The organism is Rhizobium rosettiformans W3, from assembly GCF_004912135.1.
GTDB classification, from domain to species: Bacteria; Pseudomonadota; Alphaproteobacteria; order Rhizobiales; family Rhizobiaceae; genus Allorhizobium; species Allorhizobium rosettiformans.
Window position 1 is genome coordinate 1 of the sequence record NZ_STGU01000014.1, and the last position, 86,089, is coordinate 86,089.

Annotated in this window: 77 protein-coding genes, 1 tRNA gene and 1 other RNA gene; 29 read left to right on the top strand and 50 right to left on the bottom strand. The window is 61.6% G+C overall.

All coding sequences use genetic code 11. From position 1 onward, the window contains the following. The 18 genes from FAA86_RS19840 to FAA86_RS19925 all read right to left on the bottom strand — a co-directional run. On the bottom strand, positions 1 to 744 hold a 744-nt coding region (locus tag FAA86_RS19840), incomplete at its 3' end, for a GGDEF domain-containing protein (protein ID WP_136542785.1). A 60-nt stretch (positions 745 to 804) separates the two neighbouring features. Then, entirely contained in the window at positions 805 to 1,785 is a 981-nt protein-coding gene (gene murB / locus FAA86_RS19845; RefSeq protein WP_136542786.1) for a UDP-N-acetylmuramate dehydrogenase, read from the bottom strand. Beyond that, the gene (gene murC / locus FAA86_RS19850) at positions 1,786 to 3,198 is read right to left on the bottom strand and encodes a UDP-N-acetylmuramate--L-alanine ligase (protein WP_136542787.1); all 1,413 of its coding nucleotides are present in this window, start codon (positions 3,196 to 3,198) and stop codon (positions 1,786 to 1,788) included. Next, positions 3,195 to 4,316: an undecaprenyldiphospho-muramoylpentapeptide beta-N-acetylglucosaminyltransferase gene (gene murG / locus FAA86_RS19855; protein WP_136542788.1), complete on the bottom strand. Its 1,122-nt coding sequence runs from the start codon at positions 4,314 to 4,316 to the stop codon at positions 3,195 to 3,197. The genes murC and murG overlap by 4 nt, the downstream gene beginning before the upstream one ends. A gap of 6 nt (positions 4,317 to 4,322) precedes the next feature. Continuing rightward, positions 4,323 to 5,477, bottom strand: a complete 1,155-nt coding sequence (gene ftsW, locus FAA86_RS19860; protein ID WP_136542789.1) for a putative lipid II flippase FtsW — start codon at positions 5,475 to 5,477, stop codon at positions 4,323 to 4,325. 1 nt (position 5,478) lies between these two features. Beyond that, complete coding sequence (gene murD, locus FAA86_RS19865) at positions 5,479 to 6,888, bottom strand: UDP-N-acetylmuramoyl-L-alanine--D-glutamate ligase (RefSeq protein WP_136542790.1); 1,410 nt, start codon at positions 6,886 to 6,888, stop codon at positions 5,479 to 5,481. 7 nt (positions 6,889 to 6,895) lie between these two features. Then, complete coding sequence (mraY, locus tag FAA86_RS19870) at positions 6,896 to 7,996, bottom strand: phospho-N-acetylmuramoyl-pentapeptide-transferase (protein ID WP_136542791.1); 1,101 nt, start codon at positions 7,994 to 7,996, stop codon at positions 6,896 to 6,898. Between the two features lie 24 nt (positions 7,997 to 8,020). Continuing rightward, positions 8,021 to 9,454, bottom strand: coding sequence for a UDP-N-acetylmuramoylalanyl-D-glutamyl-2,6-diaminopimelate--D-alanyl-D-alanine ligase (locus FAA86_RS19875; RefSeq protein WP_136542792.1), 1,434 nt, complete (start codon positions 9,452 to 9,454; stop codon positions 8,021 to 8,023). Beyond that, positions 9,451 to 10,905, bottom strand: a complete 1,455-nt coding sequence (locus FAA86_RS19880; RefSeq protein WP_136542793.1) for a UDP-N-acetylmuramoyl-L-alanyl-D-glutamate--2,6-diaminopimelate ligase — start codon at positions 10,903 to 10,905, stop codon at positions 9,451 to 9,453. Before FAA86_RS19880 ends, FAA86_RS19875 begins: the two co-directional genes overlap by 4 nt. 59 nt (positions 10,906 to 10,964) lie before the next feature. After that, entirely contained in the window at positions 10,965 to 12,713 is a 1,749-nt protein-coding gene (locus tag FAA86_RS19885) for a peptidoglycan D,D-transpeptidase FtsI family protein (protein ID WP_136542794.1), read from the bottom strand. Beyond that, entirely contained in the window at positions 12,713 to 13,108 is a 396-nt protein-coding gene (gene ftsL, locus FAA86_RS19890; RefSeq protein WP_136542795.1) for a cell division protein FtsL, read from the bottom strand. The genes FAA86_RS19885 and ftsL overlap by 1 nt, the downstream gene beginning before the upstream one ends. A 2-nt stretch (positions 13,109 to 13,110) precedes the next feature. Next, entirely contained in the window at positions 13,111 to 14,136 is a 1,026-nt protein-coding gene (gene rsmH / locus FAA86_RS19895) for a 16S rRNA (cytosine(1402)-N(4))-methyltransferase RsmH (RefSeq protein ID WP_136542796.1), read from the bottom strand. Positions 14,137 to 14,153: 17 nt separating this feature from the next. Then, entirely contained in the window at positions 14,154 to 14,591 is a 438-nt protein-coding gene (mraZ, locus tag FAA86_RS19900) for a division/cell wall cluster transcriptional repressor MraZ (protein WP_136542797.1), read from the bottom strand. Positions 14,592 to 14,976: 385 nt separating this feature from the next. Further along, positions 14,977 to 15,375, bottom strand: an RNA gene (gene rnpB / locus FAA86_RS19905) — RNase P RNA component class A. 79 nt (positions 15,376 to 15,454) lie between these two features. Further along, a complete protein-coding gene (locus FAA86_RS19910; RefSeq protein ID WP_136542798.1) occupies positions 15,455 to 16,645 on the bottom strand; it encodes an NAD(P)/FAD-dependent oxidoreductase in 1,191 nt (396 codons plus the stop codon). An 85-nt stretch (positions 16,646 to 16,730) separates the two neighbouring features. Beyond that, positions 16,731 to 17,255 (bottom strand): lytic transglycosylase domain-containing protein, encoded by a 525-nt coding sequence (locus FAA86_RS19915; protein WP_113460791.1) that lies wholly within the window; start codon positions 17,253 to 17,255, stop codon positions 16,731 to 16,733. Between the two features lie 256 nt (positions 17,256 to 17,511). Continuing rightward, a complete protein-coding gene (locus tag FAA86_RS19920; protein WP_136542799.1) occupies positions 17,512 to 18,270 on the bottom strand; it encodes an N-acetylmuramoyl-L-alanine amidase in 759 nt (252 codons plus the stop codon). Beyond that, on the bottom strand, positions 18,267 to 19,004 hold the full coding sequence (locus tag FAA86_RS19925; protein ID WP_113460789.1) for a J domain-containing protein: 738 nt from the start codon (positions 19,002 to 19,004) through the stop codon (positions 18,267 to 18,269). The genes FAA86_RS19920 and FAA86_RS19925 overlap by 4 nt, the downstream gene beginning before the upstream one ends. Before the next feature lie 317 nt (positions 19,005 to 19,321). On the opposite strand from FAA86_RS19925, the gene FAA86_RS19930 reads away from it, so the two are divergent. The 3 genes from FAA86_RS19930 (at position 19,322) to FAA86_RS19940 (ending at position 22,310) form a co-directional block, all read left to right on the top strand. Further along, entirely contained in the window at positions 19,322 to 20,536 is a 1,215-nt protein-coding gene (locus FAA86_RS19930) for a pyrophosphate--fructose-6-phosphate 1-phosphotransferase (RefSeq protein ID WP_136542800.1), read from the top strand. A 46-nt stretch (positions 20,537 to 20,582) separates the two neighbouring features. Continuing rightward, positions 20,583 to 21,218, top strand: coding sequence for a LysE family translocator (locus FAA86_RS19935; RefSeq protein ID WP_136542801.1), 636 nt, complete (start codon positions 20,583 to 20,585; stop codon positions 21,216 to 21,218). 132 nt (positions 21,219 to 21,350) lie between these two features. Further along, positions 21,351 to 22,310, top strand: coding sequence for a lytic transglycosylase domain-containing protein (locus FAA86_RS19940; protein ID WP_136542802.1), 960 nt, complete (start codon positions 21,351 to 21,353; stop codon positions 22,308 to 22,310). Positions 22,311 to 22,319: 9 nt separating this feature from the next. Here FAA86_RS19940 and FAA86_RS19945 read toward each other — a convergent pair whose 3' ends face one another. Next, on the bottom strand, positions 22,320 to 23,687 hold the full coding sequence (locus FAA86_RS19945) for a serine hydrolase domain-containing protein (protein ID WP_136542803.1): 1,368 nt from the start codon (positions 23,685 to 23,687) through the stop codon (positions 22,320 to 22,322). A 91-nt stretch (positions 23,688 to 23,778) separates the two neighbouring features. Next, positions 23,779 to 25,350 (bottom strand): putative bifunctional diguanylate cyclase/phosphodiesterase, encoded by a 1,572-nt coding sequence (locus FAA86_RS19950; RefSeq protein ID WP_136542804.1) that lies wholly within the window; start codon positions 25,348 to 25,350, stop codon positions 23,779 to 23,781. 139 nt (positions 25,351 to 25,489) lie between these two features. On the opposite strand from FAA86_RS19950, the gene FAA86_RS19955 reads away from it, so the two are divergent. The 4 genes from FAA86_RS19955 (at position 25,490) to FAA86_RS19970 (ending at position 29,575) form a co-directional block, all read left to right on the top strand. Beyond that, positions 25,490 to 26,740: a BtaA family protein gene (locus FAA86_RS19955; protein ID WP_136542805.1), complete on the top strand. Its 1,251-nt coding sequence runs from the start codon at positions 25,490 to 25,492 to the stop codon at positions 26,738 to 26,740. Beyond that, positions 26,737 to 27,405, top strand: a complete 669-nt coding sequence (locus FAA86_RS19960; protein ID WP_136542806.1) for a class I SAM-dependent methyltransferase — start codon at positions 26,737 to 26,739, stop codon at positions 27,403 to 27,405. Before FAA86_RS19955 ends, FAA86_RS19960 begins: the two co-directional genes overlap by 4 nt. Positions 27,406 to 27,539: 134 nt before the next feature. Continuing rightward, positions 27,540 to 28,319 (top strand): glycoside hydrolase family 25 protein, encoded by a 780-nt coding sequence (locus FAA86_RS19965; RefSeq protein ID WP_136542807.1) that lies wholly within the window; start codon positions 27,540 to 27,542, stop codon positions 28,317 to 28,319. 71 nt (positions 28,320 to 28,390) lie between these two features. After that, complete coding sequence (locus tag FAA86_RS19970) at positions 28,391 to 29,575, top strand: lytic murein transglycosylase (RefSeq protein ID WP_136542808.1); 1,185 nt, start codon at positions 28,391 to 28,393, stop codon at positions 29,573 to 29,575. A gap of 519 nt (positions 29,576 to 30,094) precedes the next feature. Here FAA86_RS19970 and metF read toward each other — a convergent pair. From metF to ettA, 3 genes are all read right to left on the bottom strand, one after another. Then, a complete protein-coding gene (gene metF / locus FAA86_RS19975) occupies positions 30,095 to 31,003 on the bottom strand; it encodes a methylenetetrahydrofolate reductase [NAD(P)H] (RefSeq protein WP_136542809.1) in 909 nt (302 codons plus the stop codon). After that, positions 31,004 to 32,011, bottom strand: a complete 1,008-nt coding sequence (locus tag FAA86_RS19980) for an ArsR/SmtB family transcription factor (RefSeq protein WP_136542810.1) — start codon at positions 32,009 to 32,011, stop codon at positions 31,004 to 31,006. It abuts the gene before it with no gap. 144 nt (positions 32,012 to 32,155) lie between these two features. After that, positions 32,156 to 33,805 carry an energy-dependent translational throttle protein EttA gene (ettA, locus tag FAA86_RS19985; RefSeq protein ID WP_113460777.1) on the bottom strand — a complete coding sequence of 550 codons (1,650 nt, stop codon included), beginning with the start codon at positions 33,803 to 33,805 and terminating at the stop codon, positions 32,156 to 32,158. A 248-nt stretch (positions 33,806 to 34,053) separates the two neighbouring features. On the opposite strand from ettA, the gene FAA86_RS19990 reads away from it, so the two are divergent. The 4 genes from FAA86_RS19990 (at position 34,054) to FAA86_RS20005 (ending at position 38,821) form a co-directional block, all read left to right on the top strand. Next, complete coding sequence (locus tag FAA86_RS19990; protein ID WP_136542811.1) at positions 34,054 to 34,980, top strand: alpha/beta fold hydrolase; 927 nt, start codon at positions 34,054 to 34,056, stop codon at positions 34,978 to 34,980. A 161-nt stretch (positions 34,981 to 35,141) separates the two neighbouring features. Then, positions 35,142 to 36,341: a succinate--glutarate CoA-transferase gene (caiB, locus tag FAA86_RS19995; RefSeq protein ID WP_136542812.1), complete on the top strand. Its 1,200-nt coding sequence runs from the start codon at positions 35,142 to 35,144 to the stop codon at positions 36,339 to 36,341. Beyond that, the gene (locus FAA86_RS20000) at positions 36,338 to 37,990 is read left to right on the top strand and encodes a thiamine pyrophosphate-binding protein (protein ID WP_136542813.1); all 1,653 of its coding nucleotides are present in this window, start codon (positions 36,338 to 36,340) and stop codon (positions 37,988 to 37,990) included. The genes caiB and FAA86_RS20000 overlap by 4 nt, the downstream gene beginning before the upstream one ends. 240 nt (positions 37,991 to 38,230) lie before the next feature. After that, positions 38,231 to 38,821: a GNAT family N-acetyltransferase gene (locus tag FAA86_RS20005; RefSeq protein WP_167495042.1), complete on the top strand. Its 591-nt coding sequence runs from the start codon at positions 38,231 to 38,233 to the stop codon at positions 38,819 to 38,821. Between the two features lie 82 nt (positions 38,822 to 38,903). Here FAA86_RS20005 and FAA86_RS20010 read toward each other — a convergent pair whose 3' ends face one another. The 4 genes from FAA86_RS20010 to FAA86_RS20025 form a co-directional block, all read right to left on the bottom strand. After that, positions 38,904 to 39,245, bottom strand: a complete 342-nt coding sequence (locus FAA86_RS20010; protein WP_136542815.1) for a RidA family protein — start codon at positions 39,243 to 39,245, stop codon at positions 38,904 to 38,906. A gap of 82 nt (positions 39,246 to 39,327) precedes the next feature. Continuing rightward, a complete protein-coding gene (locus tag FAA86_RS20015) occupies positions 39,328 to 39,666 on the bottom strand; it encodes a protein tyrosine phosphatase family protein (protein ID WP_136542816.1) in 339 nt (112 codons plus the stop codon). A gap of 85 nt (positions 39,667 to 39,751) precedes the next feature. Next, a complete protein-coding gene (locus FAA86_RS20020) occupies positions 39,752 to 40,579 on the bottom strand; it encodes an aldose 1-epimerase family protein (protein WP_136542817.1) in 828 nt (275 codons plus the stop codon). Continuing rightward, positions 40,576 to 41,058 (bottom strand): MarR family winged helix-turn-helix transcriptional regulator, encoded by a 483-nt coding sequence (locus FAA86_RS20025; RefSeq protein ID WP_246035134.1) that lies wholly within the window; start codon positions 41,056 to 41,058, stop codon positions 40,576 to 40,578. Before FAA86_RS20025 ends, FAA86_RS20020 begins: the two co-directional genes overlap by 4 nt. A 159-nt stretch (positions 41,059 to 41,217) precedes the next feature. Between FAA86_RS20025 and FAA86_RS20030 the strand changes: the two genes are divergently transcribed. Continuing rightward, on the top strand, positions 41,218 to 42,576 hold the full coding sequence (locus FAA86_RS20030) for a L,D-transpeptidase (protein WP_374725475.1): 1,359 nt from the start codon (positions 41,218 to 41,220) through the stop codon (positions 42,574 to 42,576). Positions 42,577 to 43,226: 650 nt separating this feature from the next. Here FAA86_RS20030 and FAA86_RS20035 read toward each other — a convergent pair. The 10 genes from FAA86_RS20035 to FAA86_RS20075 all read right to left on the bottom strand — a co-directional run bounded on the left by FAA86_RS20035 (position 43,227) and on the right by FAA86_RS20075 (position 52,607). Beyond that, entirely contained in the window at positions 43,227 to 43,946 is a 720-nt protein-coding gene (locus FAA86_RS20035; RefSeq protein ID WP_136542818.1) for a ParA family protein, read from the bottom strand. A 195-nt stretch (positions 43,947 to 44,141) separates the two neighbouring features. Continuing rightward, entirely contained in the window at positions 44,142 to 44,321 is a 180-nt protein-coding gene (locus FAA86_RS24990) for a hypothetical protein (protein ID WP_246035135.1), read from the bottom strand. Between the two features lie 15 nt (positions 44,322 to 44,336). Then, positions 44,337 to 44,483, bottom strand: coding sequence for a hypothetical protein (locus FAA86_RS24995; protein ID WP_246035136.1), 147 nt, complete (start codon positions 44,481 to 44,483; stop codon positions 44,337 to 44,339). Between the two features lie 154 nt (positions 44,484 to 44,637). Further along, positions 44,638 to 45,783, bottom strand: coding sequence for an iron-containing alcohol dehydrogenase (locus tag FAA86_RS20045; RefSeq protein WP_136542819.1), 1,146 nt, complete (start codon positions 45,781 to 45,783; stop codon positions 44,638 to 44,640). Continuing rightward, positions 45,780 to 47,165: an aldehyde dehydrogenase family protein gene (locus FAA86_RS20050; protein WP_136542820.1), complete on the bottom strand. Its 1,386-nt coding sequence runs from the start codon at positions 47,163 to 47,165 to the stop codon at positions 45,780 to 45,782. Before FAA86_RS20050 ends, FAA86_RS20045 begins: the two co-directional genes overlap by 4 nt. A 104-nt stretch (positions 47,166 to 47,269) precedes the next feature. After that, on the bottom strand, positions 47,270 to 48,637 hold the full coding sequence (locus FAA86_RS20055) for a glutamine synthetase family protein (protein WP_136542821.1): 1,368 nt from the start codon (positions 48,635 to 48,637) through the stop codon (positions 47,270 to 47,272). Between the two features lie 88 nt (positions 48,638 to 48,725). Beyond that, positions 48,726 to 49,766, bottom strand: coding sequence for a TRAP transporter substrate-binding protein (locus FAA86_RS20060; protein WP_113460763.1), 1,041 nt, complete (start codon positions 49,764 to 49,766; stop codon positions 48,726 to 48,728). A 105-nt stretch (positions 49,767 to 49,871) separates the two neighbouring features. Beyond that, complete coding sequence (locus FAA86_RS20065; protein WP_113460888.1) at positions 49,872 to 51,209, bottom strand: TRAP transporter large permease; 1,338 nt, start codon at positions 51,207 to 51,209, stop codon at positions 49,872 to 49,874. Between the two features lie 8 nt (positions 51,210 to 51,217). Beyond that, positions 51,218 to 51,727, bottom strand: a complete 510-nt coding sequence (locus FAA86_RS20070) for a TRAP transporter small permease subunit (protein ID WP_113460762.1) — start codon at positions 51,725 to 51,727, stop codon at positions 51,218 to 51,220. Positions 51,728 to 51,833: 106 nt separating this feature from the next. After that, the gene (locus FAA86_RS20075) at positions 51,834 to 52,607 is read right to left on the bottom strand and encodes an N-formylglutamate amidohydrolase (RefSeq protein WP_136542822.1); all 774 of its coding nucleotides are present in this window, start codon (positions 52,605 to 52,607) and stop codon (positions 51,834 to 51,836) included. Between the two features lie 182 nt (positions 52,608 to 52,789). Between FAA86_RS20075 and FAA86_RS20080 the strand changes: the two genes are divergently transcribed. From FAA86_RS20080 to FAA86_RS20115, 8 genes are all read left to right on the top strand, one after another. Then, entirely contained in the window at positions 52,790 to 53,659 is an 870-nt protein-coding gene (locus FAA86_RS20080; RefSeq protein WP_374725482.1) for a MurR/RpiR family transcriptional regulator, read from the top strand. A gap of 175 nt (positions 53,660 to 53,834) precedes the next feature. Beyond that, a complete protein-coding gene (locus tag FAA86_RS20085; RefSeq protein ID WP_136542847.1) occupies positions 53,835 to 54,911 on the top strand; it encodes an ABC transporter substrate-binding protein in 1,077 nt (358 codons plus the stop codon). Between the two features lie 98 nt (positions 54,912 to 55,009). Further along, positions 55,010 to 55,900: an ABC transporter permease gene (locus tag FAA86_RS20090; protein ID WP_113460759.1), complete on the top strand. Its 891-nt coding sequence runs from the start codon at positions 55,010 to 55,012 to the stop codon at positions 55,898 to 55,900. Beyond that, positions 55,897 to 56,679, top strand: a complete 783-nt coding sequence (locus FAA86_RS20095; protein ID WP_113460758.1) for an ABC transporter permease — start codon at positions 55,897 to 55,899, stop codon at positions 56,677 to 56,679. The genes FAA86_RS20090 and FAA86_RS20095 overlap by 4 nt, the downstream gene beginning before the upstream one ends. Before the next feature lie 12 nt (positions 56,680 to 56,691). Continuing rightward, a complete protein-coding gene (locus FAA86_RS20100; RefSeq protein WP_136542823.1) occupies positions 56,692 to 57,744 on the top strand; it encodes an ABC transporter ATP-binding protein in 1,053 nt (350 codons plus the stop codon). 76 nt (positions 57,745 to 57,820) lie between these two features. After that, positions 57,821 to 58,864: a zinc-dependent alcohol dehydrogenase family protein gene (locus FAA86_RS20105; protein WP_136542824.1), complete on the top strand. Its 1,044-nt coding sequence runs from the start codon at positions 57,821 to 57,823 to the stop codon at positions 58,862 to 58,864. Positions 58,865 to 58,960: 96 nt separating this feature from the next. Then, positions 58,961 to 60,118: an ABC transporter substrate-binding protein gene (locus tag FAA86_RS20110; protein ID WP_136542825.1), complete on the top strand. Its 1,158-nt coding sequence runs from the start codon at positions 58,961 to 58,963 to the stop codon at positions 60,116 to 60,118. A 73-nt stretch (positions 60,119 to 60,191) separates the two neighbouring features. Continuing rightward, positions 60,192 to 61,034 carry a protein phosphatase 2C domain-containing protein gene (locus tag FAA86_RS20115; protein WP_136542826.1) on the top strand — a complete coding sequence of 281 codons (843 nt, stop codon included), beginning with the start codon at positions 60,192 to 60,194 and terminating at the stop codon, positions 61,032 to 61,034. Between the two features lie 228 nt (positions 61,035 to 61,262). On the opposite strand, the gene metH is transcribed toward FAA86_RS20115, so the two are convergent. Further along, positions 61,263 to 65,015 (bottom strand): methionine synthase, encoded by a 3,753-nt coding sequence (gene metH, locus FAA86_RS20120; RefSeq protein ID WP_136542827.1) that lies wholly within the window; start codon positions 65,013 to 65,015, stop codon positions 61,263 to 61,265. 156 nt (positions 65,016 to 65,171) lie between these two features. Between metH and FAA86_RS20125 the strand changes: the two genes are divergently transcribed. Continuing rightward, positions 65,172 to 66,428 (top strand): AGE family epimerase/isomerase, encoded by a 1,257-nt coding sequence (locus FAA86_RS20125; RefSeq protein WP_136542828.1) that lies wholly within the window; start codon positions 65,172 to 65,174, stop codon positions 66,426 to 66,428. A 73-nt stretch (positions 66,429 to 66,501) separates the two neighbouring features. On the opposite strand, the gene FAA86_RS20130 is transcribed toward FAA86_RS20125, so the two are convergent. Next, the gene (locus FAA86_RS20130; protein ID WP_136542829.1) at positions 66,502 to 67,245 is read right to left on the bottom strand and encodes an SIMPL domain-containing protein; all 744 of its coding nucleotides are present in this window, start codon (positions 67,243 to 67,245) and stop codon (positions 66,502 to 66,504) included. A 191-nt stretch (positions 67,246 to 67,436) separates the two neighbouring features. Here FAA86_RS20130 and FAA86_RS20135 point away from each other — a divergent pair. After that, positions 67,437 to 67,512, top strand: a tRNA-Ile gene (locus FAA86_RS20135). A gap of 227 nt (positions 67,513 to 67,739) precedes the next feature. Here the strand turns inward: FAA86_RS20135 and FAA86_RS20140 are convergent. The 7 genes from FAA86_RS20140 to FAA86_RS20170 are packed head-to-tail and all read right to left on the bottom strand — an operon-like array spanning position 67,740 to position 73,653. Then, complete coding sequence (locus tag FAA86_RS20140; protein ID WP_136542830.1) at positions 67,740 to 68,267, bottom strand: NADPH-dependent FMN reductase; 528 nt, start codon at positions 68,265 to 68,267, stop codon at positions 67,740 to 67,742. Positions 68,268 to 68,278: 11 nt separating this feature from the next. Continuing rightward, positions 68,279 to 69,592, bottom strand: a complete 1,314-nt coding sequence (locus FAA86_RS20145; RefSeq protein ID WP_136542831.1) for a TRAP transporter large permease — start codon at positions 69,590 to 69,592, stop codon at positions 68,279 to 68,281. After that, on the bottom strand, positions 69,579 to 70,160 hold the full coding sequence (locus FAA86_RS20150) for a TRAP transporter small permease subunit (RefSeq protein ID WP_246035137.1): 582 nt from the start codon (positions 70,158 to 70,160) through the stop codon (positions 69,579 to 69,581). The genes FAA86_RS20145 and FAA86_RS20150 overlap by 14 nt, the downstream gene beginning before the upstream one ends. A gap of 3 nt (positions 70,161 to 70,163) precedes the next feature. Next, entirely contained in the window at positions 70,164 to 71,237 is a 1,074-nt protein-coding gene (locus FAA86_RS20155) for a C4-dicarboxylate TRAP transporter substrate-binding protein (RefSeq protein WP_136542832.1), read from the bottom strand. Positions 71,238 to 71,261: 24 nt separating this feature from the next. Next, the gene (locus FAA86_RS20160; RefSeq protein WP_136542833.1) at positions 71,262 to 71,666 is read right to left on the bottom strand and encodes a YciI family protein; all 405 of its coding nucleotides are present in this window, start codon (positions 71,664 to 71,666) and stop codon (positions 71,262 to 71,264) included. Beyond that, on the bottom strand, positions 71,663 to 72,832 hold the full coding sequence (locus FAA86_RS20165; RefSeq protein WP_136542834.1) for a CaiB/BaiF CoA transferase family protein: 1,170 nt from the start codon (positions 72,830 to 72,832) through the stop codon (positions 71,663 to 71,665). The genes FAA86_RS20160 and FAA86_RS20165 overlap by 4 nt, the downstream gene beginning before the upstream one ends. Positions 72,833 to 72,837: 5 nt before the next feature. Further along, a complete protein-coding gene (locus tag FAA86_RS20170; RefSeq protein ID WP_136542835.1) occupies positions 72,838 to 73,653 on the bottom strand; it encodes a citryl-CoA lyase in 816 nt (271 codons plus the stop codon). Positions 73,654 to 73,899: 246 nt separating this feature from the next. On the opposite strand from FAA86_RS20170, the gene FAA86_RS20175 reads away from it, so the two are divergent. From FAA86_RS20175 to FAA86_RS20195, 5 genes are all read left to right on the top strand, one after another. After that, positions 73,900 to 74,724, top strand: a complete 825-nt coding sequence (locus FAA86_RS20175; RefSeq protein ID WP_136542836.1) for an IclR family transcriptional regulator domain-containing protein — start codon at positions 73,900 to 73,902, stop codon at positions 74,722 to 74,724. A 109-nt stretch (positions 74,725 to 74,833) separates the two neighbouring features. After that, positions 74,834 to 76,240 carry an amidohydrolase family protein gene (locus FAA86_RS20180; protein ID WP_136542837.1) on the top strand — a complete coding sequence of 469 codons (1,407 nt, stop codon included), beginning with the start codon at positions 74,834 to 74,836 and terminating at the stop codon, positions 76,238 to 76,240. 77 nt (positions 76,241 to 76,317) lie between these two features. Then, positions 76,318 to 77,178: a DODA-type extradiol aromatic ring-opening family dioxygenase gene (locus tag FAA86_RS20185; protein ID WP_136542838.1), complete on the top strand. Its 861-nt coding sequence runs from the start codon at positions 76,318 to 76,320 to the stop codon at positions 77,176 to 77,178. Then, positions 77,175 to 77,546 (top strand): hypothetical protein, encoded by a 372-nt coding sequence (locus FAA86_RS20190; RefSeq protein ID WP_136542839.1) that lies wholly within the window; start codon positions 77,175 to 77,177, stop codon positions 77,544 to 77,546. Before FAA86_RS20185 ends, FAA86_RS20190 begins: the two co-directional genes overlap by 4 nt. 253 nt (positions 77,547 to 77,799) lie before the next feature. Further along, the gene (locus FAA86_RS20195; RefSeq protein ID WP_136542840.1) at positions 77,800 to 78,330 is read left to right on the top strand and encodes a GNAT family N-acetyltransferase; all 531 of its coding nucleotides are present in this window, start codon (positions 77,800 to 77,802) and stop codon (positions 78,328 to 78,330) included. Between the two features lie 11 nt (positions 78,331 to 78,341). On the opposite strand, the gene FAA86_RS20200 is transcribed toward FAA86_RS20195, so the two are convergent. From FAA86_RS20200 to FAA86_RS20215, 4 genes are all read right to left on the bottom strand, one after another. Next, positions 78,342 to 79,904: a GumC family protein gene (locus tag FAA86_RS20200; protein ID WP_167495043.1), complete on the bottom strand. Its 1,563-nt coding sequence runs from the start codon at positions 79,902 to 79,904 to the stop codon at positions 78,342 to 78,344. 187 nt (positions 79,905 to 80,091) lie between these two features. Continuing rightward, positions 80,092 to 81,168, bottom strand: a complete 1,077-nt coding sequence (locus FAA86_RS20205) for a glycoside hydrolase family 5 protein (protein WP_136542842.1) — start codon at positions 81,166 to 81,168, stop codon at positions 80,092 to 80,094. Positions 81,169 to 81,182: 14 nt separating this feature from the next. Continuing rightward, positions 81,183 to 82,235, bottom strand: a complete 1,053-nt coding sequence (locus FAA86_RS20210) for an acyltransferase family protein (RefSeq protein WP_136542843.1) — start codon at positions 82,233 to 82,235, stop codon at positions 81,183 to 81,185. A 93-nt stretch (positions 82,236 to 82,328) separates the two neighbouring features. Continuing rightward, entirely contained in the window at positions 82,329 to 83,561 is a 1,233-nt protein-coding gene (locus FAA86_RS20215; RefSeq protein ID WP_136542844.1) for a hypothetical protein, read from the bottom strand. Positions 83,562 to 83,942: 381 nt separating this feature from the next. On the opposite strand from FAA86_RS20215, the gene FAA86_RS20220 reads away from it, so the two are divergent. Then, positions 83,943 to 84,983, top strand: a complete 1,041-nt coding sequence (locus tag FAA86_RS20220; protein ID WP_246035138.1) for a glycosyltransferase family 2 protein — start codon at positions 83,943 to 83,945, stop codon at positions 84,981 to 84,983. 17 nt (positions 84,984 to 85,000) lie between these two features. Next, positions 85,001 to 86,089: Gfo/Idh/MocA family protein (locus tag FAA86_RS20225; protein ID WP_136542845.1), on the top strand; the 1,089-nt coding region annotated here is incomplete at its 3' end.

Consider the following 86,089-nt stretch of genomic DNA (forward strand, 5'->3'; position numbering starts at 1 on the left):
CGCCTTGGCGACGTAAAGCGCGCGATCTGCGCCGGAAAACAGCTCACTGAAGCCCAGTTCGGCCACCCCTTGCGAGACACCAGCAGATACGGAGACCGAAACGGAGCGGCCGGCGATCGCAAGTCCCATGCCTTCAACCGAGGAGCGGATCGCTTCGGCGATCTCCATCACCCGTTCGGTGCCCTGCCCGGTCACCAAGACGGCAAACTCCTCGCCGCCGATCCGGGCAACCGCCTGGTCGGGGCCCAGAACGTCCGTCAGGCATTTTGCCGTCTGGATGATGACGTCATCGCCCGCCTTGTGGCCGAGCGTGTCGTTGATCGACTTGAATCGATCGATGTCGAGCAGGATCAGGGCCACCGGGCCGCGTGCCGCCTCGAACGCATCGAGAAACGCGCGCCGGTTCATCAGGCCCGACAGCATGTCAGTTCGGCTCAACATTTCGAAACGCTGTCGCGAGACGCCGAGATCATAGATCGCGAGGCCGACAACCGAATAGGCAATGACGGCGACGATGAAGGACACCGGCGGCGTGAGCATCGTCGCGACCATCAGGGCCGGAACCAGCGGATAGGGAAGCAGCCCGAGAGCAACCAAGACGAAATGACCGATGACATTCAGGCCATAGGCAAAGATGGCAATCTTGGCTGCCATAGCAGCAGCCTTCCACAGCACCGCCTGCCGCGAGGAAAACTCGCCAAGCGTGAGCTGCCGGATTACCCAGACATGCACCAGATCAAACATAAAACTCCCCGAACCTTCGGGGAGCCTAATGGAATGGTGTTAAAACTTCGTAGGGCACAATCACGCTTCGGGCGGAAGCACGCCCATGAAGGGCTTCACCTCACGACCGGGCATGAAGATGCCGAGACGCTTGATTTCCCATTCGAGCTTGATGCCGGAGGTCTCGAAAACTCTCTGGCGCACGGTTTCGCCGAGATATTCGAGGTCGTAGCCCGTGGCGTGGCCCACATTGATCATGAAGTTGCAGTGAAGCGACGACATCTGTGCCCCGCCGATCATCAGCCCGCGGCAACCGGCCTCGTCGATCAGCTCCCAGGCGGAGTGCCCTTCCGGGTTCTTGAAGGTCGAACCGCCGGTCTTCTCCTTCACCGGCTGCACCGTCTCCCGGTGATGACGCACGGCATCCATGTCGGCGCGGATCTTCGCCTTCTCTTCCGGATAGCCTTCGAACACGGCGCTGGTGAAGATCAGGCCTTCGGGCGCTGCCGAGTGACGATAGCTGTAGCCCATGTCTGCATTCGACAGGACATGCACATTGCCTTTGCGGTCGACGGCCTCGACCTCAACCAGCCGCCCGGCGGTATCACCGCCATTGGCGCCGGCATTCATGCGAACAGCACCGCCGATCGAGCCTGGAATGCCGTAGTAGAAATGGAAGCCGCCGATATTGTTGTCCATCGCCATGGCGGCGATGTGCTTATCGGGGCAGATCGCGCCGGCACGAATGCGGTTCTCGCCAGCAAGCTCAACCTGGCCGAAGCCCTTGGCAGACAGACGAATGACAACACCGGGAATGCCACCGTCGCGTACGAGCAAGTTCGATCCGACGCCGACGACGGTGAGCGGAACCTCTTCCGGCAGCAGCTTCAGGAAACTGGTGAGATCTTCGACGTCATGCGGCCGGAACATCAATTCGGCGAGGCCGCCCGCCTGAAACCAGGTGACCCGGTCCATCGGCGCATCAGGCGTCAGGCGCCCCTTGAGATCGTTGACCCCTGGGCCGAGCGAGGCCAGAAGCTTTTCCCCATCCACCTGTTTCATTCAAGACTTTCCCGAAATTGCATCTAGTTCCGTCGGCAAGGCAGCAGCCCACTGGGTGATGTTGCCGGCCCCCAACAGGACCACGAAATCGCCCGGTTGTGCAATGCCCGCGACGAGTGAGGCAAGCTGATCGGGCGCGGCGAGATAGCGCGCATCGCGATGCCCGCCCGACTTGATGCGGGAGACCAGCGTCTCCGAATCAACGCCATCGATCGGATCCTCGCCTGCGGCATAGACCGGCGACAGGAAGATCGTATCGGCATCATTGAAGCAGTTGGCGAAATCATCGAAGAGGCTGGCAAGGCGCGAGTAGCGATGCGGTTGATGAACGGCAATGATCCGCCCCTGGCAGGCCTCGCGCGCAGCCTTCAGCACGGCCTTGATCTCGACCGGGTGGTGCCCGTAATCATCGAACACCTGCACGCCGTTCGAGGCACCGGTCAACGTAAAGCGCCGCTTGACGCCGCCGAAGCCGGCAAGTCCCTTCCGGATACCCTCTTCCGAAATGTCGAGCCGGTTGGCGACAGCGATCGCTGCACAGGCATTGGAGATGTTGTGCCGGCCCGGCATGGGCAGCACGAGATCCTTGAAGGTGAACACCCGGCCGGTGCGGCGACGGCGGATTTCGACGTCGAAGATCGAGCGCGTGCCGTCGAGACGCACATTGGAAAAGCGTACATCCGCCTGCGGGTTCTCGCCATAGGTGATGACCTTACGGTCTTCGATCTTGCTCACCAGCGCCTGCACTTCCGGATGGTCGAGACACATCACGCCGAAACCATAGAACGGCACATTCTCGACGAACTGGCGGAAGGCCGCCCGTGCATTGTCGAAGGTGCCGTAATGGTCGAGATGCTCGGGATCGATATTGGTGACGATCGCGACATCCGCAGGAAGCTTGAGGAAGGTGCCGTCGGACTCGTCCGCCTCGACGACCATCCACTCGCCCTCGCCCATGCGCGCATTGGTGCCATAGGCATTGATGATGCCGCCATTGATGACGGTCGGATCGAGATTGCCGGCCTCCAGCAGAGCCGCGACCATCGACGTGGTGGTCGTCTTGCCATGTGTTCCACCGATGGCGATCGCATTGCGGAAGCGCATGAGCTCAGCCAGCATTTCAGCCCGGCGGACAATCGGCAGCAGTTTTTCGCGCGCGGCGATCAGCTCCGGATTGTTCTTCTTGATCGCGGTGGAAACGACAACCACCTCGGCCTCGCCAAGGTTTTCCGCCTTGTGGCCGACGAACACTTCGATGCCCTTGGCGCGCAGACGCTGGACGTTTGCGCTTTCGGCCTGGTCAGACCCCTGCACCTTGTGTCCGAGATTGTGCAGCACCTCGGCGATCCCGCTCATCCCGATGCCGCCGATCCCGATGAAGTGGACGAGGCCGATGGATTTCGGCATTTTCATTGTGTGGCTCCCTTCGACTGGGCAATGCCCTTGCCGGCGGCAATAGCCTCAACGAGGTCTGCGAGCAAGCCGGCAGCGTCAGGCTTGCCCGTGCTTTTCGCGGCAGCCGCCATGGTCGCGAGCCTCTCGGGCCCCTCCATCGCCTTGGTCAGAAGGTCGGCGATCCGCTCGGCCGAGAGCTCCGCCTGAGGGATCACCTGCGCTCCACCCTGTGCAGCCAGTGCTGCGGCATTCGCCGCCTGATCGTGGTCGAGCGCATGCGGATAGGGGACGAGAATGCTCGGCCGCCCGATGACGGCGAGCTCGGAGACCGTCGATGCACCCGACCGGCAGATGACGAGATGCGCCGCGGCAAGCCGCTCCGCCATATCGGTGAAGAAGGGGGCGACTTCGGCGCGGATGCCGAGGGTCGCATAGCTGTCGATCACCTTCTGACGGTCCTCAGGGCGCGCCTGTTGCGTGACCACGAGCCGTTGGCGCAGGGCATCCGGCAGGAGCCGGATCGCACCGGGAATGGCGTCGGAGAAGAACTGCGCGCCCTGGCTGCCGCCGAAGACGACGAGGTTGAATGCGCCACCGGCCGTCGACGGCATATAGGCCTGAGCCGAGGCCGCAATGACGGCTGGTCGGACAGGGTTGCCGGTCAGCACCATCTTGGCTGCATGCTCGCCGCTTGGCGACAGGAAACCGCCCGCAATCGCGCGCACCCGGGACGCCAGCAACTTGTTCGCCCGCCCCATCACGGCGTTCTGCTCATGGACAGCCGTTGCAACACCGAGGCCGGCTGCGGCAAAAACCGGCGGCACGGTCGGATAGCCACCGAAACCGATGACGGCCTTCGGCTTCAGCCGGGTGACAAGTGCACGCGCCTCGCGATACCCGCGCCAAAGAGACAGAAAGGCCTTGATGACAGAAACCGGGTTCTTGGAACCGATCGTGGCCGAAGAGACGGTGTGCACTTCGTCCGCCGGAAAGCTCCCTGCATAACGTTCCGCACGCCGGTCGGTCACCAGATGCACGCCATAGCCGCGCGCCTTCAATTCATGCGCCAGCGCTTCGGCCGGAAAAAGATGGCCGCCGGTTCCCCCGGCGGCGAGCAGGACGATGCCCTTATTCATACGCTTTTACTCCGCGGGCACGCCAGCCACCGATCGGAACAGGCTGCGCTCCTGGGCACGCTTTTCCGGACGGCGGCGGGTCAGCGCCAGGATGAAGCCGGCCGTGACGCAGATCGCCGTCATCGACGATCCACCATAGGAGATGAGCGGAAGCGTCATGCCCTTGGCCGGCAGAAGTTCGAGATTGACGCCGATGTTGATCATCGACTGGACGCCGAGCAGCAGCACCAGGCCGGAGACTGCCAGACGGTTGAAGTCGTTGCGCTCTTTATAGGCGTGGCTGAGGCCGCGGAGCACGAGGAAGGCAAAGATCGCAACCAGCACCATGCAGAAGACGATGCCGAACTCCTCTGCCGCGACCGAGAAGATGAAGTCGGTATGGCTGTCCGGAATGATCCGCTTGACGATCCCCTCGCCCGGCCCCTGACCGAACCAGTCGCCGCGAATGATCGCCTCGCGTGCCGTATCCACCTGGAAGGTATCGCCCTCGCCGGTCAGGAAGCGGTCTATTCGCCCCGCGACGTGCGGCAGTGTCATATAGGCCCCGAAGAAGCCGACGCTGCCGAGAACGCCCAGGACAACGATCCAGAGCCAGGGCATGCCGGCCATGAAGAACATCGCACCCCAGACGCTGCCGATCAGGATGGTCTGACCAAGGTCGGGCTGGGCGATCAGCAGGGCTGCAGCGATGCCGAAAAGCAGGATCGCGAAGAGGTTGCCAGGGATCTCCGGCTGGCGCGCATGTTCGGCGAAGAGCCAGGCGCAGATCACCACGAAGGCGGGCTTCATGAACTCAGACGGCTGGATCGACATCCCGGCAAGCGTCAACCAGCGCCGCCCGCCTTTGACTTCCATGCCGATGAACAGAACGAGCACCATCATGATCAGCGAGCCGGCAAGGATCAGCATCGCGACCCGTCTCACCTGCCTCGGCGAGAGGAAGGACAGGCCGATCATCACGCCAAGTGCCGGCAGCATAAAGAAGGCGTGACGCTTGACGAAGTGGAAACTGTCGAGCCCGAGGCGCTCGGCAACGGCCGGAGACGCCGCGAAGGAGAGCATCAGCCCGATCCCCATCAGGAGAACGAAGATGATCAGGAACAGACGGTCGATCGTCCAGAACCAGTCTGCGATCGGTCCTCTCTCCACGCGGCTTACCATCTCATTCGCCTCCTGTCGGCATCTCGATCAGCATCGTCACACCTTCAAGACCCGCGACATGCGTCACGAAGGCATCACCGCGAACCTCGAAATTCTTGTACTGGTCGAAGCTCGCGCAAGCCGGTGACAGCATCACGGCGGAGGCTTCGCCATCCTGATCGGCATCGGCTGCGGCATGTGCCACCGCGCGCTCCAGACGGTCCGAAATCTCGTATGGCACGCGGTCACCGAGTTGCGCGGCAAACGCCGAAGCAGCTTCACCGATAAGATAGGCCTTCACGATGCGCGGGAAGAGTGGTGCGAGGCTTGCGATGCCACCTTCCTTGGGAAGTCCGCCCGCAATCCAGTAGATCCGCTCATAGCTCGACAGCGCCGGTGCGGCCGCATCCGCATTGGTCGCCTTGCTGTCGTTGACGAACAGCACCTGGCCGCGCCGCCCCACGGGCTGCATGCGATGTTTGAGCCCCGGAAAACTCTGCAAGCCCTTGCGGATCTCGCCTTCCGACACCCCAACCGCAAGGCAGGCGGCGATAGCAGCGCAGGCATTCTGCGCATTGTGGCTGCCGCGCAGCGTCTGGATGGCACTGAGATCAACCAGAGGCGCAGACGCACCGCTGTCGGCCCGCATGATGCGTGACCCTTCCGCATAAAGACCATTGGCCAGCGGCTGGCGCTTGGAGATCCGGATGACCTTCGTCCCTGCCCGCTCGATCCGATCGCCGATCAGCTCGCAATAGCTGTCATCGATACCGACGATCGCGGTCTTTGCGCCGGCAACGAGACGTTCCTTGACGTCGGCATAGTGCTGCATGGTTCCGTGACGGTCGAGATGATCGGGCGTCAGGTTCAGCAGGATGCCGGCAGTCGGATTGAGCGTAGGCGCAAGGTCGATCTGGTAGGACGAGCATTCGACGACGAAGAAGCGGCCGTCCTTCGGCGGATCGAGCGTCAGAACCGCACGGCCGATATTGCCGCCGAGCTGCGTGTCCCGACCACTCGCCTGCAGAATATGGGCGATAAGCGCCGTCGTCGTCGACTTGCCGTTCGTGCCCGTGATCGCGATGAACGGGCAGTCCGGCGCATGCGCGCGGCGCTCGCGCACGAAGATCTCGACATCGCCGATAATCTCGACACCGGCCGCCCGGGCAAACCCGACCGTCCAATGCGGCTTCGGATGGGTCAGCGGCACGCCGGGTGACAGCACGAAGGAGGCAACGGAGGACCAGTCGATTTCGCGCAGATCCTGGGTCGGCACGCCCTCGGCCGCCGCGCGCGCGACGCTGTCGGGATTGTCGTCCCAGGCGATCACGTTTGCCCCGCCGGCCTGCAGCGCTTTCGCCGTCGCGAGCCCAGACCCGCCGAGCCCGAACAGCGCGACGGTTTTGCCCTTGAACGTGGTGGCCGCGATCATCGCCGCCTCACCGCAGTTTCAGCGTGGAGAGGCCGAGCATGGCAAGGCCGACCGCGATGATCCAGAAGCGGATGACGACCTGGCTTTCGGTCCAGCCGAGCTTCTCGAAATGGTGGTGGATCGGCGCCATCAGGAAGACCCGCTTGCCGGTCAGCTTGAAATAGCCGACCTGGATGATGACCGAGAGCGTCTCCATGACGAAGAGGCCACCGATGATCGCCATGACGATCTCATGCTTGGTGGCAACGGCCACCGAACCGATCAGGCCGCCCAATGCCAGCGAACCGGTATCGCCCATGAAGATGGCGGCCGGCGGCGCATTGAACCAGAGAAAGCCGAGACCGGCACCGATGACGGCGCCGAGAACAACGGCAAGCTCACCCGTGCCCGGCACGAAATTGATCTGCAGGTAATTGGCAAAAACCGCGTTACCGGCGAGGTAGGCGATGACGCCGAACGACGCCGCCGCGATCATCACCGGCACGATGGCAAGACCGTCGAGACCGTCGGTCAGGTTCACCGCATTGCCGGCCCCGACGATGACGAAGCCGCCGAACAGCACGAAGAAGATCCCGAGATCGACCAGAAAGTCCTTGAAGAAGGGAAAAGCAATCGAGGAGCCGAAGGTCGAGCCCTGCGGGCCGGAGCTCAGCGCCGTCGACATCATGAAGTAGACCGCGATCCCCGCGATCAGGAACTCGATGCCGAGGCGAGCCTTGCCGGAGAAGCCCTTCTCCGTCTGCTTGGTCACCTTGAGATAGTCGTCATAAAAGCCGATCGCGCCGAAGCCGAGGGTCACCAGCAGCGTCGCCACGACATAGACGTTCGACAGATCCGCCCAGAGCAGCGAGGACACGACGATACCCGCGAGGATCATCAGGCCGCCCATGGTCGGTGTTCCCGCCTTCTTGAAATGGGTCTGTGGCCCGTCGGCGCGGATCGGCTGCCCCTTGCCCTGTCGCACCCGCAGCGACGCGATGATGGCGGGACCAAAGAGGAACACCACCAGCGCCGACGTGAAGAGCGCCGCCCCGGTCCGGAAGGTGATGTAACGGAAGAGATTGAAAAACTGAAGGTTGTCCGCCAGTTCCACAAGCCAGATCAGCATTGGAGCCCTTTCAAAAAGCCCGGATTAAAAGTGGCGCTCCGTGTCGGGGAATGCCGGATACTTGTCAAGCAGAGCCGCAACGATCTTGCCGAAACCGATACCGAGAGAAGATTTGACCATAACGACGTCGCCAGCACGGACCTCTGCGGTCACGAGATTGACGAGTTCATCCGTCGTTTCGAAATAGACGACATGCACGGTCTCCGGCAAAGCATCCCGCAGGGCCACCATTTCCGGGCCCGCAAGCCAGACATGCTCGATGCCGGAGGCGAGAAGCGGACCGGCAAGCTCCGCATGAACGCTGGGGGCGAACTCGCCCATCTCCAGCATGTCGCCGAGCACGGCAATCCTGCGTCCGTCTTCGCCCGGCTGCGCGGAGGCAAGGACCGCAATTGCGGCACGCATGGATGCCGGGTTGGCGTTGTAGCTTTCGTCGATCAGGGTCAGCGCCCCCTCGGGCATCTTCAACCGGTGCCGCTGGCCGCGGCCCTTCACGGCAGAGAGGCTGGCAAATGCCTCGATCGCGGCATCGACATCAGCACCCACCAGTGACACCGCCGCAAGCACCGCCATAGCGTTCTCCGCCAGATGACGGCCCGGTGCACCGATCGTCACTTCACGGGTCTCGCCACCGAAGGACACCCAGACGGTCGAAAGCTCCGCCGCGCCATCGAATTCCGCGAGGCGGAACTCTGCCTTCGCATGTTGGCCGAAGCTGTGGATGTTCTCCACACCCTGCGCTAGCGCCGCCTGTTCGAGACGCTCGTAGTAGGGATTGTCGCGATTGAGGATCGCGTCACCGCCGTTCACCACGCCCTCGAAGATCTCGGCCTTGGCATCGGCGATTTCGTCGACACTGGAGAAATTTCCAAGATGCGCCGGTGCGATCGTCGTGATGATCGCCACATCGGGCCGCACCATGCGCGACAAGGGGCCGATCTCGCCGGGATGGTTCATTCCGAGCTCGAAGACGCCGTAGCGCGTATCGATCGGCATCCGGGCGAGTGTCAGCGGCACGCCCCAGTGGTTGTTGAAGGAAGCGACGGACGCATGCACCTTGCCGGAGGGCGCAAGCGCCATGCGCAGCATTTCCTTCGTGGTCGTCTTGCCGACGGATCCGGTCACGGCAATCACTGTCGCCGGCGTCCGGTCGCGGGCGGCCATGCCGAGTTTCTGCAGACCGACCAGCACATCCTCGACCACGATCATCGGAACGGTCAGTCGGCCCAGGGCCGGCAGCTTGGCTTCGCTGACGACGAGCAGAGAGGCGCCATTGGCAATCGCTATGCTGGCATAGTCGTGGCCGTCGACGCGGTCACCCTTGATGGCGAAGAAGGCCTCGCCGGGCGTGATCGTCCGGCTGTCGATCGAAATACCAGTGACCCCCATCGGCAAATTGCCGAAGGGCCGACCGCCCATGGCGGTCACCATTTCACGCGCAGTCCAGAGCAGGCTCAACGGTCGAACTCCTCCAAGGCTTTGCGGACTTCCTCATGGTCGGAAAACGGATGGGTTTCCGTGCCGACCGTCTGTCCTTCCTCATGCCCCTTGCCCGCCACGATCAGCGTATCACCGCTGGACAGCATGGCGACGCCCGCGCGGATTGCCTGAGCGCGGTCGCCGATCTCGATGCCCTTGGGCGTTGCCGCCATGATCTCGGACCGGATGGTCGCCGGCACTTCCGTGCGCGGATTGTCATCGGTGACGATGGTGATATCGGCGAGCCTGGAGGCGATCTCGCCCATGATCGGCCGCTTGCCCTTGTCGCGGTCGCCACCGCAGCCGAAGACCACGATCACCCGGCCGGTGGTGAAGGGACGCACGGAGGTCAGCACATTCTCGAGCGCTTCCGGCTTGTGGGCGTAATCGACATAGGCGAGCGCTCCGGCCCTGGTCTGTCCGACCAGTTCGAGACGGCCGGAAGCACCCTTCAGGTGCTCCAGCGCCTTCAGGGCGACAGCGGGTGCAACCCCGGTCGAAATCGCAAGGCCCGCCGAAACCAGTGCATTGGCGATCTGGAAATCACCCGCGAGGGGGATGTGGACCTCGTAGATCTCGCCACCATGATGCACTTCGGCGACCTGCTTGTGGCGGAAATGCTCGACACGCTTCAGGCTGAGGAAATCGCCCTTGCGGCCAACCGTGCGCACGTCATGTCCGGAGGCCTTCGCCACCCGGATGGCTTCGTTCGACCACGCATCGTCGGCGAAGATGACGGCGGGCGCGCCCTTCGGCAGAAGCGTATCGAAGAGACGCATCTTCGCCGCCATGTAGTCTTCCATGGTCGGGTGGTAGTCCATGTGGTCACGGCCGAGATTGGTGAAGCCCGCGGCCGAAAGGACCACGCCGTCGAGGCGGCTCTGATCGAGGCCGTGGCTGGAGGCCTCCATGGCGGCATGGGTCACGCCTTCATCGGCGAGTTCACCGAGCAGCGTGTGCAGCGCCAGCGGATCCGGCGTCGTCAGGGAGCCATAGTCGTTGCGACTTGGCGAGATGACGCCGGTTGTACCGATCTGCGCCGCCGCATGCCCGGCTGCCGCCCAGATCTGGCGCGTGAAAGAGGCAACAGAGGTCTTGCCAGCGGTACCCGTCACCGCAACCATGGTCTTCGGCTGTCGTCCAACGTAACGAGCAGCGGCAAGCGCCAGGAACCGGCGCGGATTGTCGACAGTGATGACCGGAATGGACGTGTCGACGGCATGCGATGCGACGATGGCAACGGCACCCTTCTTGACGGCCTGCGCGACATAGGCCGCGCCGTCTGCCTTGGATCCGGACAGGGCGAAGAACACGGTACCGGGTTCGACCTTGCGGCTATCGGCCGACAATCCGCGAACCTCGACGGACGCAGCGCCAGCGGCTGCCACCTGTTCCCCAAACTCCTCGCCAGCCAGTGCACCCAAAAGCATTTTGCAGTCCATCCTTCCGGGGCAAGTTACGCGAATCGCCCCGCCTGTAGTCGATCTGATCAATAAGAGACGAGCAAAGCTGAGCCGTCTTCCCCGAAAGTGGGTTCTACACCAAGAATTGCGGCGCTTCTTTGAATGATCTCTTTCATCATCGGAGCGGCTGTATAGCCTGCAGTCGGTCCTCCGTTGTCATCGCCGCTCTTCGGTTCGTCGATGAAAGTCAGAACCGCGTATTGCGGGTTGGAGATCGGAAACGCGGCGATGAAGGCGTTGAAGTTCTTGTCGTCGGAGTATCGGCCGTTGACGACCTTTTCCGCCGTACCGGTCTTGCCGCCGACGTCAAAGCCATCCACACGAGCGCGGCGCCCGGACCCCTTGGTACCGTTCCAGTCGAACAGGAAGCGCATCTCGTCACTGGTCTTCTCCTTGATGACGACCTGCGCCAGCGCATCCGCCTGCTCCTTGCTTCGCGGCAAGAAGGTGGGGGGAATCAGTCGCCCCCCGTTGACCAGGGCTGCGACCGCAACCGCCGTCTGAAGAGGCGTGGTCGAGACGCCGTGGCCGAAAGAGATGGTGACCGAATTGATCTGCTTCCAGACGCGGGGCTGCGTGGGCGTCGCGACTTCCGGCAGCTCTGTCTCGATCTTGTTCAGCAAGCCCAGCCGGGTGAGAAACGCTTGGTGTTCCGAGATCCCGACGGCTTCCGCCATCCGTGCCGTGCCGATGTTCGACGAATACTGGAAAATTTCCGGAACGCTGAGGATGCGGTTCTTGCCGTGGAAATCCTTGATGGTGAAGCCGCCGATGCGGATGGGATAGCGGGCATCGAAGCTGTCGCTCATCCTGACCTTGCCGGAGTCCAAAGCCATGGCCGTCGTGAACGCCTTGAAGGTCGAGCCCATCTCGAATGTCCCGTTGGACATTCGGTTGAGCCATCCTTCCTGCGCGCCCTCGGTCGGCTTGTTCGGATCGAAGTCCGGTACGGACGCCATGGCCAGCACTTCGCCGGTGTGCACGTCCAGCACAACAGCCCCCGCGCCGATGGCCCCATATTTCTCCACGCTCCGAACCAGAGTGTCACGGACCAGGTTCTGCACGCGGATGTCGATTGAGAGCCGGACCGGCTCGAGCGGCGTGTCGCTCGTCATCCCGAGCGCTCTGAGCTCCGCCATGCCCTGGCTGTCGATATAGCGCTCCATCCCGGCCATGCCGCGATTGTCGATATTGACGAAGCCGACGATATGCGAAGCGGTGGGACCACCCGGATAGAAGCGGCGCTTTTCCGGACGGAAACCGATCCCGGGAATGCCGAGCGCCAGGATCTGGCTCTGCTGTTTCGGCGTCAGCTGCCGGCGCAGCCACTGGAAGCGCGAGTTGGAAGAGAGCTTGCGATAGGTGTCCTTGACGTCGAGGTCCTTGAGCACGGTCGACAGGCGCTCGACCGCCTCGTCGGGGTCGACGATCTTGTGCGGCTCGGCAAAGAGCGAAACGGTGCGAATATCCGTCGCCAGCACTTCGCCGTTGCGGTCCAGGATATCGGGACGCGAGGCCATCAGGCGGTCGGCCGGAAGGATGCTTGAGACCGTCTCGGGCTGGGCATGGCCATACTGCACAAGGCGTCCGCCGATGATGGCATAGACCACGCAGAAGCCGGCAATCATCAGGCCCACACGGGTCTTTGCCATCTCGGTCTTGCGCTTGCCGGCGCCCTTGAAGGTCGCACCACTCACCACGGCACCGCCGCGCTGCACGTCGGTCGAGAAATGCGCCTGGCTCTTCAACAGCATGATTCGCGAAAGAAAGGTCATCAGCGGTTCACCGATCCTGTCGTGATGAGGTCCTTGATGGGGTCGGAAGGAGCCTCGGCACTCAATGCGGGCGCATCCTTGTCCTCGCCTTCCGGAACCGGAAGCTGATCCTTCGGCATCGGCAGCTCCATCGGCCGCGCCAGCTGGGTGGGTTCGGTCGGCACGAGCTGCAGTTCGGCGGCATAGGCCTCGACCAGTCGCTCCAGCCGGTTCGGCTGGGTCAGAAGTGCCTCGTCCGCCTTCAGGAGATCGATCGTGTCCTTCTCGAGCTTGATCTCGGCCTCCAGGCGACGCACTTCGGCGGCCTTGTTATCCGTGTCGTGCTTGATCTGGTAGGTGACGGTCGCGGCCGTCAGCATCGCACCGATCATGATGAAATCGAGGGGTCTCAGCACGGTCAGCCTCCGATCTTTTCGAGAGTGGCAAGGTCTGGCAGGTCGAAGATCGACATGTCGGCGCGCTCGGCAGGCGCCGAGGTGCGGATGCCGGCGCGCAGCTTTGCGGAACGCGCGCGGGGGTTGACTTCCGCCTCGCTCTCGCTGGCTGCGACCATGCCCTTGCCGACCGGTTCGAAGGTTGCCGGGCGCGCTTCCACCATGGGAAGATGGCGCGAACCTGACGCCTTGCCGGACCGCTCGGAGAAGAATTTCTTGACGATACGATCTTCCAGCGAATGGAAGGTAACGACGACAAGGCGACCACCCGGCTTGAGCGCCCGCTCGGCCGCAAACAGCGCCTGCGCGAGCTCGCCGAGCTCGTCATTCACGTAGATGCGCAGGGCCTGGAACACCCGCGTTGCCGGATGGATCTTGTCCTTGGCCTTGCGCGGATTGACGCTCTCGATGAGGTTGGCGAGGTCGCGAGTCGTCTGGAACGGCTCGTTGACGCGACGCTTTTCAATGGCGCGCGCGATCCGCCCCGCATGCTTTTCCTCGCCGAGAAAGCCGAAGATGCGAATGAGATCGGACACCTTGGCACGATTGACGACATCGGCAGCCGAGACGCCCGAAACGGCCATGCGCATGTCGAGCGGGCCGTTCTTCTGGAACGAGAAGCCGCGTTCGGCCTCATCGATCTGCATGGAAGAAACACCGATATCGAGCACGACACCGTCGAGCCCGCCTTCCGGCGCATAATCGGCGAGATTCGAAAACTCTGTGTGATGCAGGCTCAGCCGGCCACCGCTCGAGGCAACCAGAGCCTCACCGCCGGCGATCGCCTTCGGATCGCGATCGAGTGCCACGACATGAGCACCCTTGGCGAGAATGGCAGACGTATAGCCGCCGGCTCCGAACGTACCGTCGAGAATGACCCTGCCGGTCTCAGGCTCAAGGGCCTGAAGAACCTCTGCGAGAAGAACCGGAATGTGGCGAACCGGTCCGCCATCGGCATCGGAAAAACCTTCGCCAAAGTTCGCCGCCATTCCGTTTCCCCGTCTTTCTAGGTGCGCAGGCCCCGCTGCCTGACCACCTCTCTGGCTCGCGCCTGCGCCTCGTGAAACGCCTGCGGCTGCCACACCTGAAAATGATCCGACCGACCGACGAAACAGACCTCCGAGGAAATCCCCGTGAAATCCCGGATGAAATCCGTCACCGCCAATCGCCCCTCGGCATCGAGTCGCGTGAAGACGCCGCCACCATGAAGGAGCAGCGACATCTCGTTTGCCTCCAATGCGAAGGGATCCTCGGCCGCCACTTTCCGCTCGTACCGCTCGAGCAGATCCGGACCACCGATATTGATTGCCGGATAGACGAAATCCTGGAGACAATAAAGCTCCTGAATTCCGCGCTGCACCAGCACGGCGCGAAACGCCGCAGGGACGGAAACCCGCCCCTTCGCATCGATCCTGTTTGTCGCATTGGACAGGAAGCGGCTCATCACTGACAACCGACCTCCCCTTGAACGAAGGGCCGATCAGAGACCCTCGGATACACATGGATACGCCAGCCGAAACACCCGCAACACGCTCTCGCGAGACGCGAGAGGAAGCGTTGAATTCACGGGACTTCGGGGATGAAACGACCCCCGTAACGGCATGCAATTGGGATACCATGGGACAATATGGGCGTCAATGGGAGCGGTCGGGAAGAGCCCCTTCCGAGATTCAAATATTGATAGGCGGTTAAGCTTAACGAATGGTTAGAAAGCCCTGTTTTCCGTCGGCTTTTCCGCTCGATCTGGCTTGAGCGCGGTTGGCGGCCGAACACGGCGTTCCTGCCGTGTTTTCAGAGGCTTCGCGCCACATGTCGAAAGGGAAGGATTTTTTGCCAGTTGGCCTGTAAGCCGGGTTCTGTATGGCTCCGGTTTCCCGGAACGTGGCAGCCATTCATCTGGGACAGCGTTTGCACGCTGCCTCGCGCAACCCACCCGGATGACTGGCCCGGAAACAGGCTGTAGCAACGCTTTCGCGCCACCCGCGTCATCCCTATTCGGTCTTGCTCCCGGTGGGGTTTACCATGCCGTCCCTGTCACCAGCGACGCGGTGGGCTCTTACCCCACCCTTTCACCCTGACCTCGCATGCGAGGCGGTTTGCTTTCTGTGGCACTTTCCCTGAGGTCGCCCTCGCCGGACGTTATCCGGCACCGTGTTTCCGTGGAGCCCGGACTTTCCTCACCCTACCGCCTTTCGGCATTGGTAAAGCGCGGCTGCCCGGCCAACTGGCAAGGGGTCCTTAGCCGACCCTTGGAGCGATTGCCAACGAAAAGCGAGAAAGACGTACCACTTGGCCGCTTTTGGTGAATCAGTCTCTGAACACCGGACGGAAGACATCGCCATAGGCCTCGTCGATGATTCGGCCATGCTGGATGAATTCCGCGCCGAGACGGCCGATCTCGTCCGAACTCTTCGCCGCCGCGCCGCAACCGCCGGTGAGAACCGCAATATGGTCGCTGGCGAAGCCGATGGCCGGATAGTTTTCCGGGGTAAATGAGGTCACGCAAGCCGCCATGGAGAGCGGTGCGTCGGCCAGCGTCGGCACGAGATCGGAGATGATGCGGCGGAGATGATCGCGCGTCGTCAGCCGTCCGCCGCGCCGGAACCAGGCGCGGATCTCCGGCTCTGTCTCGAGCTGAAGATCATCCGGGTCGCCGCCGATCTTGAGATAGGTCTTGCCGTCAGGATAACGCACCGGCGGCAGGAGGTAGATGTGGTCTGTCGGATCGTCAGGCTGGTGGATGAGCGAAGGCATGCCGGCATAGGCGGCGAGATCTTCGTCAGGGATTTCGAAGAAAGCGACCGTGCGCCCATAGACCTTGAGATCGAGCGGGCGCGGCAAGAGGTTTTCGTTGATCGAAAAGCCACCGGCCGCCACCAGAACCCGTTCTGCGGTATAGACCGCGCCATCGTCAGTCGTGACGATGGCAAGACCACCCTCTTCTCGGACCGAAACCGCCGTCCGGCGGATCACCCGTGCACCCGCCTTTTCGGCAAGCAGGCTCTGCGCCTCGACCAACCGGCGCGGATTGACGTAGCCTGCATTCTTTTCCTCGTAGACGCCCTCGCAGTCCGAGCCGAAGTCGAAGTAGCGGAACCGCGACTTCAAGGCCGCGTCGGAGAGCATCTCCACCGAAACGCCGAGTTGGTGCGCAGCGGCCTCGACTTGTCCCACATAGGGATCCTGGCCGCCCCGCTTTGGGCCGACGATCAGGCAACCGACTTCGGAGTAGAAGTCAATGCCGCTCTCGGCCGCAATCTCACCGTAGCGCGCGATCGAGCGGTTCGCGAGCCTCGCCCAGATCGGATCCGAATCGATCGTCCGGGTGATGCGGGCTTCGTCGTAGTGACTGGCAAAGACGCCGTGGTGGTTGCTCCAGTCCGTCGGCTCGTCCGGTCCGATGACCGCGACCCCCTCGCCCTGCAGAGCGAGATACCGCGCGGCCGCAGCTCCCATCATGCCCCGCCCAACAACAATCGACTTGAACCGCTCAACCATGCGTCACCATCCTTACGTTGCGTCCGGTGATAGCACGACGAGCCTCGCTGTCCAGTCGACGCGGGAAGTCGGGCACAGCTCTTTCTCAGTTGCCGATCATGGCGATGACCTTGCCGCAATAGCGCTTGGAGATCGGATTCATGCGCTTGGCGCCATGGCCCGCATTGTAGCGCAGGATCGTTCCGCAGGTTTCCCCGCCACCGAGTTCATGCGCCTTGGAAAGGTACTTCATGCCATAGCGGATATTGGTTTCCGGGTCGTAGAGCCCCTTGGTTTTGCCGCGATAGCCCATGGCTCGCGCGGTCGCCGGCTTGATCTGCATCAGCCCTACTTCACCGGCACTGCCGCGGGCCTTGGGATTGAAGTTGCTTTCCACGCGAACCACCGCATGGGCGAGATCGACAGGAACACCGTAGCTCTTGGCATACTTGGTGATGATGTCGCTGTAGGGGCTTTTCGAGAAAGCGGGCGCTGCCGGATAGCCTGCGTCGCGGGTAATGGTCTTCAGCGGCTTCTTGAAGCGGCTCTCCTCGCTACCGGCAAGCGCGGTCTGGGCGTGAGTCAAAAGCATTGCAATGCATGCCGCAGCAGCAACAAGTCGTCGTGTCATGGGAAGGTTCAGTCTCCGGTCGGGGAACAGGATCGGCGCGCGTCAAAGCGGACGCAGGAATGCGTCGCGAGCCCTTCAGGGGCCGCCCGTTACGGTTCTCTCGAGTTGATGTTTGCGCCGCGTTTCAAGGAAATCGTCGGCGCCGTTCAGCGCGTCCTTTAGAGCGGCCCAATAAGGAAATCGTGTGGCGTCGCAACAAAAGCGTCCGACGCGCGTTGATTTCCTTGGTCTTGAGAACGGCGTTTCGCCTCGTTGCTCACCGAAAACGCGGCAGGCTCGTCAGCAACCGATGAAGCGTCTCGATGGTCGAACTGTCGGCCACGCCGTCAACTTTGGCTTGCCGGAAATGCCGCTGGAAAGCGGCAACGACACCCTCTGTCTGCGGGCAGAATTCGCCGGAAATTTCAATGCCATATCCGTAGAGCGACAGCATCGATTGCAGGGCTTCGACCGGCTGTCCGCGGTCGCCGCGCTGGAAGAAGCGCCCGCCGCCGATGGGCGACGGTTCAACCCAGTGGCCGACCCCTGCCCGGTACAGTTCGTCCCAGGGGAAATTTTCACCCGGATCGACCTTGCGAATGGGGGCTACATCCGAGTGCGCAAGCACCCGTTCAGCCGCGATCCCATGCCGTTCGACGCATTCGAGACACAATTCGATGACGGATTCGATCTGCCGATCCGGATAGTCCGGCAGGCCAGCAGGATGCCCCGCATTGGCAATTTCGATGCCGATCGATCGGGAATTGATGTCGGTTTCGCCAGCCCAGATGCTCTTACCCGCGTGCCAGGCACGGCGGTTTTCCGACACCATCTGTACCACCCGGCCGTCTTCGTGGACGATGTAATGGCTCGAAACCTGGCTCTCGGGATTGCAGAGCCAGGCCTGGGCACCCTCGGCTGACGGCATGCCCGTATAGTGCAGGAGGAGAATGTCGGGGCGCTCTATGCCAAGACGCTCGCCATGGTTCGGCGAAGGACAGACCTCCGCACGCGCATAATCGGCCGTGAAGGTCATGCCGCACGGCGTGCCTTCTCGATCGCCGTATAGGCTGCGTTGAACTTCGCCATGCGATGATTGGCAACGGCGTGAAACTCGGTCGGCACACCGCGGGCATGCAGCCGGTCAGGGTGATGTTCGGCAGCAAGTGCCCGGTAGCGCTTGCGGATCGTCGCAAAGTCGTCGGAGGGCTTCACACCGAGAACGCCATAGGGGTCGCCATCCTGATGGATGTGGCGCTCGGTGATCGAGGCGAAACGTTCATCCGATATGCCGAAGATCTCCGCAATGCGGGCAAGGAAGGCAAGTTCCTTCTCGTGCACGAGACCGTCGGCCTTGGCGATATGGAACAGCGCATCGATGATGTCTTCCAGCACCGGGCAGAACTGATCGCAGGTGCGGCACATGCTCGCGAGATTGTTCGCATAGGTCTCGAAGCCGGCAACGTCCTGGCGGGCGAGATTGTAAAGGCGCGCAACGTTGCGGGCCTCTTCCGGCGGAAATTCGAAGATCTTGCGGAAGGCCTCGACCTCGGCATTCGACACGATCCCATCCGCCTTCGCCATCTTTGCCGAAAGCGCGATGATGGCCACGGAGAAGGAGACGCGCCTGCGTGTTTCCGGGTCACCTTCGAAGGCCGTTCGCACGGCCTCAACGATGCTGCCGATCACGTTACCGGCGGCATCACCGATCGCGCCAAGCAAACGGTCCCAGAATGACGATATTTGTTCGCAGGCGAAATCGAAGATCATGATGAAAGCTTGACCAAATAAGTCCCCAAAAAGCAAGGAGCCATGGCCTCCGCCGCAGATTAAAGTTTCTTCATCTTAAATCCGTTTCGTTGAACACGTACGCCTCGCAAACGGTCCAGCACCCGCGCGCGGCTTATCCACAGTCGGCCAAACGCCCGCATGCCGAATTGAAACGATTATATCCGCCGCGTCCGGGTTCATCCCGACGAAACGCCCGTTTTCCTTGAATTTTTCGCTTTACAGCTGCCACCCGCTGTCGCATCCATTTGCCACCCGAACACCCAGTAGCCGGGCTGCGTGATGCCCGAGGAGGATCGATGGCCAAGCAGAAAGTCGCGATGTTGACCGCCGGGGGCCTCGCGCCCTGTCTTTCGTCCGCCGTGGGTGGACTGATCGAGCGCTACACGGACATCGCCCCCGATGTAGAGCTCGTCGCCTACAAGTCCGGCTTCCGCGGCCTGCTGATGGACTACAAGATCGAGATCACCAAGGAGATGCGCGAGAAGGCGCATGTCCTGCACCGCTATGGCGGCTCCCCGATCGGCAACAGCCGCGTGAAGCTCACCAATGTCGCCGACTGCGTGAAGCGCGGGCTCGTCAAGGAAGGCGATAATCCGCTGCGCGTCGCGGCCGAACGGCTCGCGGCAGATGGCGTGACCATCCTGCATACGATCGGTGGCGATGATACCAACACCACCGCTGCCGATCTCGCTGCCTATCTCGGCGCAAACGGCTACGACCTGACCGTGGTCGGCCTGCCGAAGACGGTCGACAACGACGTCTACCCGATCAAGCAGACGCTCGGCGCCTGGACGGCTGCCGAAGTCGGCGCCCGCTTCTTCGACCATGTGTCAAACGAACAGAGCGCCTCGCCGCGCACGCTTGTCATCCATGAGGTAATGGGCCGCCACTGCGGCTGGCTGACGGCGGCCACGGCGCGCGCCTACATGCAGCGCACCAAGCATAACGAGTACATCGAAGGCTTCATGATGAATCAGGAGCTGAAGAACATCGATGGCCTTTACCTGCCGGAGACTCACTTCGACATGGATGGCGAAGCCGCCCGCCTGAAGGACATTATGGACCGCACCGGCTTCGTGACCCTTTTCGTCTCGGAAGGCGCCTGCATGGACGAGATCGTCGCCGACCGTGAGGCCGCCGGCGAAGAAATCAAGCGCGACGCCTTCGGCCATGTGAAGCTCGACACGATCAATGTCGGCAACTGGTTCCAGAAGCATTTCGCCAAGCTTCTCGACGCCGACCGGTCGATGGTCCAGAAGTCGGGCTACTATTCCCGCTCTGCACCCGCCAACTACGACGATCTCCGCCTCATCCAGAGCATGGTCGATCTTGCGGTCGAAAGCGGCCTCAACAAGGTCTCCGGAGTGACAGGTCACGACGAGGATCAGGGCGGTCGCCTGCGCACCATCGAGTTCCCGCGCATCAAGGGTGGCAAGCCGTTCGATCTGCATACGCCATGGTTCAAAGAAGTGATGGACTATCTCGGCCAGAAGTACCGTCCACTCCATTGACCTTACGGCGGAAAGCTGGCTTCCTCTTGATTGAGGAGTGACTGCCATGCCCTACCCTACCTGGATCGTGTTCGCTGTCGTCGCGGCCACCTTTCTGCTGGTGCCCGGTCGGTCGAAACGGCTGGTCCTGTCCTATGCCATGGCCCATGGCCGCAAGAGCGCCTTCGCCACGGTGACCGGAGTCACGCTTGGCTCCGCAATTCCGGTCGCGCTGGTGCTCGGCCTCTCGTTCATCGTCCTGACGGCGTCACCATCAGGCTTTGTCGTCCTGCAATGGATCGGCCTGGTCTTGCTCATGCTGTTAGCCCTCGGGCTCTCGCGCGCACCGGCGGGGAACGCGCCCATCGCGGACAATGACAACCTGCCGGAAGAAAAGCCGCTGCGAGTCATCGCCCATTGCTTCGGCAGCGAGCTGAAGGATCCACGCAGCAGCCTGCTCGCCGCCGCACTTCTGCCGCAATTCCTGAACCCGACCATGGCTTTCCTGCCACAGGCGATTGCGCTCGGATCGATCTTCATCCTGATGACGGCGGCGACGTCCCTCATCTACGCCCTCATGGCGGAGAAAGTCCGAAAAACCATCAGAAAACATGCGGTTCGCCGGACGATCAACCGCTCCGGCGGCACGGTTCTGATCGCAGCCAAGGCCGTTACGGCAGGCTATCGCAAGATCGCGGCTTGACCGGCATTGGTGTCGAAAGGCTGCCTTTCCGGCCGTAAGCTTGCCGCAATCCCGGGCATAGATTAAGAAATGGAAACGAAGCGCCTGGTGATTTGCTCTGGCCTTCGCGTGCATCACGTAACGGATAGTGGCATGAACGTCAGAACTGACCGCGGCATCGCTCTGTGTATGGCTGCCTCACTGTTGGCTGGACTGGGCGGATGCACAGCGATCGACGACAGCGTCAAGGCAGATCTTGCCTCCGCGCCGGTTGCCAATCCGAAATCACCTGAAATGCTTGCAGCCGCCGCCGCGGAAGCGGCAACGAACCCTGCCGCGGCGACGACGCCCGCGATGACGCAGGCCGAACTTGCGGCCGCAAATCCGGGCCCTGCTCCGATGATCCCGGGAACCGAGACGGCAGCCCCGATCCCGGCCCTGAAGGCATCCGCGCTTTCTGCGACCGCCCCCCAGACCGCCGCGACCGACGCCCTGGCCATGGTCACGAGCCCGGCGCCGACAACGGCCGGCGCTGATCAGATGGCAGCCGCCGCAGCCTCGACCGAAGCAACGCTCACCCCACCAGGCATTGCACCGGCAACGTCAGCTGTTGCAGCCACAGCGGCCGTTGCGCCGGCGGAACAGCAACCGGTCGTCCTTGCCTATGCCGCACCGCTGCGCGCGACGGCGCTCACAAGCTTCGGCGACCCCTTCGACATCACGCCGCCGGGCGCACCGCCCTTGGAGCGTCAGCCGGAGACGGTTGGACCGACGCGTCTCAACGCGCTGATCGAGAAATATTCGAAGCTCTACGAGGTCCCGGTCGATCTCGTCCATCGCGTTGTCCATCGCGAAAGCCGCTACAATCCGGCCGCCTACAGCAAGGGCAATTACGGGCTGATGCAGATCCGCTACAACACGGCCAAGGCCATGGGCTATGACGGATCAGCCGACGGGCTTTTCGATGCGGAGACCAACATCAAATACGCGGTGAAGTATCTGCGGGGCGCCTATATCGTTGCCGACAACGATCACGATCAGGCAGTCCGCCTCTATGCACGCGGCTATTACTATGACGCCAAGCGCAAGGGTCTGCTGCACCTCACCCAGTAAGGGTCTGCATTAGCGCAGCGCGTCGCGGACCGCCTGGACCAGCCTCTGTGGCCTGAAGTCGAGATTGCGGGGCGTGAGCCCGAGCCGCACCACCACCAGACCTTCCGACGGGATGATGGCGACGGACTGACCGTCATGGCCAAGCATCCAGACCGCCTCTTCCGGCAGACCATACTCGCTGTCCTCGCCCCCGGGCCCATTCTGCCACGCCTGCGCCTCCGTGTAGTCGCCTCCGGACGCAGCCGTTGGCCGCTTCATGCGCTCGATGAACTCAGGCGGAAGCACCTGGCGGTCACCCCACCGACCGCCCTGCGCAATCAAGAGGCCGAAGCGGGCCCAGTCGCGTGCCGTTGCGTAGAGGTAGGAACCGCCCACGAATGTGCCGGTCGGATCTGCCTCCAGGACTGCGCTTGTCATACCGATGACATCGAAGAGACCCTCCCGCGGGAAGGCGAGCGCCGCCGAGCGATCCGAAAAGCGCGACATCCAGTATTGCGAGATCAGGACCGTTTCGCCGGACGAGTAGTTGAAGCGGGTTCCAGGCGCAGCCTCGGTGGGCAGCGATGCGACATAGGCCGCCATATCGCGCTCCAGATAAAGCATCCGGGTGACATCGGTCACGTCGCCGTAACTCTCGTTGAAGCTGAGCCCGCTTTCCATGGCAAGCAGGTTCGAGAGCTTGATCTCCTTCCGCGCATCACCCGACCACCCGGCGAAGAGTTGGTCGGCGTCTAGATCCAGCCTGTCCTCCGAAGCGAGGATGCCGACGAGTGCAGCAGTCACCGTCTTGGTCATCGACCAGCCGAGGAGCGGCGTGTTCTCGTTGAAGCCGGGGCCGTAGGTTTCGCCGACAATGCGGCCATCCTTGACGACCACCACCCCGCGGGCCGCCGGCCCGATCATCTCCGGATCAGCGAGGATCTCCTGCAGTCGCGGATCGGCTGCTGGAACCGCTTGCCCTTCCGGCCATGGCTGGTCCGACGAAGCTGTGTCGGCTTCCGGCACGGGAGCGGAAAGCCGGTTCGCTACGTCGATGCCGTCCTCGTCCACGGGTGTGCATCCTAGACCAGAACGATGAACGGCAACGGATGGCGCAATGCGGCCAAGGAGCGATGTGTGCACGAGCCCCCGGTCAAGATCGACCTCCGCCCGCACCAGCCGCAGCAGAGGATGTCCCGGCGCCTGGACGTCGTCCCGCAACACTTCGTCGGCGTCGCGTCCGGCGATGAACACATTCGAGCAGATGATCTTCGCCGCATAGCCGGTGCCGACGCGCAGAAGCTCCGGCGGAAAGGCAACGAGCAGACCGATCGCGACACCGAGGAGCAAGACCAGGCCAATCCCTAGCCGCACCAACCACTTCACCACTCTCTGCATGCTCATCTCCTCTACGTCTCGCCATCGAAGCAGGAAAGCGTGACAGACGGAAGATGCCGGCGCACGGTTCATCGGGTTATCCCGGAACGTCTCACGCGCTCGGGAGAGGCTCGGACTGACGCAAACGCGCCTCAACATAATTGAGCGCTTCAGCGGCACCGACCGGCTTTGAGAAGAGGAAGCCCTGTGCCTCACCGATCCCGAGAAGCTTGACGAAATCCAGCTGGTTCTTGGTTTCGATGCCCTCGATCGTGGTCCGGATCTGGAACGTCTCCGAAAGCTTGTGCATCAGGTCCACCAGCTTTGCCCCCTGGCTCGTCTCCAGCATCTGCCCGGCAAACGACCGGTCGATCTTCAGCTCATCGAGCGGAAAGAGCCGAAGATTGTTGATCGAGGAGAAGCCGGTGCCAAAATCATCGAGCGCGACCCGGACGCCACTGGCGCGCAGCTCCGCCAGGCTGCGGCAGACGAGATCAATATCGACCGAGAAGACCGCTTCCGTCACCTCGATCGTCAGCCGCTCGGGCGCCAGACCGGTTTCCACGAGGCAATCGAGCACATGCGCCACGAAATTGGGATCCTTGAACTGATCGCCTGACACGTTGACGCTGACGCCCGTCGGTGCCGGCCAGGTGACCGCCGCCGCACAGGCTTGCTGAACCACCCATTTTCCGATCACCTGGATAATGCCCGTCTTCTCGGCGAGCGGAATGAAGACGTCGGGCGTGACCAGCCCGCGCTTCGGGTGGCGCCAACGCAACAGCGCTTCGAGCGATCGCACATCGCCGTTGTCGACCGCGACGATCGGTTGGTATTCGAGATAGAATTCGCCATCGACGAAACCGCGCGACAGATCACGCTCCAGTTCCAATCCCTCCAGAACCTCACGCGCCAGCGCTTCATCATAGAAAGCGTGACTTGGTCCGAAAATCTCCTTGGCACGGTAGAGCGCGAGATCGGCGCGCTGCTTCGGGGCGGCGACATCGCGGTCTGCCGAGGACATCAGTGTCGCCCCAATGCTCGCACCGGCCATGATCCGACCATGGGCGAGCTCGAACGGCTGCGCCAGAGCGTGCTCGATCTCGAGGCATACGAACTCGGCGACAGGGCGCCGCTGGGCGTGTGGCAGGATGACCGCGAACTCGTCGGCTCCCAGCCGAAACAGCAAGGCGCCCTCACCCGCTGCCTCGCGCAGCCGATTGGCAACGGCAAGCAGCAGGCCGTCGCCTGCTTCATGCCCGAGCGTGTCATTGACATACTTGAAACGGTCGAGGTCGATCAGCAGGAGTGTGCCGGAGCAAGCCTTGCCGGCCTTGAGCAGCGTCGCCAGCGTATCATTCAAGGCCTGGCGATTGCCAAGCCCCGTCAGCCGGTCGACGCGCGACGCTGCCTCGAGCTCCTGCGTCCCACCTTCGAGACGCAGAATGCGGTCATGCAGGATGGCTTCCCAGGCAGCGATTCGCCAACCGATCGCCGCACCGACGAGAGGCAGGGCAAGGGCGCCGAGCGCGGACCAATGACCAAGAAGATCTGTGGAGAACGCACCGAAATTGCCGCTCGCAACGACCGGCACCAGCATGGCGGCTGGCGCGACAGCACCGCCCGCAAAGCCCGCGAGACTGTAACGAAGCCGCCTCCCGAGTGGGATTTCACTTAACATCATGTTAAACACCCCTAAAATAACTGGTGATAATTTGTATTAAATGCATAAAAAATCGGTTACCGGCCAGCGGAGCTGACGTCATCAAACTGTAGCAAGCAAAAGCTACACGCCGTGAAACCCAAAAGGACGGCGGAACGACATGACAGATCTCGCACCCGATGTCGGATTTCGTGGAAACGAGAAGCTGAAGGACGCGCTTCTCCTGCACGCTGCGCTGTCGCCGGCTGGTCTGTCGGAACGCCTCTTCGGCTTGCTCTTCTCGGGCCTCGTCTATGCCCAGATCTGGGAAGATCCAGAGGTCGACATGCAGGCGATGGATCTCACGGAGGGCCATCGCATCGTCACCATAGGCTCAGGCGGCTGCAACATGCTCGCCTATCTCAGCCGCCGCCCCGCCTCCATCGATGTGGTCGATCTTAATCCGAACCATGTCGCGCTGAACCGCCTGAAGCTCGCTGCCTTCCGTCATCTGCCGGACCACTCCTCCGTTCGCCGCCTGCTTGGCGCCCAGATGGTCCGAACGAATGTCCGCATGTATGACCGGCATCTCGCGCCCAATCTCGATGCGGCGACGCGTCGCTACTGGGAGACACGCGGGATCACCGGGCGCCGGCGGATCACGGTCTTCAACCGCAACATCTATCGCACCGGGCTCCTCGGGCGTTTCATCACCATCGGCCATGTGATTGCGCGAAGCCACGGCGTCAGGCTCGAAGAGCTCGCCGAAACGAGGTCCCTGCGCGAACAGCGGCTTTTCTTCGACAACCGCATCGCACCCCTCTTCGACAAGCCGCTGATCCGCTGGCTGACGCGGCGCAAGAGCTCGCTCTTCGGTCTCGGCATCCCGCCGCAGCAATATGATGAACTCGCGACCCTTGCCGATGACGGCACGATCGCACCGGTCCTGCGTCACCGCTTGGAGAAGCTGTGCTGCCATTTCCTGCTCCGGGACAACTACTTCGCCTGGCAGGCCTTCATGCGCCGCTATCCGAAGCCGGAGGAAGGCACACTCCCCACTTACCTGCAGGAGCGGCACTACCAGGCAATCCGCGACACTGCGGAGCGCGTGACCGTCCATCATGCGAACTTCACCGAACTCCTGTCAAAAAAGCCCGCCGGCAGCGTCGACCGCTTCGTGCTCCTCGACGCCCAGGACTGGATGAACGAGCGCCAGCTGAACGATCTCTGGACCGAGATCACCCGAACCGCCTCCGAGGGCGCGCGCGTGATCTTCCGCACGGCCGCTGAAGAGAGCATTCTGAACGGTAGACTCTCCCCGGCTCTCCTGGCGCAGTGGCAGTATCAGGCGGAGCGCTCGCAGGCCCTCAATCGCCAGGACCGCTCAGCCATTTACGGCGGCTTCCACATCTACGAAAAGCGCCCCGCATGAGCACGCGAGCCGGCCTCCTCGCAACGGACGGCTCGCTGGAGCATGCGAGCCGCATGGACCGGATGTATCGCTATCAACGCCACATCTACGACCTGAGCCGGAAATACTATCTGCTCGGCCGCGACCGGATGATTGCAGGCTTGAACGTGCCCGACGGCGGCTCGCTGCTCGAGATTGGCTGCGGCACCGGGCGAAACCTCGCGCTCGCCAGAGGGCACTTCCCGACGGCCCGCCTCTTCGGTCTGGATATCTCTGCGGAAATGCTCGCAACCGCACGCAAGAAGTTCGAGGGCGATACCTCTCCGCCTCAGCTGGAGGTCGCCGATGCCACGAGTTTTTCGTCCGGCGATTTCGGCCAGCCTCATTTCGACCGGGTGATGATTTCCTATGCGCTCTCCATGATCCCCGACTGGCAGGCATCGATCGATCGGGGGATTGAAGCGCTCGGTCCTGACGGATCCCTGCATATCGTCGATTTCGGCCAGCAGGAGAACCTGCCTCTCTGGTTCCGCCGGGGTCTGCAGGCATGGCTTGCCCGCTTCGAAGTCACGCCGCGCCCGGACCTGAAGGAAGCACTCGAACATCGTGCCATGGCGCATAACCTGCACCTCACATTCGAGCCCCTCTGGCGTGGCTATGCCTGGCACGCGGTTCTCACGCGCTGACGGCCTCGCGCAAGCACGATTGCATACGCTCTGATTTTGACAATGATGGACGAGGCTCTTGCCTGTCCTTGCGCGCGTTCAGGAGAGATCCGGACGCAGCCTCTTCATAATCCCGGAAGGAATGCAGATCCTTGATGCGATGGCTTTCGATACTCCTCCTGCCCGCCTGTCTTGCCGTCACGGCTTGCACCTCCGGGTCCTATGATCTGCTTGAGACCAGCGCCGTCTCGCCCCGCTTTCACGACACCGATCCTCAGCATTTCGACGGCAAGACCCCGCATCGCCATGAGGTCCATGGCATCGACGTCTCCAAGTGGAACGGCGATGTCGACTGGCGTCAGGTGAAGAAATCGGGCGTCTCCTTCGTCTTCATCAAGGCAACCGAAGGCAAGGATCGGATCGACCCGCGTTTCCGGGAATATTGGGAGGGTGCCAAGGCGGCCGGCATCCCCCACGCGGCCTACCACTTCTATTACTTCTGCTCATCCGCGGACGATCAGGCGGACTGGTTCATCCAGAACGTTCCGCGCGACGCAAATCTCCTGCCGCCCGTGCTCGACGTCGAATGGAACCCGAGTTCGCCCACCTGCCGCCTTCGACCGGATGCCGCAACCGTCCGCAGTGAAGTGCAGCGCTTCATGCAGCGCATCGAAGCGCATTATGGCAAGCGGCCTATCATCTACACCTCCGTGGACTTCCATCGCGAAAACCTGGACGGCGCCTTCAAGGACCATCACTTCTGGGTTCGCGCCGTCGCGCAGCACCCGAGCGAGATCTACCCCGGCCGCCGCTGGGCCTTCTGGCAATACACCTCCACCGGCGTGATTCCCGGCATCCGCGGGGAGACGGACATCAACGTCTTTGCCGGCACGCAGAAGAACTGGCAGAATTGGGTCTCTTCCGTCTCGAAATGATCGCAAACCGGGGCTAGAGGCTCCTGAGAAACGCTCGGCGCGACCGTGCGCCAAACTCGAAGGACCGACTGATGAACAAAGCCCTGCGTCACGCGCTTCCCCTCACACTGCTCCTCGCGACCACTGGCCTTGCCCAGGCGCAGCAATGCGGCGGGGACCTCGGGACCTTCCTCGAAGGCGTGAAGGCCGAAGCCGTTGCTGCAGGCACGCCCCCGGAGATTGCAGACAAGGCGCTCGCCGGTGCGCAGATCGATCAGAAGGTTCTCGCCCGCGACCGGTCGCAGGGCGTCTTCCGCCAGACCTTCCTTGAATTCTCCGGCCGGACCGTGAGCCAGGCGCGCCTCGACATCGGCCGCCAGAAGATCAAGGAATATGCAGAGGTCTTCGCTCGCGCTGAAAAGGAATACGGCGTCCCGCCAGGCGTCATCACCGCCTTCTGGGCAATGGAAACCGACTTCGGTGCGGTTCAGGGCGACTTCAACACCCGCAATGCCCTCGTCACGCTTGCCCATGACTGCCGCCGTCCGGAGCTCTTCCGGCCGCAATTGCTGGCCTTGATCAAGATGGTCGAGCACGGCGATCTCGAGCCGGCCAGCAACACCGGCGCCTGGGCCGGTGAAATCGGTCAGGTTCAGATGCTGCCCAAGGACATCATCGAGTTCGGGATCGATGGCGACGGCGACGGCCATGTCAATGTCAAGCAGAGCAGCCCGGACGCGATCCTGACGGCTGCCAAGTTCATCCAGCATCTCGGCTTCAAGCAAGGTGAACCCTGGATCCAGGAAGTGACGATCCCGGAGAACCTGCCCTTCGAAAAATCCGGTCTCGATGGCGCAATGACCGCAGGTGAGTGGTTCGCCCTTGGCGTTCAGCCACGCGACGGAAACACGGCCTTCGCTGGCCTGCCCGCCTCGCTGGTCCTCCCGCAGGGCCGCAAGGGCCCGGCCTTTATCACCTATCCGAACTTCAACATCTATCTCGAATGGAACCAGTCCTTCATCTACACGACATCGGCCGCCTATTTCGCCACGCGCTTCGGCGGCGCGCCCGTCTACCAGAAGGGCAATCCAGAACCTGGCCTCGACGTCGACCAGATGATGGCGCTGCAGACCAAGCTGCAGGGTCTCGGCCATGACGTCGGCAAGATTGACGGCATTCTCGGCGCTGGAACGCGTGTCGCCGTGCAGAAGGAACAGCAGCGCGTAGGCCTGCCTGCAGACGGCTGGCCGACGCCGGCGCTTCTCAACGCTCTCTGAAACCAGTCTGTGGATCTGCGGTCAGGCCGGGGCGGCAGCGCTGCCCCGGCCTTTTCGTGCAATCTGGAAAATCTGAGCATGTCCCCTCGCAGCGCAGCAGAGAGGCAATTTGAGCCCTCAAACCCTCACGGATGTTAAACTTCATTAACAGGCCGAGAGCGCCAGCAAGATCTTGTTTTAAAACGCTTATTGCGCATTTCCGATAGGTTATCCACCGGCTGCTTCCGCAGCGCAGCACAGAATTGGCTTTGCGCCGACACAAATCGGACATAATATCTAACGGTCAACGCAAGGAGGCACACATGGGACTGACCAATTCTATCAATGTCCTGATCGTAGGTGCAGCGTTTGTTTTCGTAGCCACGATGCTGTTCATCTGACACAGGGTGAAATGAACCAACCCATGGGTTGGCCGAACAAGGCCTCTCCAGCAACCATGATTTCAAAATGAATGAGAGGCGCATGACACGGACCGTCATGCGCCTCTTTTCATGTCCGCAAATGTCACCTTGGACAGGCTCAGGCGGCCGCGCCGGAGACCCTGCCGGCCTTCGGTGACACGCCGAGGCGATCGAGTGTGGCAATCGTCAGCGGCGCACGGTTCATCGTGTAGATGTGGAACTCCTGGACGCCACGGCGCGAGAGATCCGCGATCTGTTCGGCGGCGAGGTCGGCAGCGATGGCAGCGCGTGCCTGTGCGTCCCCTTCCGAACCTTCGAAGCGTGCATCGAGGAACGACGGGATGCTGGCTCCGCACATGGAGGCGAACCGCTTCAGTTGCGTGAGGTTCTGGATTGGCATGATGCCCGGCACGATCGGGATATTGATCCCGGCAGCCTGTACACGCTCCATGTAGCGTTCATAGACATCATTATCGAAGAAGAACTGGGTGAGCGCCCGCGTTGCACCCGCGTCGACCTTCTGCTTCAGCATGTCGAGATCGACGGTATCGTTCTCGCTCTCCGGATGACGCTCCGGGTAAGCCGAGACAGAGATCTCGAAATCGCCCATCGCCCGCAGGCCCGACACCAGATCGGCGGCGTTGACATAGCCGCCCGGATGCGGCGCATAGCGTGTCCCGACACCCCCTTGCGGATCGCCGCGCAACGCCACGAAATGGCGCACCCCCGCGGCCTCAAACTCTTCGACAACGGCCCGAACCTCGTCACGCGTCGCACCGACACAGGTTAGATGCGAGGCCGTGGCGAGCGGCGTGTCGTCGATCAGACGCTTCACGGTCGAAAGCGTCGGTTCGCGGGTGGTGCCACCCGCGCCATAGGTCACGGAGACGAAGTCCGGCTGGTATGGCTGAAGCGCTTCGACGGTCTGCCAGAGCTGCGCCTCCATATCGGGCGACTTCGGCGGGAAGAACTCGAAGGAAATCTTCAACTCGGAGGTTCTGGTGATCGGGCGTTCGGTCTTTGTCATTTATCTGCTCCCGGTCATGGCAAGAGGTTGGTCCTGGGTGGTTGCCGCGGGAGCAGCTGCCCGCCGCGCCAGCCAGATGGTGACGGTCAGTCCGCGCCCGGCCGCGCTCTCCGGCGGCAGATCGATCACGTCCTCGACCGAGAGCCCCTGCCGTCCGAGCCATTCGGCCATGGCGCCGTGCGAGAAACCGAGGCGGACATGGGCATGCTCGTCCCGCAGATACTCGTGATCATGCGGCGCAAGATCGATGATCGCGAGCCGCCCGCCGGGCTTCAGCATGCGTGCCGCCTCGGCAAGAGCCAATTCCGGTTCTTCGAGGAAGTGCAGAACCTGGTGAATGGTGACGAGATCGAAGTCGTTCGCGTCGAGGGGAAGGTTCAGGATGTCGCCATGACGCACGCTGGCCGACAGAATGCCCTCCTTGTCGAGGTTGGATCGGGCGACCGCAAGCATGTCTCGGCTGGCGTCGATTCCGATGGCGCGGCGATAGCGCGGCGACAAGAGCTGGAGGATCCGGCCCGTACCCGTACCGAGATCGAGCATCGAATCGACCGCCTCGGTGCCAACGGCACGCAGCAGAGCAGCTTCGACATCGGCGTCGTTGACATGCAGCCTACGAAGCTCGTCCCATTCCGATGCGTTGCGGCTGAAATAGGCCTGTGCCCGTTCGGCGCGTGCGCGCTTGACCGCCGTCAGCCGGTCGCGATCACGCTGCAGGACGGGATCACTCGCCTCGGCAGCATCGAGAAGCAGGCGAACCAGCTCGGCCCCCGCCCCTTCCTGCCTCAGGCGGAAATAGGCCCAGGCGCCCTCCTGGTAACGACCAATTAGATCCGCCTCTGCGAGCAGCTTCAAGTGGCGCGAGATACGGGGCTGCGACTGGCCGAGAATTTCGGTAAGATCGGTGACCGTGAGGTCGCCCGACGCCAGAAGTGTAAGCAGACGCAGGCGGGTCGGCTCACCTGCCGCTTTCAGCAATTCCACCAGAGTATCGACGCCGAGTCTCATTCGCACCACCGCAATAACGACATAAAGATATCTTTATGTCTGATCTTCCGGCGATGCAAGCGAAACTTGCCGCAGAGTTGTCGAGGTCAGCAAAAAGGGCCGGCACCTTGCGGCCCGGCCCTTGATTGTTCGACTGCCGACGGCTCAGCGCGTCAGGCGCTTGTAAGCCTGGCTACCCGGGTTGAGGGCATCCGGGCCGAGGCGGCGGATCTTGTCCTGCTCGTAGTCCTCGAAGTTGCCTTCGAACCACTCGACATGACCGTCACCTTCGAAGGCCAGAATATGCGTCGCCAGGCGGTCGAGGAACATGCGATCGTGGCTGATGATGATCGCGCAGCCGGCAAAGGCTTCGAGCGCGCTTTCGAGCGCACCGAGCGTTTCCGTATCAAGGTCGTTGGTCGGTTCGTCGAGCAGCAGCACGTTGCCGCCGGCCTTCAGCATCTTGGCGAGGTGCACGCGGTTGCGCTGACCGCCCGAGAGATTGCCGACCTTCTGCTGCTGGTCGCCACCCTTGAAGTTGAAGGCGCCGCAATAGGCACGGGAATTCATGTCGAACTTGCCGAGCTTGATGACTTCGGCGCCGCCGGAAATTTCTTCCCAGACGGTCTTGTTGCCGTCGAGCGCGTCACGGCTCTGGTCGACATAGCCGAGGTGAACGGTGTCACCGATGCGGATCGTGCCGGCATCCGGCTTTTCCTGACCGGTGATCATCTTGAACAGCGTCGACTTACCCGCACCGTTCGGGCCGATGATGCCGACGATACCGCCCGGTGGCAGCTTGATCGAGAGATCGTTGATTAGCGTGCGGCCTTCAAAGCCCTTCTTGATGCCTTCGAGCTCGATAACCACCTGACCGAGACGCTCGGAGACCGGGATGATGATCTGTGCGTCGCCGGGGCGGATGTTTTCCGCCGCATCGACCAGCTGTTCGTAGGCCTTGATACGCGCCTTGGACTTGGCCTGACGTGCCTTCGGGCTCGATGCAATCCATTCCTGCTCGCGCGACAGCGCCTTCTGGCGGCCGGCTTCGTCGCGGGCTTCCTGCTGCATGCGCTTGGCCTTGGCGGTCAGGTAGGCCGAGTAGTTGCCTTCATAGGGAATGCCACGACCACGGTCGAGCTCGAGGATCCAGCCCGTGACGTTGTCGAGGAAGTAGCGGTCGTGGGTGATCATCATCACGGCGCCCGGATAGTCGCGCAGATGCTTTTCAAGCCAGGCGATCGTCTCGGCGTCGAGGTGGTTGGTCGGTTCGTCGAGCAGCAGCAGGTCCGGCTGCGACAGAAGCAGACGGCAGAGCGCGATACGGCGACGCTCACCACCCGAAAGCACGGTCACGTCGGCATCCTTCGGCGGGCAGCGCAGCGCTTCCATCGCCATTTCGACCTGCTGTTCGAGGTCCCAGAGGTTCTGGCTGTCGATGATGTCCTGGAGCTTGGCACCTTCTTCCGCAGTCTCGTCGGAATAGTTCATCATCAGTTCGTTGTAACGGTCGAGCACGGCCTGCTTGTCGGCCACGCCTTCCATGACGTTCTCGAATGCGTTCTTGTTCGGATCGAGATGCGGCTCCTGCTCGAGATAACCGACGGTCGCGCCTTCGGCGAGCCAGGCTTCGCCGGTATATTCCTTGTCCTGGCCGGCGATGATGCGCAGCACGGTCGACTTACCGGCGCCGTTCGGGCCGAGGATACCGATCTTCGCATCGGGATAGAACGAGAGGTGAATGTTCTCGAGAATCTTCTTGGCGCCGTAGGACTTGCTAAGTCCCGACATGTGATAGATGAACTGGCGTGCCATGGGGTCTTGCTCCGGCGGGAATGGGAATTGGCCCGCTATGTAGGCGAATTGCGCCTGAGGGGCAATGCGGCGCACGAAAAACCACCGAGAAATACAGCAGTTCTCCCAAGCGGCGGGGACTTTGTTGGCGACCTTGTCTCGCTTGTCGGCATCGGGCCGCCGAGAAGAGCAAGGATAAGCCCGAGAGACGCCGCTGGTATTGCGCGCGACCGAGAAATGGCCTCCTATCGTGACATCGGGAGAACCAAATGTTTTCAGATCCAGCTTTTCACGAATCGCCCTCCGGCGCCCGCCTCGCCTATCACCACCAGCCTTCCGCGAACGGCGCACGCGGTATCGTGCTGATCTGCCACGGACTGGCCGAGCATTCGCGGCGCTACGAGGCGTTTGCCATCGCTTTGTCTGAGAGGGGCTACCACGTCTATGCCCATGACCACCGCGGCCATGGCGAAACGACGGCACCGGATGCGGCATTCCGCTCGTTCGCCAGAAAGGACGGCGCCAGCAAGGTCATCGCCGATGTCATGGCCATGCGGGAATTGGCGGTGCAGAGCCATCCCGGCCTCCCCGTGATCCTGTTCGGCCATTCCATGGGTGGCTTGATCGCGCTGAATGTGGCGACGGAGCATCCGCAGGCGTTCCACGCGCTGTCGATCTGGAATTCCAACTTCAATCCCGGCCTCGCCGGTCGCTTCGCCCAGGGGGTGCTGTCCCTCGAGCAGATGCTGAAAGGCTCGGACGTCCCCTCGACGATCCTGCCGAAGGCGACCTTTGCGGCCTGGGGTCGCGCCATCAAGGGACATCGGACCGCCTTTGACTGGCTCTCCCATGACGCCGGGCAAGTCGACGCCTATATCGCCGATCCGCTCTGCGGCTTCGATGCGAGTGTCTCGATGTGGCGTGACATCTTCCGGCTGACTTTTGCGGGCGCAGACCCCGAGCGGCTGGCGCGCCTGCCGCAGCGGCTCGCGGTCTACCTTGTGGGCGGCGCGGAAGATCCGGCGACCAACAACGGCCGGGAAATCCGTTGGCTCGGGCAGCGCATGCTCGACATCGGCATGACCGATGTCGAGACGAACGTCTATGAAGGGATGCGACACGAGACGCTAAATGAGGTCGGCCGGGAAAAGGCCATCACCGACTTCCTGACCTGGCTCGACAATCTCGGCCCCTAGCGCCTGCAAGTTCTTGCCGAAACGGAATGATGCCATGAGAGAATATCAGGTGCGGAGGGCATTGTTGGCCGTTATAGCTCGGTCGACAGCAGTTCTTGTCATGGCAGGCGGTCTCATCTCGTAAGACTGCCTGCCCCGACGACGCCGCACAGGATCGCGTTATGACGCCCAAGCCTTCAGCCCCTGCCCCACTCGCCGGCATCCGTGTGATCGAACTCGCCCGCGTGCTGGCCGGCCCCTGGGCGGGCCAGATGCTGGCCGATCTCGGCGCCGACGTGATCAAAGTGGAAAACCCTGAAGGCGGCGACGATACCCGCGCCTGGGGACCGCCCTTCGTCGAGGGCGCCGATGGTGAGAACCTCTCGGCCGCCTATTACCACTCGACCAACCGCAACAAGCGCTCGATCGCGGTCGATCTGAAGACGCCGGAAGGCCAGGAAACGGTCCGCCGCCTCTGCGCCTCGGCCGATGTCGTCATCGAGAACTTCAAGCGCGGCGGCCTGGAGAGATACGGCCTCGACTACGAGAGCCTGAAGGCGATCAACCCCAAGCTCGTCTATTGCTCGATCACCGGCTTTGGTCAGAACGGTCCCTATGCCGATTTCGCCGGCTACGACTACATCGTCCAGGGGATGTCCGGCTTCATGTCGATCACGGGCGAAAAGGACGGCGAGCCGATGAAGGCGGGCGTAGCCATCGCCGATATCTTCACCGGCATCTATGCCGTAACCGCAATCCAGGCCGCCCTGATCCACGTCATGAAAACAGGCCAGGGCCAGTTCGTCGACATGGCCCTGCTCGACGTGATGTCGGCGGTGCTCGCCAACCAGAACATGAACTACCTGATCTCGGGCAAGCCGCCGACCCGCCTCGGCAATGCCCATCCGAACATCAGCCCCTATGAAGTCGTGCCGACATCAGATGGCCACCTGATCCTTGCGGTCGGCAATGACGGCCAGTTCAAGCGGCTCTGCGCCATCCTCGGCATCCCCTCGGTCGCGGAAGATCTACGCTTCGCCACCAACAAGGCCCGCGTCGCCAACAAGGTCGAGGTTCGCGCCATTGTTACCGCTGAAACCGTGAAACGGTCGAAGCGCGACCTGCTCTCCGCCTGCGAGGCCAATGCCGTGCCGGCGGGACCGATCAACTCGATCGAGGAAATGTTCGCCGACCCGCAGGTCCAGGCACGCGGGTTGAAGATCGAGCTGACCGACGACAAGGGCACCGTGATCCCCTCCGTGCGCACGCCGATCGTGCTCTCCGAGACACCCCTGCGCTACGAGCGCCCAAGCCCGCGCATTGGCGAGCATGGCAATGAGATTCTGGCCGAACTGGCCGAGCTGGAAAGGAAGACGCAATGAAGAGAACCGGCGGTGAACTGATCGTCGAGGCGCTGAAGGCCAACGGCGTCGAGCGCGTGTCCTGCGTTCCCGGCGAAAGCTATCTGGCCGTGCTCGACGCGCTGAAGGACAGCGGCATCGAGACGCTCGTCTGCCGCCAGGAAGGCGGCGCCGCGATGATGGCCGATGCCTGGGGTCGCCTCACCGGCAAGCCCGGCATCTGCATGGTCACCCGTGGCCCGGGCGCGACGAACGCCTCCGCCGGCCTGCATGTCGCAAAGCAGGATTCGATCCCGATGATCCTGTTCATCGGCCAGATCGGTCGCGATATGAAGGAGCGCGAAGCCTTCCAGGAGGTCGAGTATCGCCGCGCCTTCACCGAATTTGCCAAATGGGTCGGCGAGATCGACGACGCCCGCCGCATCCCGGAATTCGTCACCCGCGCCTTTGCCGTCGCCACCTCGGGCCGCCCCGGCCCGGTCGTGCTGACGCTGCCCGAGGACATGCTGCTCGACGAAGTCGAGGCCCCGGAGGCCAGGCCCTACACGCCCGTCGAGGCCCATCCAGGCCCAAGTCAGATCGCAGCCCTCGGCGCGATGCTGAAGACCGCCAAACGCCCCATGGTCGTGCTCGGCGGCACGCGCTGGAGCGAGGCTTCGGTTGCCGGCATCCAGGCATTCGCGGAAAAGTTCAAGCTGCCGGTCGGCTGCTCCTTCCGCCGTCAGATGCTCTTCGATCACCTGCATCCGTCCTACGCCGGTGATATCGGCATTGGCATCAATCCGGCACTGGCCAAGGAAGTGAAGGAAGCCGATCTGCTGATCCTGCTCGGCGGCCGTTTCTCCGAAATGCCCTCGTCCTCATATACGCTGATGGACATCCCCTACCCGGCCCAGACGCTCATCCATGTGCATCCGGACCCGTCAGAACTCGGCCGCGTCTACCGCGCTGATCTCGCCATCTGTGCCGCCCCTGAGGAATTCGTCGCGGCACTCGCATCGCTCGATGCACCCGCCGCCCCCGCCTGGGCGGAGCGCACCGAGACCATGCATGCCGCCTATCTCGCCTGGTCGACGCCGCCGAAGGCAAGCCCCGGCTCTGTCCAGATGGGCGAGATCATGCAGTGGATCGAGGCGAACACCGCAAAGGACACGATCTTCACCAATGGCGCCGGCAACTATGCCACCTGGTTGCATCGCTTCCATCGATTCCAGGCCTTCAACACCCAGGCCGCCCCGACCTCCGGCTCGATGGGTTACGGTCTGCCGGCAGCCGTCGCTGCAAAGCAGCTGTTCCCGCAACGTGAAGTCATCTGCTTTGCCGGTGACGGCTGCTTCATGATGCATGGACAGGAGTTTGCCACCGCCATCCGCTACAACCTGCCGATCATCACGCTCGTCATCAACAATGGCATGTATGGCACGATCCGCATGCATCAGGAGCGCGAATATCCGGGCCGCGTCAGCGCCACGGACCTGACCAACCCCGATTTCGCAGCGCTGGCCAAGGCCTATGGCGGCCACGGGGAAACCGTCGAAAAGACCGAAGACTTCGCCCCCGCCTTCCTGCGTGCCCGCGCATCTGGCAAGCCCGCCATCGTCGAGATCAAGCTGGATCCGGAGGCGATCACGCCCACCCGCACCCTGAGCCAGATCAGGGACAAGAGCTGACGCGGACCGGCGGTTCCGTCATGGACGACGGAACCGCCACGCGTGGCCAAGTCCCGCGGCGGCATGGCAACTAATTCAAGACGAAATGCGCAGTGAGGAATGTCGATCTTTGTCATCGTCATCTTCCGGCTTGCGATGGCTCTCGCCGCCACCTACATTTTCGGCCTCACACCGGGAGAAGCTTAAATCCTGCACCATGACGATACGGCTTGGTCCATGCGGCAAGGAGAATGTATCAACATGGTCACCACGATCGAAACTCCGCGTCTTAACCTCCGACCCTGGCGCGAAGACGACATCGAGCAGATTGTGCTCGGCCTGAACGATCTCCAGCTCGCGAAATGGCTGGCTTTCGTTCCGCATCCCTATTCGACGTCGGATGCCGAAAATTGGGTCAGGCGATGCCAGGCAATCGCAAGCACAGGCGACCGACCAACCGCATACGAATTCGCTATCGAACTCAAAGCCGAGCGGAAAGTCATCGGTGGCGTCAGTCTCAACAAGATCGACTGGAGTGCTGGGACTGGCGGCGGAGGCATCTGGATCGCCACCCCCTATCAGGGTCTGGGCTATGGACGCGAAGCCTTTGACGCCAAGATCCGCTTCGCTTTTCGCGACCTTGGTCTGACGAAGCTGATCAATGGCTACTTCGACGGCAACGAAAACTCCTGGGCGATGCAGCGCAAACTGGGATATCGCCGGGTCACCGAGGCTCCGAGCCGCTGCATGGCTGACGGTCGGCAGACGATCGAACATGTCACAATGTTGCTGCGCAGTGACTGGCAAGATCGCGAGGACCAGACTTCCGACCGGGTACGATCGGAAGCATGACCGAACGTGGCCCCAAGCGACCTACCAATAAAAAAGCCGGCAATGGAAACTGCCGGCTTTTCCATGTTGGTCAAGACGGCGCTTAGATGGCGGCCGTGACGATGAACTCGACCTTGTAGTCCGGCGTCGCGAGCGGCGCGCCGCTCGTGGCGCGAGCCGGCGGGTTTGCCGGGTCGATCCAGGCTTCCCAGACGGCGTTCATTTCAGCAAAGGTCGACATGTCGGAGAGGTAGATGATCGTCTGCAGGATCTTCGACTTGTCCGAACCGGCAGCGGCCAGCAGACGGTCGACTTCGGCGAGCGCCGACTTCGACTGCTCGGTCACGGTCGAGCCTTCGCCGACCTGGCCGGCCAGGTAAACAGTATTGCCGTGAACGACGGCGCCGCTCATGCGCTTGCCGGGCTCGATACGCTTGATGCTCATGGGAAAACTCCTGCTTGAGGCTTGGGTAAAACACGCAGAAGCCGGACGCGAAGGCCCGGCCAGCGATGGTGACGAAATGGGATCAGCCGCGCTGGCGAAGCGCGTGCTCGTAGGTGGCAGTCGAGCGTGCGCCCGAGCGGCAATAGCCGAGCATGGGGCGCTCGAACTCTTCCAGCGCATCCACCATGTCTGCGACGGCATCCGGTGTGACACCCATCGGGCCAACCGGAACATGCTTGATCTTGAGGCCCAGTTCTTCGGCGCGTTTGGCGATGACGGCAAAATCGGGCTGGCCGAAGTCTTCGCCATCGGGGCGGTGGCAGACGATCGACTTGAAGCCGAGCGCCTTGATCTCGTCGAGCTCCTCGACCGTGATCTGGCCGCTGACCGAATATTCCTCGTTGATCTGCCGGATGTTCATCAGGGCACCTCGTCAATTTCCTAGGGCCAAACATCTACGACGGGCATCCCTGAGCGTCAATCGCAAGCAACCTGCCCTTGCCCGCTTAGACAAAGGAAAACGCCAGCCCGTAGTCGCGGCTTTCGCCCGGCTTCAGGATATTGAACTCGCCCGCGGCCTCGAGCTCGGCACGGCCGACCCAGCGATGGGAGACGGGTTCGATGCCCAGCACATGCGCCGGCGCCTTCTGGTTTCGCCAGATCTGCAGATGCGGCAGCGTATCGGTGCGGAAACGCACCTTGAGCCGCTTGTTTCCGATGGCAGCGATCGGGCCGAGACGAAGCTCCGCCCAGCCGCCATGCCCCGCAGGAACGCAGAAGATGCCGCCGTCGCCCTCTCCAAAGGCCCAGGCAAAGCCGCCCCCTTCGAGCATCGCGCCTTCCAGCCGGGTTGCGGGATCGAAGTGCTTTGCACCGAGGTTCATGTGGTACATCAGGAAGGTCGGGAAAGCGGTGTCGCCGACATTGACGACCGTATCGGCGAGCTGCACCTCGCCGCTTTCGCCCTTCAAGCGCCACTGTCTCTGAAGACGGGCATGGCCGCCGGCGGCAAGCGTCACGTCGACGGCGCCCCGCGCCACCAGATCCTCGCCCTCCGCTGTCACCTCGAGCGAATGGGCCGGATTGGCGGAGAAGGACCCATGCAGCGGATAGTCAAGATCGGTGCCGGGGATTGGCTCGCGATGACGGATGTGGTCGGGCCCGCAGGTGAACAGGAACCCTTCCAGCGAATGATCGATGCGCGGATCCCCGTCATCGGGAATGGCCCTTCCCGGCGCCAGGTCGACCCCATCCACGATACAGGAGCCGATGTCGAACACCGACCCTTCATCGAGGGCGAGCCGCGGTCCCTTGGGACCGGAAAACATGATCATGCGAGAGGTTCCTCGGTCTGCCGCTGCGGCGCTCTGAGGTGACCGGTGGAAACGAGATCCTCCAGCCCGACGAGTCCGCTGTCGAGCGAGGAGAGATAGGCGATATTCACATTGCGCTCAAGCCACCGCTGGAAGGCGGCCGCTTCGCTCGCGAGCCGCTCGAACCGGTCTCTGCCCTTGCTGGTCAGCGACAGAAGCTCGAAGCGCCGATCGCTGCGGTCACGCTTGCGCAGCAGATAGCCCTTGTCTTCGAGAACCTTCACGGCCCGGCTGATTTTGGTCTTGGTCAGGCCGGCATAGCCGGAGATCGCTTTGGCCGTGGTTGGCGAACGCTCGCCCAGCGACCAGAGCACCTGCCATTCGGACCAAGACAACTCGTCATCTGGCCCGCAGAAATGAGTGAAGCCGTTATCGACGATCTCCGCGACCCGGATCAGTCGGAAGGGTAAAAAGGCTTCCAATCTCAGTTGATCCTGCATTCTCCCCCCTTAATGCCGAACTATAAAGCGATAATTCAAAACGCGTTGGCCCGGCTGCCCCCACAGCAAGTTAACCCTATATTCACTATGAATTCACCTTTTCCACATTAGTGTCAAATTTCACGCGTTTGTCGCCTGCTTAGACGAGGAAACCGAATCGTGTTCGACATCAGGAATTCAGGCTTGATATTGGCGGCTCTGGCTGCCGGATCCCTAGCATTGGCAGGCGCAGCCTCCGCGCAGTCGGTCTATGACGATCGCAACGCACATACCCTCCTGATCTCGCCCGAAGGCGATATCCTCGATTACGTGCCTGAGGTCGGCGAAGTCGTGATTAGCCGCGATCGCATGGGCCGTACGATCCTGATCGACCGCATGGGCAATCTCGTTGCCACGGAAATCCCGGCCGAAAGCTACTACCCGCCGCGCGATCGCGGTCGAAACGGTAGCCTGCCCGGCGTTTACGATCCCTATCAGCGCCAGGACCCCTATCCGCAGCGCGGCTGGGATGATGACGTGACGACCGCGTCGATCCCCGACGCCCTGCCCGGCGATCAGGCACCGCTCGACCAGATGCCGCAGGACATGCCCTATGGCGGCCCCGACCTGCCTCTACCGGCCGACAACGCGCCGGCCCGGACCGTCACGCCCGAAATCCCGGTCAAGAGCGACCTCTCCCGCCTCGAGATTACCGCGCTTCAGGTCTTCCTTGATCGCGAAGGCATTTCGCCCGGCGTCATCGACGGCAAGATGGGCCAGAACGTCAACAAGGCGATCGTCGCCTGGGAGCAGATGACGGGCGAAACCCTCGACCCGAACAATGCCGAGGACATTCTTGAGCGTCTGCGCCTGTCCGGCGGTCTCGCGATCAAGAACTACACGATCACCGCCGGCGATGCGGCCGGCCCCTTCGTCGCCTCGATCCCTGACGACTACGCCCACAAGGCGCAATTGCCGGCGCTCTCCTATACGTCGACCGTCGAAATGCTCGCCGAGCGATTCCACATGGACGAGGGCTATCTGCGCGAACTGAACCCCGGCGTCGACTTCTCGATCCCCGGCACCACGATCAAGGTCGTCGAGCCGGGCCCGGTGAAGAAGGGGAATGTCGCGCGGATCGTCGCGAACAAGGGTCTGAAGCAGGTCTTCGCCTATGGCGAGGACGGCAGCCTGATTGCCGCCTATCCTGCCAGCATCGGCTCGGCCGATACGCCTTCCCCGTCCGGCACGGTGACGATCGAGCGTATCGCGCTCGATCCCGGCTACACCTACAACCCGAAGGTCAACTTCCAGCAGGGCAACAACACCAAGGTCCTGCAGATCCCGCCCGGCCCGAATGGCCCTGTCGGCACGGTCTGGCTCGCATTGTCGAAACCCACCTATGGCATTCACGGTACGCCCGAGCCTTCCAAGATCGGCCGCACCCAGAGCCACGGCTGTATCCGCCTGACCAACTGGGACGCGACCGAGCTCGCCAAGATGGTCAAGGCCGGCGTGACGGTGGAATTTGTCGAGTAACGGCGACGGCTCTGGGTACATCGGAAGCATCTGGTCGGAGTTCCGAGAGATCGGAAGATCACTGCCGCCTGTGGTCTTTCTCCATGGAAGCAATCACGATGAGCACAGTCTGACTGACTTTGCAGCCCAGGTGGCCCATGGTCATCCCCAGTACTTTCCACGGGGCAGCGAGGCATGGGGAACAGCGTTCACCTTCTTCCGGCGCCACGCCGACCGGTCCATCGACGTGGCAAACCTTGGCCATCGAGCGGACGAACTGGCCGTTATGCTAGATGCCATTCGTGAGAGGCATGGTCGACCTGCTTTGCTGATGGGGTTCTCGAGCGGAGCGATCATGGCAACGGCCCTAATGGCAACGCACCGAGAGCTCGTGGACGGCGGAGTACTGCTACGCCCCCAAAGCCCCTTCGGCGAGCGAGGATCGCCGGAGTTGCAAGGCATGCAGGTGCTTATGATATCTGGAAAAGATGATCGAAGACGGACCCGTTGCGATGCAGAGCTCCTGCACAATCAACTGGTAGCATCGGGAGCGGCGGTGACATGGCACGATTTGCCATGCGGGCATGATTTCGACCCGCTAGGACGCGACATAGAGCTAACCCGCGCCTGGATGGCCAAGCGCGGGTCACAAAACTGATTGATCGCGAGCGTCAGGCCGCCGAGCGTACCAGCCGGAAGAGGCGACGTGGCTCACCGGACCGGATGACCTTGACCGGCAGCAGGCGCATCACTTCGGAGGCAAATGCCTTGGCGTTGTCCTGAGCCTTGTCGAGATTGCTGATCTTCGCTGCATCCATCGAATACAGCGTGCCACCACAGTCGAAGATCTCGCGGAAAGCGCTGCGCTCTGCGATCGGCGTGTTGATGACATTGACGCCGCGCGCCGACAGAAGACCCTTGATGGTCAGAAGGGCGCGTGTCGTGACCATCGAGGTCACGCGGGTCAGCACGACCGAATGGGGGATGACGAGATTTCCGGCATCTTCCATCAGCTTGATCAGATCGAGGATCTGGGCACCGCCCTTGGCATCCATGGCGCAGCCCTGAACCGGGATCATCACGTGATCCGAAAGGCCGATTGCCGTGGTGACCATGGCGTCGCGGGCGCCGGCAAGATCCATGATGATATAGTCGTTTGTGCGCGAGAGCTCGCGGATATGCCCCTGAACAGAGGCAACCGTCACTTCCGAGATGACTTCGATATTGCGCTGCGGACCGGAGATCTCGTGCCACTGGGTGATCCAGCGCTGCGGATCGGCATCAAGGATGGCGACGCGATATCCCTGGTGCGCCAGTTCGGTGGCGAGAAGAAGGGCTGCGGTGGTCTTGCCGGCACCGCCCTTGGCATTGGCAAAAGAAATGACTGGCATGCTTGATCCTTGGGAGGTCTGGTCCGAGCGGCTCATCGCTCTTGGGCAACCCGCGTCATCGGCGCCCCATGCCTGCATCATGCGCAAACATGGTTAACAAAGTGGAAACGCACCCTTGCCGCCCCTCCCCCATAATGGGGAGAAGCAACGGAAAAACCTAGCATATTCGAAGATAGGAATGGGCCGAACTGCCCGTCAACCGCGCAGCGGCGTGCAACTGCCGACATGCTGAGGACCGACTCGGCCAGCCTTGAGATCAGACAGCAGCGGCAAGGAAGGATCCGGTCCGCCGAGACTCGCCTCGAATGTCGCGCGGTCGACCTTCACCATCCGTCCGCTGCCGAGAATGCTCACCAGCGTCTTCTTGTCGACCACGGCAAGGCTCACTTTCTACTTGCAGAACTGCTTGCCATCCTTGCCCGTCAGCACCCAGCCCAAGGCGCCGGACTTTCCCTGGCTCATTTTACCAACCGTGTAGCCCTTCTTGAGGAGCCCCTGAAAGCTTTCGGCAGAGGCAGGCGAGGCATGAAGAAGCAAGCAGTCCCCAAGATGCACAGGGTGCGAGCAATCACATAGGAACGAGACATCAAAAGCACCTCTCCAGAATGAAAACTGAAACCGGATTTTGGGAGAATGATCGGAGGGCCCCAACCGGTAGTGGCGGGGGCCCTCGACTCGTCAAAACAGACGATTAGAAGCAGTCGGCGAAGAGCTGCTTGGTGTTTTCAAGCGTCATCTTGACCGGATTGCCGCCCGCACTCGGATCCTCGATCGCCATGGCCGAGAGCTCGTCGATCCGGTCATTGGCAATGCCCATCGCCGTCAGGTTGGCCGGCACGTTGAGCTCGGCGCGCAGCGCCAGCACATAGTCGTAGAAACCGTCGAAGCCGCCGGCGATGCCGAGATAGGCCGCCGCACGCTCGATGCGATCCTCGATCACGTGACGATTGAACTTCAGGACCGGCGGCATGACGACAGCGTTCGTCATGCCGTGATGCGTGTTGTAGACGGCACCGATCGGATGCGACAGCGCGTGGATGGCGCCAAGCCCCTTCTGGAAGGCAACGGCGCCCATGGCGGCAGCCGACATCATGTTGGTGCGAGCCTCGATATCCGTGCCGTCCTTGTAGGCGCGCGGCAGGAATTCCTTGACCAGCCGCATGCCTTCGAGCGCGATGCCCTGGCTCATCGGATGGTAGAAGGGCGAGGAATAGGCTTCCAGGCAGTGCGCAAACGCGTCCATGCCCGTGCCCGCCGTGATCATCTTCGGCATGCCGACGGTCAGTTCCGGATCGCAGATGACGACGCCCGGCAGGAACTTCGGATGGAAGATGATCTTCTTCACATGGGTTTCGGAATTGGTGATGACAGAGGCGCGGCCGACTTCGGAGCCGGTGCCCGCCGTGGTCGGTACGGCGACGATCGGCGCGATGGCGTCGGAATTGGCGCGGGTCCACCAGTCACCGATGTCCTCGAAATCCCAGACCGGCCGGGTCTGGCCGGCCATGAAGGCAACGCACTTGCCGAGATCGAGACCCGAGCCGCCGCCGAAGGCGACGACGCCGTCATGGCCGCCGTCCTTGTAGGCCTTGATGCCGGCTTCCAGGTTCTTCTCGTTCGGGTTCGGGTCCACATCGGCGAAGAGCGCACGACCAAGACCCGCCTCTTCCAGCACGTCGAGCGCCGTCTGGGTGATCGCCATCGGGGCCAGACCCCGGTCGGTGATCAACAGCGGCTTCTTCATGCCGAGCGACTTGCAGGCGTCCGCCAGTTCCTTGATGCGGCCGCGTCCCATCTTGATGGCGGTGGGATAGCTCCAGTTGGCGACGATGTTCATTTCGTGACTTTCTTCAGGTGATAGGATTTCGGACGGGTAAGGTTCTGGAAGCCGAGCACGGAGAGCGAGCCGCCCTTGCCGGTTTCCTTGACGCCGGTCCAGCAGAGCGCCGGGTCGAGATAGTCGGCGCGGTTCATGAAGACGGTACCGGTCTCGATCTCGCGGCCGATGCGGGCAGCGCGCTCCGAATCCTGCGTCCAGAGCGAGGCGGTCAGACCATAGGGGCTGTCATTCATCAGCTCGAGCGCCTGTTCGTCGCTCTTCACCTTCATGATGCCAACGGCGGGGCCGAAGGTCTCGTCCTTCATGAACGCCATGGAATGGTCCACATTCACCAGGATCTGCGGCATGATATAGGCGCCGCCGTCATCGGCCGGGAAGAGCTTGGGATCGACAAGTGCCTTTGCACCCTTCGACACGGCATCGGCGATCTGCTCGCGCACGACCTTGGCGAAACGCTTGTTGGCCATCGGCCCCAGCGTCGTTTCCGGATCGAGCGGGTTGCCGAGCTTGTAGTTCGACACCCAGGCGACCGACTTCTCGACAAAGGCGTCGTAAAGGCTCTCATGCACATAGACGCGTTCGATGCCGCAGCAGCACTGGCCGGAATTGTAGGTCGCGCCGTCCATCAGCGTATCGACGGCAGCATCAAGGTCGGCGTCTTCCATCACATAGCCCGGATCCTTGCCGCCAAGCTCGAGGCCGAGACCGGCGAAGGTACCGGCAGCGGCCCGCTCGATCGAACGACCACCTTCGACCGAACCGGTGAAGTTGATGAAGTTGAAATTGCCAGCCGCGATCAACGCAGACGTGGTCTGGTGATCAAGGAAGAGGTTGATGAAGACATCGTCAGGCACACCCGCCTCGACGAAAGCGCGCACCATGCGCTCGCCGACGAGAAGCGTCTGGGTCGCATGCTTGATGACGACGGTGTTGCCCGCCATCAGCGCCGGCGCGATCGTATTGATCGCCGTCATGTAGGGGTAGTTCCACGGCGCGATGACGAAGACGACGCCATGCGGCTCGCGCTCGATCCGACGCTCGAATTTGTCGCTGGCTTCGACGACGAGAGGCGCCAGCGAGTCGGCGGCGATCGCTGCGACATAGTTGGAGCGCTCGTTGAAGCCCTTGTACTCGCCGCCATAGCGGACCGGACGGCCCATCATGTGGGCGAGTTCCGGCACGACCTCGTCCGACATCTCGTTGAGGCGGGCAACGCCCTTCAGAACCAACTGAACGCGGTCTTCGAGCGGTCGCCGCGCCCAGGCCTTCTGCGCCTTGCGGGCACGTGCCACGGCCTCAGTCGCCGCTTCCAGCGACATGGCCGGGCGCTCGGCGTAAACCGACCCATCGATCGGCGAAATGCATTGGATCATGGTCATGATCGTCTTCCTATTGTTCTACAACGAAATGACAGCGACCGAAGCCGCTGTCCTTGTTTCCACCCTTACGCTGGGGATCGTGGCCGGCTCAAGCCCGCCATTGGTCACGCCCGTTCGAAGCCGCGCGCCACCTCCCAATCCGTGATCCGACGGTCATATTCCTCCTGCTCCCATTCGGCAGCACGAACATAATGATCGACGACGTCATCGCCGAAGGCAGCCCTCAGCATAGCTGAGCCCTTCAACGTCTCGGCTGCTGCCCGCAGCGTGCGCGGGATCTCGCGGACACCCTGCGCGCCGTAAGCATCGCCGGTAAAGGCAGGCTCGAGTTCCATCTTCTTCTCGATCCCGTCGATGCCGGCGGCGAGAAGTGCAGCCATGGCGAGATAGGGGTTGAGGTCGGAGCCGCCGACACGGCATTCGACCCGGATGCCCTTGGTGCCGTCACCGCACAGACGGTAGCCCGCGGTGCGATTGTCCTTCGACCAGATCGCCTTGGTCGGCGCAAAGGTGCCCGCCATGAAGCGCTTGTAGGAGTTGATATAGGGCGCGAGGAAATAGGTGATTTCCGAAGCATGGCTGAGCAATCCGGCCATGTAGTGCTTCATGGTCTCCGACATGCCGTATTGGCCCTTCTCGTCAAAGAAGAGCGGCGTCTTGCCATCGGCGGACCAAAGCGACTGGTGGATATGCGAGGATGAACCGGCAGCATTGTAATGCCACTTGGCGAGGAAGGTGATGGCCTTGCCCTTCGACCAGGCAATCTCCTTGCAGCCGTTCTTGATGATGACATGCCGGTCGGCCATCGTCAGCGCATCGGCATAGCGGACATTGATCTCTTCTTGGCCGGCAGACGCTTCACCCTTGGAATTCTCGACCGGGATGCCCGCACCCTGCAGACCCTTGCGAATCGCGCGCATCACGTCTTCTTCCTTGGTCGTCTGGAAGATGTGGTAATCCTCGTTATAGCCCGAGACCAGCTTCAGGTCGCGATAGCCCGACAGCCGCGCCTCGTCATAGGTCTGGTCGAAGAGGAAAAATTCGAGTTCAGTCGCCATGAAGGCCTTCATGCCCATGGCTTCGAGCCGGGCGACCTGCTTCTTCAGGATCGCGCGCGGCGAATGCGGAACCTCGGCATGGGTCGCATGGTCCAGCATATCGCAAAGTACGAGGGCCGTGCCTTCGAGCCAGGGGATCCGGCGTAAGGTCGAAAGATCCGGCTTCATCGTGTAGTCGCCATAGCCCTTTTCCCAGCTCGTCGCCTTGTAGCCGGAGACGGTTTCCATCTCCATGTCGGTGGCGAGCAGATAGTTGCAGCTATGGGTTTCCTTGTAGGCGCTTTCGACGAAATACTCCGCCTGGAAGCGCTTGCCCATCAAACGGCCCTGCATGTCCACCTGACACGCCAGTACCGTGTCGATGCGCCCCTCTGCGACGTCCTTTTTTAGATCTTCGAATGTGTACTTGGTCATCTCGGTGTTCCCAGGGCAGCGATTGGCTCATGCCGTCTTGTTTTGTGGGAGCGACCCGGCCGAAGCCGGATCGCCCATGCGTGATTGATCAGCCGTAACGGTAAGGCTTGCCGGCCTTTTCCATGTCGGCATTGTACTTCTTGAGGATCTCGACGACCTTGCCGGTGCGCTCGGTCTGCTTGGCGACCTCTTCCCAGAAGACATGTGCCGCATCCTCGACCGTCTTCCATTCCGCATCGGGAATGCTGGTAAGCTCGAGACGGCCACCTTCGGCGCGCAGGCGGGCTTCGCCACCCCAGTACCAGTGCAGACGCTTATAGTGAGAGCTGTCCATGCACATCTGCCAGAGCGTCTGCAGGTGCGGCGGGACCTCGTTCCAACGGTCGGCATTGGCGAAGAAGGAGCCGCACCAGCCGCCCGAGACATTGTTGGTCAGGAAGTACTTGGTGACGTCGACCCAGCCGGACGTGAAGACCTCGGTGATACCGGACCAGGCGATGGCGTCGATTTCACCGGTCTGCATGGCAACCGGCACATCTTCAAACGGAATGGTGACCGGGACGACGCCGAACTGCGACAGGAACTGGCCAGCCGTCGGGAAGGTGAAGACGCGCAGGCCCTTCAGGTCGTCGAGCTTGGTGATCGGCTTGTTGGTGGCAAAGTTGCACGGGTCCCAGGCGCCAGCCGAGAGCCACTTTACGCCGACTTCCGAATAGGCCTGATCCCAGATTTCAGCGAGACCATATTCGTAGAACAGCGTCGGCACGTCGAGGCTGTAGCGCGAGGCGAAGGGGAAGTAGCCACCGAAGACCTTGATGTCGACGGGCGAGTTCATCGAGTCGTCGTCGGACTGTACGGCATCGATGGTGCCGGCCTGCATGGCGCGGAAGAGTTCGCCGGTGGGCACGAGCTGGTCGGCGGTGAAGAGCTGGATTTCCATCTCGCCATTGGCCGCCTTGTTGAAGGCATCGACCGCCGGACGGACGACGAATTCGGCAAGAGCCGCACCGGCATAGGTCTGCAGGCGCCAGGTGATCTTGGCGTTCTGCGCCTTGACATAAGGGGCTGCCAGAACGGCCGGGGTCGCCATGGCGGCGGTTTTCAGGAATGAACGTCTGCTATTGGTCATTTCGTTTCCCTCTGTTCTTCGTTTCTTTTGAAGCCCGCAAGACATCAAATCCGGCGGGTAGTCCTGGTGCCGGGCCCGTTTGCCGGGCCTCTTGTCATTCGAACGCTAGCCTCTGAGATAGATCTGGCTTGGCAGCCAAGTCGCGATCTGCGGGAAGATCATGATGATCACCATGCCGAGCATCATGATCAAGACGAAGGGGATGACCGACCGGTAGATGTCGATCAGGCGGATATCCGGGGGCGCCATCGCCTTCATCAGGAAGAGATTGTAGCCGAAGGGCGGGGTCATGTAGGCGATCTGGCAGGTGATCGTGTAGAGCACGCCGTACCAGATCAGCGCATTGTCGACGCCGAGATCAAGCTTGCCGACAAGCGGGATGTAGAGCGGCGCCACGATGACCAGCATGGCTGTATCGTCGAGAAACGCGCCCATCACCAGGAACGACAGCTGCATCATGATCAGGATCTGCCAGGGCGTCAGTCCGATGTCGTTGACCAGCAGCTTCTCGATCGCCCTCACTGCACCCAGACCGTCGAAGACCGCGCCGAAGCAGAGGGCCGCCAGAATGATCCACATGAACATGCAGGAAATGCCGAGCGTCTGCTCGAGCACCCGGTTCCAGACGGCCTTGGTGAGGCGGCCCTTGTACCAGGCGGCAAAGAGTGCACCGAGCGCACCGACGGCGGAGCTTTCCACCAGACTAGTGATGCCCATCAGGAAAAGGCCCATCATCAGGAAGAAGATGAGGAACGGCAGGATACCCGCCCGCGCGAGCTTGAGCTTTTCGACCATCGGCATGTCGCGCTCTTCCTTGGGAAGGGCGGGACCGAGCGCCGGGTTCAGCCGGCAGCGGATGATGATGTAGAGGCAGAACATCGTTGCGAGCAGCAGGCCCGGGAAAACCCCGGCAAGCCAAAGCTGGCTCACCGGCTGGCGCGCAATCATGCCGTAAAGCACAAGGACTACGCTCGGCGGGATCAGGATCCCAAGCGAACTTCCGGCCTGGATGACGCCGGAGACCATGATCTTGTCATAGCCCCGCCGCAGCAGCTCGGGCAAAGCGATGGATGCGCCGATTGCCATGCCGGCAACCGAGAGCCCGTTCATCGCCGAGATTACCACCATCAGACCGATCGTGCCGACCGCGAGGCCGCCCGGCATACCGCCGAACCAGACATGGAAGGCCTTGTAGAGGTCTTCGGCGATTCCCGATTCCGACAGCATGTAGCCCATGTAGATGAAGAGCGGCAGCGTCAGCAGCGGATACCACTTCATCAGCTTCATGCCGGCCGAAAAGCCCATTTCGAAGCCGCCATTGCCCCAGAGGAGCGCCGCCGCGACAACGCCGACAAAACCGATGGTCGCAAACACGCGCTGTCCCGTCAGCATCGACAACATCATCGACGAGAACATGAGAAGCGCGATCATTTCGTAGCTCAGGAACTCGCTCATGCGATCGGCCTCCCCATAGCGACCGCAAGATCCTTGATGAAGATCGAGGTCGCCTGCAGGAAGGTCAGGATAATGCCGATCACCATGACGATCTTCACGGGCGCCATATAGGGTGACCAAGAGGAGTAGCTGGTTTCACCGTATTCCAGTGCATAATTCGTGCTCGACACGCCGCCCCAGAGCAGGAAGAAGAGGTAGACGAACAACATCATGATCGTCACCACGTCGACGACGGCCTTCGTCCTCGGCGACCAGCGGCCGTAAAGCAGATCCATGCGGACATGGCTGTCGAGCTGCAGCGAATAGGCGCCGCCCAGAAGGTAATAGCCGGCCATGACGAACTGCGCCATTTCCAGTGTCCAGTGGGCGGGCAGGAACAGGCCTTTCGAAATGGACGAATAGAGCAGGATACCCATCATGACGAAGACGCCGTACATGACGATGCGCCCGACGCGGCGATTGAAGGCGTCGATGACGCGCACATAGGTCTGGAGAGCCTGCGGCATCAGCTCACCGCCGCCCCGAACCGCCCGAGCGGTCCTCGTCTTGTTATCTCGTATGCCGGCATCCGTTCCCTCTTTGATATGTGGTTTGCCCAGCGTTTCCGAATAGTTATGCGACCCTTTCGAGCGCTCCTGAAATCAAGTCCGCGAGATAGGCGGAGACAGCCTCCACGCCCGCATCGTCACGCACGAGGTCGTTGCGAACCTCGATCATGACATTGGCCAGACCGAGCGGCAGCGCATGCAGGCGCAGCGTATGCGTCACGCCGTCTTCGGGCCCGTAAGGCGAGTTTCGTTCGACGCGATAGGGACCGCCGGCGGCGGCGGCCTCCAGCATCGCATCCGCAAGACGGCTGTCCGTGTCATGCAGAATGCCGATCTCGACCTCCCGCGGCTTGCCGAAATAGACCGGCGTGAAGGTATGGATGGTCACGACGACGGGCTTGCGCCCCTCCCCGGCGATCCTGGAAAGCTCGGCCGAAACGCGATCATGAAACGGAATGTAGAGGGCAGCCGTCCGGGCGTAACGCTCCGCCGGCGCCAGATCCCGGTTCCCGGGGATCTCGTAGATCTCGCTCTTCTCCGGCATGGCGGCAGGCGATTCCGGGGGACGGTTGCAGTCGTAGATCAGCCGGGAAAAGCGCTGGTGAACGAGCACACCGTCCAGCGCAGTTGAGAGGCGGCGGGCGATGGCCAGAGCACCGGGATCCCAGGCGATGTGGCTGGAAAGCGCGTCCGCCGAGAGGCCCAGATCTCCGGCAGCGGCCGGCAGCACGGCGGAGGCATGCTCGCAGACAAGCACGACACCGCTGGTCCCTGTTGCATTCTCCAATGCAACAGCTTCACCATCCGATGCTGTCAGGATCCCCGACCTCAAAAGCATGCTGAATTCCCCCGGGCTCGTTGGCCCTTGTTCTTTCCGAAGAGAATTCTTCACGGTTAAGCGTCTGTCAATCCGCCACTGAAAATTTCTCTTCAAAGGGAGATTGACTCAATTGTGACAGCGAGGCTTAATCCTGAAAAAGCCGGCGACAGATCGGCTTGAGGGGAGTCAATCGGTCCTTGATGAATGCGTCCACGACGGTGTCGGACGTGATCCATGCCCATTTCGATGGGCTGACGCGTGCCGAGCGGCAGCTGGCCGAGAGCCTGCTGCAGAACTACCCGGTCTCCGGATTGGGCAGCATCACGACCGTTGCCGAAAATGCGGGTGTCTCCACGCCGACCGTCGCGCGCATGGTCCAGAAACTCGGATACAAGGGCTATCCGGAATTCCAGGCGCATCTGCATCAGGAGCTCGAGGCGGCGATCTCCAACCCGATCGCCAAGCATGATCGCTGGGCGGCCAATGCGCCAAACCGGCATATCCTCAACCGTTTTGCGGAAGCCGTCATGGCCAATCTGCGCAATTCGCTGGGAGAACTCAGGACCGCGACTTTCGACGACGCCGCGCGGCTTCTGGGCGACCGCAACCGGAGCCTCTACTTCGTCGGGGGACGCATCACCGGGGCGCTCGCCGAGTATTTCTTCACCCATATGCAGGTGATCCGACCGCGGACCACGCTGATGTCGTCGAATGCCAGTTCCTGGCCGCAGCACGTCCTCAACATGCAGTCCGGCGACGTTCTCGTGATCTTCGACATCAGGCGCTACGAAGCCGATCTGACGACGCTGGCCGAGGTCGCCCGCGCCAATGGCGTCGAAATCATCGTCTTCACTGACCAGTGGATGTCCCCGGTCGCCAAGCATGCGCGGGACTGCTTCAAGCTCCACATCGAAGCGCCCTCGGCCTGGGACAGCTCCGTCGTCACCCTGTTTGTCGTCGAAGCCTTGATCGAAGCCGTGCAGAGCTCGTCCTGGGACGAGACGCGCGAGCGCATGAACACGCTGGAGGGGCTTTTCGAGCAGGCACGCCTGTTCAGGAGGCCCCGGTGAGACGCATTCCTGGAGATGGAGGGACCAATTCCTGGCGATGGAAACCTGAAGTTCGGACAATATTCGGGCGACCCGCCAACCGTCATATAACGATAACACAGCGCACCTAAGTCAACCCCATCGCTGCCAACCTCAGAGGAGAACCACAGTGAACAATCTTCGCAAGATCCTGTCGATGACGACTGCTATCGTCATGGCAACCTCGGCTGTTGCCGTCGCCGAGCCGAGCGCCGAGCTCATCGAAGCTGCCAAGAAAGAAGGCATGCTGACCACGATCGCCCTGCCCCACGACTGGTGCGGCTACGGCGCCGTCATCGACGCCTTCAAGAAGAAGTACCCGGAAATCACCGTCAACGAACTGAACCCGGACGCAGGTTCGGCTGACGAAGTCGAAGCCATCAAGGCAAACAAGGACAACAAGGGCCCGCAGGCTCCTGACGTCGTCGACGTTGGTCTCGCTTTCGGCCCGCAGATGAAGGCCGAAGGCCTGCTGCAGCCTTACAAGGTCTCCACCTGGGATGAGATCCCGGACAACATCAAGGACGCTGAAGGCTACTGGTACGGCGACTATTACGGCGTCATGTCCTTCCTCGTGAACAAGGACCTGGTGACCAACACGCCGAAGGACTGGGCTGATCTTCAGAAGCCGGAATATGCCGGTCAGGTCGCTCTCGCCGGTGACCCGCGCGCGTCCAACCAGGCTATCCTCGGCGTACTCGCAGCCGGCATGGCATCCGGCGCTGCTGCCGGCAAGGACGCTGGCGAAGCTGGTCTGAAGTACTTCGGCGAACTGAACAAGGCCGGCAACTTCGTTCCGGTTATCGGCAAGTCCGGCACGCTCGCTCAGGGCGCAACCCCGATCGTCGTCATGTGGGACTACAACGCGCTCGCCGCACGTGACACGCTCGCCGGCAACCCGCCGGTCGAAGTCGTCGTTCCCGCATCCGGCGTTCTCGCTGGCGTCTACGTTCAGGGTATCTCGGCCTACGCCCCGCACCCGAACGCTGCCAAGCTGTGGATGGAGCACCTGTATTCCGACGAAGGTCAGCTTGGCTGGCTGAAGGGCTACTGCCACCCGGCCCGCTTCAACGCCATGGTCAAGGCCGGCAAGGTTCCGCAGGACCTGCTCGACGCTCTGCCGCCGGCTGAATCCTATGAGAAGGCCTACTTCCCGACGCTCGAAGAAGTCGACGCCAACAAGGCTGCTGTCGTCGGCGGCTGGGACAGCGTCGTCGGCGCCAACGTCCAGTAAAGTCTGAGCTTGATGTGCCGCCCCGATCTTTTCTAAGGTCGGGGCGGCGCTTGCATTTTAAGAAGATCCGTCGAAACGCGGGCAGAGGGGCAGATCGAATGTCGACAGAGGCGGTGAGTCCGGGCCATCAGGCAAGGCCACGAACAAAACTTCCACTTCACTGGCTGGGCGTCGTCCCCTTCGCAGCCTTCGTGTTGCTCTTCCTGATCCTGCCAACCATGAAGATCGTCATCGGCGCTTTCCAGCGGCCGGACGGCTCCTTCACCTTCGACAATGTGCTCGGCCTGTTCACGCCGTCGATCATGGCGGCCTACTGGATTTCCATCAAGATCAGCCTCACCTCGGCTATCCTCGGATGCCTGATCGGCTTTGCCGTCGCCGCCGCCGTTATTCTCGGCGGATTGCCTGCCTGGATCCGCAGCCCGCTTTTGACCTTTTCGGGCGTCGCCTCCAACTTCGCCGGCGTTCCGCTCGCCTTTGCCTTCCTGGCGACTCTCGGTCCGGTCGGCATGCTGACCGTCTTCCTGAAGACCCAGCTCGGCATCGATCTGCGCCTCCTCGGCTTCAACCTCCTCTCCTTCTGGGGGCTGACGATCACCTATCTCTTCTTCCAGATCCCGCTGATGATCCTGATCATCACGCCGGCGATCGACGGCCTGAAGCGCGAATGGCGCGAGGCGGCCTCCATCCTCGGCGCAACGAACTTTCAGTACTGGCGGATGGTTGCTTTCCCCATTCTTCTGCCCTCGATCCTCGGCACCATCGCGCTCCTCTTCGCAAACGCCTTCGGTGCCGTCGCAACCGCGATCGCATTGACCGGCTCGTCGTTGAATATCGTGCCGATCCTTCTCTTCGCCCAGATCCGCGGCGACGTGCTGGGAGATCCCCATCTCGGCTACGCGCTTGCCTTCGGCATGATCGTCGTCACCGGAATTGCCAATGGCCTCTACATCTGGCTGCGCGCCCGCAGTGAAAGGTGGATGAAATGAAACGTCTCTGGGCTTGGGCCGCGCTGATCTTCGGCCTCCTCTATTTCATCCTGCCGCTCATCGGCATGACCAACTTCTCGCTCAAGATGCGCCGCGGCGAGTATTCCTTCGACGCCTATGCCAAGGTGCTTGCCGATCCGCGCTTCCAGGAAACCTTCAGCTACTCCGTCACCATGGCGCTGATGACCATCGTCTTCGGCGTCCTGCTGATCGTGCCGACCGCCTATTGGGTGCGACTCAAGATGCCCGGTCTGCGCCCCTATATCGAATTCGTCACCCTGCTGCCGCTCGTCATTCCCGCCATCGTCGTCGTCTTCGGCTATATCAGGCTCTACAACACATCGAGCTGGCTGCCGCTGACCGGCTCGTCCGCTGGTACCAACATGTTGTTGATGTTCGGCTACGCCACGCTCGGACTGCCCTACATGTACCGCGCAGTGGACACAGGCCTCAGGACGATCGACGTGGCAACGCTGACCGAAGCGGCACAGAGCCTCGGAGCCGGCTGGGCCACGATCATCGGCCGCATCATCCTGCCGAATGTCTCGGTCGCCGTCATGTCGGGCGCTTTCGTCACCTTCGCCATCGTGATGGGCGAATTCACGATGGCTGCCCTTTTGAACAAGCCGGCCTTCGGTCCCTACATGCAGCTGCTCGGCGCCAACAGGGCCTATGAGCCCGCGGCACTCGCCGTGATCGCCTTCGGCATCACCTGGGCCTGCCTTGGCCTGATGCAATTGGTTTCCCGCCTCCAGAAAACAGCCCCGCGCCAGGCTTGAGGACTTTCTTTCATGACGTTCCTGACACTCTCCCATCTCAAGAAATCCTTCGGCGCCACGCAGGTCGTGCACGACTTCAACATGGCGATCGACAAGGGCGAATTCATTTCCTTCCTCGGGCCGTCCGGCTGCGGCAAGACCACGGTGCTGCGCATGATCGCCGGCTTCGAGACACCCTCGGGCGGCACCATCGAGATCGATGGCAAGGATCAGACCAGCCTGAAGCCGAACCAGCGCAATATCGGCATGGTCTTCCAGGCCTATGCGCTCTTCCCCAACATGAATGTCTTCGACAATGTCGCCTTCGGCCTGAAGATTGCCGGCATGCCGAAAGCCGACATCGAGGCGCGCGTGAAGGAGATGCTGGCCCTCATCCATCTCGAACAGCTGGCTGAGCGTTTTCCCTATCAGCTCTCGGGTGGCCAGCAGCAGCGCGTGGCGCTCGCCCGCGCCCTTGCCCCGAAGCCGCAGGTCCTTCTTCTCGATGAGCCGCTATCGGCGCTCGATGCGAAGATCCGCGTCTCGCTCCGCGAGGAAATCCGCCAGATCCAGCAAAAGCTCGGCATCACGACGGTCTTCGTGACCCATGACCAGGAAGAGGCGCTGTCGATCTCGGACCGCATCGTCGTCATGAATGCCGGCAAGGCCGACCAGATCGGCACGCCCTTCGAGATCTACAACCGGCCGACAACCCGCTTCGTGGCTTCCTTCGTCGGAACGCTCAACGTCTTGGACGCGATTGTCGCCGATCAGTCCGCCGGCATGGTCCGCATCGGCGATCAGACGCTGGCGATCCGCGAGACGATCCCCGCGGCGAACGGTTCGCCCATCCAGCTTGCCATGCGCCCGGAAGCCGGCTCGCTGGCGGCGATCGGCGATGCGACCGTTCGTGGCCAGGTGACATCGAGCCAGTTCCTCGGCTCCGTCATCCGCACGCGCATTGCGGTCGACGGCAAGATGCTCTCCTTCGACACCTTCAACGATCCCGGCGTCAAACCGCCTGTCGTTGGCGACACCGTCGGCGTCAAGATCGACCCCGCCGCCTTGATCGTGCTCGCCGACTGAGGCAAACCGGTCTTAAGGATCGATCGATCAGGATGCCGTCCGACAGGGCGGCATTCTTTGCATTTGGAGGAAGCCCATGCGCGCCATGTATTACGAGCAATTCGGAGCGGCACCCGAGATCAGGACGCTGTCCGATCCGACACCGACCACTGCCGGTGTCGTAATCTCGGTCAAGGCGACCGGCCTTTGCCGCAGCGACTGGCACGGCTGGATGGGCCACGATCCCGATATCAAGCTGCCCCACGTCCCGGGCCATGAATTGGCCGGCACGATCGCCGCTGTCGGCCGCGATGTCCGCCGTTTCAAGGTCGGCGATCGGGTGACCGTTCCCTTCGTTTCCGGCTGCGGCCATTGCATGGAATGTCGCTCCGGCAACCAACAGGTCTGCGAGGAACAGTTCCAGCCCGGCTTCACCCATTGGGGCTCCTTCGCCGAATATGTCGCGATCGACTATGCCGATCAGAATCTGGTGCATCTGCCGGAAGAGATCAGCTATGAGACGGCAGCGAGCCTTGGCTGCCGGTTTGCGACCTCCTTCCGTGCCGTCGTCGACCAGGGCCGCCTGCAGGGCGGCGAGTGGCTGGCGGTCCACGGCTGCGGCGGTGTGGGCCTATCCGCCATCATGATTGGTGCCGCCCTCGGCGCCAATGTGGTGGCCATCGACATTGCCGAGGACAAACTTGAGCTTGCCAAGGCGCTCGGCGCTTCCGTCACCATCGACAGCCGTTCAGTTGCCGATGTCTCGGAAGCGGTGCGCGAGGTCACCGGCGGCGGCGCCCATGTCTCCGTCGACGCGCTCGGCCATCCTCAGACCTGCTGCAACTCGATCCTGAACCTTCGCCGCCGCGGCCGCCATGTGCAGGTCGGGCTGATGCTGGCCGATCATGCGACACCGGCCATCCCCATGGCCCGCGTCATCGCCCACGAGCTTGAGATCTATGGCAGCCACGGCATGCAGTCCTGGCGTTACGATGCCATGCTGCGCATGATCCTGTCCGGCAAACTCTCGCCGGACCGCTTGATCGGTCGGCGCATCACGCTGAGCGAAGCCGCCCCAGCCCTCGCCACGATGGACGGTTTCCGCGAAAACGGCATCAGCATTATCGACAGGATGATCTGACGGCCGATGCCGCGGATGTCATCGGGTGGTGTGATAGCGTTAACCCGTTTGTGCTGAAATTCGGCTGCACGAAACCGGCAACGGATTGAGGCAGCCATGGTCAAACAGACGAAACCACCGGAGATCGACGCAGACGGCTTCATGACGGAGTTCATGAGGCTGAAGCGCGGATCCGTCACCCGTCGGCATTTCCTCGCCGTGACCGGCCTCGGAGCCGCAGCTCTGCTCGTGGGCGGCTCCGGGCGCACCAGCGTCGCAACCTCCGAAGGCTCGCCGCTCGGCAAGAAAGTCTCCCTTGCCACCTGGCCGAACTATCACGATCCCCAGACCTTCGAGGACTTCACCGCCCGTTATGGCGTCGAGGTGGAGATCTCGATCATTGGCTCCAACGAAGGCACCATGAAATCCCTGGAGCGCGGCCGCGCCTGGGACATCATTGTCCCGACACAGTATGCGATCGCGCCCTATGTCCGACGCGACATGCTGGCGCCGCTCGAGCTGCGCCGTCTCCCCAACTTCGACCTCAACGCCCATGCCGACCGCTTCATGAAGCCGGGCGTGATGGCCGGCGCAATCTATGCCGTGCCGAAAAATGCCGGCACGACCGGCATCGCCTACAACACGCGAGAACTGAACCCCGTCAAAAGCTGGAGCGACTTCTTCGAGCGCGCCAAGGGCGAAGCCTCGGGCAAAACCATCGTGCATGACTACCAGCTGACGGCGATCGGCAATGCGTTGGTCGCGCTCGGCTACGATTTCAATTCGCTCGATCAGGCCGAACTGGCCAAGGCCTCGGACCTCCTGATGGAGGTCCGGCCGCATCTTTACGCCATCGACAGCGACTACCAGCCGGCGATGCGCACCAGCGACGCCTGGATGACCATGTGCTGGAGCAACGACGCCTCCCAGCTTCATCGCGACGTAGCCGAGATCGCCTATGTCATCGCAGCCGACGGCGGCGAGATCTGGACAGACTATTACGCGATCCCGAAGTTCGCTCATAACAAGCCGGCGGCGCACGCCCTGATCAACCACCTGCTCGACCCGGATGTCGCGGCCCGCGAACATCTCGTTCACGGCGGCACGGCAACGGACCGGCGCGTGCGCGCGCTGCTGCCGGACGAGATCCTCGCCAATGAGATCATCTATCCCGACGAGGCCAAGCTCACCCCGCTGGAATTCGGCCTGGCGCTGGTCATGACGGACCCCATCCGCGCCGAGATCATGAACCGTTTTCGCGCCGCCCGCGGCTGACGCAACTCATCCGCCATGCTAGGCAAAGCCCCGGCCGGAACAATCCGGCGCAAGCTTCTTTCACGGGGTATCCATGCCGCAGATTTCGATTATCGACACCGTCTCCGATCCCGGCAAGGACACCCGTGCGAATGAGGACCGCCTCGGCTACAACCGCGACGCCGCCTTCGTCATCGATGGTGCGACCGGGCTTGGCGACCGCCAGTTCATGGATGGTTATGGTTCGGACGCCGCCTGGATTGCCGAATTCGCCGCCCTGCGCTTTGCCGAACGCCTCGATCGCAACGCTGATCCGAAGGCTGTTCTGCGGCAGGTCTCGGAGGAAGCACGCGACGCATTCGTGGCCGTAGCCGGCGACCAGCCACGCTACGCCTGGCCCCTCTGCAGCCTGACCGCATTGCAGGCCACGCCGGACGGTTTCCGCTGGTTCGGCCTCGGCGATAGCGCGCTATACGTTCTGCATGACGACGGACGTTCCGATTTCGTCATCCCGATCCCCGGCGCCTATGAATGGGAGCAGCATCAGGCGGCCCAGCATATCGCCCGCGTCGGCGGCATCGGTGCAGCCGGCGTTGCCAATGACGATCCGCAGACGCTCGAAGACCTCCGTCGCGGCCGCGCGAAGCAGAACACGCAAGGTGGCGCGACCTGGACTTTCGGCGTGGTGCCGGAAGCCGCCGATCACCTGGCGAGGGTCGACGTGCCCGTCTACGGCGGCGGCGCCACCGACCTCGTCGCCCTCTACAAGCTCTACGACGCCGCCACACTGATCCAGCGCGCCGCGACAGCGGGGCTGAGATCCCTGGTCACGGAGTTGCGTCACATGGAGCGGGAGATTGATCCGGATGGCCTGAAATATCCGCGCTACAAGCAGAGTGACGATACGACGGCGATCCTGCTGAGGCTGGAGGCGTGAAGGCAATTAGGAATCTGCCTCAATGCCTTGTCGCCGAATCTGGAATCGGTTTGTGAAGCAGTTTGAGCGGAAGGTGAGCACACTGATGGGCCCCTCATCCGCCCTTCGGGCACCTTCTCCCCGCTAGCGGGGAGAAGGAGGCGCCGCCGCTGGCCGCAGTCGACCTTCTCCCCGTTCACGGGGAGAAGGTCCCGGCAGGGAGATGAGGGGCAGCTCAGATCGAACCGCCTACTCCGCCGCCTTCGGCACATAGTTCAACACCGGCCCGAGCCAGCGCTCGACCTCGCGCACATCCATGCCCTTGCGCGCCGCATAGTCCTCGACCTGGTCGCGCTCGACCTTGGCCACACCGAAGTAATAGCTGTCGGGATGGCCGATATAGAGGCCTGACACGGAGGAACCCGGCCACATGGCATAGCTCTCCGTCAGCGTCACACCGGTCGCCTTGGTCGCATCGAGCAGCGAGAACAGCGTCACCTTTTCCGTATGGTCGGGCTGCGCCGGATAACCGGGTGCCGGGCGGATGCCGGCATAGGTTTCCGAAATCAGCTCCTCGGGAGTGAGAGCCTCGTCCGGCGCATAGCCCCAGAATTCGCGGCGGACCCGTTCATGCATGCGCTCCGCAAAGGCTTCGGCGAAGCGGTCGGCCAGCGCCTTCACCAGGATCGACGAGTAATCGTCATTCGCCCGTTCGAAGCGCTCGGCAATCGCCACCTCCTCGATGCCGGCCGTCACCACGAAGCCGCCGATGTAATCCGGCAAGCCGGTTTCGAGCGGCGCCACGAAGTCGCTCAGCGCCACATTGGCTCGTCCATCCCGCTTGGACAACTGCTGCCGCAGCGTGAAGAAGGTCGCGAGTTCATCGCGGCGGCTTTCATCCTTGAACAGGCGGATATCGTCGCCAACGGCATTTGCCGGCCAGAAGCCGATCACGGCGCGGGGGCGGAACCAACTTTCCGCGATGATCTTTTCCAGCATAGCCTGGGCATCGGCATAGAGCTGCCGTGCCGCTTCGCCCTGCTTCTCGTCGTCGAGAATGGCCGGGAAGCGCCCCTTCAGCTCCCAGGTCTGGAAGAAGGGCGTCCAGTCGATATAGCGCGCGAGTTCAGCCAGATCATAGGTCTCGAAGACCTTCGTGCCGGTAAAGCCGGGCCTGGTCGGTTGATAGGCGCTCCAGTCGATCTTGACTGCATTCTCCCGTGCCGAGGCCAGCGGGAGCCGCTGCTTCTCGGCCTCGGCGCGCGCATGCGCTTCTGCCACCTTGGCATATTCGCCCCTGATGCCCTCGACATATGCGTCGTTGCCGTCTTCTGCCAAGAGCGAGGAGACGACGCCGACGGCACGGCTCGCATCCGTGACATAGACCGCCTGCCCCGCCTTGTATTGCGGATGGATTTTCACCGCCGTGTGCACCCGGCTCGTCGTCGCTCCGCCAATCAGCAGCGGAACGGTGAAGCCCTGGCGCTGCATTTCTGAGGCGACATGCACCATCTCGTCGAGCGACGGCGTGATCAGGCCGGACAGGCCGATGACATCGACATTCTCTTGGCGGGCCACCTCCAGGATCTTGCTGGCCGGGACCATGACGCCAAGATCGATGATCTCGTAATTGTTGCAGGCGAGAACAACGCCGACGATGTTCTTGCCGATGTCATGCACGTCACCCTTGACGGTCGCCATCAGCACCTTGCCAGCGCTCTGGCGCTGATCGCCGCCGTTCTGCCGTTTCTCTTCCTCCATATAGGGGAGCAGAACGGCAACGGCCTGCTTCATCACGCGGGCCGACTTGACCACCTGCGGCAGGAACATCTTGCCGGCGCCGAAGAGGTCACCAACCACATTCATGCCCGCCATCAGCGGCCCTTCGATGACATGCAGCGGCCGCTCGGCCTTTTGCCGCGCCTCTTCCGTGTCGATCTCGATGAATTCGGTGATGCCGTTGACCAGCGCATGCTCCAGCCGCTTCTCGACCGGCCATTCGCGCCAGCTCATGTCCTGGGTGCGGGTCTTGGCCTCGCCGGTCCCGCGATAACGCTCGGCGATCTCCAGCAGCCGCTCGGTGCCGTCACGGCGGCGGTTCAGCACAACATCTTCGCAGGCCTCGCGGAGCTCCGGATCGATGCTTTCGTAAACGGCGAGCTGCCCCGCATTGACGATGCCCATATCCATGCCGGCCTGGATGGCATGGTAGAGGAAGACCGCATGCATGGCTTCCCGCACCGGCTCGTTGCCACGGAAGGAGAAGGAGAGGTTCGACACCCCGCCCGAGATATGCACCAGCGGCATTTCCTGCCGGATCGTCCGCGTCGCCTCGATGAAGTCGACCCCGTAATTGTCGTGCTCCTCGATCCCCGTCGCGACCGCAAAGATGTTCGGGTCGAAGATGATGTCTTCGGGCGCAAAGCCCGCTTCTTCCGTCAGGATGCGATAGGCGCGGCGGCAGATCTCCACCTTGCGCTCATAGGTATCGGCCTGGCCCTTTTCGTCGAAAGCCATGACGACGACGGCAGCGCCGTAATTGCGGATGAGTTTGGCCTGGGCGACGAAATTCTCCTCGCCTTCCTTCAGCGAGATCGAGTTCACCACGGCCTTGCCCTGCACGCATTTGAGTCCGGCTTCTATGATCGGGAACTTCGAGCTGTCGATCATGACCGGCACCTTGGCGATGTCAGGCTCGGCGGCAATCAGGTTGAGGAACTCGACCATAGCCTTTTCGGAATCGATCAGGCCCTCGTCCATGTTGATGTCGATGATCTGGGCACCGTTCTCCACCTGGTCGCGCGCGACAACCAAAGCTGCGGAGTAATCGCCCGCCGTGATCAGCTTGCGAAATTTGGCCGAACCCGTGACATTCGTCCGTTCGCCGACATTGACGAAGGGAATGTCCTTGGTGAGCTCAAAGGGCTCGAGACCCGAGAGCGACATGAAGGGGCGATGTTCGGCGGGCGCGCGAGGCACCCTGCCCTTCACGGACTCGGCAATGGCAGCGATATGCGCAGGCGTCGACCCGCAGCAGCCGCCGACGACATTGACTATGCCTTCTTCGGCGAAACCGGCAACGAGCGAGGCCATCTCCTCCGGGCTCTGGTCGTACTGGCCGAACTCGTTCGGCAGACCGGCATTCGGATAGGCCGAGATGAAGGTATCGGCGACACCCGACAATTCCTGCAGATGTGGGCGCATGGCGTCTGCCCCGAGCGCGCAGTTCAAACCAACGGCAAAGGGCTTGGCATGTCGGACGGAGTTCCAGAAGGCCGTCGGCGTCTGGCCAGACAGCGTGCGGCCGGAGAGATCGGTGATCGTGCCGGAGATCATCACCGGCAGACGGATGCCCTTGGCAAGGAAACGCTCCTTGCAGGCAAAAATCGCCGCCTTGGCATTCAGCGTATCGAAGATCGTTTCGATCAGGATGAGATCGGCGCCGCCATCGATCAGCCCGTCGATCTGCTCGCCGTAAGCTGCGCGCAGATCATCGAAGGAAACGGCGCGGTAACCGGGATTGTTGACGTCGGGCGAGATGGAGGCCGTGCGGTTGGTCGGCCCGATGGCACCGGCCACGAAACGCCGCTTGCCGTCCTCGCGCTCGGCGCGCCAGGCCGCCCGGCGCACGAGCTCCGCGCCATGACGGTTGAGGTCATAGACCGCGCCTTCCATCTCGTAATCCGCCTGGGCGATGCGGGTCGAGGAGAAGGTATTGGTCTCGAGAATGTCGGCCCCCGCCATCGCATAGCGGAAATGGATATCCTCGATGGCGTTGGGTTGGGTCAGGATCAGCAGGTCGTTGTTGCCCTGCTGATGACAGGCACAGCCGATGAAGCGCTCGCCACGGAAGTCGTCTTCGCTCAGGCCAAGCCCCTGGATCTCGGTCCCCATGGCACCGTCCAGGATCAGGATGCGCTCGCGGGCCGCGTCTTGCAGAGCCTTCAGGATCTCCGCCCCGTCCCGATTTGCGCCCTCGCGGCCGAACAGTTGATCGAGCATGCGAACTCTCCTATTGCGTATGCGACATCCGCCAAATCACATAAAGACATCTTTATGTCAACATGCGCCCTTGATTTGCTTGGTTCGACCGAAGCGGTGGTCGCAGCCCAGGTGATCGGCTATAGAGGCTCCAGGAATGTCTTCAGGGAGGAAGAAATGTCGGAAAATCAGTCACAACAATCAGCCGCCACCCCCTGGAGCACCCGCCCCTATCATCGCAAATGGCTGCTGGCACAGGCCGACGGCCTGTTCGACTTCTTCCAAGGTCCGGCCATCAACCCGAAGGGCGGCTTCTACGACCTGTCGCGCGACGGCAAGCCGCTCAGCGTCGACAATCCCGCCCGCGGCATCCATGCCAGCGCCCGCATGGTCCATTGTTATGCCATCGGCCACCTGCTCGGACGGCCAGGCTTGGCCGACATCGTCGACCACGGCATGCATTATCTTTGGGAGCGTCATCGCGACGGGAAAAACGGCGGCTATTTCTGGCAGGCCAACGACACCGGTCCGGCCGATGACAGCAAACAGGGCTACGGCCACGCCTTCGTGCTGCTCGCCGCCTCCTCCGCCAAATGCGTCGGCCATCCGCTGGCCGACGAGATGCTCGCCGACATCACACAGGTGATCGAAGAAAAGTTCTGGGAAGAGAGCCACGGCGCCATCGCGGAAGAATTCTCAGCCGACTGGCAACCGGTTCCCGGCTATCGCGGCCAGAATTCCAACATGCACCTGACCGAAAGCCTGATGGCCGCTTTCGAGGCGACAGGCGAGCGGCATTATCTCGACAAGGCCGTGCGGATCGCCGACCTGATCATCAACCGCCGCGCCCGGGAGGAAGCCTTCCGGGTCGCCGAGCACTTCGACGAGAACTGGGTGGTCGACCGCGCCTACTATCATCCGAACGAGATGTTCCGCCCGGCCGGCACCACGCCGGGCCACTGGCTGGAATGGGCTCGCCTCATCCTCCAGCTCTGGGTGCTCGGCGGAAAAAGCCACGACTGGATGCCGGAAGCAGCCCGCGGCCTCTTCTTCCAGTCGATGGCGCTGGGTTGGGACAAGGACAAGGGCGGCTTCTTCTACACGCTCGACTGGGAAAACGCCCCTGACAAGCGCGCGAAACTCTGGTGGCCGCTCTGCGAGGGCGCAGCCGCCGCCCACTTCCTCAACCAGCATCAGGAAAGCGACGTCCACGAAGAGAGCTACCGCAAGATCTGGAACTATATCGCGAACAACAATCTCGACCGTGAACACGGCGGCTGGTTCGAGGAACTGACCGAAGACGGCAAGCCATCCAACAGCCTCTTCCCCGGCAAGGGCGACATCTACCACGCCCTCCAGGCCTGCCTCATCCCGCTCTTCCCGGCAGAGGGAAGCCTGACCAGGATGATTGCGGAGCATCCGCTCGACGTTTGATGCAAGCAGCAGCCACACATGCGAAAGGGCCGGAAGACCGGCCCTTTCTTCGTACTAGCGCTGCGTTCGAAGCTTACTGCTCGATCGCATAGGTGATGTTGACGGTCACGGTATAGAGATTTTCGCCGGATGCGATCGGCACCGACTCATCCGCCATCTTTGCCATGGGCGCAGCCGCATACATCTGCGGCATCGGGCGCGCGAAATTCTCCGAGATCTCCACGATCCGTCCGAGCTTCACGCCGGCCGCATCCGTCAGCGTCTTCGCCTTGGCGGCAGCCTTTTCGACCGCCTGCTTGCGCGCCGCCTCGACGGTCGCTTCCGGATCATCATTGGTGAAGCTGATGCCACCGCCCTGGTTGACGCCAAGCTTCACGGAGCGGTCAATGATCGCGCCGAGCTTGGACAGATCCCGCACCCGCACCGTCAGGCCGTTGCTGACCGTATAGCCGACGATGACGGGCGCCTCATAGGTGCCGTCGGTGCGGGTCTCCTGCTTGTATTTCGGCTGGACCGAAAAATCCGTCGTCTGCAGGTCCTTGTCGGCAATGCCCTGCCCCTTCAGGTCCGCCAGAACCTCTGCCATGGCCGCACTGTTTGCCGAAAGCGCTTCGGCCGCGGTCTCGGCATCGCGCACGACGGCAAGCGAAATGACCGCCATGTCAGGCGCAACCGTCGCCTCGCCCTCGCCCGACACCATGATCGTCGCCTCGCGACGCTCACCTTCGGCCGCCATGGCCTCCGTGACGAAACCGGTCGAGAGCACCGAACCCGAAAGAGCCGTGGCCATGACGAGTGCGCGTGTAATTTTCAGCATGAATAAGATCCTTTGTCCCTTGGCACCGGCGGCCGCTTTGGCCTCTCCCGGCACGATGCCCTTCCGCCCTCTGTGATGACGCGTGATTGTGAAGCCATTGCGGCAAAGACTTGTCGCACAATGCAATTTGCGTTAGAGCCGCAGACCGGTGCGGGGTGACCATAACCCGCCCGACGGCGCGACGCCGGGCTGGGCCTGTAGCTCAATGGTTAGAGCCGGCGGCTCATAACCGCTTGGTTGGGGGTTCGAGTCCCTCCGGGCCCACCATTTCTTTATCGGCTGCCAGCTGATTTTCATGCACATAGACCTCGATACCAGCTGATCGCGGCACGCGAGGGTTTTTCGCCGCCGCCAGGCAGTCCGGCCGCCCGTCACGTCGGCCCTGCGATCACGCTTCGCCGATCGCGAAGGACTGCCTGAGCGCCCCGCAACAATTGTCTCGTATCTGTTGGTAACCACGCATTCAAATCGAGGTTAGATAGGCGCTCTTTGGATCACGGCAGAGCTTCGATAAAGGCTCTGAGCTTCGGCATCGCGAAGCTGAAGAAGGCATCGTCGGAGAGGTTGCCGTCTGCGATCTTCTGGTTTGCGTTGGGGATGACGATTTCCGGGCAAGGATAGACGTCAGCCAGCATGCCGTTCAGCACATATTTGAGATGCGACTGAGCACGAACACCGCCGAGAGCACCCCCGGAAACGCTGATAACGAAGCATGGCTTTCCCTTGAAAGGTGATTGTAGCGCCGGCCGGGAAGCCCAATCGATGGCGTTCTTCAAAACACCCGGTACACTGTAGTTGTATTCCGGTGTCACGAAGACCAATCCATCAGCGGAGGCAATCTGGCCGCAAAACGCCTCCACGTCAGGATCGTTCGCCACATCGGCATTGTAATGCGGCAAGGCTCCCGGGTCTGCGACAACGCACTCGATCTCCTCAGCAAGAAGCCCCGTGAGCGCCCGCACGGTTGCAAGCGACGACGACGCCGATCGGAGGCTTCCCGGGATGAACAATAGATTTTTCATGGGGTCATTCCTCATAGACGCGCCAACCAGGTCGCGATCGACGGAAACAGCACAATCAGCGCAATCGAGACCAGCATGGCCAAGACGAAGGGCCAGGCGCCTCTGAATATCTCACCCACCTTGAGATGCGGATCATCCATGGCCGACTTGATGACATAGACCGATAGACCAAATGGCGGCGTCAGCAGCCCGACTTCAACTGCGACCACGGTCAGCACGCCGAACCAGATGAGATCGAACCCTGCAGCCTCAGCGATCGGCAGTGCGATCGGCAAGAGGATCAGCATGATGGAAATGGAATCGATCAGACATCCAAGCGCAATGACCAGGAGCAGGAAAAGCAGGAGGAAGCCGTAGGGTCCGATGGGGCCTGCGAGAAAGAATTCAGCCAGGCCGGCTGGAACTCCTGAGAGAGCCAGCATGCGGCTGAAGAAGGTGGCGGCAAGGATGAGGAACAACACCGAGACGGTAATCTGCCCCGTTTCGACCAGCAATCTCCAAAGGGTGCGACCGCCGAGCGATCGACGAAGGGCAGCAATCACAAGGGCGCCAAAGGCACCTGCTGCGCCTGCTTCCGTCGGGTTCAAGAAGCCACCATAGAGCCCGCCCAGCACGATGATGATGAGAGAGACGATCGGAAGCGACTTTCTCGTTACCTCCGTGACGCTCATCGGATGAGCCTCGATCAGGTCTGCGTTGCGATCAAACACAAAGTCTTTGCGGAAGCGCGCCAGCAGCAGGATCGTGACACAGAAGGCGAACGCAAGCAGCACGCCCGGACCAAGGCCCGCAAGGAACATCCGCCCGACAGACTCCTCTGCCAGCACCGCGTAGACAATCATCAGCAGGGAGGGCGGGATCAGCATCCCGAGAACCGAGGATCCCGCAACTACGCCGGTCGCGAACTTTCGCGTGTATCCATGGCGGATCATCTCGGGGACAGCCACGCGACTGAAGACCGTCGCAGACGCAATCGAGATGCCGGTAATGGCAGCAAACACGGCATTGGCGAACACGGTCGCTATTCCCAATCCAGCCGCGATACGTCCGAACAGGTTTTGGAAGACGTCGAAGGTGTCCTTGCCGACTCGCGACACGGTGACGAGCAGCCCCATCAGGACAAACAAGGGAACAACGGCAAAGAGGTACTCACGAAGACTGTCGTTCGCGACAGCGCCCATCATGCGCAGCGAGACCCCCTCGCCGCGAATGGCTGCGACCCCGACGAAGGAGACGGCAAGCATGCTGATCCCGATCGGCATGCCAAGATAGATCAGGAGGAGTAGGGCCGCGATAGCCGCGGAGCCGATTTCAATCGGAGACATGCGACGGCCCTCTCCAGTTGACGGTTCTCAATTCGGCGACCGCCTGAACGAGAAACTGGATTGATGAGACCCCGATGCCGATGAAGATCAGGATGCGGAAGGGAAAGGTCGGCAAGGTTGCGATGCCGGTCACACCGATGAATTCACCACTCGAATAGTCCTTGGCCAGGATAGACCAGCTTGCCCAGGCGATCGCGCCGAGCACGCATGCACCCACCACGTTGAAAACGCATGACAAGCCAGCACCCACCCTTGGATGACGTTCCCGGATTGGGATGTAGAACACTTCCGTCCGAGCCAGACGGTCAGCCCTCACCGTGGCTGGCAATTGCAGGCAGACGATCATGACCAGCAGCAAAGCGCCCAGTTCCGACACAAGAGGAAGCGAAGATCCCATGGCGTTTCGCGCGACGATGTCAGTGCAGATGATTACCATCAGGACGCTGATAAGGATGGTCCCGAGCACTGCGAGACCATCGACGAAGGTAAGCCAGAGCCTGGCCGACCGGCCCGGAGCAGGCGACGGGCGCCCCGCCTGCTCCTCTCCATGGACGATATCAGGAGCCACGGATCACTCACCCCAGTTTCGCATGGGTGTCTCGCCGCGGTCGCGAAGTCCTTGCATGTAGGCCTTGAGGAATTCGCTTGCCGGGAGCCCCTTGGCATCCAGATCCGCTGCCCATTCGCCTGCAATATCCGGCAGCTTGTCGACCCAGGCTTGGCGCTGTTCATCACTCATCTTGATGATCTGCACGGGAGGCGACTGGGTTGCCCCCAGCTCCACCATCTTGTTCATTGCGATTTCGTGGCGTTCCAGCAGATCCTTGCCATGGGCTTCGGTATAGTACTTACCGGCTTCGATCATCGCGTTCTGAACGTCCTCCGGCAGGCCATCCCAACTGTCTCGATTGATGGCGACAGCGCCGGAAAAGGCCACGCCGGCGTCGAACCGGTTGATATAGGGTGCAACCTCATAAAGCTTGGCCGGCAAGGCACCCAGAGCCAGAGAGAGAACGCCGTCCGAGATTCCGGTCTGAATGTCGGTATAGAAGCTGGTCAGCGAACCATCGACCGCGTTCGCCCCAGTTCCGCGAAGCCATGTTCCGAGCACGCCCGGGGCCGACAGTTTCATTCCGTTGATGTCATCGATCCCTTGCAGCGGCTTCTTGGTGTAGATGTCGTACATATCGGTGCCGGTGAGACCGAGAACCTTGAGATTGTACTGTTCCCACTCCTCGCGAAACGCATCGTTCTTCTCCAGCAGATCCTGCATGACTTCCAGCTGGAGAGATGGGTTGACGGTGGCAAACGGCGCATAGCTCGACGCCTGACTGAGCGGCAACTTTGCGGGCTCGAGGAAGGAAAACACCCAGCCGATATCGGTGATACCCTGCTCGACGGAGGTCAAGGTGGCATTGGCCTTATAAAGCTGCCCGCCAAACGCCTCGTTCCACTCGATTTTGTAATCGCCTTTCTGCGCGAGGATTTCATCGGTCCGCGCCATGAAATGCGTCTTCATCATCCCGACCCAGGGGATGACCGTCGGATGGCTGGATGCAATGGTCAGTGATATGGTCTCTTGCGCCGATGCCGCACTCGGCAACGCAATCATGCTCGCTGTAAAAAGTCCGAATAGAATACGCATTGGTCTCCTCCCAAAGTTCTGCGCTCAAACGATCGAAAATGTCTGGCTCGAATAATCGAGCCGGACGGTCACTGCTCCCTCGTTGATCAGCCAGGGCCTGACACGAAATGTTCGTGCACCGCTTCTGTGCATCGGGTCCCGTTCGGCAATTGCGATGGCTGCCTCGCGGGAGGCAGCACGTATGATGACGAGGCCCTCGCCCTCCCAGCTCTGGCCGTCATCGGTCCACATTGGCCCTGCCGCGAAAAGCACGCCGTCCCTCTCCAGTCCAACCTGGAAGTCGAGGTGCTCTTCCATGCTTGCGAAGACGGGACCGAGCCCGTTCGCCGGCGTGGTAAAAATCGCATAGAGCTGCTTCTGCAGCATGGCCATGCTTGCTTGCAGAACCGCCTCTACCGGTACGGCCTTGGGGTTTTCATGATTGCTCATCGCCCTCTCCCGTCACCGCCCGGTTCGGCATGCCGGCGCTTCAATTCCTCACGGATTTCCGAGCCGTGCTGATCAAGGGTGGGCGGCGGCGAAACGTCGAATTCGGGCTCGCCGTCAAAACTGTAGGGCGCCCTCACCGTTGTCGACTGGCCCAGCTCGGGATGGGCGATCGGGATGGCCAGTCGTAGATGGCGAGCCTGCGGATCCTCCAAAGCTTCATCTGCATCATAGGCCGGAGAGTGTGGCACTTCCTCGCTCAGGAGACGTTCGCACCAGACACCCCGGTTCTCGGTCTTGAAGATCGGCGTGAAGATCTCGATCAGGTCGTCTTGATGCTTGATCCGCTGCAGCCGCTCGCCAAAGCGCGGATCAGCAGCAAGAGCCTGTTGCCCGGTCGCGTTCAGGAGACCTTCCCAGAACTTCGGTGGCGAGGACATGTGGATTGCGATCCACTTTCCGTCCTTGCACTCGAAGGTATAGCTTTGCGAGACGACCGGGCGGGACAGAGGCCCCATGATCTCACCTACCGCATAATAGTGGGTGAAACTGTCGAGGTTGAAATGGCTCATCGCCTCCAGCATCGAGATATCGAGACGTCGACCCTTGCCGGTACGAGACCGCTCCAACAGCGCAGCCATGATGCCCATGGCGGCATACTGACCCGTGATCGCGTCGGCAATGGCCGGGCCTATCACGCGGGGATTGGTTGGTGGCGTAACCAGACGCAAGAAACCGCTCGCCGCCTGTGCCACAGTGTCGAAGGCCGGCCGGTCGCGCGAGGGGCCGCTCTGGCCAAAGCCGGATATTGCGCAATAGATCAGCGCAGGATTGACCTGTCGCAGATCGTCTTCGCCACAGCCCAGCTTCTCGGCAACACCTGGCCGGAAGTTCTGGATAAAGACGTCAGCCGTGGCGATCAGATCCCGAAAGACCGCGAGATCCTCCGCCTTGGTGGTGTCGAGTGCAATCGAGCGCTTGTTGCGGTTATAGGTCTGGTAGTGCGGCGAATAGAGGCCGCCTTTGAACGCACGAAACGGGTCGCCTGTTTCGGGACGTTCGACCTTGATGACGTCTGCCCCAAGATCGGCCAGATGCATGCTTGCAGCGGGCCCGGTGATATAGGTCCCGAGTTCGACGATGCGGATATCCTTCAGAAGCTTGACCATCGCTATCACCCCTCTCCGTCGGCAGTGCTCTTTGCAACTTTCGGTCCGTCATAGGAGATCGCAAGGTCGGCATGATGCGACATGATGAAACCGATGGAGCGCAGGCTTTCCTCGTAGAGATGGGCGGCGAGACCGGCCGTGCGTGCAAGGAGCGGAACGGCCTTGAGCGCTTCCAGCGGCCATCCCGCGTCGAGCATAACGGCAGGAATGGCGCCCGACACATTGATGGGAAGCGGACGATCCATGATCACGGGAGCATGCTTGGCGAGAGCACGCAGCGTCTCGACGTGACGCCCGCTGATGCCGAGCGTATCGGACAGATCGAGCAGCCGGCTTGCTCGCGGGTCCCCGGCACTGTGCTGAGGATGCCCCAGGCCCGGCACCTTCTTGCGTGATGATTTCAGATCGCCGAGGCTGGTGGATACGGCATCTTCAAGTCCAGCGCCGCCGGCATCGGCATGTTCAATTATGCCGGCAAGATAACGCCCGGCCGCCTCCGAACTGCCGGCGACGACACTGCCCATGCCGAGCAATCCTGCAGCCACAGCACCCTGCCAGGCCTCCGGGCCGGCGGCGAGCGTCATTCGCGCCGCCTGAACGCTGGGCACCAGCCCGTGTTCTGCGATCGACACCAGGCAGGCATCGAGGATAGCGCGCTGAGCTTCTGACGGCCGGCTTCCGATGACAAGGAACCAGAAATAGTCGGTAAAGCCGATCTGGCCGATCAAGTCGCTGCAAAGATCCAGCCCACGCACCGTGATGGTGTCGGCGTCCGACGTCGCAATCGCCGTGCTGGCGTTATCCTGCTTTCCTATTCGCATTACGCTCCTCATTTTCGCTGTGCGAAATAATTTCCTCTTGCCGAAAACGTTAGCAGTATTTATCGTGCCGTCAAGTCGCGATCTCGGACTGGCCCAAGCCTGAATTCGAGAGGAGCGTCGAGAAGGGGGAAATGAGGGATCCATCATGGATGGAAGAGAGCGCGCCAATTGCATCGACTGCCGGTCGGCGAATGTCATCGCCCGTGCGCTGCTGGTCAAACACCCGTATGTACGGGGATGACCAACATGCAGGAGGCAGCGATCATGCTCACCGAGGATCACGACAAACCAGCCGAATTCGTCGAAGCTCTGGCCAAGGGAATTGCAATCCTTGAGAGCTTTGACGCCTCGCATCCTGAAATGACGCTGAGCGAAGTCGCAAAGCGCGTCGGGCTGTCCCCCGCTGCCGCACGCAGGAGCCTGCTGACGCTCCAGGCACTGGGCTATGTCGATCAAACCGGCAAGCGGTTCCACCTGCGGCCGAAGATCATGACGCTTGGGTCCGCCTTCTACTTCTCGGCCCGCATCGAGGAAGTCCTGCAGCCAGACCTCCGGGAACTGGTGGAGAAATTCGGGGATGCGTCGTCAGCTGGCACTCTCGACGGAGAAGATGTCATCTACGTCGCCCATGTTTCGGTGCAGAGAGCCCGTCGCGCCGCGGCGGTCATGGGTGCACGCTATCCCGCTTTTGCCACTTCTCTGGGACGTGTCCTGCTCGCGGGACTCTCTGACGAAGCGCTCGAGCGCTATCTCAGCAAGGTTCGGCTGACGGCGCTCACCTCACGAACGATCACCGACACGGAAGCGCTCAGGCGAGAGATCCTTGTGGTTCGCGAGACTGGCTATGCGACAACGGTCGATCAGCTCGACTACGGGATCACAGCGCTCGCCGTACCTATCCGCGATATGGAAGGGCGCACGATCGCCGCGCTGAATACGTCCGGTTACACCGGCATTGTGACGCCAGAGACGCTGGTGGCAGAGCGTTTGCCCGCGCTTAGACAGGCAGCTTCCCACATCGCACACGCCATCACACGATACCCGGTCCTGCAATCGATCATCGGGACCTGAATACGAAAGAACGCATCACGGCCAGGGAGGAAGAGCCATGTGCAGACTTTGTAATACCGAGACCAGATTGCCCTGCCCCACTCGTTTCACGGCGAGCGCTGTCGAAGGCATGTCTAGATCTGCCGCCGCCCAGGCCGCCGCTGCAGCCGGTCTGCCGAAAGGGATCGGCGATACGGGCCGCAAGACGCTGATCAAGGGCGGCGTAATTTTGTCCATGGACGACCAGGTGGGCAATTTCGAAAGCGCGGATATCCTGCTCGAAGGCTCGAAAATCGTGGCCGTCGGTCCGGCTCTGGCGGCGGACGACGCGGCCGTCATTGACGCTCAAGGCAAGATCGTCCTGCCGGGTTTTGTCGACACCCACCATCATCAGTTCGAGACCGCGTTGCGTGGGCACCTTGCCAACGGCATCCTGATCAATGACGGCCGCCCGGAATCGAGCTCGAACTATTACGAGACCATTCTGCAGAAGTTCTCGATGGTCTACCGGCCTGACGATGTCTACATCAACGAACTTTTCGGATCGCTGTCGCAGCTCGATGCCGGCGTCACGACCGTGATGGACGTCAGCCAGATCCACCATTCGCCCGAACACTCTGATGCGGCAGTTGAAGGCCTGCGGGATGCCGGCCGGCGTTCCGTCCTGGGATATTTCGAAGGTTGGGGCGAGAAATCCGCATATCCCTTTGACGCCAAGCGGATCCACCAGACCCATTTTTCGTCAGACGATCAGCTGCTGACCATGGTCATGGGCGGCGAGATCTACATCCCTGGATATGAAGAGGCATGGCGGATGGGCCGTGAACTCCATATCCCGATCGCGCTTCATGTTGTGGGCACGTTCGGCATGCAGCCCGTTTTCGACGAACTCGGCGCGCGCGGCATGTTCGGTCCCGACAATATATTCATCCATATGACCGGGATGTCCGAACAAGGCTGGAAATATGCAGCCGATGCCGGCGCTCATATCTCTTTGTCCGTGCCCATCGAGATGCAGATGCGTCACGGAACCCCGCCGCTGCAGACCTCGATCGATCTGGGAATGAGCATATCCCTCTCGACCGACGTCGAATGCACCATGACGGCAGACTTCTTCACGCAGATGCGCAGCTTCGTCACGCTCCAGCGCATGGAGGCAAACGCGAAGGCTCTCGCCGGTCAGGATTACCCTCGGCTTGCGACCGCCAGCGACGCTTTGAAAGCAGCAACAATCGGCGGCGCTCGTGGTCTGAGACTCGATCACAAGATCGGATCGCTGACGCCCGGCAAGGAAGCCGACATCATCCTGCTGAGCGCTGATACTTTGAATGTGGCGCCGCTCAACAACGCCGCGGGGGCTGTTGTCACCTTGATGGAGCGGTCGAACGTCGACGCGGTGCTGGTCGCCGGCAAGGTGAAGAAATGGGACGGCCAGTTGCTCGGCTTCGACATTAATCGCCTCCGACACGAGATCGAGAAGAGCCGAGACTACCTGTTTGAGGCCGCAGCCATCGATCGTGATCTTTTTGCAGACTGAGTGAGAAGGCTGGCCGGCATGGAACGGCCGGCAGGGAGAGAGGCGCGAGAGCGCCGCCAATTTAAGGGAGAAGAACTTTGGCCAAACTTGTTGCGACGCTCGCGTCGACCCATCACCCCTTTTATCTGAAAGCGACAACGGCGCCACCAGAGCAGCAGATGCCTCAGGCGCCGGAATGGAAGCGCAAGATCGAAGCCTATCGAGAAACGCTGGCAAAAACCGAGCCGGACATTCTCGTCATGGTGGGATCAGACCACTTTCACCAGATCTTTCTGGACAACTGCCCGCAGTTCCTGATCGGCAAAGCGCCTCGCTACGATGCGACCTTCTATAACGAGGAGCGTGAATTCGGCATTCCGAAGTTTGTCCTGGAGGGCAATGAGGACATGTCACGCTTCATGCATCAGTCCCTGATGGACCAGAACTTCGACTTTGCCTTCTCCAACGAGCTGAAGATCGATCATTCGATCATCTGCCCGATCATCACGGTTCGCCCTCAAAACGATCTGCCGGTTGTGCCGATCTATACCAATATCTTTGCGCCGCCACTCCATTCACCCCGCAGGTTTTATGATCTGGGCCGGGCGATCCGCAAGGCGATCGACGATTACCCGTCGGACAAGCGGGTGGCAGCAATCGGTACCGGTCACCTCTCTCTCGAGCTTGGTGGGCCGCGTCAGTTCATGGAAACCGGACCGGACCCGGTCTTTGACCGACAGGCGATCGAATGGCTGCGCGCTGGCGATATCGACGCCATCCTCGCCAATGTCACACACAAGAGCATGGAGCAGAGCGGCAATGCGACCCATGGCTTTTTGAACTTCATCCTGATGCTCGGCATCGCCGGTCCGGAAGGGGCCGATTACGTCGACAATCTCGATCTTTTCCACACGATGGAAGCCTATTTCACCTGGTATCCGAAGGAGCAGGCGGCATGAGCAAATACTACGTCAACAAGTTCCTTTACACGGTGGACAGGGATCCGGAATACCTGAAGCGCTATACCGAAGATCCGAAGACGTTCGTCGCGACGTGGGAGCAATCGATTGGCCCCAAGCTGCTGGGCAACGATGTCGAAGCCTCGACCGTTCACGCCCTGACGGATGCTGAGCGCGACGCCTTGGTTACCCATGATTTTGTCGCCCTGTTTGAAATGGGAGCCCACTTCTTCCTGAACTTGACGTTGTTCATCGGCATCTACGACGAACCGTATTTCCAAAAATCGGGCCCGCTTGCTTTCCAGCGCGAGTTTGCGGCGAAGCTGCAGCATTGGCGCGACCGCGCCTATCCTTCGGTAGAAACCTGAGATGAGATTGCGCCGGCGCTGCATATCTTGCAGCCCCGGTGCGACATACCCACCTTGCTGCCCGGATGGCCTTGACGCGTCTGCCGATCACGTAACAATCCGACGGCCACACCTCCTCGGTGTGGCCGTTCATGTGTGCGGTGACGATGTGCTGAGCAAGGGATGAGGCGTTGCCCCTGAGATCTTTGTCGCAGCTCACTTTCTGAACCCACTGCAGTTTCACTCTGCGGAAAGGTCGACGGGGATGAAATCGATGACGACACTGGAAGGTTCAAAGGTTCGCTTGAGGCGCGCGAGTGCCGAGGATGCCGAGGCACGTTTCGCGCTCGGGAGAGACCCTGAAATCAGCCGGATGTTTGGCGTCAGTCAGGCTGATGTAATACCGATGACATTTGAAGCGGCGAAGCAATGGGCAGAAGGTCATGCGAACGACCCGCATGCCTGGATTATCGAAGTCAGCGGCCGCTTGATCGGCGAGATCAAGTTCCACAGCATTCATGCAAATGATCGACGCGCATCCATGGCGATCGGCATCTACGATCGAACAGAGCTTAACAAGGGTGCAGGAACCGAGGCCATCAGGCTCTTGCTTGCCCATGCCTTCGAAGAGCTTGGCCTGCATCGCATTGCGGTCCGCGTGCTCGCATACAATGAACGAGCCATCCGCGCCTATGTGAAATGTGGTTTCAAGGTCGAAGGCCGGGAACGAGAATCGGCCTTCGTCGATGGCAATTGGCATGACGACGTGATGATGGCCCTGCTGGCGACGGAATTCGGCGGCTGAAGCGGGTCCACTTATCTGTGCGAGGGTGTTTCCCGCCCCCTCACCCGCTGAAATAACGCAAGCCCCGCAGCCAGCACGATCCCCAAGCCGAGACCGAAGAGACCGCCGCCGAAGGCACCCGCGATCAGAAGCACGGTTCGACCCGGCCCGTCGGCTGTTTGCGGCGGGAAGGCTTCGGCGATGATCCGGACATTGCTGGAATAGAGGCTCATCTCGGCAGCCGTCTCCTCGCTGCGCTTCAGCACCGCCTCGTAGACGTCCCGCGCAGCCTTGGCCTTGCGTTCCAGTTCGCTAAGTTCGATCAGCGCGGTTGAGTTGGTGGCTTGCGAAGCCTTCTGAACATTGAGTTCCTTGAGAAGGTCGGCCTCTTCCTTTTGCGCCGATTCGTAGGCACTGCGGGCAGCGACCACCATGCGCTCGAGTTCGAGGCGGATCTGCCGTTCAAGGTCGCCGAGCGATGCCTTGGCGGACTGCAGCTGGGGGTGGCGGGGCCCGAGCCGCTCCGTCAGGCTGCTGACATTGGCCGAAAGGCTCGCATACTGATTGCGCAGGTCGCCAAGCGTTCGCGAAGCGGTGGCATCGCCGACGAGAACGTCGTTGATGTTGAGCTTCGAGACCGTGTCGAGCTGGGCCTTGGCTTCGATGATCTTCTGCTGGGCGGCAACCAGCAGATCATCCAGCGACTGCAAACGCTTGTCGGCGATCTGGTCTCCGCCAACAGCGAAGAGATCATTCTTCGAGGTGAAAGCCTTCACCTCGGCTTCCGCCGCAATCACTGCTTTGCTCAGCGCCGTCAGCTGATTGACCAGGCTCGTGTTGACGCTGCCGAAACTGTCTTCGGCATTGATGCGGCTGTTCTTGAGGTAAGCCGCGACGAGCGAATTGGCGATCTCGGACGACTTTTCCGCCTCCCCAGTCGTCACCTTCACCTGGAAGATGAAGGTGCCGTCCTGCCGGGACACGAGGATGTGCTTCTGCATGGCCGAGACCACGCGGTTCATGTCGGTCGCGGCGTCGCCCGAGGCCCGGCCGACGAATTCGGGATCAGAGGTCAGCTGCAGATTGGTTGCGACCGTCTCCAGGACCGAGCGCGAGGTGATGATCTGCGTCTGGCTGTCAATCGTCGCATTGAGCACTTCCGGCGATGTGGCGCGGTCGTTTTCCACGAGCTCCACCGCAAGCTTCTGCGGATCGAAGTAGAGCGTTGCGGTTGCGCTGTACTTCTTGGAGAGAAGGGTCGTCATCGCGCCGCCGAGCAGCGCGCAGACAACGGCACCTGCGAGCACCGCCGTCCGGTATCGCCAGGCGGCGAGCGCGACGAATTTCAGGTCGATCACGAGCGGAGCGTCGGCGTGCTGCGCCACCGGCTGGGCGGCCAGTGGACGCTCCTCCGACACGGGCTTCTGGCCCATGTCAGAGCGCGGCGCCTCTTCGGACACGTCATCCCCGCGCGACAGATCCCAGCCGAAGCGTTCGCGGGCGCGCTGTTCGATGTCGTCCATGGTGAGCGGCCGCCGCGCCCGCGGAACTCGTTCTTCCCCTGCCTCGGAAGTCGCACCGAGATAGCGACGCAAGCTGACATTGGCTCCGCCAGCAGATGACGGCGGTTGCGTGCCCGTGCGGCGATGCTGAGGATCGAATTCGCCCATCGCTCGAGTTGTCTGCCTCACGATTGCCTTGCCCATGCATGAAGGCGTCAGGCGGTTGCCCGCGAGACGCCAGTTTCTTGCCGAACTATGAGTTTTTACGGTTAATTAAGTCTTAGCCTGCGGGCGGAATTCGGAGGCAAGCGCCCGGATCTGCGGCAGCAGGCTGAAGAGCTGGAAGCAGCACGGAAAGCTGCGCGCGGTCTCCCGCCTGCGTCGGCTGGATGTTGTTGCCCTCTTCCGGCGACCACCAGTCGCCGCCCGCCCAATAGGTCCAGCCGAGCCAGACATCGGAATCCGTGGCGACCTGATCCATCATGCGCGTCAGTCCGGCCAGGCATTCCTTTTCTTTCGAGCCGCCGAATTCGCCGAGGAAGGCACGCTTGTCATGGGTACGCAGCCAGTCGGACAGCTTGGCGATGCCAGTGACGGCAAGATCCGCATTGACGCAGGCCTCATTGGTGCCGGACAGGTCCTTGTCCATGTATTGATGCACCTCGAAGGCAAAGTTATCCATCGGATCGACGACACCGAGCATCACGGTCGCATTGGAACCGCGCCCGAAGTCCTCGCCCCAGGTAACAACACCGCTCCAATGCGTGCCCGGCACGAGGATAAGATTGCGGGCACCGACGGCCCGTATGCCTGCGATCGCCTGGTTCGCCGCATCGAGCCAGACCAATGGCGCGATGTCATGGGGTTCATTCATCAACCCGAAGGCAATGCCATCTTCATTGGCGAACTCGGCCGCGAGCCTGATCCAGAACTGCGCGAACTGCCGTGGGGAAACCTCCGAGGAGCCGATATTGTGGCCGCCATAATACCCAAAATTGTGCGGATCGAGGATAACGAGAAGGCCCCTCTCCCTCAACCCCGCAACGCTGGTCTTCAAACGCTCCAGTTCGGTTCGCTCGAAGGCCTCGCCAAGTTGCGGCTGCAGACGCTCCCACTTGAAGGGAAGACGCACCGTGTCGAAACCCTTGTCCGCAAAGTAGGACACGGTCGCAGCAGACGGATAGGTGAAATTGACGCCTTCCACCCCGTCGAACTCGCCATATTCCGCACCGGAGATGTTCAGCCCGCGAAAACAGAGATCACCCGGGCCGGCATGGCTGGGCCCCGCAGCAAGCGCTGCAAGCAGAGCTGCGAACAGGACGCGGCGACTAGTCGTCTTTGCGCTGGCTACGGTCATCTTGGCACCTACTCTCATGCGCTGCCAGCCTTGGCGACCCGACCGAAACGGGGCGCATTGGCCGACGAAAGGAAACGGCCAACCGGCACTTCGAAGAGATAGTAGCTCGCAAGGCCGACGGCCGTGGACATGGCGATCATCAAGGCGACGAACAGCGTGTCGCTCTCAACGGCCCCGATCACGTAAGGATAGATCATGCGCGAGCCCGCCAGCGTGAAGATATGGGTGAGATAGATGGAATAGGAGGCATCTCCCAGGATCCGCAACCAGCCCCAGGCCTTGAGGTCGGGAATGCGGGTCGCTGTGGCGAAGAAGATGATGATGGCCGCCGGAATGCCGATCGTGACAAGCCGCGGCAGCTCGAAGGCGCGATAGTCATTGTACAGCAGCGCCGCAAAACCGATCGCAAGGCCGGCCGCGACGACAGGGGCAGAGAGAGATAGACCTGACTTGTAGATCCGGCCGAGGAACACGCCGGCGACGAATTCAAAGATGACGGTGTCACCGTAGAACCGCGCTGCTGTGCTCTCAGGCGCAAGATTGGCAAGCACAAAAATGCTGCCGATCAGAAGCGTGATGGCAGCAATGCGATGACGCACCGGCACCAGCAGACAAAGGCCGAACAGCAGGTAGAAATACATCTCGTAATTCAGCGTCCAACCCGGAACGATGAGCGGCGCAATCATCTCTCCGGCGGGGTCAGAAGGATTGATCCAGGGCAGAAAGGCGAGAGAGGCGAGGATGTGCGGCACATCGAACTGGGTGGATTTGAGGATCTGCGGGAGGACGAGTGCCACCATGGCCGCGGCGAGCGTGACGGCCCAGTAGAGCGGCACGACACGGCGCACGCGCTTCCACCAGAAATCCGTGACTGTCTGCGGCTTGTCGGCGGTGGTGATCCACATGACGAAACCGCTGAGCACGAAGAAGAGGTCAACGCCGCTCTTGCCGAACAGATAGTCCGTCACCCAGGCATCCGGATTGAGCTTCTCAAGCTGCAGGATGGCATGAAAATAGATGACGAGAAGAGCAGCGATTGCCCTGATATACTGCAGCTGAACGCACATGAGCGGTGGCAATCCGTCAGACAGGGAGCATGGACCGTTCGCTCCTTATAGCCTGCCCGGCACAATCCTGTCCCGGAAGACCTCCGAACGCGGTTAATGCGGCTCGGCGTCTGCCGCCCGCATCCGCCCGACGAGCAGCCAGAGAAGGGCCGCCACCTTGATCGAGAAAATCGCCGTGCCGCCGATCATCATGTTGAGGAAGATGAAGATGGCGAGCGCGAAGGCACAGCGCTTCTGCGCCGCTCCCTGCCCCGCCGGATAGAAACTGACGAACAGCCAGAAGGCCAGGAGCCCGAAGACGGTGCTGGCATTGATCACATAGATATAGCCGCTATCGGCAAAACTCGCGATGTTGCGCACATCGAGTGCCAGCAGTTCGACGAAATCGAGGCTGAAGAAGCCCTTCATGGTGAGCACGATACGACCGTCGAACGTGTCGCCGCTCGCATCCGGGCGCATCAGGTACACAAGAGCGCCCGCGATGATGATCGCCGGCATGATCAGCGGCCTGACACCATTGCTGATCTTCGGAAACAGAAAATAGCCGAAAAGGCAGATGAACGAGAAGGCGAGCATGCTGCGCGAATCATTGGTCAGCAGGATGAAGACGACGGTCGCAAGGATCAGAACCCGGTCGAACCGCGGGATCTGGTTGAACCGGCTGACGAGATAGATGCAGAGCACCCCTGAGAAATTGGCAAGCGACACCTGCTCGAGAAAGAGCGATGAGGTGCGGTGGTCGCTCAGCCCGAAGGAGAAGCGGCCCGGGATGTTGATCGCATTCTGAAAGATCTTCGCCCCCCCGAATGCCACCTGCTCAAGCCCGCGCGTATTGGTGAAATAGAGCGCCGGATAGAACAGATCCTCATAGATCCGGGTGAAGAATATCTCGACCAGCAACACCGAGAGGATGAAGCCACAGCAGATCCTGAAGACAAAGGCGAGACTGCGCCCGTCCGTCATCATGCCCAACTGGCAGAACACCGCGATGATCAGCACATTGCGGAAGAAGTCGACGAACAGCATGCCATTGGCAGCCGAGGTGTAGAGCATGACCAGCGCAAAGAAGCCGACCAGAGTGGCGATCGGCAGGGCTTCCTGCGACAGCCCGCGATAGAGGAGATAGAGCAGCGTGATGAAGAGCAGCGTGATCTCGACCAGCGCGACATGGGAAAAGCCAAGCGGCATCACATGTGCATTCACGATGGCAAGCACGCCATTATACATGACCGCCATGGGCACAACCACACGCACCAGCCGCCCGCGATCGCGGACAGGCTCGGGCACGGACTTGCAATGCGGATCATCCAGCGCGCTGATGCTCATGCTTCAGAGGTAGCCGACTCGCGCTTGAGCGAGAAGGGAAATGAGGGCGTACAGAGTGCCAAGCAGCAGCGGCTTCGAAGTCTACGTCCTGACCAGGGCCGGCATCTGTAGATCTGCTCAGGATTAGATCTTCCCACCTAGAAGAACAGCAATCACACCTGGTCTCGGCTCCGTCGTTCGCACCGAGACGCTCAGCGGAACGCCCAGAAACGAAACTTAGAGCTCATCATGGCCGCCTGATCCTCGTCAAAGATACTCAATTAATTCAAGCATTGAGATTTATGCTTTAGGACAGAGACATAACCGTAGCTTTCATGATATCCGGTGGTAGATGTTATAAATCTTACTTTGCTCCTCGTGTCCTTCAATGCAAACTGAAACATGTTTATTCAGCCACCGATGGAGATTACCATCGATCAGCTAGCGCCTCAAAACGTCCCAGCGACGATAGCGAACGATGCGGGTATCATTCTGATAGGTCGCAACGAAGGCGCCCGGCTGGAGGCGAGTCTTGCATCGATCAGGAGGTTCGCCACCAACACAGTATACGTCGATTCCGGCTCAACCGACGAAAGTGTCGAACACGCAAGGCAGAGCGGCGTAAAGGTCGTCGAGTTATCGATGGAGGTGCCCTTCACCGCTGCTCGCGCCCGCAATGCAGGCTATGCAGCGCTCAAGGCTGCCGGAATCGGATTTGATTTTGTTCAGTTCGTGGATGGCGACTGCGTCATCGACCCCGACTGGATTGTCACCTCCACAAACTTTCTGCTGGCCCACCCTGACATCGCCGTTGCCTGCGGACGCCGCCGTGAAAAGTTCCCTCTGGCATCGATCTACAACAGGCTGTGCGACTGGGAATGGAACACTCCCCTCGGAAAGGCCGCCGCCTCGGGTGGTGACGCCATGGTGCGAGTTTCAGCCTTTGAAAGCGTCGGCGGCTTCCGCGAGGATGTCATAGCAGCCGAAGACGACGAGTTCTGTGTCAGGCTTGGCAGGGCAGGATGGGGCGTCTGGCGGCTGGATGCAGAGATGACACTCCACGATGCCAATATGACGCGATTTGGCCAGTGGTGGCGAAGAGCGGAAAGAGCCGGTCACGGTTTCGCGCAGGTCGGCGCGCTGCACCCCGCCCATTTTCTCGCGCAACGCAGGCGGATGTGGCTTTGGGGTGCCATTCTTCCTCTTGTTGCCGTCTTGGGGCTCTTCCTTCATCCGTGGATTACGCTTGGTGTCGCGCTGCTGTATCTTTTTTCCTGCGCCCGCAGCACATTGCGCTTTCTCCGCCAGGGCTTCCCGCCACGTGAGGCATTGCTCGCTGGCCTCCTGCTGACGCTCTCCAAGTTCTGCAATCTGAAGGGCGCCCTCACCTACTGGGTTCGGCGCGCACGTGGCAGGGCGAATACCATCATCGAGTACAAGTAACGGGACCGTATTGCGCAATGTCAAATCAAGTCATTCGAGTCGGCCTGGTGGGTGCTGGCTATATCGCATCCTGGCATGCGCAGACCCTCGCTCAGCTGAAGGGTGTAAAGTTGACGGCGGTGTGCGATCCAGCGACGGCAGCCGCCAAGGCCTTGGCAGACAGATATGGCGCGGCCCCCTTCTCAACTCTGAGCGAAATGCTGGCGGCCGGGGCTTGCGACGCCGTTCACATCCTGACCCCACCGCACCTACACCGGGAACAGGCAGAAGCTTGCCTCGCGGCGGGTGCTCACGTCCTCGTCGAAAAGCCCTTTGCGCTGTCGACAAGCGACGCGAAAGCGGTCCTTGATGCGGCGACGCGCGCTGAGCGTCTGGTCGCGGTCAATCATAATTTCCTGGGCCTGCCATCCTATCGACGTCTGAAGGAGCTCATCGCCGGCGGCTTTCCGGGGCGCATCGATTCTGCCGATCTTCACTGGCGATACCCGCTCGCGCCTCTCCGCAGCGGTCCCTATGGACTGTGGATGCTTCGCTCTTCCGAAAACCTTCTGTTAGAGCTCGGGCCTCACCTTTTCGCCTTCGCCGGCGATCTCTTCGGCCAACTTGACGATATCGACCTGCGCCTCAGCAAGCCCATCACCCTGCCCACGGGTGTGGCGCTTCCGCAAGGCTGGCAGATTTCAGCCAGAGCCGGACATGTGGACGTGCGAATATCCCTTTCGCTCGTCGAAGGCCCGGACGACCGCTCCGTCTCATTAAGGGGTGTTGCAGGCACGGCACGTCTTGACCTTGCCGCCGACACGCTTGTGCTACAGAGGCCGAATACGGCAGAGCTCATTCTTGGTCCGCTTTTCGACGAGTTTTCGGCGGCGGCCCAGCATGTTCGGCAGGCTACAGCGAACGCCAAACAGCAGCTTCTCTCGCTGAACCAGAAGTCCCCCTATGCGCTCGGCTTTCTGGGCATGATCGGCTCATTTTACGAAGCAGTCGCCCGCAACGAGCCGATCGACAGGCGTTTCGACGCAAACTCCGCGGTGACGGTGATCGACGCGATAGAGCGAACGACCGCGTGCATTCCCAGACAAGACAACCCAGCCATGCCGGCC

Bases quoted from the DNA above. Each gene is read 5' to 3' on its own strand.
- murB (WP_136542786.1), bottom strand. From the start codon at position 1,785: ATGAAACAGGTGGATGGGGAAAAGCTTCTGGCCTCGCTCGGCCCAGGG.
- murC (WP_136542787.1), bottom strand. From the start codon at position 3,198: ATGAAAATGCCGAAATCCATCGGCCTCGTCCACTTCATCGGGATCGGC.
- murG (WP_136542788.1), bottom strand. From the start codon at position 4,316: ATGAATAAGGGCATCGTCCTGCTCGCCGCCGGGGGAACCGGCGGCCAT.
- ftsW (WP_136542789.1), bottom strand. From the start codon at position 5,477: ATGGTAAGCCGCGTGGAGAGAGGACCGATCGCAGACTGGTTCTGGACG.
- murD (WP_136542790.1), bottom strand. From the start codon at position 6,888: ATGATCGCGGCCACCACGTTCAAGGGCAAAACCGTCGCGCTGTTCGGG.
- mraY (WP_136542791.1), bottom strand. From the start codon at position 7,996: ATGCTGATCTGGCTTGTGGAACTGGCGGACAACCTTCAGTTTTTCAAT.
- FAA86_RS19880 (WP_136542793.1), bottom strand. From the start codon at position 10,905: ATGCTTTTGGGTGCACTGGCTGGCGAGGAGTTTGGGGAACAGGTGGCA.
- FAA86_RS19885 (WP_136542794.1), bottom strand. From the start codon at position 12,713: ATGACCTTTCTTTCGCGAATCATGCTGTTGAAGAGCCAGGCGCATTTC.
- rsmH (WP_136542796.1), bottom strand. From the start codon at position 14,136: ATGGCGGCGAACTTTGGCGAAGGTTTTTCCGATGCCGATGGCGGACCG.
- mraZ (WP_136542797.1), bottom strand. From the start codon at position 14,591: ATGAGCCGCTTCCTGTCCAATGCGACAAACAGGATCGATGCGAAGGGG.
- FAA86_RS19910 (WP_136542798.1), bottom strand. From the start codon at position 16,645: ATGGTTGAGCGGTTCAAGTCGATTGTTGTTGGGCGGGGCATGATGGGA.
- FAA86_RS19915 (WP_113460791.1), bottom strand. From the start codon at position 17,255: ATGACACGACGACTTGTTGCTGCTGCGGCATGCATTGCAATGCTTTTG.
- FAA86_RS19920 (WP_136542799.1), bottom strand. From the start codon at position 18,270: ATGACCTTCACGGCCGATTATGCGCGTGCGGAGGTCTGTCCTTCGCCG.
- FAA86_RS19925 (WP_113460789.1), bottom strand. From the start codon at position 19,004: ATGATCTTCGATTTCGCCTGCGAACAAATATCGTCATTCTGGGACCGT.
- FAA86_RS19930 (WP_136542800.1), top strand. From the start codon at position 19,322: ATGGCCAAGCAGAAAGTCGCGATGTTGACCGCCGGGGGCCTCGCGCCC.
- FAA86_RS19935 (WP_136542801.1), top strand. From the start codon at position 20,583: ATGCCCTACCCTACCTGGATCGTGTTCGCTGTCGTCGCGGCCACCTTT.
- FAA86_RS19940 (WP_136542802.1), top strand. From the start codon at position 21,351: ATGAACGTCAGAACTGACCGCGGCATCGCTCTGTGTATGGCTGCCTCA.
- FAA86_RS19945 (WP_136542803.1), bottom strand. From the start codon at position 23,687: ATGCAGAGAGTGGTGAAGTGGTTGGTGCGGCTAGGGATTGGCCTGGTC.
- FAA86_RS19950 (WP_136542804.1), bottom strand. From the start codon at position 25,350: ATGATGTTAAGTGAAATCCCACTCGGGAGGCGGCTTCGTTACAGTCTC.
- FAA86_RS19955 (WP_136542805.1), top strand. From the start codon at position 25,490: ATGACAGATCTCGCACCCGATGTCGGATTTCGTGGAAACGAGAAGCTG.
- FAA86_RS19960 (WP_136542806.1), top strand. From the start codon at position 26,737: ATGAGCACGCGAGCCGGCCTCCTCGCAACGGACGGCTCGCTGGAGCAT.
- FAA86_RS19965 (WP_136542807.1), top strand. From the start codon at position 27,540: ATGCGATGGCTTTCGATACTCCTCCTGCCCGCCTGTCTTGCCGTCACG.
- FAA86_RS19970 (WP_136542808.1), top strand. From the start codon at position 28,391: ATGAACAAAGCCCTGCGTCACGCGCTTCCCCTCACACTGCTCCTCGCG.
- metF (WP_136542809.1), bottom strand. From the start codon at position 31,003: ATGACAAAGACCGAACGCCCGATCACCAGAACCTCCGAGTTGAAGATT.
- FAA86_RS19980 (WP_136542810.1), bottom strand. From the start codon at position 32,011: ATGAGACTCGGCGTCGATACTCTGGTGGAATTGCTGAAAGCGGCAGGT.
- ettA (WP_113460777.1), bottom strand. From the start codon at position 33,805: ATGGCACGCCAGTTCATCTATCACATGTCGGGACTTAGCAAGTCCTAC.
- FAA86_RS19990 (WP_136542811.1), top strand. From the start codon at position 34,054: ATGTTTTCAGATCCAGCTTTTCACGAATCGCCCTCCGGCGCCCGCCTC.
- caiB (WP_136542812.1), top strand. From the start codon at position 35,142: ATGACGCCCAAGCCTTCAGCCCCTGCCCCACTCGCCGGCATCCGTGTG.
- FAA86_RS20000 (WP_136542813.1), top strand. From the start codon at position 36,338: ATGAAGAGAACCGGCGGTGAACTGATCGTCGAGGCGCTGAAGGCCAAC.
- FAA86_RS20005 (WP_167495042.1), top strand. From the start codon at position 38,231: ATGGTCACCACGATCGAAACTCCGCGTCTTAACCTCCGACCCTGGCGC.
- FAA86_RS20010 (WP_136542815.1), bottom strand. From the start codon at position 39,245: ATGAGCATCAAGCGTATCGAGCCCGGCAAGCGCATGAGCGGCGCCGTC.
- FAA86_RS20015 (WP_136542816.1), bottom strand. From the start codon at position 39,666: ATGAACATCCGGCAGATCAACGAGGAATATTCGGTCAGCGGCCAGATC.
- FAA86_RS20020 (WP_136542817.1), bottom strand. From the start codon at position 40,579: ATGATCATGTTTTCCGGTCCCAAGGGACCGCGGCTCGCCCTCGATGAA.
- FAA86_RS20025 (WP_246035134.1), bottom strand. From the start codon at position 41,058: ATGCAGGATCAACTGAGATTGGAAGCCTTTTTACCCTTCCGACTGATC.
- FAA86_RS20035 (WP_136542818.1), bottom strand. From the start codon at position 43,946: ATGCCAGTCATTTCTTTTGCCAATGCCAAGGGCGGTGCCGGCAAGACC.
- FAA86_RS20045 (WP_136542819.1), bottom strand. From the start codon at position 45,783: ATGAACATCGTCGCCAACTGGAGCTATCCCACCGCCATCAAGATGGGA.
- FAA86_RS20050 (WP_136542820.1), bottom strand. From the start codon at position 47,165: ATGACCATGATCCAATGCATTTCGCCGATCGATGGGTCGGTTTACGCC.
- FAA86_RS20055 (WP_136542821.1), bottom strand. From the start codon at position 48,637: ATGACCAAGTACACATTCGAAGATCTAAAAAAGGACGTCGCAGAGGGG.
- FAA86_RS20060 (WP_113460763.1), bottom strand. From the start codon at position 49,766: ATGACCAATAGCAGACGTTCATTCCTGAAAACCGCCGCCATGGCGACC.
- FAA86_RS20070 (WP_113460762.1), bottom strand. From the start codon at position 51,727: ATGCCGCAGGCTCTCCAGACCTATGTGCGCGTCATCGACGCCTTCAAT.
- FAA86_RS20075 (WP_136542822.1), bottom strand. From the start codon at position 52,607: ATGCTTTTGAGGTCGGGGATCCTGACAGCATCGGATGGTGAAGCTGTT.
- FAA86_RS20080 (WP_374725482.1), top strand. From the start codon at position 52,790: ATGAATGCGTCCACGACGGTGTCGGACGTGATCCATGCCCATTTCGAT.
- FAA86_RS20085 (WP_136542847.1), top strand. From the start codon at position 53,835: ATGACGACTGCTATCGTCATGGCAACCTCGGCTGTTGCCGTCGCCGAG.
- FAA86_RS20090 (WP_113460759.1), top strand. From the start codon at position 55,010: ATGTCGACAGAGGCGGTGAGTCCGGGCCATCAGGCAAGGCCACGAACA.
- FAA86_RS20095 (WP_113460758.1), top strand. From the start codon at position 55,897: ATGAAACGTCTCTGGGCTTGGGCCGCGCTGATCTTCGGCCTCCTCTAT.
- FAA86_RS20100 (WP_136542823.1), top strand. From the start codon at position 56,692: ATGACGTTCCTGACACTCTCCCATCTCAAGAAATCCTTCGGCGCCACG.
- FAA86_RS20105 (WP_136542824.1), top strand. From the start codon at position 57,821: ATGCGCGCCATGTATTACGAGCAATTCGGAGCGGCACCCGAGATCAGG.
- FAA86_RS20110 (WP_136542825.1), top strand. From the start codon at position 58,961: ATGGTCAAACAGACGAAACCACCGGAGATCGACGCAGACGGCTTCATG.
- FAA86_RS20115 (WP_136542826.1), top strand. From the start codon at position 60,192: ATGCCGCAGATTTCGATTATCGACACCGTCTCCGATCCCGGCAAGGAC.
- metH (WP_136542827.1), bottom strand. From the start codon at position 65,015: ATGCTCGATCAACTGTTCGGCCGCGAGGGCGCAAATCGGGACGGGGCG.
- FAA86_RS20125 (WP_136542828.1), top strand. From the start codon at position 65,172: ATGTCGGAAAATCAGTCACAACAATCAGCCGCCACCCCCTGGAGCACC.
- FAA86_RS20130 (WP_136542829.1), bottom strand. From the start codon at position 67,245: ATGCTGAAAATTACACGCGCACTCGTCATGGCCACGGCTCTTTCGGGT.
- FAA86_RS20140 (WP_136542830.1), bottom strand. From the start codon at position 68,267: ATGAAAAATCTATTGTTCATCCCGGGAAGCCTCCGATCGGCGTCGTCG.
- FAA86_RS20145 (WP_136542831.1), bottom strand. From the start codon at position 69,592: ATGTCTCCGATTGAAATCGGCTCCGCGGCTATCGCGGCCCTACTCCTC.
- FAA86_RS20155 (WP_136542832.1), bottom strand. From the start codon at position 71,237: ATGCGTATTCTATTCGGACTTTTTACAGCGAGCATGATTGCGTTGCCG.
- FAA86_RS20160 (WP_136542833.1), bottom strand. From the start codon at position 71,666: ATGAGCAATCATGAAAACCCCAAGGCCGTACCGGTAGAGGCGGTTCTG.
- FAA86_RS20165 (WP_136542834.1), bottom strand. From the start codon at position 72,832: ATGGTCAAGCTTCTGAAGGATATCCGCATCGTCGAACTCGGGACCTAT.
- FAA86_RS20170 (WP_136542835.1), bottom strand. From the start codon at position 73,653: ATGCGAATAGGAAAGCAGGATAACGCCAGCACGGCGATTGCGACGTCG.
- FAA86_RS20175 (WP_136542836.1), top strand. From the start codon at position 73,900: ATGCAGGAGGCAGCGATCATGCTCACCGAGGATCACGACAAACCAGCC.
- FAA86_RS20180 (WP_136542837.1), top strand. From the start codon at position 74,834: ATGTCTAGATCTGCCGCCGCCCAGGCCGCCGCTGCAGCCGGTCTGCCG.
- FAA86_RS20190 (WP_136542839.1), top strand. From the start codon at position 77,175: ATGAGCAAATACTACGTCAACAAGTTCCTTTACACGGTGGACAGGGAT.
- FAA86_RS20195 (WP_136542840.1), top strand. From the start codon at position 77,800: ATGACGACACTGGAAGGTTCAAAGGTTCGCTTGAGGCGCGCGAGTGCC.
- FAA86_RS20205 (WP_136542842.1), bottom strand. From the start codon at position 81,168: ATGACCGTAGCCAGCGCAAAGACGACTAGTCGCCGCGTCCTGTTCGCA.
- FAA86_RS20210 (WP_136542843.1), bottom strand. From the start codon at position 82,235: ATGTGCGTTCAGCTGCAGTATATCAGGGCAATCGCTGCTCTTCTCGTC.
- FAA86_RS20215 (WP_136542844.1), bottom strand. From the start codon at position 83,561: ATGAGCATCAGCGCGCTGGATGATCCGCATTGCAAGTCCGTGCCCGAG.
- FAA86_RS20220 (WP_246035138.1), top strand. From the start codon at position 83,943: ATGTTTATTCAGCCACCGATGGAGATTACCATCGATCAGCTAGCGCCT.